105 protein-coding genes and 12 tRNA genes (1 of these 117 running past the window's edge) are annotated in these 111,443 nt (G+C 59.2%); 70 read left to right on the top strand and 47 right to left on the bottom strand.

The window, feature by feature from the left end; all coding sequences use genetic code 11:
• The first annotated feature begins 135 nt into the window (after positions 1-135).
• From I6L40_RS20380 to pspG, 4 genes are all read left to right on the top strand, one after another.
• Positions 136-864 (top strand): 1-acylglycerol-3-phosphate O-acyltransferase, encoded by a 729-nt coding sequence (locus I6L40_RS20380; protein WP_071912568.1) that lies wholly within the window; start codon positions 136-138, stop codon positions 862-864.
• A gap of 210 nt (positions 865-1,074) precedes the next feature.
• Complete coding sequence (gene pspA / locus I6L40_RS20375; protein ID WP_071912570.1) at positions 1,075-1,737, top strand: phage shock protein PspA; 663 nt, start codon at positions 1,075-1,077, stop codon at positions 1,735-1,737.
• 2 nt (positions 1,738-1,739) lie between these two features.
• Positions 1,740-1,946, top strand: coding sequence for a PspC domain-containing protein (locus I6L40_RS20370; RefSeq protein WP_033115086.1), 207 nt, complete (start codon positions 1,740-1,742; stop codon positions 1,944-1,946).
• A 45-nt stretch (positions 1,947-1,991) separates the two neighbouring features.
• The gene (gene pspG / locus I6L40_RS20365) at positions 1,992-2,210 is read left to right on the top strand and encodes an envelope stress response protein PspG (protein ID WP_071912572.1); all 219 of its coding nucleotides are present in this window, start codon (positions 1,992-1,994) and stop codon (positions 2,208-2,210) included.
• Positions 2,211-2,293: 83 nt separating this feature from the next.
• Here the strand turns inward: pspG and I6L40_RS20360 are convergent, their stop codons facing one another.
• A complete protein-coding gene (locus I6L40_RS20360) occupies positions 2,294-2,641 on the bottom strand; it encodes a GIY-YIG nuclease family protein (RefSeq protein WP_071912574.1) in 348 nt (115 codons plus the stop codon).
• Positions 2,642-2,685: 44 nt separating this feature from the next.
• Between I6L40_RS20360 and I6L40_RS20355 the strand changes: the two genes are divergently transcribed.
• A complete protein-coding gene (locus tag I6L40_RS20355; RefSeq protein WP_041209237.1) occupies positions 2,686-3,420 on the top strand; it encodes an ABC transporter substrate-binding protein in 735 nt (244 codons plus the stop codon).
• Here the strand turns inward: I6L40_RS20355 and rarD are convergent.
• Positions 3,402-4,292: an EamA family transporter RarD gene (gene rarD / locus I6L40_RS20350; protein WP_201912538.1), complete on the bottom strand. Its 891-nt coding sequence runs from the start codon at positions 4,290-4,292 to the stop codon at positions 3,402-3,404. The genes I6L40_RS20355 and rarD overlap by 19 nt on opposite strands.
• A 102-nt stretch (positions 4,293-4,394) precedes the next feature.
• On the opposite strand from rarD, the gene I6L40_RS20345 reads away from it, so the two are divergent.
• On the top strand, positions 4,395-4,982 hold the full coding sequence (locus tag I6L40_RS20345) for a uracil-DNA glycosylase family protein (protein WP_216995457.1): 588 nt from the start codon (positions 4,395-4,397) through the stop codon (positions 4,980-4,982).
• A gap of 3 nt (positions 4,983-4,985) precedes the next feature.
• On the opposite strand, the gene I6L40_RS20340 is transcribed toward I6L40_RS20345, so the two are convergent.
• On the bottom strand, positions 4,986-5,843 hold the full coding sequence (locus I6L40_RS20340; protein WP_104016616.1) for a DMT family transporter: 858 nt from the start codon (positions 5,841-5,843) through the stop codon (positions 4,986-4,988).
• Positions 5,844-5,934: 91 nt separating this feature from the next.
• On the opposite strand from I6L40_RS20340, the gene I6L40_RS20335 reads away from it, so the two are divergent.
• On the top strand, positions 5,935-6,825 hold the full coding sequence (locus I6L40_RS20335) for a LysR substrate-binding domain-containing protein (RefSeq protein WP_042032621.1): 891 nt from the start codon (positions 5,935-5,937) through the stop codon (positions 6,823-6,825).
• A 7-nt stretch (positions 6,826-6,832) separates the two neighbouring features.
• Here I6L40_RS20335 and znuB read toward each other — a convergent pair whose 3' ends face one another.
• Together znuB and znuC are read right to left on the bottom strand one after the other, a co-directional pair.
• A complete protein-coding gene (gene znuB / locus I6L40_RS20330) occupies positions 6,833-7,612 on the bottom strand; it encodes a zinc ABC transporter permease subunit ZnuB (RefSeq protein ID WP_216994778.1) in 780 nt (259 codons plus the stop codon).
• A gap of 20 nt (positions 7,613-7,632) precedes the next feature.
• A complete protein-coding gene (gene znuC / locus I6L40_RS20325) occupies positions 7,633-8,409 on the bottom strand; it encodes a zinc ABC transporter ATP-binding protein ZnuC (protein ID WP_104016617.1) in 777 nt (258 codons plus the stop codon).
• Between the two features lie 96 nt (positions 8,410-8,505).
• On the opposite strand from znuC, the gene znuA reads away from it, so the two are divergent.
• Both znuA and I6L40_RS20315 read left to right on the top strand, forming a co-directional pair.
• The gene (znuA, locus tag I6L40_RS20320; protein WP_071912586.1) at positions 8,506-9,426 is read left to right on the top strand and encodes a zinc ABC transporter substrate-binding protein ZnuA; all 921 of its coding nucleotides are present in this window, start codon (positions 8,506-8,508) and stop codon (positions 9,424-9,426) included.
• Positions 9,427-9,501: 75 nt separating this feature from the next.
• Positions 9,502-10,176, top strand: a complete 675-nt coding sequence (locus I6L40_RS20315; RefSeq protein ID WP_071912588.1) for a transglutaminase-like cysteine peptidase — start codon at positions 9,502-9,504, stop codon at positions 10,174-10,176.
• Here I6L40_RS20315 and I6L40_RS20310 read toward each other — a convergent pair.
• Positions 10,171-11,112, bottom strand: a complete 942-nt coding sequence (locus tag I6L40_RS20310) for a TAXI family TRAP transporter solute-binding subunit (protein ID WP_071912590.1) — start codon at positions 11,110-11,112, stop codon at positions 10,171-10,173. The two genes, I6L40_RS20315 and I6L40_RS20310, sit on opposite strands and share 6 nt — an antisense overlap.
• Complete coding sequence (locus tag I6L40_RS20305) at positions 11,109-12,404, bottom strand: LapD/MoxY N-terminal periplasmic domain-containing protein (protein ID WP_071912592.1); 1,296 nt, start codon at positions 12,402-12,404, stop codon at positions 11,109-11,111. Before I6L40_RS20305 ends, I6L40_RS20310 begins: the two co-directional genes overlap by 4 nt.
• A 259-nt stretch (positions 12,405-12,663) precedes the next feature.
• On the opposite strand from I6L40_RS20305, the gene mepM reads away from it, so the two are divergent.
• A complete protein-coding gene (mepM, locus tag I6L40_RS20300; protein ID WP_071912594.1) occupies positions 12,664-14,001 on the top strand; it encodes a murein DD-endopeptidase MepM in 1,338 nt (445 codons plus the stop codon).
• A gap of 70 nt (positions 14,002-14,071) precedes the next feature.
• Here mepM and I6L40_RS20295 read toward each other — a convergent pair whose 3' ends face one another.
• On the bottom strand, positions 14,072-15,016 hold the full coding sequence (locus I6L40_RS20295; RefSeq protein WP_216994777.1) for a D-2-hydroxyacid dehydrogenase: 945 nt from the start codon (positions 15,014-15,016) through the stop codon (positions 14,072-14,074).
• A 162-nt stretch (positions 15,017-15,178) separates the two neighbouring features.
• Between I6L40_RS20295 and I6L40_RS20290 the strand changes: the two genes are divergently transcribed.
• Positions 15,179-15,760 carry a YjaG family protein gene (locus tag I6L40_RS20290; RefSeq protein ID WP_071912598.1) on the top strand — a complete coding sequence of 194 codons (582 nt, stop codon included), beginning with the start codon at positions 15,179-15,181 and terminating at the stop codon, positions 15,758-15,760.
• Between the two features lie 46 nt (positions 15,761-15,806).
• Here I6L40_RS20290 and I6L40_RS20285 read toward each other — a convergent pair whose 3' ends face one another.
• A complete protein-coding gene (locus I6L40_RS20285) occupies positions 15,807-16,286 on the bottom strand; it encodes a MarR family winged helix-turn-helix transcriptional regulator (RefSeq protein ID WP_041209315.1) in 480 nt (159 codons plus the stop codon).
• Between the two features lie 158 nt (positions 16,287-16,444).
• Here I6L40_RS20285 and I6L40_RS20280 point away from each other — a divergent pair, with 158 nt between their 5' ends.
• Positions 16,445-16,972, top strand: a complete 528-nt coding sequence (locus I6L40_RS20280; RefSeq protein WP_042032612.1) for a hypothetical protein — start codon at positions 16,445-16,447, stop codon at positions 16,970-16,972.
• Positions 16,973-16,981: 9 nt separating this feature from the next.
• On the top strand, positions 16,982-18,580 hold the full coding sequence (locus tag I6L40_RS20275; protein ID WP_042032611.1) for a BCCT family transporter: 1,599 nt from the start codon (positions 16,982-16,984) through the stop codon (positions 18,578-18,580).
• 102 nt (positions 18,581-18,682) lie between these two features.
• Here I6L40_RS20275 and I6L40_RS20270 read toward each other — a convergent pair whose 3' ends face one another.
• Positions 18,683-19,921, bottom strand: a complete 1,239-nt coding sequence (locus I6L40_RS20270) for a multifunctional CCA addition/repair protein (protein ID WP_216994776.1) — start codon at positions 19,919-19,921, stop codon at positions 18,683-18,685.
• A 248-nt stretch (positions 19,922-20,169) separates the two neighbouring features.
• Between I6L40_RS20270 and mutY the strand changes: the two genes are divergently transcribed.
• From mutY to mltC, 3 genes are all read left to right on the top strand, one after another.
• Positions 20,170-21,222, top strand: a complete 1,053-nt coding sequence (mutY, locus tag I6L40_RS20265) for an A/G-specific adenine glycosylase (RefSeq protein WP_071912601.1) — start codon at positions 20,170-20,172, stop codon at positions 21,220-21,222.
• Between the two features lie 8 nt (positions 21,223-21,230).
• Positions 21,231-21,503, top strand: a complete 273-nt coding sequence (locus I6L40_RS20260) for an oxidative damage protection protein (protein ID WP_041209221.1) — start codon at positions 21,231-21,233, stop codon at positions 21,501-21,503.
• Positions 21,504-21,618: 115 nt separating this feature from the next.
• The gene (gene mltC, locus I6L40_RS20255; protein WP_071912927.1) at positions 21,619-22,722 is read left to right on the top strand and encodes a membrane-bound lytic murein transglycosylase MltC; all 1,104 of its coding nucleotides are present in this window, start codon (positions 21,619-21,621) and stop codon (positions 22,720-22,722) included.
• 87 nt (positions 22,723-22,809) lie between these two features.
• On the opposite strand, the gene I6L40_RS20250 is transcribed toward mltC, so the two are convergent.
• Positions 22,810-23,196, bottom strand: coding sequence for a YgiW/YdeI family stress tolerance OB fold protein (locus tag I6L40_RS20250; protein WP_033115065.1), 387 nt, complete (start codon positions 23,194-23,196; stop codon positions 22,810-22,812).
• Between the two features lie 337 nt (positions 23,197-23,533).
• Between I6L40_RS20250 and I6L40_RS20245 the strand changes: the two genes are divergently transcribed.
• A complete protein-coding gene (locus tag I6L40_RS20245) occupies positions 23,534-24,556 on the top strand; it encodes an SGNH/GDSL hydrolase family protein (RefSeq protein ID WP_071912603.1) in 1,023 nt (340 codons plus the stop codon).
• Between the two features lie 254 nt (positions 24,557-24,810).
• Positions 24,811-25,854 (top strand): porin OmpA, encoded by a 1,044-nt coding sequence (gene ompA, locus I6L40_RS20240; protein WP_043849686.1) that lies wholly within the window; start codon positions 24,811-24,813, stop codon positions 25,852-25,854.
• Between the two features lie 117 nt (positions 25,855-25,971).
• Here the strand turns inward: ompA and I6L40_RS20235 are convergent, their stop codons facing one another.
• Positions 25,972-26,994 (bottom strand): GGDEF domain-containing protein, encoded by a 1,023-nt coding sequence (locus tag I6L40_RS20235; protein WP_043849687.1) that lies wholly within the window; start codon positions 26,992-26,994, stop codon positions 25,972-25,974.
• Between the two features lie 134 nt (positions 26,995-27,128).
• Between I6L40_RS20235 and rnr the strand changes: the two genes are divergently transcribed.
• The 5 genes from rnr (at position 27,129) to I6L40_RS20210 (ending at position 32,650) form a co-directional block, all read left to right on the top strand.
• Positions 27,129-29,528, top strand: coding sequence for a ribonuclease R (gene rnr / locus I6L40_RS20230; RefSeq protein ID WP_041209218.1), 2,400 nt, complete (start codon positions 27,129-27,131; stop codon positions 29,526-29,528).
• The gene (gene rlmB, locus I6L40_RS20225) at positions 29,525-30,274 is read left to right on the top strand and encodes a 23S rRNA (guanosine(2251)-2'-O)-methyltransferase RlmB (protein WP_071912605.1); all 750 of its coding nucleotides are present in this window, start codon (positions 29,525-29,527) and stop codon (positions 30,272-30,274) included. Before rnr ends, rlmB begins: the two co-directional genes overlap by 4 nt.
• 2 nt (positions 30,275-30,276) lie before the next feature.
• Entirely contained in the window at positions 30,277-30,840 is a 564-nt protein-coding gene (locus tag I6L40_RS20220; RefSeq protein ID WP_216994775.1) for a Crp/Fnr family transcriptional regulator, read from the top strand.
• A 95-nt stretch (positions 30,841-30,935) separates the two neighbouring features.
• Positions 30,936-32,105 (top strand): lysozyme inhibitor LprI family protein, encoded by a 1,170-nt coding sequence (locus tag I6L40_RS20215; RefSeq protein WP_143241764.1) that lies wholly within the window; start codon positions 30,936-30,938, stop codon positions 32,103-32,105.
• 89 nt (positions 32,106-32,194) lie between these two features.
• Complete coding sequence (locus I6L40_RS20210; protein WP_071912609.1) at positions 32,195-32,650, top strand: GNAT family N-acetyltransferase; 456 nt, start codon at positions 32,195-32,197, stop codon at positions 32,648-32,650.
• Positions 32,651-32,936: 286 nt separating this feature from the next.
• Here I6L40_RS20210 and srmB read toward each other — a convergent pair whose 3' ends face one another.
• Positions 32,937-34,163: an ATP-dependent RNA helicase SrmB gene (gene srmB / locus I6L40_RS20205; RefSeq protein ID WP_071912611.1), complete on the bottom strand. Its 1,227-nt coding sequence runs from the start codon at positions 34,161-34,163 to the stop codon at positions 32,937-32,939.
• Positions 34,164-34,281: 118 nt separating this feature from the next.
• Here srmB and I6L40_RS20200 point away from each other — a divergent pair, with 118 nt between their 5' ends.
• From I6L40_RS20200 to brnQ (I6L40_RS20190), 3 genes are all read left to right on the top strand, one after another.
• Positions 34,282-34,992: a tRNA1(Val) (adenine(37)-N6)-methyltransferase gene (locus I6L40_RS20200; protein WP_071912613.1), complete on the top strand. Its 711-nt coding sequence runs from the start codon at positions 34,282-34,284 to the stop codon at positions 34,990-34,992.
• Positions 34,993-35,227: 235 nt separating this feature from the next.
• Positions 35,228-36,490: a branched-chain amino acid transport system II carrier protein gene (gene brnQ / locus I6L40_RS20195; RefSeq protein WP_242526765.1), complete on the top strand. Its 1,263-nt coding sequence runs from the start codon at positions 35,228-35,230 to the stop codon at positions 36,488-36,490.
• Positions 36,491-36,867: 377 nt separating this feature from the next.
• On the top strand, positions 36,868-38,145 hold the full coding sequence (gene brnQ / locus I6L40_RS20190) for a branched-chain amino acid transport system II carrier protein (RefSeq protein WP_254204112.1): 1,278 nt from the start codon (positions 36,868-36,870) through the stop codon (positions 38,143-38,145).
• A 78-nt stretch (positions 38,146-38,223) separates the two neighbouring features.
• Here brnQ (I6L40_RS20190) and I6L40_RS20185 read toward each other — a convergent pair whose 3' ends face one another.
• From I6L40_RS20185 to zur, 3 genes are read right to left on the bottom strand one after another with little or no spacing between them, the layout of a single operon-like run.
• A complete protein-coding gene (locus tag I6L40_RS20185; RefSeq protein WP_041209212.1) occupies positions 38,224-38,454 on the bottom strand; it encodes a hypothetical protein in 231 nt (76 codons plus the stop codon).
• Between the two features lie 5 nt (positions 38,455-38,459).
• Positions 38,460-38,921: a chemotaxis protein CheX gene (locus I6L40_RS20180; RefSeq protein ID WP_033115052.1), complete on the bottom strand. Its 462-nt coding sequence runs from the start codon at positions 38,919-38,921 to the stop codon at positions 38,460-38,462.
• Positions 38,911-39,369: a zinc uptake transcriptional repressor Zur gene (gene zur / locus I6L40_RS20175; protein ID WP_041209211.1), complete on the bottom strand. Its 459-nt coding sequence runs from the start codon at positions 39,367-39,369 to the stop codon at positions 38,911-38,913. Before zur ends, I6L40_RS20180 begins: the two co-directional genes overlap by 11 nt.
• Positions 39,370-39,506: 137 nt before the next feature.
• On the opposite strand from zur, the gene dusA reads away from it, so the two are divergent.
• Positions 39,507-40,493: a tRNA dihydrouridine(20/20a) synthase DusA gene (dusA, locus tag I6L40_RS20170; RefSeq protein WP_071912619.1), complete on the top strand. Its 987-nt coding sequence runs from the start codon at positions 39,507-39,509 to the stop codon at positions 40,491-40,493.
• Between the two features lie 63 nt (positions 40,494-40,556).
• Here dusA and I6L40_RS20165 read toward each other — a convergent pair whose 3' ends face one another.
• The 3 genes from I6L40_RS20165 to I6L40_RS20155 all read right to left on the bottom strand — a co-directional run bounded on the left by I6L40_RS20165 (position 40,557) and on the right by I6L40_RS20155 (position 44,290).
• The gene (locus tag I6L40_RS20165; RefSeq protein WP_071912621.1) at positions 40,557-42,116 is read right to left on the bottom strand and encodes a PAS domain-containing methyl-accepting chemotaxis protein; all 1,560 of its coding nucleotides are present in this window, start codon (positions 42,114-42,116) and stop codon (positions 40,557-40,559) included.
• A gap of 137 nt (positions 42,117-42,253) precedes the next feature.
• Positions 42,254-42,553, bottom strand: a complete 300-nt coding sequence (locus I6L40_RS20160; RefSeq protein ID WP_071912623.1) for a hypothetical protein — start codon at positions 42,551-42,553, stop codon at positions 42,254-42,256.
• A gap of 132 nt (positions 42,554-42,685) precedes the next feature.
• Positions 42,686-44,290 (bottom strand): ABC transporter substrate-binding protein, encoded by a 1,605-nt coding sequence (locus I6L40_RS20155; protein WP_071912625.1) that lies wholly within the window; start codon positions 44,288-44,290, stop codon positions 42,686-42,688.
• 183 nt (positions 44,291-44,473) lie between these two features.
• On the opposite strand from I6L40_RS20155, the gene I6L40_RS20150 reads away from it, so the two are divergent.
• A complete protein-coding gene (locus I6L40_RS20150; RefSeq protein WP_071912627.1) occupies positions 44,474-45,196 on the top strand; it encodes a ParB-like protein in 723 nt (240 codons plus the stop codon).
• A 61-nt stretch (positions 45,197-45,257) separates the two neighbouring features.
• On the opposite strand, the gene I6L40_RS20145 is transcribed toward I6L40_RS20150, so the two are convergent.
• Entirely contained in the window at positions 45,258-45,935 is a 678-nt protein-coding gene (locus tag I6L40_RS20145) for a CatB-related O-acetyltransferase (protein WP_071912629.1), read from the bottom strand.
• A gap of 286 nt (positions 45,936-46,221) precedes the next feature.
• Here I6L40_RS20145 and I6L40_RS20140 point away from each other — a divergent pair, with 286 nt between their 5' ends.
• Complete coding sequence (locus I6L40_RS20140; RefSeq protein WP_033115108.1) at positions 46,222-46,650, top strand: DUF2753 family protein; 429 nt, start codon at positions 46,222-46,224, stop codon at positions 46,648-46,650.
• 12 nt (positions 46,651-46,662) lie between these two features.
• Here I6L40_RS20140 and I6L40_RS20135 read toward each other — a convergent pair whose 3' ends face one another.
• The gene (locus I6L40_RS20135) at positions 46,663-47,412 is read right to left on the bottom strand and encodes an enoyl-CoA hydratase-related protein (protein ID WP_071912631.1); all 750 of its coding nucleotides are present in this window, start codon (positions 47,410-47,412) and stop codon (positions 46,663-46,665) included.
• Between the two features lie 89 nt (positions 47,413-47,501).
• Between I6L40_RS20135 and I6L40_RS20130 the strand changes: the two genes are divergently transcribed.
• The 3 genes from I6L40_RS20130 to I6L40_RS20120 all read left to right on the top strand — a co-directional run bounded on the left by I6L40_RS20130 (position 47,502) and on the right by I6L40_RS20120 (position 49,387).
• Positions 47,502-47,957 (top strand): copper chaperone PCu(A)C, encoded by a 456-nt coding sequence (locus tag I6L40_RS20130; RefSeq protein ID WP_042032588.1) that lies wholly within the window; start codon positions 47,502-47,504, stop codon positions 47,955-47,957.
• 94 nt (positions 47,958-48,051) lie between these two features.
• Positions 48,052-48,678: a TIGR04219 family outer membrane beta-barrel protein gene (locus tag I6L40_RS20125; RefSeq protein WP_071912632.1), complete on the top strand. Its 627-nt coding sequence runs from the start codon at positions 48,052-48,054 to the stop codon at positions 48,676-48,678.
• A gap of 28 nt (positions 48,679-48,706) precedes the next feature.
• The gene (locus I6L40_RS20120; protein WP_071912634.1) at positions 48,707-49,387 is read left to right on the top strand and encodes an SDR family oxidoreductase; all 681 of its coding nucleotides are present in this window, start codon (positions 48,707-48,709) and stop codon (positions 49,385-49,387) included.
• Between the two features lie 84 nt (positions 49,388-49,471).
• On the opposite strand, the gene I6L40_RS20115 is transcribed toward I6L40_RS20120, so the two are convergent.
• The 5 genes from I6L40_RS20115 to I6L40_RS20095 form a co-directional block, all read right to left on the bottom strand.
• Positions 49,472-52,528: an efflux RND transporter permease subunit gene (locus I6L40_RS20115; protein ID WP_216994773.1), complete on the bottom strand. Its 3,057-nt coding sequence runs from the start codon at positions 52,526-52,528 to the stop codon at positions 49,472-49,474.
• A 2-nt stretch (positions 52,529-52,530) separates the two neighbouring features.
• Positions 52,531-53,517, bottom strand: a complete 987-nt coding sequence (locus I6L40_RS20110) for an efflux RND transporter periplasmic adaptor subunit (protein WP_181364208.1) — start codon at positions 53,515-53,517, stop codon at positions 52,531-52,533.
• A 176-nt stretch (positions 53,518-53,693) separates the two neighbouring features.
• Entirely contained in the window at positions 53,694-54,323 is a 630-nt protein-coding gene (locus I6L40_RS20105; protein ID WP_071912639.1) for a TetR/AcrR family transcriptional regulator, read from the bottom strand.
• Between the two features lie 214 nt (positions 54,324-54,537).
• The gene (locus tag I6L40_RS20100) at positions 54,538-54,801 is read right to left on the bottom strand and encodes a hypothetical protein (RefSeq protein ID WP_050490107.1); all 264 of its coding nucleotides are present in this window, start codon (positions 54,799-54,801) and stop codon (positions 54,538-54,540) included.
• A 479-nt stretch (positions 54,802-55,280) separates the two neighbouring features.
• Positions 55,281-57,005: a proline--tRNA ligase gene (locus tag I6L40_RS20095; RefSeq protein WP_042032585.1), complete on the bottom strand. Its 1,725-nt coding sequence runs from the start codon at positions 57,003-57,005 to the stop codon at positions 55,281-55,283.
• Between the two features lie 551 nt (positions 57,006-57,556).
• Between I6L40_RS20095 and rlmD the strand changes: the two genes are divergently transcribed.
• Positions 57,557-58,909, top strand: a complete 1,353-nt coding sequence (gene rlmD / locus I6L40_RS20090; RefSeq protein ID WP_071912641.1) for a 23S rRNA (uracil(1939)-C(5))-methyltransferase RlmD — start codon at positions 57,557-57,559, stop codon at positions 58,907-58,909.
• Between the two features lie 185 nt (positions 58,910-59,094).
• Here rlmD and I6L40_RS20085 read toward each other — a convergent pair whose 3' ends face one another.
• The 3 genes from I6L40_RS20085 to I6L40_RS20075 are packed head-to-tail and all read right to left on the bottom strand — an operon-like array spanning position 59,095 to position 62,574.
• Positions 59,095-59,664 carry a membrane integrity-associated transporter subunit PqiC gene (locus I6L40_RS20085; RefSeq protein ID WP_071912643.1) on the bottom strand — a complete coding sequence of 190 codons (570 nt, stop codon included), beginning with the start codon at positions 59,662-59,664 and terminating at the stop codon, positions 59,095-59,097.
• A complete protein-coding gene (gene pqiB, locus I6L40_RS20080; protein WP_042032579.1) occupies positions 59,661-61,310 on the bottom strand; it encodes an intermembrane transport protein PqiB in 1,650 nt (549 codons plus the stop codon). The genes I6L40_RS20085 and pqiB overlap by 4 nt, the downstream gene beginning before the upstream one ends.
• The gene (locus I6L40_RS20075) at positions 61,303-62,574 is read right to left on the bottom strand and encodes a paraquat-inducible protein A (protein WP_071912645.1); all 1,272 of its coding nucleotides are present in this window, start codon (positions 62,572-62,574) and stop codon (positions 61,303-61,305) included. Before I6L40_RS20075 ends, pqiB begins: the two co-directional genes overlap by 8 nt.
• A gap of 178 nt (positions 62,575-62,752) precedes the next feature.
• Here I6L40_RS20075 and hfq point away from each other — a divergent pair, with 178 nt between their 5' ends.
• Positions 62,753-63,112 (top strand): RNA chaperone Hfq, encoded by a 360-nt coding sequence (gene hfq / locus I6L40_RS20070; RefSeq protein ID WP_216994772.1) that lies wholly within the window; start codon positions 62,753-62,755, stop codon positions 63,110-63,112.
• 132 nt (positions 63,113-63,244) lie between these two features.
• On the opposite strand, the gene I6L40_RS20065 is transcribed toward hfq, so the two are convergent.
• From I6L40_RS20065 to I6L40_RS20040, 6 genes are all read right to left on the bottom strand, one after another.
• On the bottom strand, positions 63,245-63,835 hold the full coding sequence (locus tag I6L40_RS20065; RefSeq protein WP_216994771.1) for an HAD family phosphatase: 591 nt from the start codon (positions 63,833-63,835) through the stop codon (positions 63,245-63,247).
• A 66-nt stretch (positions 63,836-63,901) separates the two neighbouring features.
• Positions 63,902-65,005 (bottom strand): EAL and HDOD domain-containing protein, encoded by a 1,104-nt coding sequence (locus tag I6L40_RS20060; RefSeq protein ID WP_216994770.1) that lies wholly within the window; start codon positions 65,003-65,005, stop codon positions 63,902-63,904.
• Positions 65,006-65,009: 4 nt separating this feature from the next.
• Positions 65,010-66,650 carry a sensor domain-containing diguanylate cyclase gene (locus tag I6L40_RS20055; RefSeq protein WP_043849712.1) on the bottom strand — a complete coding sequence of 547 codons (1,641 nt, stop codon included), beginning with the start codon at positions 66,648-66,650 and terminating at the stop codon, positions 65,010-65,012.
• A gap of 241 nt (positions 66,651-66,891) precedes the next feature.
• On the bottom strand, positions 66,892-68,925 hold the full coding sequence (locus I6L40_RS20050; protein ID WP_216994769.1) for an exoribonuclease II: 2,034 nt from the start codon (positions 68,923-68,925) through the stop codon (positions 66,892-66,894).
• Positions 68,926-69,024: 99 nt separating this feature from the next.
• Positions 69,025-69,924, bottom strand: a complete 900-nt coding sequence (locus I6L40_RS20045; protein ID WP_071912655.1) for a LysR family transcriptional regulator ArgP — start codon at positions 69,922-69,924, stop codon at positions 69,025-69,027.
• Positions 69,925-70,129: 205 nt separating this feature from the next.
• Positions 70,130-70,768, bottom strand: coding sequence for an acyl-homoserine-lactone synthase (locus tag I6L40_RS20040; protein WP_041209189.1), 639 nt, complete (start codon positions 70,766-70,768; stop codon positions 70,130-70,132).
• Positions 70,769-70,829: 61 nt separating this feature from the next.
• Between I6L40_RS20040 and I6L40_RS20035 the strand changes: the two genes are divergently transcribed.
• Positions 70,830-71,612, top strand: coding sequence for a LuxR family transcriptional regulator (locus I6L40_RS20035; protein WP_041209188.1), 783 nt, complete (start codon positions 70,830-70,832; stop codon positions 71,610-71,612).
• A gap of 218 nt (positions 71,613-71,830) precedes the next feature.
• A complete protein-coding gene (gene lysE, locus I6L40_RS20030) occupies positions 71,831-72,439 on the top strand; it encodes an L-lysine exporter (RefSeq protein ID WP_071912657.1) in 609 nt (202 codons plus the stop codon).
• A gap of 58 nt (positions 72,440-72,497) precedes the next feature.
• On the opposite strand, the gene I6L40_RS20025 is transcribed toward lysE, so the two are convergent.
• Positions 72,498-74,507 (bottom strand): methyl-accepting chemotaxis protein, encoded by a 2,010-nt coding sequence (locus tag I6L40_RS20025; RefSeq protein WP_071912658.1) that lies wholly within the window; start codon positions 74,505-74,507, stop codon positions 72,498-72,500.
• A 254-nt stretch (positions 74,508-74,761) separates the two neighbouring features.
• On the opposite strand from I6L40_RS20025, the gene ruvA reads away from it, so the two are divergent.
• The 25 genes from ruvA (at position 74,762) to I6L40_RS19900 (ending at position 87,286) form a co-directional block, all read left to right on the top strand.
• Positions 74,762-75,376, top strand: coding sequence for a Holliday junction branch migration protein RuvA (ruvA, locus tag I6L40_RS20020; protein WP_071912660.1), 615 nt, complete (start codon positions 74,762-74,764; stop codon positions 75,374-75,376).
• An 8-nt stretch (positions 75,377-75,384) separates the two neighbouring features.
• Complete coding sequence (gene ruvB / locus I6L40_RS20015; RefSeq protein ID WP_033115129.1) at positions 75,385-76,395, top strand: Holliday junction branch migration DNA helicase RuvB; 1,011 nt, start codon at positions 75,385-75,387, stop codon at positions 76,393-76,395.
• Between the two features lie 936 nt (positions 76,396-77,331).
• Entirely contained in the window at positions 77,332-78,888 is a 1,557-nt protein-coding gene (locus I6L40_RS20010; protein ID WP_041209184.1) for a cytochrome ubiquinol oxidase subunit I, read from the top strand.
• Between the two features lie 11 nt (positions 78,889-78,899).
• Positions 78,900-80,036, top strand: a complete 1,137-nt coding sequence (gene cydB / locus I6L40_RS20005; protein ID WP_041209183.1) for a cytochrome d ubiquinol oxidase subunit II — start codon at positions 78,900-78,902, stop codon at positions 80,034-80,036.
• A gap of 14 nt (positions 80,037-80,050) precedes the next feature.
• On the top strand, positions 80,051-80,167 hold the full coding sequence (cydX, locus tag I6L40_RS20000) for a cytochrome bd-I oxidase subunit CydX (protein ID WP_026456928.1): 117 nt from the start codon (positions 80,051-80,053) through the stop codon (positions 80,165-80,167).
• Positions 80,154-80,465, top strand: coding sequence for a cyd operon YbgE family protein (locus I6L40_RS19995; RefSeq protein ID WP_041209182.1), 312 nt, complete (start codon positions 80,154-80,156; stop codon positions 80,463-80,465). The genes cydX and I6L40_RS19995 overlap by 14 nt, the downstream gene beginning before the upstream one ends.
• Positions 80,466-80,570: 105 nt before the next feature.
• Positions 80,571-80,966: a tol-pal system-associated acyl-CoA thioesterase gene (gene ybgC / locus I6L40_RS19990; protein ID WP_033113515.1), complete on the top strand. Its 396-nt coding sequence runs from the start codon at positions 80,571-80,573 to the stop codon at positions 80,964-80,966.
• On the top strand, positions 80,967-81,656 hold the full coding sequence (gene tolQ / locus I6L40_RS19985) for a protein TolQ (protein WP_041209181.1): 690 nt from the start codon (positions 80,967-80,969) through the stop codon (positions 81,654-81,656).
• A complete protein-coding gene (gene tolR / locus I6L40_RS19980) occupies positions 81,656-82,102 on the top strand; it encodes a protein TolR (RefSeq protein WP_033113513.1) in 447 nt (148 codons plus the stop codon). The genes tolQ and tolR overlap by 1 nt, the downstream gene beginning before the upstream one ends.
• 5 nt (positions 82,103-82,107) lie before the next feature.
• Complete coding sequence (gene tolA / locus I6L40_RS19975; RefSeq protein WP_041209180.1) at positions 82,108-83,232, top strand: cell envelope integrity protein TolA; 1,125 nt, start codon at positions 82,108-82,110, stop codon at positions 83,230-83,232.
• Between the two features lie 3 nt (positions 83,233-83,235).
• Positions 83,236-84,561 (top strand): Tol-Pal system beta propeller repeat protein TolB, encoded by a 1,326-nt coding sequence (tolB, locus tag I6L40_RS19970; protein ID WP_041209179.1) that lies wholly within the window; start codon positions 83,236-83,238, stop codon positions 84,559-84,561.
• A 49-nt stretch (positions 84,562-84,610) separates the two neighbouring features.
• On the top strand, positions 84,611-85,135 hold the full coding sequence (pal, locus tag I6L40_RS19965) for a peptidoglycan-associated lipoprotein Pal (RefSeq protein WP_033113510.1): 525 nt from the start codon (positions 84,611-84,613) through the stop codon (positions 85,133-85,135).
• A gap of 12 nt (positions 85,136-85,147) precedes the next feature.
• Positions 85,148-85,957 (top strand): tol-pal system protein YbgF, encoded by an 810-nt coding sequence (gene ybgF, locus I6L40_RS19960; RefSeq protein ID WP_042032553.1) that lies wholly within the window; start codon positions 85,148-85,150, stop codon positions 85,955-85,957.
• Between the two features lie 174 nt (positions 85,958-86,131).
• Positions 86,132-86,207: transfer RNA gene (locus tag I6L40_RS19955), tRNA-Lys, on the top strand.
• 32 nt (positions 86,208-86,239) lie between these two features.
• A tRNA-Val gene (locus I6L40_RS19950) sits at positions 86,240-86,315 on the top strand.
• A gap of 23 nt (positions 86,316-86,338) precedes the next feature.
• Positions 86,339-86,414: transfer RNA gene (locus I6L40_RS19945), tRNA-Lys, on the top strand.
• 17 nt (positions 86,415-86,431) lie between these two features.
• Positions 86,432-86,507 (top strand) — tRNA-Val (locus tag I6L40_RS19940).
• Between the two features lie 35 nt (positions 86,508-86,542).
• Positions 86,543-86,618, top strand: a tRNA-Lys gene (locus tag I6L40_RS19935).
• Between the two features lie 17 nt (positions 86,619-86,635).
• A tRNA-Val gene (locus I6L40_RS19930) sits at positions 86,636-86,711 on the top strand.
• Positions 86,712-86,734: 23 nt separating this feature from the next.
• Positions 86,735-86,810, top strand: a tRNA-Lys gene (locus tag I6L40_RS19925).
• Between the two features lie 17 nt (positions 86,811-86,827).
• Positions 86,828-86,903, top strand: a tRNA-Val gene (locus I6L40_RS19920).
• Between the two features lie 23 nt (positions 86,904-86,926).
• Positions 86,927-87,002 (top strand) — tRNA-Lys (locus tag I6L40_RS19915).
• Positions 87,003-87,019: 17 nt separating this feature from the next.
• Positions 87,020-87,095, top strand: a tRNA-Val gene (locus I6L40_RS19910).
• A gap of 22 nt (positions 87,096-87,117) precedes the next feature.
• Positions 87,118-87,193, top strand: a tRNA-Lys gene (locus tag I6L40_RS19905).
• Between the two features lie 17 nt (positions 87,194-87,210).
• Positions 87,211-87,286, top strand: a tRNA-Val gene (locus I6L40_RS19900).
• A 302-nt stretch (positions 87,287-87,588) separates the two neighbouring features.
• Here the strand turns inward: I6L40_RS19900 and I6L40_RS19895 are convergent.
• Positions 87,589-88,902: a sodium-dependent transporter gene (locus I6L40_RS19895; protein WP_216994768.1), complete on the bottom strand. Its 1,314-nt coding sequence runs from the start codon at positions 88,900-88,902 to the stop codon at positions 87,589-87,591.
• A gap of 416 nt (positions 88,903-89,318) precedes the next feature.
• Between I6L40_RS19895 and I6L40_RS19890 the strand changes: the two genes are divergently transcribed.
• Positions 89,319-90,038: an ABC transporter substrate-binding protein gene (locus I6L40_RS19890; protein ID WP_042030777.1), complete on the top strand. Its 720-nt coding sequence runs from the start codon at positions 89,319-89,321 to the stop codon at positions 90,036-90,038.
• Between the two features lie 3 nt (positions 90,039-90,041).
• On the opposite strand, the gene I6L40_RS19885 is transcribed toward I6L40_RS19890, so the two are convergent.
• Together I6L40_RS19885 and I6L40_RS19880 are read right to left on the bottom strand one after the other, a co-directional pair.
• Positions 90,042-91,355: a sodium-dependent transporter gene (locus I6L40_RS19885; RefSeq protein ID WP_216994767.1), complete on the bottom strand. Its 1,314-nt coding sequence runs from the start codon at positions 91,353-91,355 to the stop codon at positions 90,042-90,044.
• A 211-nt stretch (positions 91,356-91,566) separates the two neighbouring features.
• Positions 91,567-92,406, bottom strand: coding sequence for an isopenicillin N synthase family oxygenase (locus I6L40_RS19880; protein ID WP_216994766.1), 840 nt, complete (start codon positions 92,404-92,406; stop codon positions 91,567-91,569).
• Between the two features lie 207 nt (positions 92,407-92,613).
• Between I6L40_RS19880 and I6L40_RS19875 the strand changes: the two genes are divergently transcribed.
• Entirely contained in the window at positions 92,614-93,177 is a 564-nt protein-coding gene (locus tag I6L40_RS19875) for a DUF2799 domain-containing protein (RefSeq protein ID WP_033113966.1), read from the top strand.
• A gap of 51 nt (positions 93,178-93,228) precedes the next feature.
• On the opposite strand, the gene I6L40_RS19870 is transcribed toward I6L40_RS19875, so the two are convergent.
• Entirely contained in the window at positions 93,229-94,047 is an 819-nt protein-coding gene (locus I6L40_RS19870; RefSeq protein WP_216994765.1) for a Cof-type HAD-IIB family hydrolase, read from the bottom strand.
• A 109-nt stretch (positions 94,048-94,156) separates the two neighbouring features.
• Positions 94,157-95,386 (bottom strand): MFS transporter, encoded by a 1,230-nt coding sequence (locus tag I6L40_RS19865; protein WP_216994764.1) that lies wholly within the window; start codon positions 95,384-95,386, stop codon positions 94,157-94,159.
• Positions 95,387-95,492: 106 nt separating this feature from the next.
• On the opposite strand from I6L40_RS19865, the gene I6L40_RS19860 reads away from it, so the two are divergent.
• Positions 95,493-96,116 (top strand): metalloregulator ArsR/SmtB family transcription factor, encoded by a 624-nt coding sequence (locus I6L40_RS19860; RefSeq protein WP_209297220.1) that lies wholly within the window; start codon positions 95,493-95,495, stop codon positions 96,114-96,116.
• 318 nt (positions 96,117-96,434) lie between these two features.
• Positions 96,435-96,911, top strand: a complete 477-nt coding sequence (locus I6L40_RS19855) for an Lrp/AsnC family transcriptional regulator (RefSeq protein ID WP_005304871.1) — start codon at positions 96,435-96,437, stop codon at positions 96,909-96,911.
• 63 nt (positions 96,912-96,974) lie between these two features.
• Here I6L40_RS19855 and I6L40_RS19850 read toward each other — a convergent pair whose 3' ends face one another.
• Positions 96,975-97,292 (bottom strand): hypothetical protein, encoded by a 318-nt coding sequence (locus I6L40_RS19850; RefSeq protein WP_041210257.1) that lies wholly within the window; start codon positions 97,290-97,292, stop codon positions 96,975-96,977.
• 305 nt (positions 97,293-97,597) lie between these two features.
• Between I6L40_RS19850 and I6L40_RS19845 the strand changes: the two genes are divergently transcribed.
• Both I6L40_RS19845 and chrA read left to right on the top strand, forming a co-directional pair.
• The gene (locus tag I6L40_RS19845; protein ID WP_216994763.1) at positions 97,598-98,053 is read left to right on the top strand and encodes an NUDIX hydrolase; all 456 of its coding nucleotides are present in this window, start codon (positions 97,598-97,600) and stop codon (positions 98,051-98,053) included.
• Positions 98,054-98,125: 72 nt separating this feature from the next.
• On the top strand, positions 98,126-99,274 hold the full coding sequence (chrA, locus tag I6L40_RS19840; RefSeq protein WP_216994762.1) for a chromate efflux transporter: 1,149 nt from the start codon (positions 98,126-98,128) through the stop codon (positions 99,272-99,274).
• 315 nt (positions 99,275-99,589) lie between these two features.
• On the opposite strand, the gene msrB is transcribed toward chrA, so the two are convergent.
• From msrB to malQ, 4 genes are all read right to left on the bottom strand, one after another.
• A complete protein-coding gene (msrB, locus tag I6L40_RS19835) occupies positions 99,590-99,976 on the bottom strand; it encodes a peptide-methionine (R)-S-oxide reductase MsrB (RefSeq protein WP_033113220.1) in 387 nt (128 codons plus the stop codon).
• Positions 99,977-100,044: 68 nt separating this feature from the next.
• Entirely contained in the window at positions 100,045-102,201 is a 2,157-nt protein-coding gene (glgX, locus tag I6L40_RS19830) for a glycogen debranching protein GlgX (protein ID WP_216994761.1), read from the bottom strand.
• A complete protein-coding gene (gene glgB / locus I6L40_RS19825; protein WP_042030422.1) occupies positions 102,201-104,378 on the bottom strand; it encodes a 1,4-alpha-glucan branching protein GlgB in 2,178 nt (725 codons plus the stop codon). The genes glgX and glgB overlap by 1 nt, the downstream gene beginning before the upstream one ends.
• Positions 104,379-104,460: 82 nt before the next feature.
• Entirely contained in the window at positions 104,461-106,650 is a 2,190-nt protein-coding gene (gene malQ, locus I6L40_RS19820) for a 4-alpha-glucanotransferase (RefSeq protein ID WP_216994760.1), read from the bottom strand.
• Positions 106,651-106,997: 347 nt separating this feature from the next.
• Here malQ and gap point away from each other — a divergent pair, with 347 nt between their 5' ends.
• Both gap and I6L40_RS19810 read left to right on the top strand, forming a co-directional pair.
• On the top strand, positions 106,998-107,993 hold the full coding sequence (gene gap / locus I6L40_RS19815; protein ID WP_033113224.1) for a type I glyceraldehyde-3-phosphate dehydrogenase: 996 nt from the start codon (positions 106,998-107,000) through the stop codon (positions 107,991-107,993).
• A gap of 85 nt (positions 107,994-108,078) precedes the next feature.
• Positions 108,079-108,945 (top strand): D-hexose-6-phosphate mutarotase, encoded by an 867-nt coding sequence (locus I6L40_RS19810; protein ID WP_216994759.1) that lies wholly within the window; start codon positions 108,079-108,081, stop codon positions 108,943-108,945.
• A 70-nt stretch (positions 108,946-109,015) separates the two neighbouring features.
• Here I6L40_RS19810 and nadA read toward each other — a convergent pair whose 3' ends face one another.
• Positions 109,016-110,089: a quinolinate synthase NadA gene (nadA, locus tag I6L40_RS19805; RefSeq protein WP_216994758.1), complete on the bottom strand. Its 1,074-nt coding sequence runs from the start codon at positions 110,087-110,089 to the stop codon at positions 109,016-109,018.
• Between the two features lie 142 nt (positions 110,090-110,231).
• On the opposite strand from nadA, the gene I6L40_RS19800 reads away from it, so the two are divergent.
• Positions 110,232-111,443, top strand: partial view of a methyl-accepting chemotaxis protein gene (locus I6L40_RS19800; protein ID WP_071912691.1) — the 5' portion only. 894 nt of this gene lie beyond the right edge of the window; 1,212 of the gene's 2,106 nt are visible here — the first part of the coding sequence; its start codon is at positions 110,232-110,234; its stop codon lies off the right edge, out of view.

The raw sequence follows: 111,443 nt of genomic DNA, 5'->3' as shown, positions 1-111,443 counted from the left end.
ATGGCGGGTGGGGCAAGTTGCCGGCCGTTTTATGAGCGCTGAGGCTGGCACCGTGTGGTCGGTTCTGTTTGGCGAACGCTTGTTCGCTAAAAGGGGGATCAGTATACTGCGCCGAGTTAAAATTCGAGGTGTTCGATGCTCAAAATTGCCCGTGTGCTGCTGCTTGGTCTGCTGCTCATCTTCTGGTTCCTGTTCGGCCTGCTGCTCTGTCTGGTTCGTCCGCGCCACCCCAACAACGTCTATGTCTTCGCCCGCATGTATCATGCGGTCTGCCCGCTGATCGGGGTCCGGGTCAAGGTGACGGTGGCCGACGAGGTGAAATCGGTCGGGCCTGCGGTCTATGTCTGCAACCACCAGAGCAACTATGACATCTTCACTGTGACCGGTGCCGTGCAGCCCGGCGTGGTTGCGGTGGGCAAGAAGAGCCTGCTGTGGCTCCCCTTCTTCGGCCTCATCTTCTGGCTCTCCGGCAACGTGTTGATCGACCGCTCCAACCGCTCTCGCGCCATTGGCACCATTGGTCAGGTGGTGGATCGCATCAAGGCGCGCGGCACCTCCATCTGGATGTTCCCGGAAGGGACCCGCTCGCAGGGGCGTGGTCTGCTGCCGTTCAAGGCGGGCGCTTTCCATACCGCCGTACAGGCTGAAGTGCCGGTTGTGCCCATCGTCTGCTCCAGTTACTTCGGCCAGATTGACCTCAACCGCTGGGATAACGGCGAGGTGCTGCTGGAGGTGATGGCCCCGGTCTGCAGCAAGGAGCACGGTGCTGCCGGCATTCGCGAGCTCTCCGAGGTGTGCCGTGCCCGGATGGAGGCAAAACTGGCCGAACTGGATGGCAAGCTGGGTCGCCATCACGCCGCCTGAACGCCATCATAAGTGCATTGAAAAGGGAGCCACGGGCTCCCTTTTTTGTTGGTAAAAATAACCACGCCATTGGTTTTTTTCACCAACAAACCGTTATTGGATTCCCTCGTTAAATTCCCATCTATCTGTAAAGAAACAATAATTTTTCTTGGCACGGCTCTTGTAATGCAATGGGAAGAGATAGCCATCCCATCCACAAGGAGCCAGACCATGAGCGTGTTCAGCCGCCTGACCGACGTAATAAATGCCAACCTGCACAGCCTGCTCGACAAGAGTGAAGAGCCCGAGAAGATGCTGCGCCTGATGATCGAGGAGATGGAGCAGGTGCAGGTCGATATGCGCACCCAGGCCGCTCGCGTCATCGCCGAGCAAAAACAGCTGGAGCGCCATCAGCAGGCGTTGCAGGTGCAGATCCAGGAGTGGTCGGCCAAGGCCGAGCTCGCCATCCAGAAGGGACGTGAGGATCTGGCCCGCGCCGCCCTAACCGAGAAGCTGGCGGAGGTCAAAAAATGTGAACAGCTGGAGCAGGACAAGGCCCGGGTCGCCGAAGTGCTGGCCCAGCTTACCGCCGACAGCGAACGGTTGGCCTCCAAGCTGACCGAGGCGCGGGAGAAGCAGAAACTGCTGACCCTGCGCGAGCAGACCGCCCATAGCCGTATTCGTGCCCGCGCTCAGGTGGACAACCAGCGTATGCATGAGCTGATGGCCCGCTTCGAAGGCTTTCAGGGGCGGGTCGATCAGCTGGAAGCCCAGCTGGAGGCGGCCACTTTGGGGCAGAATCCCTCGCTGGAGGCGCAGTTCCGCGAGCTGGAACTCAATGACGAGATAGAGCGCGAGCTGGCCCGTCTCAAGGGTCAGAAGGTGGAGGCATAACCATGACTCCCTGGCCCAAGGATCTTGTCCATCGCAAGCTGACCGGCGTCTGCGCCGGCATTGCCAAACGGCTGGGGATATCCAGAGTGACGGTGCGAGTGGTGGCCCTGCTCGCCCTGATCCTGGTGCCGCCGCTGGCTCTGGCTGCCTATCTGCTGGCGGTGCTGGTGATGCCGCCCCGTTATGAATTGAAACGCTGGCTGGATTGACCGCAAGGCAGCCCGGCGGCACAGAGTGCCTGTAAGGAGCAAGTTATGCTGGAATTTTTCATATTGCTGGGAGTGTTGCTGGTGATGGCGCTGACCGGTTTTACCCTGGTGGCGATGCTGCTGGTGAGCGGCGTGTTTGTGCTGCTGGGGGTGCTGAGCGGCATGCTTGCCCTGATCATCAAGCTGGCTCCCTGGTTGCTGCTGGTGCTGGTGGTCTGCTGGCTTATCAGCCACGGCAGCAGGCGGTCCAATACCTACCTGTAATCGCCGCAAGTCGTGTCGTTATCCCTGAACTCCCTTTTGTCGGCCACCCGTGAGGTGGCCTTTTTTATGGCCCGGCTTTGCCTTTATGGTTCTGCGTTGCCGGGAGCGAGCCAGCGCAGGCTCCACGGCAGCCAGAGATCGGGGCAGGTGATGAGCTGCTCCTTGAACGCCTTGGGCTGCTGCTTGAGGCGATATTCGAGGCGCAGGGCCGCTCCTTTGTCGCCTACCTCCTGCTGCCACACCAGGGTGAGTGGCCCCTTGCCGCGCAGGGCGCGAGAGCCTTTGCCGCTCTGGTGCTGGCGCAGGCGGCGCTCCGGCGCCGTGCTGATCCCGGTATAGAGCAGGCCGGCCGTGGTGCGCACCATATAGATTGACCAGCAGGAGGGTGGGGTGGATGGCGATGCCGGAGCCCCGGTCGGGGGTTTTCTCATTCATGTTCTCTGTGCCAAACTCAAAAGCAGCTCAAGGAGGTGCGATGAGAGTCTGGTTCTGGTTGTGGTTGCTGTTGTCGGTTCCGGCTCTGGGGGAGACGATCCGTCTCTATGATTACCACCAGCATCCCCCTTTCAATACCGGGGTGAATGCCGGCTTGAGCAGCGAGCTGGTGAAGTATCTCAATGAAAGGCTGGGAGGTGAACCCAGGATCGAGCTCTGGCTGGTCAATCGCGCCAGACTGGCGCTGGAGATGTCGGATCCTGCCTTCAACGGTCTGGTCGCCTGGGTCAACCCGGCCTGGGTCGGGGATCCCCAGCGCGAGCTATACCTCTGGACTTTCCCCATCATGCGCGACACCAACGAGCTCATCTCAAGTCGCCAGCATCCGGTTACCTATCGTGGCCCTGACTCCCTCAAGGGGATGGTATTTGGCGGTGTCGAGGGGTATCGCTATCTGGGGATCGATGATGCTGCGGCCCGGGGCGAACTGGAGCGCCACGATGCCAAGAAGGTGAAGACCAATCTCGATCTGCTGGTACGCGGCCGCATCGATGTCACCCTAGTGCCCGGTTCGGCCCTCGCATTTTTCACCCACGTCCCTGACTATGAGGGCAAGCTGTTCGTCTCGCCCTTTGCCCAGTCCAGCTATACCCGCCACATTCTGGTGCCCAAGTCCCGCCCCGAACTTCATGCCCGGCTCAACGACATTGCCGAGCAGATGGATCGGGACCCCGCCTGGCACAAGATCCTGGAGTCCTACCGCGGCGCCCCTTGAGGCTGACGCTTGAGGCGGTGCAGCGGCACCAGACTCACCAGCAAGCCCGCCCAGACGAAGGCGAAGCCGACTGTCTTGATGGGATCCGGCGTTTCACCAAACCAGTAGATGGCGAGCAGGAAGGCAAGGCTGGGCTCGATATATTGCAACAGTCCCACCGTGCTCATCCGGGTTCTTGCCACTGCATAGCAGAAGAGCCCGACCGGCAACAGGGTGGCGGGCGCACTGCCCATCAGCAGCAGCTTGTCGGCCAGATCCCCGTTCACGAATGCCCCTTCCCCGTGCCACGCCAGCGTGCCGATGATGATCAGCGCGACGGGCAGTTGCACCATGGCTTCCAGATAGAGGCTGGTGCCGGTGTCGTAGTGGATCTTCTTCTTGATAAGGCCGTAGCAGGCGAAGTTGGCCCCCATGATGAGGGAGAACCAGGGGAGCTGGCCGTAGCAGAAGAGCATGTAGGCGAGCCCAGCCAGCGCCAGGGCGACTGCCAGATGCTTTTGCGGGGTGAGCCGCTCTTTGAGGAACAGCACGGCGAATACGATATTGAACAGCGGCGTCATAAAGAAGGCGAGGCTGGTGGTCAGTACCTGCCCTGTGGTGAGGCACCAGGTGAACATGCACCAGCTGATCGACATGACCGGGCCGGCCAGCAGGATGAGGCCGAGCTGGCGCGGCTCGCTACGCAGTTGTGCCCAAGGCACCTTGTGGCCAAGCAGCAGAAACAGGCCGCCAAGCAGGACAACCGACCAGAGCACGCGATGGGAGATGAGCTCCCACATGTTGACCTCGGGCATGAACTGATAATAGAGCGGCAGCATCCCCCAGAGGATGAAGGAGAGGGTCGCCGTGCCCGTGCCTAGCCAGTTTTTCATCTCTACCTGTTTATTAAATTAAACATCTATCGGTGAATAATAAATAGAGGCCAGTCCTTTCACAAGCGAGATCTGGTGGAAAACTCTGTTACTATCGCGCTCATGAGTCGACTGGATAGCCTGTTTGAAGAGATCCGTGCCTGCCGTCTGTGCGAGGCGCATCTGCCGCTCGGGCCGCGGCCGGTAATTCGCGGTGCCGAGAGTGCCCGCCTGCTGATCATCGGTCAGGCGCCTGGCACTCGGGTGCATGCCAGCGGTATCCCGTGGGATGACCCCTCTGGCGATCGCTTGCGTCAGTGGCTCGGGGTCGATAAACCCACTTTCTACGACGAATCACGTATTGCGATTATGCCGATGGGGCTCTGTTATCCCGGCAAGGGCAAGTCGGGCGACCTGCCGCCCAGACCCGAGTGCGCGCCCACTTGGCATGATAAGGTGTTGATGCTGCTGCCCAATATCGAGTTGACCCTGCTAATCGGTCAATATGCCCAGCATCGCTATCTGGGCAAGGCGGCCAGGGGATCGCTCACCGACACGGTGCGCAGCTGGGCCGACTATGGTCCCGGCTGGTTGCCGTTGCCGCATCCCTCCCCGCGCAACACCCTCTGGCTCAAAAAGAATCCCTGGTTCGAGCAGGAGGTCATCCCTCATCTGCAGCAAAGGGTCGCCCCTCTGCTGAAACGACCCTGAGTATTAGAGCGCTGGCTCGGCCAGCGGCTTTGGCTTGCTGCGCGCCATGGCGATAAGCGGCAGGACGATGCAGATACAGCCCAGCAGCAGTGGCAGACCGGGCTGCTCGTCAAACAGCCATACCCCAATGGCAACGGCCATCAGCAGGCCGGTATATTCCGCAGAGGCGATCTTGCTCGCTTCCGCCTTGCGATAGGCCACCACGCACAATCCCGCATAGACCATGATCAGCGCCGAGGAGCCGAAGGCGGGCCACCACATCTGCCACTGCCAGTCGCCCCCTTCCCACCAGGCCAGCGCGAGAATGAAGGGCATGCTAAGCACGTTGGTGAAAAACAGGGTCTGGGCGATGGGCTGCTTGAGCGGGATGCGCTTGATCAGCAGATTGTTGAGCGCCATCGAGAGCGCTACCCCGAGCGCCGCCAGCGCGGCCCAGTTCACTTCGGTCGGGCGCAATACGATCAGCACTCCGATAAACCCGATAACCGCAGTTAGCACCTTCTGGCGCGAGATCGCCTCTCCTGCCATCCACACTGCCAGCGGCACCATCATCAGCGGTGCGGCATAGAAGAGGGCGTTGGCAGTGGCGAGCGGCAAGCGGGTGAGGGCGACCACCATCAGGCAGACACCGACCGCCCAGATATGGGCCCGCAGCAGGTGCCACTTGATGGCCACCGGCGGGTTGCGGCGCCATGACCAGAGCAGCCAGGGCATCAGCAGAAGGGCTGCAGAAACCTGGCGGAAAAAGACAAACTGGAAGATGGGCTGATCGGGCTCCAGCACCTTGACCAGCGCATCGGAAAAAACCGCCACCATATTGCCCAGCACCAGATAAAGGATGCCGATCCCCACTGCATTCATACCACCTCCCACTTCAGATGAAGGGAGGGTAGCGTGCCGGTTGATATCCAGTAAAATGATAAAAAATGACCACCCATGAGATATTTAGATAATGAAGCTTCCTCCCCTGCGTGCGGTGCAATATTTCGAGGTGGTGGCCCGGCTGCTCAGCTTCTCCCGCGCCGCCCTTGAACTGAACGTCAGCCAGAGTGCGGTCAGCCACCAGATCCGCCTGCTGGAGGATTTTCTGGGGGAGCGATTGCTGCTGCGTCAGGGGCGCCTGCTCTCGTTGACGACGCAGGGCGAGAGCTATTTCGAGGGGATTGCTGCCGGGCTCGGCCAGATTGCCCAGAGCAGCGAGCAGCTGCGCGGGGGCGGCGAGATGCGGCTGCGCCTCGCGGTCTACAGCTCGTTTGCGGTGAAGTGGTTGATCCCGCGGTTGGCCGGATTGCGCCAGCTCTATCCCGAGCTGGATTTGAGTCTGGAGATGGTGGCGGAAGATCCCGAGCTCTCCGATCGGGTGGCCGACTGTTTTATCACAGTTTCACCACACGGGCGGGGCTACTGCCACGACCTTATCTATCAGGAGCGGCTCTTTCCGGTTTGCAGCCGCCGCTTGCTGCAGCAGGTGGAGGGGGAGTGGCCAGACGCCATCTGGCAACTGCCGCTGCTCTCGGTGCAGTCCATCTACAAGGCGCGGGGGGAGGATTGGCAGCGCTGGGCCAAGGCAGGTGGCTTGGTGATCCCTGACGAGGCGCGGATGCACCACTTCAGCCATGTGTTGCTGGCGATGGAGGCTGCGGCCTGGGATCAGGGAGTGGCGTTCGTGAATGACTACATGCTGCGGCCCGATGATCCCCAGCTGGTGGCCTTGCCGGTACACCAGCTGGAGACGGGGGATGCCTTCTATTTCACCTGCAAGCGCTCACGGGCCCATGAGCCCGCCATCAACCGGTTACGCCAGTGGCTGATGATGGAGACTCGCCAGAGCATGCCTCTCTAGCGTGGTATCAAGCCTTCTTGAACTGGCTCAGCACAAACAGGCTGGTGGCACAGACCACCACCGAGGGGCCAGCCGGGGTGTCCTGATACCAGGAGAGGGTCAATCCACCCAGCACGGCGAGGCAGCCGATCAGCGCGGCAAAGCCGGCCATCTGCTCCGGCGTCTGACTGAAACGGCGGGCGGTAGCGGCGGGGATGATCAGCAGGGAGGTGATGATCAGCGCCCCGACAAACTTCATCGCTACGGCGATCACCAGCCCGATCAGCAGCATCAGCACGCAGCGCAGCACATCGACCCGGCTCCCTTCAACTCGTGCCAGCTCTTCCGAGATGGTCATGGAGAGCAGGGGATCCCAAAGTCGCCACAGGGTGAGCAGCACCAGCGCGCCACCGCCGTAGATCCAGAGCAGATCCATCGGTTGTACCGAGAGCAGGTCGCCAAACAGGTAGGCCATCAGATCCACCCGCACGTTATCCATAAAACTCAAGGTAACCAGACCGAGGGACAGGGCGCTGTGGGCCAGAATCCCGAGCAGGGTATCGGTTGCTACCTGCTGGTTGCGGCTCATGATCACCAGCAGCATCGCCATGGCAAGGCAGCAGACCACTACCGCCAGGGTGAGATCGACCTGTAGCAGGATACCCAGCGCGATGCCGAACAGGCAGGCATGGGAGAGGGTGTCGCCAAAATAGGCCATTTTGCGCCATACCACGAAGCTGCCGAGGGGGCCGGCCAGCAGGGCGATGCCGAGGCCGGCCGCGAGGGCGTATAACAGAAAGCTGTCCACTTGAATGTCCTGTTCTTGCGCTATTTGCTGTGAGCGTTGTTGCGAGAGGGCAGGCGGATGACGGGGGCCTGCGGTTCATGATGATGGTGTTCGCCGTCGCAGTGGTGATGGTGGGTATAGACCGCCAGCACCTCCTGCTCCGGTCGCCCGAACAGGCGGGCAAATTCGGGATGGCGGGCCACGCTCTCCGGCTCGCCATGACAGCAGACGTGGCGATTGAGGCAGATCACCTCGTGGGTGCTGGCCATCACCAGATGCAGGTCGTGGGAGACCATCAGCACGGCGCAATTGAATTCGGCGGCGAGCTGACCGATCAGGGCGTAGAGCTCGATCTGGCCATTGATATCTACCCCTTGTACCGGTTCATCCAGCACCAGCAATTCGGGTTTGACCAGCAGAGCGCGGGCCAGCAGTACCCGCTGCATCTCGCCACCGGAGAGCTTCTGCATCCGGTTGTCCAGTAGCCCTTCGGCACCGACTCTGGTCAGCGCCTCTTCGATGGAGATCCGCCCCTTCTTGCCCAGTTGCAGAAAGCGGCGCACGGTGAGCGGCAGGGTGGGATCCAGATATAGGCGCTGGGGTACATAGCCGACTCTCAGGTCGCGGCTGCGGATTATCTGGCCGGAATCCGGGGTGAGCAGACCCAATACCAGTTTGCTCAGGGTGCTCTTGCCCGCCCCGTTGGGGCCGACCAGGGTAGTGATTTTGCCTTTATTGAGGGTAAAGGAGACCTTGTCGAGCACTGAGCGTCCATCGAACGAAAGACAGACCTCTTTCAGCTCTACCAGTTGGGTCATGACAGCTCCGGGGTTTACAGCCAGTGAGAGTTATAATATAACAAAAAACAGAAGCTGTTATATTATCACACAATCACCCGCTGACGAGATTCACCAATGAGAATTATTGCTTTTTTCACTGCCCTGCTGGCGGTGAGTTTGCCTGTTCGTGCCGTGGAGGTACTGACCACTATCAAGCCCTTGGGCTTTATTGCCGCGGCGATCACGGAAGGTGTGAGTGAGCCGGAAGTCCTGCTGCCAACCGGCGCTTCTCCCCACGACTTCTCTCTGCGTCCCTCCGATGTACGCAAGATCGGGGAGGCGGACTTGGTGGTCTGGGTCGGCCCCGAGCTGGAGGGTTTCATGAGCAAACCTCTGGCCAATCACCCCCATGTCTTGACCCTGACCCAGGTGCCGGGCATGCCGCTGTTCAACTACGCGACCAAGGATAGCCATGATGGCCATCAGCACGATGACCATGCAGCTCATGACCACGACGATGAAGGGCATGAAGGTCATCATCATGAAGGGATCGACCCCCATATCTGGCTTGGACCGATGCAGGCCAAGGTGATCGCCGGCGCTATCGCCAGCGAGCTGGGCAAGCAGGATCCGGCCAACAAGGCGCGCTACGAGGCCAATCTGGCCGCGTTTACCGCCAAGGTCGATGCCAGAGACAAGGTGATCGCTGGGCAGATGAAAGCGGTGAACCAGAAGGGGTACTTCGTATTCCACGAAGCGTATGGCTACTGGGAGCGCCACTACGGCATGAGTTCCAAGGGCCACTTTACCGTCAGTCCGGAGCGTCGTCCGGGAGCAAAAACACTGGTCGAGATCCGTAAGGCGCTGGAGGAGAAGCAGGCAAGCTGCATCTATGCCGAGCCGCAATTCTCGCCGGCGGTGATCGAGTCGGTTGCCCGCAATACCGGCGCCAGAGTGCTGCTGCTGGATGAGGTAGGTGAGCAGGTTCCGCTCGGTCCGGAAGGTTATCCCCAGTTCATGGATCAGTTGGCCAACGCTTTTGCCCAGTGTCGTTGACACTGGGCCCGAAGAGCCTGCTCTCTGTTGTCTGGGGCTATACTGACCTCCAGCATCTGACATGGAGTGTCCGGTATGAAATGGCTGTTAATCCCCACCTGCATGCTGGCACTAGGTTGTGCCGGCGTGCAGGCTTCCCGCCTGTCGGAATATATCGCCAGCCCCGAGCTGCGGGAGAAGTTGCAGGAGGTCTACGGCGGGCGCGCAATTCAGCGCGCCGAGGCGTTTTCCCGCTTGCTGACGCCCAGAGCCGGCACCACGGATCAGCAGAAGATCGAGCTGGTAAATCACTACTTCAATAACCTGACCTACAGCGATGATCCCAGATTGTGGGGAGAAGCGGACTACTGGGCCAATCCATTGGAGTTTATCGGCGCTCGCGGTGGCGACTGCGAGGATTACAGCATCTCCAAGTACTACACCCTGATGGAGCTGGGGGTGGACGAGAAGAAGCTGCGGCTGGCTTACGTCAAGGCGGTGCGTTACAACCAGTTCCACATGGTGACGCTCTATTTCGCGACCCCCAAATCAGATCCGCTGGTGCTCGACAACATCAACAGCCGCATTCTGCCCGGAAGTCAGCGCACTGACCTTATCCCTGTCTACAGCTTCGATGCCAAGAGCATCTGGATCATGAAGTCCCGCCGTGAGGGAACGCTGGCAGGCAGTGCCGACAGGCTGGCGCAGTGGACGTCGATGAAGACCCGGTTCTCCAGCGAGCAGCTGCGCTCCCCCCGCCGCCAGCTATAGCTTCCCGGCGGCTTTCAACTCGGCAAAATAACGTGCTGCGCCCGGATGCTGCTGAATGCTCAGCACCGGGCCGGTTTTGTTGCGCGCCTGATGGAACATGTTGGCGTAGCCATAAGTCTGTTCGTTGAACTTGGTCTGCTGTGCCAGCATGGCACGAGTCAGGTTATAGACCTCTTCTTCGGGAGTGGTTGCATTGGTCACCAGAGTGGCCGCGATGGCAAAGGTGGGGGTGGCTTTCAGATTGCCCAGATAGATTCGCGCGGGCACCTGGCTGCGCTGGTAATACCTGACCCCCTTGATCAGCTGGTCACGCAGAGCGCCGTCGACCGGCAGAAATCGGATGGCACACCGCTTGGCGGTATCGAGCACAATCCGGTTGGGGTGTCCCATCACCAGTCCATAGGCATCGATCTGTTTGCTGCAGAGCGCCTCGGCTGCATTGGCCATGCTTTTCAGATCGAGATCCTGCTCCTTGGCGCCCAGCAAGTTGAAAAGAGCCAGCGCAGTCTGGCGGGTACCGGAGCCCTTCAGCCCCATATCGATGGGGGCGAGCTTGAGCTGCTCCAGCGAGGTAATGTCGCCGTCGGCCCGGATCACTATGGTAAAGGGTTCGGCGTGGGTCGCAAACAGCGCGCGCAGGCCGGTTTGTGCGGCGTTGGCAAAGGGGCCGCTACCCTGACTGGCCTGATAGAGCCAGTCAGACTGCACCATGGCGTAGCGGCTTTGACCGCTCCGCAGTCGCTGCAGGTTCTCCATCGAACCGGAAGTTGCTTGCAGCGCACAGCTGATCTGCGAGTCAGTCTTGTGTGCGAGCCGGCAGAATTCGCTGGTGACCTGATAGTAGATCCCCTGTTCACCCCCTGTTGCTATGGTGGCCGGTGCGGCCATTGCTCCGGCTTGGCCGAACAACATCAGCAAGATAGCCAGCTTTTTCATGATTGTGCCTCCCTGGCATAACCATCAATCCCCCAGGTACGCAGCTTGTCGATGTCGCTGCCACTGCCCGCCTCGGCCAACAGGGTGTAACCAGCAGCATGCATGGTTTGCGAGAGAAGATGCCAGTAGAGCGGCTCCTCGCTCAGCTGACAGCAGACAAAGACAGGATTGAGGGGATCGAGTTGATTGAAGGTCTCCGTATTGAGCGGAATAGCGCTAAACGCCAGCTCGACCCCCTGTTCCTGCAAGCGGGTCAATATCGACTCACCCTCAGCCGGGAAGGAGGTCACATCCCAGCGCCAGTCGAGTGTCTTTCCTCTTCCCCGGGTCAGCAGCGGTGCTATGGCTTGCCACTGCGGGTGGTGGAGCAGGGAGAGCGGTAGCGAGATACCTTCAACATGGTGTTGCAACCACTGTTCCAGAACCGCTTGAATGGTGGCCAGCTCGCTGTCGGCGGTGAGTGCCGGGTGTGGCAGGAAGCGCTGGTAGAGGGTTATCTCGCCCTGTGTCGAGTCGAAGGTTTGCAGGTGGCCGCCACGGGTGTCGGTTAGCCCTTGTAGGGGCTGCGCTGTGGATGGGCGCAGTTGCTTGCCCATCTGGGTGATTTTGAGGCGTTGCTGCAACAGGTCGCGCTTGCGCTCGGAGACCAGCTGGTTGATGGAGAGCGCCACCTCTTTGAGATCCAGCAGCCAGGGGGTGGGGAGGGCGCTGTTGAACTGGTGCTTGCGGACCCGGATTAGCTGCTGGTTGATCTGTTCCAGCGGCTTTAGCAGCCGTTGGCTGACCAGGGAGATCACCAAAGTAAAGACAACCAGCCCACCCAGCAGTGCAAGTCCGATACGGCTGATGGCATTCCACAGGTGCTGGTAGGCGTAGCCGCTGTGACCTTCCAGCGTCAGAGTGCCGAGCATGCGCCAGCCGTCGGTCAGTTCTTGCTCAATCTTGACCGGTGGCATGCCGATAACCGAGGGAAGCCAGCCAGGCACGTTTTGCTGGGTGGCCTGGAACACCTTCTGGAACAGCAGTTGTCCGTCCGGGTCGATCAACCTGACCGAGCTGACGAAGCCGCCATCGAACATGGCATTGACGATGGTTTCGGCCAGCACCTTGTCATCGTTGAGCAAAGTACCTTGCAGCACTAGGCCCAGAGCGGTGACGGCAGTCTCCAGATTGGCAGACATCTGGTCGATGATGGATTGGCGGACAGTGGTGATTTCCAGCACAAACAGCAGGATGGCACCGATCAGAAACAGGATGAGGATTATCCTGCTCAATAGTTTTGATAACGTCATCTCCACTCCATGGAAAAGTTATTGCAACATTTGCGGTTTTTATTCTGGCGCTATGGCGAGCCGGTTCTTAAAAATAGGAAAAAATGGTTAAAAAAGACGATCATTTCTGCCCATCTGGGCTGGTTATGCATAAAATGTGAAGTTCATGCAGATTGCGATGAACTATTTGTATCGTTTTTTGTCAAACAGACAGTTTTATGCGGATTTGGTACTACCACATCGCAACTCACACTCTTCAGATATAAAGACAGGATAGCGGATGAAACGTCTCCGTCCCTTGGTAGCACAGGCTGCCAATTGGGAACCACCGGTTCCCCGCAAACACTTTTACGCAATGGTGATGCTGACGGCGATGACCCTGTCGGCAGTGGCATTGCTGCCGGCTCCGGGTGACATTCTGGAGCGGCCCCTGCGTTTGGAGTTGCCGATTGATACCGCGGGTACGGCAACCAACGAAAACAACACCGACTTTAACGAAATCCCCGATCACGAACTGGTTGATCCCGCCACGCCGGACGATGATATTCCGGTCGATACCGCGCCGCAGTGGCAGGATTACCGGGTGCGCAATGGCGAGAATCTGACCGCCATCTTCAACAATCTGGGGCTCTCGACCACCACCCTCTACAAGGTGCTGGATGCGGACAACAAGAATTATCTGGCGCGGCTCAAACCGGGCCAGACCATCGAGCTGCTGATTGATCAGGACAACATCCTGCAACAGCTCAAGATCCGCCTGAACATCAAACAGACGCTGGTGATGGCGCGCACCGACGACACCTATACCGCCTCGATGATCAACGAGAAGGTGGACTGGCAGCCGCAGCGCTACGATGGCGTGATCAATGGCAGCTTCTATGTCAGCGCCCGTAATGCCGGTATTCCGGCCAACCATATCCAGAAGATTGCCAACCTGTTCCAGTGGCGGATGAACTTTGCTCAGGACCTGAAAAAGGGTGACAAATTCAAAGTGCTGGTACGTCAGGAGACCGTCGAGGGCAAGAGCACAGGCAACAGCCAGCTGCTGGGTGTGGAAGTGACCAGCCAGGGCAAGACGGTATCGGCCTGGCTCTCCGATGACGGCAACTATTACGACGGTCAGGGCAACAGTCTGGAGCGTGGCTTCCGTCGCTATCCGACCCACAGCCGCTACCGGATCAGCTCCAACTTCAACCCGGCGCGTAAACATCCGGTAACCGGTATGGTGCGTCCTCACGAGGGCACCGACTTTGCAGTGCCGGTTGGCACTCCGGTGCTGGCGACCGGTGACGGTGTCGTCCAGAAGGCAACCAGCCACCCGCTGGCAGGTACCTATGTCGTCATCAAGCATGGCCGTACCCTGTCGACCCGTTATCTGCACCTGAGCAAGCTGCTGGTCAAACCGGGTCAGCGGGTCAAAATGGGTGACAAGATTGGCCTCTCCGGCAACACGGGGCGCTCGACCGGTGCTCACCTCCACTACGAGCTGCGCATCAACAACCGACCGGTCAACGCCATGACTGCCAAGCTGCCGATGGCCGAACCGCTCAGCGGCAAGGAGCGTCGCCAGTTCCTGGCCAAGGTGAAAGGCTACCGCAAGGAGCTGGCCGCAGGTTGATACCTCTCCCCGCTTGAAATGAAAAGGCCCCGCCAGATTGGCGGGGCCTTTTTGCATGAGCAATCAGTGGTCAGTATCCCTTGTCGAAGTCTATTTTGCCGTCGAGGGGCTGGCCGTCGATGAAGCGGATATAGTTGCGCACGAAGATTTGGGCCACATCCTCGGGGAAGCTGTAGGCGCTGTTGTGAGGGGTAACGATGAGGTTGGGTTGCCCCCACAATGGGCTGTCGGCGGGCAGTGGCTCCTGCTCGAACACATCCAGCACCGCCATCGCCAGCTTGCCGGTGCGCAGGGCTGTCAGCAGATCGCCGGAGTGAACTGCATTGCCACGTCCCACGTTGAACAGGATGGCGCCCGGTTTGCAGAACTCGAAGCGGGCGGCATTGAAGAGGTGGCGGGTGTCGCGGGTCGCCGGCAGCACGCTGACGATGACATCGGCCTGCGCCAGGATCTTGTTGAGTGCCGGTAGCTGGTAAACCTGATCAAAGCTGGCCCGCTCCCGGCCGCTGCGGCTGATGCCAAGTACCTTCATGCCAAAGTGCTTGCCGGTCTGGGCGATATGCTGGCCAATGCTGCCGGTGCCAAGGATCAGCATGGTTTTCCCCTTGAGCCCCTGATAGGGGTGGCTCTGCCAGAGACGCTGCCTTTGTTGTTCCCGATAGAGAGGAATTTGTCGCATCAAGCTGAGCAGATGGCCAAAGACATATTCGCTCATCAGCGGGCCGAAGATGCCGCGCACGTTGGTAAGCTGGTAGTCGCGCCGGCTGTCCGGGTCGAGCAGTACGTCCACTCCGGCATAGGTAGACTGGAACCATTTGAGTTTCCCCGCCTTGGGGAGGAGCGGTTTGGCACGGGCCGGTTCTGCCATCAGAATATGGGCTTCGCCAATCAGCTTCTCGGCATCGCTCTGGTTATCGGCTCGCAGAATGCGCAGATGGTGAAGATTGGCGGTCTTGAGCAGACGTTCGTAGTGAGCATTATCCTGGCTGAGCAAAAGAAGGGTACGTTGGCTCATACTCTTGTTCCTTATCAGAATTTGCGGCGCAACAAGATGCCGCACTCGTCCCATCTTACCCGAGTTGCCAGCGCAACATAGCCGACCAGGGCGCTTTTTCGTTTTCGCCGCGCCCCTCGTGGGCTACAATCTGCCCCACATTTTGCAGAGGATCCGACTCCAGTGTTTGGTGACAAGTTTTATAAGCGACTGGCCGAGCTACAGCCTTGGCAACAGACCGTCTACACCCTGGCGCTGGCAGAGCGCATGTACCCCAACTATGCCCTGTTCAGTCAGGCCTCCGGATTTGGCAATGCAGAGGCCTTCCGGCATGCGCTGGATCAGATGTGGAACTACCTGACCGTCAAGGGTTCCCGGGTCAATCTGGGTGCCATTCTCGAAGAGTTCGAAGCCCATATTCCGGATCCCCGCAAGTTTGAATCCTACGGTGCCTATCCGGCACTGGATGCCTGCGTGGCGCTGGGCTGTGCCTACAACTCGGTGATCTGCCGTGTTGGGGAAGAGGCCAACGATGCCAGTCATGCCTCCGTCGGTACCGTTGCCGGTTTTATCGAGATGATGGAAGAGCGGGATCTGACCGAAGAGGAGCTCTACGAGCACGAATATATGGAAGCCGAGCTGGAGTTTCAGGTCGAGTTGCTCAAGCGAGTTGCCCATGAGCGCGATAGCGACCGCATTCTGGCCATCAAGGTCTTTGCCGCTCAGGATGGCGTTTCCAATATTGGTATCAGCCTGGAAGAGTAATCGCCGGTGCAAACCACTAAAAAAGCTCCCGTTTCGGGAGCTTTTTTTATGCCTGCTCGGCGGTCAGGGGGCTGACGCTCAGCACCGGGGCGGCATCTATCCCGTCGGCATTCATCATGGCGGAGATGCGCTGCAGGGAGGAGAGCAGCAGGGTCTGTTCCCAGGTTTCAAGGGATTGAAAACGCTGGATAAAGCTCTCTTGCAGTGGTGTCGGCGCCTCGGCCAGCAGGGCGCGTCCGGCATCGGTCAGGGTCGCGTGTACCTTGCGCTTGTCGGTCTCGCTGCGAACGCGCTGTACCAGCTGACGGCTCTCGAGGCGATCCATGATGGTGGTGGCAGTGGCCTGACTCATGTTGGTGTGGTCGGCCAGCTGGCGCATGGAGATCTGGCCCAGCTCATCAATCCCTTTGAGCAGCAAGAGTTGTGGCGAGGTGAGACCCGCCTCCTTGATCAAGCGCTTGGAGTGCATGTCGATGGCACGAATGATCTGGCGCAGCGCTACCAGCACTTCATCATGTTTTTCCATGGTGTCGGAGTAGGAAGTCGGGTTGAAAGGGGGAAAATTCTGCTCCCGGTAGATAAAAAGGTCAATATAGTTATTACTCAAATGGTTTATGTTCAAATTAATTTTGTGTTAGTTTAGCCCCTCTTTGCGCTGTTTAACCTGACAAGAGAGGAGTAAACATGACCAATGAACTGGATATCAAGACCCTGGCCAGCGGCCTGAAAGTCGTGCGGGTTCGCTATGAACTGCCTGATACGTCAGCCTTTGTCCGCTATCAGCCCGCCTACGATGAAGACCCGAACAACCTCAAGGTTCACCACTACGACGGCGAACTGCCGCTCTCCTGTAGCGAAACAGGTACTTTCAACCTAAAGGAGTTGGTGAACGAATTGCGCTACGCCTATGTGCTGGTGCACCTCTTTCCTGATGAAAGTGCCATGCAGTTCTATCTGACCGGCCTCGATACCGGGTTGGCCCAGCTGGAGTTCATCGGCGGCTCTTACGACTTCAACCGGCTCTGGATCACCAGCGGTATCTCCAATCTGGGCGTGCCCATGGCCATCTTCCTCGGCAAACGCCACGCCGTGAACGGTCAGCCCTCGGTCACCCTGGTGGATCACCGTGAACAAGCGGCAGGCAAGCTGGTCTATCGCGCCATCGGTGGTGCCGGTGATCACGTGGGCGAAGAGTTTTTCAACAACGACTAAGGAGGCTGGATGAGAGCAAGCAAAGGGCTATTTAAAGGCCTCAACCCCACCATGGCCATGACGGCGTTGACCGTTATCACCCTGTTTCTGCTGTTCGGGGTCTTTGTCCCCGAGACGGCCGCCAGCTGGTTTGTCGGGGCCAAGGATCAGATTATTGCCGGGTTCAAGTGGTACTACATTCTGGTGGTCGCCCTGTTCCTGTTCTTCGCCGTCTACCTGATGTTCAGCCGTTTCGGCAACATCCGGCTGGGCGACGACGACCAGGTACCGGAGTTCGGCTACTTCGCCTGGTTCTCCATGCTGTTTAGCGCGGGCATGGGGATCGGGCTGGTGTTCTGGAGCATCGCCGAGCCGATGAACCACCTGCAGGGCAACCCTTTTATTACCGAAGGGATGACCCCGGAGGCGGCCCAGATCGCCATGCGCCTCACCTTTTTCCACTGGGGCCTCCATCCATGGGCAATCTATGTGATCGTCGGCTTGTCGCTCGCCTTCTTCAGCTATCGGCGCAAGCTGCCACTGGCCATTCGTTCCGTGCTCTATCCGCTGCTCGGCGATCGCATCTACGGCTTCTGGGGCCACGCCGCTGACGTGCTGGCGGTGTTCGGCACCGTGTTCGGGGTGGCGACCTCCCTTGGCCTGGGGGTCTCCCAGATGAATACCGGCCTCAACCAGATGTTTGGCATGGAAGTATCGCAGACGAACCAACTCTGGCTTATCGGTGGTATCAGCCTGATCGCCACCCTCTCGGCGGTCTCCGGGGTCGGGCGCGGGGTGAAGATCCTCTCCGAACTCAATATCTGGTTGAGCGTGTTCGTGCTCGCGCTCTTTCTGGTGCTGGGGCCGACCACCTATATCCTCAACGCCTATGTGCAGAACATCGGCGATTACCTGCAGAACATCGTCAAACTGAGCTTCTGGACCAACACCGAAGCCAATGGCACCTCGGCCTGGCAGTCGAGCTGGACGGCGTTTTACTGGGGCTGGTGGATTGCGTGGGCGCCGTTTGTCGGCATGTTTATCGCCCGCATCTCCAAGGGGCGTACTATCCGCGAGTTCGTGCTTGGCGTGCTGCTGGTGCCTTCGCTGCTCGGCATGTTCTGGCTCACCGTTTTTGGCGGTACGGCGATGAATCTGGAGCTGTTTGGTGGCGGCGGCGTGGTCGCAGCGGTCAATCAGGATGTGACGCTGGCGCTCTACAAGACGGTCGAACTGCTGCACTGGGAGACCTTTGGCTGGATTGCCAAGGGCGTGCTGACCCTGCTTATCTGCACCTACTTCATTACCTCCAGTGACTCGGGCACGCTGGTGATTACGACCCTGCTCTCCATCGGTGATCAGGATCCTCCTGTGCCCCACCGCGCGCTCTGGGGGCTGGGCCAGGGGCTGGTCGCTGCGATTTTACTGGTCTCCGGCGGTCTTGCTGCCCTGCAGGCGGCCAGCATCATAGCCGCGCTGCCCTTCTCGGTGATCATGCTGGCCATGTGCTATTCGCTGATGCTGGGGCTCAAACAGGAGAGCCAGCGCCAGTTCGAGTATCGTCAGAACCTCAAGCGCCACGATGGCTCATCCCATATGAGCTTGCTCGAGCGCATTGGCCCGGCGTAAACCGCCAGTCTGAACTCAGCTAAATGACAAAACGGCCGTACTGGCGAGGTCTCCTGCGGGAGCCTTGTCAGTATGGCCGTCTGTTCTTGTGCGGGGGGAGGGTTACTCCTCGATAAAGGTCCACTCATCCTTGATGCGGCTGATGGCATCGGTCCGCTTTTTGGCGAGCTGCTCCTTGATCTCTTCCCCCTTGTAACCGGCCGCCACTATCTCTTTCACCGGCACTGCCTGGGCGGCAGCCAGCGCTTCGGCCACATAGTCCGGCTCGGCGTAGACCCGCTCCTCGAAACCGGTGCGGCCGTGGAAGTCGGCGCGGCAGGCATCCAGCAGCTGGGCAAAGCGCTCGGGGCGGCGCCAGGCATCTGCCTTGTCAAACACCTTGAGCAGGGTGGCGGGCTTGAGTTCAAAGGCGATGTGGATGTGGGTGTGCAGATCGCTCACCAGCAGCGCCAGATCCCGGCACTCGTTGGGTACCCGGAACCGCTCGCACAGGGCGCGAATAAGCGGCAGCCCCTTCTGGCCGTGACCATGATGGCTGGGCCAGAACTCCTTGGGGGTCACTCCCTTGCCAAGGTCGTGGCAGAGGGCAGCAAAGCGGACGGTCAATTCCGGGGAGATCCGGCACGCCTGCTCCAGCACCATCAGGGTGTGGATGCCGGTGTCGATCTCCGGGTGCCACTTGGCTGGGGCGGGGACGCCGAACAGGGCATCGATCTCGGGGAAGAGCGCCTTGAGGGCACCGCACTGGCGCAGCACCTCGAAGAAGATCTGCGGGGTAGGCCCCAGCAGCACCTTCTCCAGCTCTTTCCAGACTCGCTCCGGCGTGAGGTGGGCCAGCTCGCCAGCGGCCGTCATCTCGCTCATCAGGGCGAGGGTCTCCGGCTCGATGGTAAAGCCCTGAGCGTGGAAGCGGGCGGCGAAGCGGGCGACCCGCAGGATGCGCAAAGGGTCTTCGGCAAAGGCGGGGGAGACGTGGCGCAGCAGCCGTTTTTCCAAATCCTTGATGCCACCGTAGGGATCGTGGAGCTCTCCCTGTTCATCTTCGGCGATGGCGTTGATGGTGAGATCCCGGCGCAGCAGATCCTGCTCCAGCGTCACATCGGGGGCTGCGTGGCAGACAAAGCCGGTGTAGCCCTGACCCTGCTTGCGTTCGGTACGGGCGAGGGCATACTCCTGCTGGGTTTTGGGGTGAAGAAACACGGGAAAGTCGCGACCGACCTGGGTAAAGCCCAGCGCCAGCATCTGCTCCACGGTGGCGCCGACCACCAGATAATCCCTGTCGCCCTGCTGCAATCCCAGCAGGCGATCCCGTACTGCGCCCCCAACCAGATAAGTCTGCAAACCATCTCTCCCGTCAACAATCGTGGGGCCGAGTATATCGTCTTTGTTACTGCATTGCTGCCCGGCCGTGACCGGGAAAATGTGGGGTAATCGAGTGTGTCAGCAGGGCTTTGACTTGGACGTGACGAGGCCGTACCCTGCCGCACCAGACGGCTGGCTCTGTATTGCGCAATGGCCTTACTACCGAGCAGCCAAAATAAGCCGAAGGAACCGCAGAGTTCCCTATATATCAACGACATGAGAACAACGTGAATCAATCAACCTTCGCAAGCCGAGTTCTGGAGTGGTATGAGCTTCATGGCCGCAAGAGCCTGCCCTGGCAGCAGGAGAAGACTCCTTACCGGGTCTGGGTTTCGGAGATCATGCTGCAGCAGACCCAGGTCGCTACCGTGATCCCCTATTACCAGCGTTTTATGGCGCGTTTCCCTGATGTGGTGGCGCTGGCCGATGCCCCCGTCGACGAAGTGCTGCATCACTGGACCGGGCTTGGCTACTATGCCCGGGCCCGCAACCTGCACAAGGCGGCCCAGCAGATCCGCGATCATCACCATGGCCTCTTTCCCGAGCGCTTTGACGAGGTGATGGCGCTGCCGGGCATTGGCCGTTCTACCGCCGGGGCCGTGCTGTCGCTCTCCCTCGGTCAGCCTCACGCCATCCTTGATGGCAATGTGAAGCGGGTACTCACCCGCTGGCTGGCGCTGCCGGGCTGGCCCGGCCAGAAGCAGGTTGAGAACGAGCTGTGGGAGATCGCCATTCGGCTCACTCCCAAGCTGGGCGTGGCGCAATACAATCAGGCGATGATGGATATCGGGGCAACGATCTGCACCCGCAGCAAGCCTGCTTGCGAGCGTTGCCCGGTGCGGGCCGATTGCCAGGGGCTGTCGCAAGGCAACCCGACTGCCTACCCCAACAGCAAGCCGAAGAAGAGCATTCCGGCCCGGGATGGCATCATGCTGCTGATCCGCCATGGCGACGAACTGCTGCTGGAGAAGCGGCCTCCGCAGGGGATCTGGGGTGGGCTCTATTGCTTCCCGCAGGTCGCCTCGCTGGCGGAGGTAGAGGGTCTGCTGGCGTCCCTTGGCCTGAGTCATCACGGTTATCGGGAGCTGGCCGGTTTTCGCCATACATTCAGTCACTTCCACCTCGATATCCAGCCGCTGCTGCTCGAGATTGAGGCAGCGCCAGCGCTGCGCCTCATGGAAGCAGATAACCGACTCTGGTATAACTTACGCCATCCTGCCGAGGTGGGGCTGGCGGCCGCCACGGCCCGTCTGCTCGCCTATCCGGAGCTACAACCATAGAGGTCAACATGAGCCGTACTGTATTTTGCCAACGCCTGAAAAAAGAGGGTCCGGGCCTGGATTTTCAACTCTACCCGGGTGAACTCGGCAAGCGGATTTTTGACAACATCAGCAAGGAAGCCTGGGCCGAGTGGCAGAAGAAGCAGGTGATGCTGATCAATGAAAAAAAGCTCAATATGATGAATCTTGAGCATCGTCAGTTGCTGGAAAAAGAGATGGTCAGCTACCTGTTTGAAGCGGGTGAAGTGCAGATCGAGGGTTATACCCCTCCCAGCCAGTAAGCAATCGAGCTGTAGTACCTGCGAGCGGGGAGTGGAGCCAAAGGTGGTCAGCCTCCCCTTGTTTACTCGCGGCATATGAATGATGGGCGGCACTGCCGCCCTGTTTGAGGATCCTATGGGCCGAATTTTCTGGCTGCTGTGCACCCTGCTGTTTCTCTCTGCCTGTTCATCTTCTCCCAAGCCCAGCGGGAATGAGGATGATGATCTCGTCAACGGCAAGGACATCCGCGGCTTTGAACACATGATCAGTGCGCTCTCCCATAACGTGAACGAAATATGGGGGCGAGAGGCGCTGTTTGCGGGCAAGTATGACTACGTCAAATACACGGATCAGTACAAGAGCCGTGCCCACATCGATTTCTCCAGCGGCCATATCATGGTCGAGACGGTATCTGGCATAGATCCCCGCGCTCACCTGCGTCGTGCCATTGTCGAGACCCTGCTGACACCAGACGATCCGGCCGAAGTGGATCTTTACTCCGACCGGGAGATCATGCCCGGCGGCGAGCCTTTCCTCTATGGCCAGGTGGTGGACAATCAGCGTCAGCCCATTCGGGCATCCTGGCGTGCCGAACGTTACGCCGACTACCTGCTCAACACGGCGATGAAGAAGCGCACCCTTGGTATTCGCACCATCTTCTTCGTCGATATCCCCATGGTGGCCAACCACGAAGACAGACGGGGTTACAAGTACGCCAGCCTGATCCGTGAAGCCTCCCGCAAATACGGGGTCTCTGAAAGCCTGATCTATGCGGTGATCAAGACCGAGAGCAGCTTCAACCCCTATGCGGTGAGCCATGCCAACGCTTATGGCCTGATGCAGGTCATTCCGGCGACGGCTGGGCGTGACGTCTATGTGCGGGTCAAGGGCAAGAGCGGTCAACCGACCCGGGAAGACCTGTTCAATCCGGCCTACAACATCGATGTCGGGACTGCCTATCTGCATCTGCTGCAGACCGTCTATCTGTCGGATATTCAGGATCCCCAATCCCGTCGCTATGCGGTGATCTCCGCCTATAACGGTGGGGCTGGCGGGGTGCTCAACACCTTCTCAAGCGATCGCAAGGCGGCTCCCAGCATGATCAACCAGCTCTCACCCGAGGCGGTTTACCAGGTGCTGACCGAGCAGCATCCCAAGGCGGAGGCGCGTCGCTACCTCTACAAGGTCAATCAGGCCGAGAAGGGGTTCAAGCGAACATTTGCCAGCCGTTCCGGTTAACGGGTCGCAGCGGCAGAACGGAAAATGAAAAAGGGCGCTTTCAACAGCGCCCTTTTTTACGTCTGGTCAGTCAGGGATCATTCCGCCTTACTTGGCGATGAAGCCGCCTTTAGCCTTGGGCGCCGCGCCCACTTTCTCCAGACTTTCCACATCAAGCTCGGTCTTGTTCCAGCTGTGGTCCACCTCGCCACGGATGCGGATCAGGTCGTCCGGCCCTACCTCTGTGCCACGCCATACCTTCTCGTCTACCTCGACCTCTACTTCGCCGCTCTCGTCGCGGAACAGGTAGTTTTCACCGCCGAGGTGCTTGACCAGTTTCCCTTCCAGGGTGGCCCAGCTGTCATCGGCCAGATCCTTGAGTTGCGCCACGGAGACCTTGTTCTGCTCCATCGGGCCCGTGTAGGCCGCCATGGCGAAAGAGGATACGGACATCAGGGTCAACATTCCGATAATGGCTGCGCTTGCTTTGTTCATTTCATGCTCCTGTCGTTGGGATGGGGGCATTGTGCGGAGGGGGGCGTGAAACAAGCGTGAAAGCATCCGTTTTATTTGCGATAAGGGGATAGAGCACAAAAAGTACGCGCTTTTTTCGGCTGTGGCAGCAGCCGAAATGGGTTGAAAATGGAATAAGAGATCGCCTGTTTTGTGAGCGCAATCGATTCTATTGTGCGAAAGAGTAGGTGAAGGTTTAGCCAGCTCGTTAATCTGTCGTCTTGATCAGGCGTCAGTGGAGATCTGCTTCTTCCCAAAGAGATCTCCGTTCGAGGAAAGCGAGCAAGGGTAACCCTTGCCGAACAATGAGAATAACAATATGAAAAAGTGGCTTGTTTGTTTATTGGGGTTGATGGCATTGACCGTTCAGGCGGTCGAGCGTCCTGCCTTTTCCCGTATCGTGATGTTTGGCGATAGCCTCTCCGATACCGGAAAAATGTACCAGAAGATGAAAGGGTATCTCCCCTCCAGTCCTCCCTATTTCAAGGGGCGTTTCAGTAATGGGCCAGTCTGGCTGGAATTGTTGCAACAAGAGCATTTCCCGGGGCTTAAGCTGGCCAACGAGGCTGAAGGCGGTGCCACTGCGGTGGCCTATAACCACCTCGGCCCCCTGAATGGCTGGCTTGGCTTCTGGTCCTGGGATCCCAAGTATCAGGTGATCAATAACCTGGAGTACGAGATCAAACAGTTCCTGAAAAAAGACAAGTTCCGCCCCGATGATCTGGTGGTGATTTGGGTGGGAGCCAACGATTATCTGGCCTATGGCTGGAACAAGGAGAAGGATGCAGATCGGGTGGTAGCCACCATTCAGGCGGCAGCGAATAATCTGGTTTTAAATGGCGCCAAGCAGATACTTCTGTTCAACATTCCTGATCTGGGGCAGACCCCGTCGGCTCACAGCATGAAGGTGGTCGACAAGGTGCGCCATGTAGCCAAATACCATAACCAGCGTTTGCAGGCGCTCACCAACGAGCTTGCCCCTCTTGGCATCGTGAAGCTGTTCGAAGTCGACAAGCAGTTTGACGAGATGGTGCGCGACCCGCAGCAGTTTGGGCTCAGTGATATCGAACATGCCTGCTACGGCGGTGGCTATGTCTGGAAGCCCTTTGCCAAGATGCCAAAAGCGGCGGCGCTGACGCTGCCGGAGCAGCTTGCCATTGCGAGCAACCCGATCCTGGCGCAGGCTGTGGTCAGCCCCGAGTTGATGCGGGCGGCCATGACAGCCAATTGCGAGGGCAACATGTTCTGGGATCAGGTGCACCCGACTCGTACCGTGCATAAAGTTCTGGGTCAGCGTGTGGCCGATTTTATCGAGAAGAACTACGAGTTCATCCGTCAGTAACAACCCTTCCGGGCCGGCGACAGGCTGGCCCGTTTCCCCGCAGAATGATGCATTCATCCCTTTCTTGGTTAAATAACAGACATTTGTTGCTGTTTTTGTGGTGTCATTGAGTTAAAGTGTTATTTGTTAATTGATATCAGGTACTTGAAAATAGGCTAACGTTGATATGCTGCGATCGTGTTTGTGCGGTTGCGCCTATAAGACGAGGTGATATCAATCAACCTCCTCCTACATAAAGTTGCAGAGGCTAAGACATGAAAAAATCATTGATTACCTTACTGGTTACCGGTTTGCTCGCTGCCAACGCACAGGCGGCCGGTCAGGACAATACCTGGTATGGCGGTGCCAAACTGGGCTGGTCCAACTTCTATGGCATTGATGAAAGCAACGCTTTTACTCTTGGCAATGAGACCAATGATTCCCTGGGGGCCGGTGTGTTTGGCGGCTATCAGGTTAACAAGAATCTGGGTGTTGAGCTGGGTTACGACTATCTGGGCAAGTACAAGTTTGATGCCGTAGAGAAATCAACCGGCACTGCATTTAACGACTCCGTGAAGGCACAACTGGCGCAACTGACCCTGAAGTTGGGCTTCCCGGTGACCGAGAGCCTGGACCTCTACGGTCGTGTAGGTGGTGGCTATGGCTGGGCTGACAACAGTGGTGAGGGAAGCGACAGCCGCTTTGTTGTCGTAGGTGCGCTGGGTGCTGAATATGCCTTCAATCGCGACTGGGCTGCTCGCCTCGAGTATCAATACTCCACTCCGTATGGCAGCCGTGACGACACCGGCCTGCGTATGGACAACGGCCTGCTCTCGCTGGGCGCTGTCTATCGCTTCGGTCAGGTTGCTCCTGTGGTTGCCGCACCGGCTCCTGCGCCGGCACCCGCTCCCGAGCCTGTTATTGTCGAGAAGCAGTTCACCCTGAGCTCCGACGTGCTGTTTGACTTCAACAAGGCAACGCTGAAGCCGAAAGCCAGCGAGGCTCTGGACAACCTCTACAGCCAGATTGAGTCTGCGCGTCCGAAGGATGGCGTCGCCACCGTGATCGGTTACACCGACCGCATTGGCTCTGACTCCTACAACCAGAAGCTCTCCGAGCAGCGTGCCCAGACCGTTGCCAACTATCTGGTTGGTAAAGGGATCCCGGCCAGCAAGGTCAATGTGGAAGGGCGTGGCAAGGCTTCCCCGGTTACCGGCGACAGCTGCGTCAGCAAGTCCAAGCGCGAGCTGATCGTCTGCCTGGCTCCGGATCGCCGTGTCGAAGTGAAAGTGGAAGGGGTCACAGAGGCCCAGCAGTAATCATCTGACTGGTGCCGTCATGGTTCCACCCCGGCGGCATTGGTAAGAGATGAAGAAAAGCCAGTCAGTGATCTGACTGGCTTTTCTATTGGGGACGATCCGGCAATTTGACGGCTCTCAGGAGGGGAGTGGCATGACCCGGTTACGGCCAAGCTCTTTGGCCTTGTAGAGCAGCTTGTCGGTTCGTTCGACCAGACAGTCGGCACTCTCCTGACCGTTGAACTCGCCCACGCCGAACGAGGCGGTGATGTGATCGATGCGTCGGCCCGATTTGCGATCCAGAATCGACATCCGCTCGATGGCGCGGCGCATGCTCTCTGCCATCTGCCTGGTCAGTGCCAGATTGCGATGGGGCACCAGCATGGCGAACTCTTCGCCCCCCAGCCGATAGGCGGTCACTCCCTCCTTGCAGGCATCGCGCAGCCGTTTGCTGAAAGCGCGCAGCACCTGATCGCCAAGCAGGTGACCATATTCGTCGTTGAAGTTCTTGAAGCGGTCGATGTCGGCAAGGATCAGCGAGAAGGGCTGCTGGCTGCGGATCAGGCTATCCAGTTCAAGGTCAAAGGCGCGCCGGTTGAGCAGGCTGGTGAGGGCATCCTCGTTGGCCAGTTTGCGGGTCTCGTTGAGCGCCGCCCGCAGCTCCTTGATCTCTTTTTCGGCATTGCTGAGCTGGTTGCGAAAGTGCATGGTGGACATGCGTACATCCCGCGATTCGCGCACCAAATCCCGCAGGATCCCCATGGTGTCTTCCAGACTGAAGCCTTCGTCGTCTATACGGCTCAGCTTGTCGAAGCTCTTGTCGAGCATCTCCTGAAACATGCCGGTATCCGAGATGGCGTCCTGCATGGAGTGGCCCAGCTCGTTGGCCATGGCGGCGAGGTTGAGCTTCATCGCCTCCATTTGCTTCTCGTCCTGAGCCGCCAGATATTGGTGGTAGAGGCGCTCGCAGGTGGTAAGAGAGCAGGTGCCCTGTAGCTTGACCGCCTGATCGATCGCCTGATTGAGCTCGGGCATGCTGGCCGCAACGTAGTTGTACCAGAGGTGATAGTTATCCGGCGTCGTGGGGATCTGGTACTTGATCATCAGGGGGACTGCCTGCTTGAGATAGGCGGCAGATTGGGCAAATGTGTCCTTACTCATGAGTTCTGTGTCTCATCATGCCAGCGAACTGAAGATAGTATGACAGAGAGATTGGCCAAAAGGCAGCCGATGGATGCCATTCGCCCCCCCCTCCGATATAATGGCACCGTTACCACCTACCCTAAGGCCTGCTTATGTCTCAAAAAGATCCTTTCCTCGAACGCGAGGCCGAAAAATACGAGAATCCCATCGCCAGTCGCGAGATGATCCTCGACCTCATCAAGGGCCACGAAAAACCCATGTCACGGGAAGAGCTGGCCAAGGTTCTCAAGCTGACCGATGAAGAGCCACTGGAAGCCCTGCGTCGCCGTCTGCGTGCCATGGAGCGCGATGGACAGCTGGTCTTCACGCGCAACCAGTGTTATGCCCTGCCGGATCGCCTGAATCTGGTGAAAGGCTACGTACTCGGCCACAAGGATGGCTTCGGTTTCCTGCGTCCCGAGGGTGGTGGCCCGGATCTGTTCCTCAACAACCGCGAAATGCAGCGTCTGATGCACGGCGACTATGCGCTGGTGCAGCCGACTGAAATCGACCGCAAGGGGCGCCAGGAGGCGCGTCTGGTGCGTCTGCTCAAATCCCGCGAAGCGGATATCGTCGGCCGTTACTTCGTCGAAAACGGCGTTGGTTTCGTGGTGCCTGATGACAGCCGCATCGGTCAGGACATCATCATCCCGGAAGGGGAGAATAAAGGGGCTCGCCAGAGCCAGGTCGTGGTCGTGCGCATCAACCAGCGCGCCACTGCCCGCTTCAACGCGGTCGGTACCGTGCTGGAGGTGCTGGGTGAAAACATGGCGCCCGGCATGGAGATCGAAATCGCCCTGCGTACCCACGGCATTCCGCACACCTGGCCGGAAGAGGTGACCAAAGAGGTTGCCGGTCTCGGCGAGCAGGTGCCGGAGAAGGCCAAAGAGGGCCGTATCGACCTGCGTGCCCTGCCGCTGGTCACCATCGACGGGGAAGATGCCCGCGACTTCGATGACGCCGTCTTCTGTGAAGCCAAACGCGGTGGCGGCTGGCGCCTGTGGGTTGCCATTGCCGACGTATCCGCCTATGTGAAGCCGGGCACAGCCCTCGACACCGAAGCCTATCAGCGCGGCAACTCGGTCTACTTCCCCGAGTTCGTGGTGCCCATGCTGCCGGAGGTGCTCTCCAACGGTCTCTGTTCCCTGAACCCGCAGGTTGACCGCCTCTGTATGGTGTGCGAGATGACCATCTCCGCCTCTGGCCGCATGTCCGGCTACAAGTTCTACGAAGCGGTGATGAACTCCCACGCTCGTCTCACCTACACCAAGGTGGCGGCGATCCTCGACGGGGATCCCAAGCTGCGTCAGCAGTATGACCCGCTGGTGGGCCATATCGAGGAGCTCAACAACCTCTACAAGGCGCTCAAACAGGCTCGTCATCAGCGCGGCGCGGTGGAGTTCGAGAGCGAGGAGACCCGCTTCATCTTCAATGCCCAGCGCAAGATCGACCGCATCGTGCCGCTGGTGCGCAACGACGCCCACAAGATCATCGAAGAGTGCATGATCCAGGCGAACGTGGCTGCCGCCCGCTACATCGAGAAGAACGAAGCTGCCGCCCTGTTCCGGGTGCACGACCGTCCGGGTGAAGAGCGTCTGACCGGTTTCCGTGACTTCCTGGCCGAACTGGGTCTGGAGCTCAAGGGCGGTCTTGAGCCCGAGCCGAAGGATTTCGCCGAGCTGGCTGCCAAGTTTGAAGGGCGGCCCGATGCGGAGCTGCTCTCCACCATGCTGCTGCGCTCCATGCGTCAGGCCATCTATCAGGCCGACAACATCGGTCACTTCGGTCTGGCTCTGAAGTCCTATGCCCACTTCACCTCGCCGATCCGTCGTTACCCCGACCTCATCCTGCACCGCGCGATCAAGTATCAGACCGCCAAGGAGCAGCAGGCCAACCTGCGCCACAAGTGGACCCCGAGCGGTGGTTACCACTACCAGCTGGAAGAAGTGGACCCGATGGGCGAGCACTGCTCCATGACCGAGCGTCGTGCCGACGATGCCACTCGCGATGTGGCCGACTGGCTCAAGTGCGAGTACATGCTGGATCACGTGGGTGACGAGTTTGACGGCGTCATCGCCAGCGTCACCGGCTTTGGCTTCTTCGTGCGTCTGGCCGAGATCCACATCGACGGTCTGGTGCACGTCAGCACCCTCACCAACGACTACTACCAGTTCGACCCGCTGCATCAGCAGCTGATCGGCGAGAACTTCCGCCGCCGCTACCGTCTGGGCGACAAGGTGCGGGTCAAGGTGATGGGCGTCAATCTGGACGATCGCAAGATCGACTTCGTGATGGTGGAAGAGCCCCTCAAGATCACCGGCAAGAACGCCAAGCAGGCTGTTCGCAAGATGGCCGAGATCAAGAAGGAGAAGGCCAAGAGCGCCGAGCGCCACGAAAAGCGCAAAGAGAAAGATGGCAAGGAGAGCGGCAAACCCGCCAAGGGTGGCCGTGCCAAACCCAGCAACAGACGACCGGGCAAAAAAGCTCGCGATAAGGCCAAGAGCACTAAATGAGTACTGAACTGATCTACGGCATTCACGCTGTATCCGCGCTGCTGGAGCGCACTCCCGAGCGCTTCATCGAAGTGTGGGCCCTCAAGGGGCGGGATGACGACCGGCTGCAACCCCTGCTGGCCGAGCTGGAATCCCTCGGCTTGCGCGTGCAGAGTGTGAACCGCAAGACCCTTGATGACAAAGCGGAAGGCAACAATCACCAGGGTATCATGGCCCGGGTGAAAGAGGCGCCGAAGCTGGCCGAGCACGATCTGGCCAGCCTGCTGGACGAGTTGGCGGCACAACAGAGCCAGCCCTTCCTGCTGGTGCTGGATGGCGTGACCGATCCGCACAATCTCGGCGCCTGCCTGCGCAGCGCCGATGCTGCCGGGGCTCATGCTGTCATCGTGCCGCGGGACAAGGCCACCGGCCTGACCCCAATCGTGCGCAAGGTTGCCTGTGGCGCCGCCGAAGTGGTGCCGCTCATTCAGGTCACCAACCTGGCCCGCACCCTGCGCGAATTGCAGGAGCGCGGCGTCTGGATCGTCGGCACCGCTGGCGAGGCCGACCACGACCTCTATCAGGCCAAACTGACCGGCCCGATGGCGTTGGTGATGGGCGCCGAAGGCAAGGGCATGCGTCGCCTGACCCGCGAGCACTGCGACGAGCTGGTGAGCATCCCGATGGCGGGGGCGGTATCCAGCCTCAACGTCTCGGTGGCAGCCGGCGTCTGCCTGTTTGAAGCCGTGCGTCAGCGCCGCGGTTAATCATGCTGACTGACAGACCCCCCTTCGATTGGGCGCAGGTCGCAGATAAAGAGGAGGCCGCGCGCCTCCTCTCTTTTGCCCGCCCGCTGGCCCTCAGCCCGAAAAGCTGCCTCTGGCATGCTGGCGACAGCCCGGATCTGCTGGTCAGGGTGGAGCAGGGGCTGCTGCGGGCCAAGCTGGTGCTGGAGGATGGCCGCGAGTACATCAAGGAGTTCTACTGGGAGGGGGACGAGTTTCTCGACTTTCACCACCTGCTCAGTGGCGAGCCTGCCCGCTACAGCGTGGAGGCGCTGGAGCCCTGCCGTCTGCAGCTGTTCACTCTGGCCGACTTGCGTCAGCTGCCCGGCTGGCCGCGCTGGTACCAGCACCTGCTGGAGGTGCAGCTGCGCATCAAGGAGGAGAAGGAGCAGTTGCTGCTGACCGGCAGCCCGCAGGCGCGCTATCAGCACTTTCTCGACAGCTTTCCCGCGCTCGATGCCAGAGTGCCCGACCACCAGATCGCCGCCTATCTCGGTATCACTCCCATCAGTCTTAGTCGCATTCGCAAAAGGTTGCGTTTCGTTTAATAAAGGCTGAGGTTCATAGTCTTACGTTAGTGTTGTTCTCATTTGAGTTCAAAATTGCCATGTGTAGTATTTTCAACAGAATGCGGAATTTACCCATGAGATGGTCATTAACTGTGGGTCAGTTAGTTTTAATGCTTTTTGGCACTGTTTCGGCGGCTTACTCTGCTTCATTTGACTGCTCAGTTGCTGGCACAGTAATAGAGCGAGAAATTTGTCATAACCAGGGACTTGGTGTTCTGGATGAACAACTTGCTGAATCATATCGGGATCTGCTCAAAAGAGCTCCGTTAGCTAAACGGAGTGTGCTGCGCACTGAACAGCGACAGTGGTTGAAACAGCGTAATAGCTGTAGTGAACAGTCATCAGTGCTGGTGCATTGTCTGAAAAATAGTATGACTGAACGGCTCAAAGCGCTTGATGAGCGTCTGTCACTTCAAGAGCAAGAGTTTGCCAAGGTTGTGAGTTCAATTCCTGGCAACCCTGCTGTCGCCGCGACCAAATTAAAGGACTACAGCACAGCAGAAGCATCAGCTTGGTTGGTCTATCTCAATCAGTTTGAGCCAACTAGCAAGGTGAGTGATGAACTGGCTCAAGCCCGCTATGAACAAGCGTTGGCTAATTTCAGCGACAAATCTGTCGCTCTTATGGCATCAGACAATGGTTACGATGCGGCTGCCACAAAGGCTAAGGCTGCGCTCATTCTGCTACGTTTAGCCCTCGAAGATGCCTCCAGAAATGAATCACAGATGCACTGTTTTATTTTTAAGCGGGTCGGTTGGCCTGCGTATGAGGCATTTGGCGGGTTCTGGGGTTCCAGTCGTGACAGTCAAGTGCCCTATTGCACAGTGCCGAAGAATTTGTTCAATCAACCCGCATGGAAACGGCTGTGGCAGACACTGGAGGTCCAGATGGGGCGAGTGTCCCCGAATTTTGGCACGATCGTGCATGGATACTATGCCAGTTGGACGATCAATGAGTTGCACGTCAATATTGCTCCGCAGGATTTTATGGCAATAGATCAGAAGTTCATGTCAACCCAACCAGTCGAGCCGCGCCTCAGCAACTGGGATGAGAAATCTTGGCCGGCCATAGAACGTGACGCTGTGATTAAGGCTCTTCCTACTGTTCGCCAGATCACCAAGATGTGGTTGCAGGATGAGAAGGGAATGCAGGCATCGGCTGCCACAATTGCTGCGAACAATATTGTTGCAATTTGGATGAACCAGAGACTTGATCTCATCGAAGAGTTTTCTGGGGCTGAATAACTCGTTACAGGCACTGAACTTAACAAAGGTTAATGCAGGGCGCTGGCGCCACGATTATGCTGGCAGGCCGAACTGATAAGGAGTTGCCGATGAACTGGATCCTGAAACCCTGGTCTGAACTGACCACTGACGAGTTGTATGAGTTGCTGGCGCTGCGGGCCGAGGTGTTCGTGGTGGAGCAGACCTGTCCCTTTCAGGATCTGGACGGGCTCGATCGCCGCGAGGGTGTCTGGCACCTGCTCGGCTATCAGGGCGAGCTGCTGGCCGCCTATGCGCGGATCATGGCGCCCGGCATCGGCGACGAGCGCGGCGCCGCCATCGGTCGGGTGGTGACCTCACCCAGGGCGCGTGGCGGTGGTCTCGGTCACCAGCTGATCGGCGAGGCGGTCAAGGCGTGCGAGGCGCGCTGGCCGACTCACAGCATCTGGCTGGGGGCGCAGGCCCATCTGCAGGGCTTCTATGGCCAGCACGGTTTTGTGGCCGAGGGGGAGGGATATGTCGAGGACGATATCCCCCATATCGGCATGCGCAAGACGGTAGCCTGACAGACTGGCAGCATTCAGAGGTGATTCGTTACCCAGATCGGGCGATGGCCTGGCAGGGCGTCTGACGGGCAAATTGATGCCCTGATGATCGGATGAGGTTCACTATAAGTTTTGGTTAGGTCATTTCCCTAAAACCCATAAATTAAATTTATAGTGAGCCGTTCTGGCTGCAAATAGCCCTGCTACGGCTGTGGCGAGCCCTAAGTAACACGGCTCCGATTGGCCAGATGTACAGAATGCAGAAGGGCCATCCCGCGGGATGGCCCTTCTCTTTATCGCCAGGCGATCACTTCTTCTTTTTCTTCTTGGCCGCTTTCTTCTTGCCATCGACCGGCTTTTTCTTCTTCACCGGTACCCGCGCCTCTTTATGTTTGGGGCGCAGCTCGTCGATCACCCGGCGCTTGAGGCGCTCTTCGGTGTAGCGCTCGATCTTGGCGACCATCGCCATGTCGTGGGCTTCCACCAGGCTGATGGCACAGCCGCGGTTGCCGGCGCGGCCGGTACGGCCGATCCGGTGGACGTAGACATCGGCGCCGTAGGGCATGTCGTAGTTGATGACATGGCTGACGTTCGGCAGGTCGATGCCGCGGGCAGCGACGTCGGTGGCGATCAGGAAGGGCACTTCACCTTCGTGGAACTTGCGGATCGACTCGATACGCTTGCTCTGCTCCATCTCGCCGCGGATCCAGGCGCAGGAGATGCCTGCCGCCTGCAGCTGGCCGGAGAGCTCCGCCAGACGCTCGCGGGTCTTGACGAAGATGATCGCCTTCTGGGTTTCCGGGTTTTTCAGAATGTGGGTCAGCAGCGCCAGCTTGTGGGCGGCGTCATCGGCCAGATGGATCCACTGGGTGATGGGACGACGCTCGCTGCGCGGCGGCTCGGCGTGCAGCTCCACCGGATCTTTGAGGATTTCGCTGGCGAACTTCTCAAGGCCAGCCCCTTCCAGGGTGGCGGAGAAGAGCATGGTGTGCTTGCGGTAGCGCGCCTCAGCCACGATGCGGTTCACATCCTTGATGAAGCCCATGTCCAGCATGCGATCCGCTTCGTCCAGCACCAGCACCTCGATGTCGTGGCTCTCGAACTCCTCTTTCTCGATGTACTCGAGCAGACGGCCCGGGGTGGCGACCACGATGTCGGTGGTTTTGGTCAGGGCAGGCAGCTGCTCTTCATGGCTGACGCCGCCGATGATGGTCTCGATGCTGAGGTTGGTGTGGGCCGCCAGCGCCTTGGCGTGGGCAGTCACCTGCAGCGCCAGTTCGCGGGTCGGGGTCAGGATCAGCATGCGGCAGGGGCCCGGCTTGCGACGCGGGAAGTCCAGCAGGTGCTGAAGCGCCGGCAGCAGGAAAGAGGCGGTCTTGCCGGTACCGGTCGGAGCGGATGCCAGAATATCGCGGCCGTCCAGGGCTGGCTCCAGTACCATCTGCTGGATGGTAGTGGGGCGGGTGAATCCCATCTCGGCCAAAGCCCGGTTGAGGGCAGGGTGCAGGTCGAAATCATCAAAGGACTGGCTCATGGCAATACTCGGTCATTAAGGAAACGGCAGATTATAGGCGATTATCTCGTCGGCTCCTATGGCGAGTGTGGCTTAGTCGCTATAATCGCCAACCATTTTTTCAGATGACGGGGGCCAGATGGGACGTAGTCGCGGTTTTACCTTCAAACAGTTCCATATCAATCACGATCGCTGCGCCATGAAGGTGGGCACCGACGGCATCCTGCTCGGTGCCTGGGCCCCGGTCGAACAGGCGCGCCGGGTGCTCGATATCGGCTCCGGTAGCGGCCTCATCGCCCTGATGCTGGCCCAGCGCAGCAGATCTGACTGCCAGATCGACGGGGTGGAGCTGGATAGTGATGCAGTGATCCAGGCCAGAGAGAACGTCGCCGCCTCCCCCTGGGCCGATCGCGTGGCCATCATCGAAAGCGCGGTGCAGGGGTATCAGGCCGCCCCTTACGATCTGATTGTCTCCAATCCCCCTTACTTCGTGGCAGGCCAGTCATTTAGCGACCCGGCGCGGGCGATGGCCCGCCATACCGGCGCCCTCGACAGCCATGCCCTGCTGGCTGCCTGCGACCGACTGCTGGCCCCGAATGGCGAAGTGGCACTGGTGCTGCCGACGGCCATGGCTGATGAAATTTTATGCATCTCGGCGGATTATGATCTGCATGGCATTTGTTATACAGCTGTTATCACCAGAGAGGGTAAAGAGGCAAATCGTGTTTTATTGCGACTTGGCAGAGGATTAAACAGGTGTGAAAGGGGGGATATTGTGATCCATTCTGCTGATGGAGCCTATTCCGACAGATATATCCAACTGACCAGCCCCTTCTATTTGAAGATGTAAATTTCGTCTTGAACTATTTTTTCATGCCATTATGCTGGTTCCAGATCGAGCACCCGCTCCAGACCAGCCAAAACCACTGGTCGCGATGAAAAATCAAGCGGGGCTCTTTTTTTTACCCATATGAACAAACTGGTCAATGACCGATAAAAACTATAACAAGCAATAATTTACAAGACAGACGAGGTTGAACTTGAAGAAATCACTCACGTTGTCCGACGTACTCGGATTGGGGTTCATGACCTTCGCCTTCTACCTGGGCGCCGGTAACATCATCTTCCCGCCGCTCGCTGGTTACATGGCTGGCGAACACCTCTCTCTGGCGATGCTGGGTTTTCTGGTTACCGCTGTGGGCCTGCCGCTCATCACCATCATTGCCGTCGCCAAGGCCGGTAACGGCTGGGCCGGCATGACCAAGTTGCTGCCTGCGGGCGTGGCCACAGCGCTGGCGGTTGCCATCTATATCATCATCGGCCCGGCCTTTGCGGCTCCCCGTACCGGTCTGGTGGCCTACGAGATGGGCCTCAAGCCTTTTATCGGTGATATGGGTCAGGCGGGTTTGGCTGCCTACACAGTGCTCTTCTTCGGGGTGGCCGTGCTGGTCTCCATGAACCAGGGCAAGCTGATGGATGCCATCGGCAAATACCTGACGCCGGTACTGATGTTGCTGCTGCTGACCCTCGCGATCGGCGTATTCGTGGCGCCGCAGGGCACCATGCCTGAATCTGCCGGTGACTATCAGAACAGCCCGTTTGTGAAAGGGATCCTGGAAGGCTACAACACCATGGATACCCTGGCTTCCCTGATGTTCGGTGCCCTGATCGTCGACCTGCTGCGCCAGAAAGGGATCCATGACTACCAGAGCCAGTTCAAGTATCTGGCCATTGCCGGCCTGATCTCGGCCATTGGTCTCTCCGTGGTCTACATCTCGCTGTTCGAGCTGGGCAACACTGCCGCAGGCGTAGCGACCGATGTCAGCAATGGTGGCGCCATCGTCAACGCCTATGTGCTGAGCCTGTTTGGTCAGCCGGGTCAGTTCATTCTGGCAGCCATCATTACTCTGGCTTGCTTCACCACCGCTGTGGGTCTGATCTCCGCCTGCTCCGACTTCTTCCACAATCTGACCGGCATGGCTTACAAAAAGCTGGTCGTGCTGCTGGGCGTTATCTGCGCCGTGGTGGCCAACGTGGGTCTGAGCCAGCTCATCAGCCTCTCCATTCCGGTGCTGGTTGCCATCTACCCTGTTGCCGTGGCGCTGGTGCTGGTCACCTTCCTGAAGGGTTACTTCGGTCGCCCGCGTCTGGTGTTCCGCGCCGTGCTGGTGGTGGCCTTCCTGTTCGGCTGCCTGGATGGTCTGGGTGCTGCCGGCATGAAGATGGATGCGTTTGCCTTCCTGCCGCTGTTTGACAAGGGCCTTGCCTGGTTGATGCCGACCCTGCTGGCTTGCGTGGTAGGGATGGTGGTTCGCCCGGCCGAGAAGCTGGCCGCCGAAGCTGCCTGATAGCTTCCCTCTCTGACAAAAGAGCCTGCCTTGTGCAGGCTCTTTTGTTTGTTGATTCCTGCACTGCTGCCGGATGCTTGCCAGCTTCCTTTCTCTCTCCCGCGCTTCACCTCCTGCCCCACCGTGGTCATTCAGCGATTAATTCTGGCCAAGCAAATTGTTTCAAGATATTAATGTGTGATTGAGATCAAATATCTCTTCTTTATGCTCAGGATGGCGCTCCTCATCCGATTGTCGGGGAGAGCGGGAAGCGAGCATATGGTTGTCAGGTTATCTGCCAGGCAGTGGGTGTAATCAACAAGAACAAGCTGATAAGGCAGATGAGGTTGGGTTTGACGAAATCATTGAAGTTGTCCGACGTATTCGGATTGGGGTTTATGACGTTCGCCTTCTATCTGGGGGCAGGCAATATCATTTTTCCGCCGCTGGCCGGCTTTATGGCCGGTGAGCATCTGGTCGCCGCCATGTGCGGTTTTCTGCTGACGGCGGTGGGGCTGCCGCTGATCACCCTGATTGCGGTGGCCAAGGGTAGCTCCGGACGTGGTGCCGGCGGCTGGACCGAGCTGACCCGCTATCTGCCGGCAGGCGTTGCCACTGCGCTGGCTATCGCCATCTACATCATCATGGGGCCTGCGTTCGCCATTCCCCGCACCGGTCTGGTCGCCTACGAGATGGGGCTCAAGCCGTGGCTCGGCGATGCCGGCCATGGGGGGCTGCTGCTCTATACCCTGAGCTTCTTTGCGCTGGTGATCCTGGTGGCGCTCGATCGCGGCAAGCTGCTCGATGCGGTCGGCAAGTACCTGACGCCGGCCCTGATGGTGATGCTGCTCATTCTGGCGGTCGGGGTCTTTGTGGCGCCGCAGGGCACCATGCCCGATGCCAGCGGTGAGTACATAGACGCAGCCCTGACCAAGGGGATGCTGGAGGGGTACAACACCATGGATACCCTGGCCTCCCTGATGTTCGGTGCCCTGATCATCGGCTTGCTGCGCCAGAAGGGGATTGAGGATTATCGCAGCCAGTTCAAATATCTGACCATCGCGGGGTTGATCTCGGCGGTCGGGTTGTCGGCGGTGTATGTCTCGCTCTTTCATCTGGGCAACAGCGCTGAAGGGGTGGCGAGCGATATCAGCAATGGCGGCACCATTGTCAATGCCTATGTGCTGAGCCTGTTTGGTCAGCCGGGTCAGTTCATTCTGGCGGCGATTATCACGTTGGCCTGCTTTACCAGCGCGGTCGGCCTGCTCTGTGCCGGTGCCGACTACTTCCATGGTCTGACCGGCTGGGCCTATCGTAGCTGGGTCATGCTGCTGGGGGCGCTCTGTGCGCTGGTGGCCAATGTGGGGTTGAGCGAGCTGATCGGCCTCTCCATCCCGGTGCTGGTGGCCATCTATCCGGTCGCCATCGCGCTGGTGCTGGTCACCTTCCTCAAGGGCTATTTTGGTCGCCCCCGTCTGGCGTTCCGCTGCGTGCTGGCGGTGGCCTTCCTGTTTGGCTGTCTCGATGGGCTGGGAGCTGCCGGCATGAAGATGGATGGGTTTGCCTTCCTGCCGCTGTTTGATAAGGGGCTCGCCTGGCTGATGCCAACCCTGCTGGCTTGTGTGCTTGGCATGCTGGTGCGGCCGGTCGGCGATCTGGCTGCCGAGGCAGCGTAAGCAGGTGATTTACCTGTTCGCATAACAAAAGAGGCCAGCTGATGCTGGCCTCTTTGTATTGGTCTTCGAGCTGACGAACTAGATGCGCGGGCCTTCCGGCTTGGGTTTGCCATCCAGACCATACCAGTGGGTCTGAACGCGCCCGGCATGCCATTCGAAGGTGCCCCACGGCGCTTTGGCTTGCCAGCGGGGGAAGTTGATGACTACCCGATTGTCTTCGTATTTGTAGAGGGAGGTGCTGATCTGGATATCAGAGAGGATCAGCAGCAACGCCCAGCAGATAAAGAACCATTTCAAGGCAGTCCACATCGTGACTACTCGAAGCAGATTTCGATGGTGGCACGACCAAAATCAGATTCGAAAGGCATCATGATCTTGGTGCCATCGGCGCGGTGAGTGATGGTGTGGTTAGGGCCGGAGACGATAACCGGAGTGGCCATGTCAAACTCGTAGCCCTTCTCGCCCAGCATCCGCTTGGCACCACCGGTCACCATGTTGGTGATTTCACCGACCATGTCGGTCACCTCTTCATTGATGGTGGCAGGAGCTTCCCCCAGCATGCGGCGCATGATCTCCAGCGCCAGCCCTTTTTCAAAGCTGATGGAGAGGGAGCCACGGGTCTGCGGGCCAACCATACCGATCAGGCCGGAGACATCGCCACGAGCCAGCTCGTCCATCTTGCGTTTTGGTTTGCCCGGTTTGAGTTCCAGTTGTGCCATGGTAGAGAGCACATTGAGCAGAGAGAGCAGGAACGGATTTACAAAATCAGCCTTCATGATGACTTCCTACAGTGGGCGTACAGCGAGCACATTGGCCATGTGCCTCTATCGTCTTATTGGTAATAGTAAAACCATGCAGATGGGCCTGCTCGGAAAACGCGCTATCGATCGCCGTGTCGTGCAGCTCGACCACCTCGCCGCAGTCATCGCAGATGAGCAGCTGCATCGGGTGAGCGTGATCGAAGTGGCAGCAGAAGATAAATGCGTTCAGCGATTCCACCTTGTGGGCAAAGCCCTGTTCGAGCAGAAAATCGAGTGCCCGGTATACGGTTGGCGGTTTGGCGTTGGCTTCCGTTTGCTGCAGTTGAGCCAACAAATCATAGGCGCTGATGGCATTGCCATGTGCCGCCAGCAGGCGAAATACCTGACGTCGGGTCGGGGTGAAGCGGATCCCTCGCTGTACACAGAGTCGCTCGGCTCGTTGTAAAAGTTGGTCTTGATTCATGATCGCGCAATTGCCCTTTCTATTAGCTGGATACTATCACAGGGCCTCGCATGGCGCGGCGACAAAATTCATTTTCTGGGGCTGCTTCACGTTGTGATAAAATCCGCCCCTTTCTTTAGCCAACCCGGATGATTTTTATGCAGGCGCAGCGTTTTTCCATCGCCCCCATGCTGGACTGGACCGATCGGCATTGCCGTTATTTTCATCGACTGATGAGCCGCCAGACCTTGCTCTATACCGAAATGGTGACCACTGGCGCCATCATCCACGGCAAGGGTGATTATCTGGGTTACAGCGAGCAGGAGCACCCCATCTCCCTGCAGCTGGGTGGCAGCAATCCGGCCGACCTGGCGCGCTGTGCCAAGCTGGCTGAGGAGCGTGGCTATGACGAGGTGAACATCAATGTCGGCTGCCCCTCCGATCGGGTGCAGAATGGCCGCTTTGGTGCCTGCCTGATGGGTGAACCGGCGCTGGTGGCTGATTGCGTCAAGGCGATGCGCGATGTGGTCGATATTCCGGTGACGGTGAAGACCCGTATCGGCATCGACGATCAGGACTCCTACGAATTTCTGCAAGCCTTTATCGAACAGGTGCGCGATGCCGGTTGCGACACCTTCATCGTCCATGCCCGCAAGGCCTGGCTGAGCGGCTTGAGCCCCAAGGAGAACCGCGAGATCCCGCCGCTCGATTACCCTCGGGTCTATCGGGTCAAGCAGGATTACCCGGATCTCACCATCGCCCTCAACGGCGGTGTCACCTCCATGGAGCAGACCCTTGAGCACCTGCAACACGTGGACGGCGTCATGATGGGGCGCGAAGCCTATCAGAACCCCTACATTCTGGCGCAGGTAGACAACCTGGTGTTCGGCCAGAATAACGCCGTGCCGAGCCGCCATGAAGTGGTACGGATGATGCTGCCCTATATCGAGCAGGAGCTGGCCAAGGGCAACTACCTCTCCCACATGACCCGCCATATGTTGGGGTTGTTCCAGAATATGCAGGGGGCGCGCGCCTGGCGTCGTCACCTGAGCGAAAACGCCTGCAAGCCGGGGGCTGATATTCAGGTGGTGCTAGATGCCATGGCGAAGGTGCCGGAGTTTGCTGCCAGCGAGCAGGACGAATAACTCTCCTGTCAGGCAAAGCGAAAAAAGCGCGTCTTGTGACGCGCTTTTTTGATCGCTGTCGCTTCAATATCTGAACTGGTTGATCAGCCGCGAGAGATCCTGCAGCCGTTCTACCAGCAGGGTGATGCCATCGAGCGCCTGCCTGCTGTTGTCGGCGGTGTGGCTGGCCAGCTGGTGGATCTGGTGCACCCCTTCATCGAGCGTTGCTGTCACATCGGCTTGCTGACTTACCGACTGGGCGATCTCGTCGCTGGTGCGGGTCACCTGTCCCAGCATCCGGTTGATCTGGGTGAGCACGTCGGCGGTGGTGCCGGCATGCTGCTGGCAGCGCTCCGAGGTTTGCGCTCCTTGCGTCATCCCGTCTGACAACTGACGGGTGGTCTGTTGCAGCGCCTGGATCATTCCGTGGATCTCGCTGGTTGAGGCACGGGTCTTCTGGGCCAGCGCCCGCACTTCATCCGCAACTACCGCAAACCCGCGGCCCTGTTCGCCCGCCCGGGCTGCCTCGATGGCTGCATTGAGGGCGAGCAGGTTGGTCTGGTCGGCGATTTGGCTGATCACCTCCAGAATGCCGCTGATCTTCTGGCTGTCGCTGGTGAGCTGGGCCAGCACCGCGTGGTTGGCATCGAGCTCATGATGGAGTTGGTTGACGGCGGAGCGGGTGGTCGCCAGCGCTTGCAGCCCTTCGGCGGAGACCTGCTGTACCTCGGTGACCAGATTGCTCGCCTCATGGGCACTGTGGGCCACATCACGAATGGAGTGGCTCAGCTCGGTGATGGCGGTGGCCAGCTGCTCGCTGCGGGCACGCTGTTGCTGCAGGTGAGTATCGATGGTCTGGATATTGCCCCTGTCATCTTCGGCAGCTTGCAGGATCTGCTGGTTGGTGTCGGCGCTGCGCCCGACTACGGCCTTGAGCTCTGCCTGCTTCATCCGCAGCGCCAGTTCGACGGCAGCCAGGGTATCGCGCCGCCGGGTATAGAGCACCTGACAGAGGCGGGTTCCCTTGTCTTGATCGGCAAGGGTGAGCAGATGCGTCAGCCGCTGTTGCAAGCGCCAACCGTGGATTGCTTGTGTCAGTAGCAGCAGGGCAGTGGGCAGCAGCCAGAGCAGGTTGTCGGTAGTAAACGCAATAAGGGTGGTGAGGAATGCAGAAACGGAGAGCCAAAGGGTCAGCTGGCCCGGTTCAATATGAAACCGGCTCAGCCAGGGAAGCGCCTTGCCGCTGCGCAGCAGGCCATAGAGCTGCTCGGCCCAGGCCACATCGCTGGCGGCGGGTTTGGTGCGTACCGACTGGTACTCGACGATCTCCTTCTGGGCATTGAGGATCGGGGTGACGTAAGCGTTTACCCAATAGAACTGACCGCTTTTGGCGCGGTTCTTGACCAGCCCCATCCAGCTTTTGCCCTGTCGCAGCCGCTGCCACATGTCGGCGAAAGCCGCCTTGGGCATGTCGGGGTGACGTACAAGATTGTGGGGCACCCCTTCCATCTCGGCAGCACCATACCCAGCCACATCACAGAAGTGCTGGTTGGCATAGGTGATATGGCTGGCGGGATCCGTGGTCGAGATGAGTGCAATGTTGTCGGGGAAGTGTATCTCCCCCTCCTGATGGAGTTTGGTCATGTGTCGTCCCTGAAAAAGCCAACTAACTGATAAATATGTTTTTTATTATTGTTTTCAGCTAGTCATTCTAAGGCGCTTCAGGGAGCCGAACTTGGCTTGGGTCAATTAATCAACACTATGAATTGATGAAGTGAGGGTCAGCTGGCTGGAGCAAAATCGTGAATTTCACCACTCCTCGGGGTGAGGCGAGGATCGCCGTCGTTATAGCTGCTCACTAGCTGCATGGTCTGGCAGAAACTGCCTGCTTTGTCGTACTCCTGCCGGGCAAGGTCGATAGCCCGCTCGGCCCGTCGCCGCGCCATCTTGTCCGCCTTGCGATCGCTGAACTGCTGTTGCTGATGCAGCATCCAGTCGACAAAGGCTTGCTGGCAGTGAGATTCACTCTCGGCCAGGGCTGGCAGTGTCCAGAGCAGGGAGAGCAGTAACAGGTAACGCATGATAAATGGCGATCGACAACGACTGATGGAATCGGAAAGCGGGCATTCTATGCGGCGATATCGGGTGTGAACAGTATCAATAAGAGGGCCGCCCGCAGGCGGCCCTCTTGTGCTTCAGCGCTCTATATCAGCTCAGTGTTTGACGATATAGAGCTGGCGGCTGTAGGCCACATCTTCCGGGTTGTTGATGGGGTAGCCCTTGAGCCAGGGCTTGATGAGCCGGGCATTGGTGTACTGATAGATGGGGGCGATGGGCGCCTGCTGTTCGAGGATGCTCTCCGCCTGATCGAACAGCCGGCTGCGGGCGCCGCTGTCACGGGTTTGCGCCGCCTTGTCCAGCAACTGGTCATAGCTTGCATCGGCAAAGCCGGTCATGTTGCCGCTGTGGTGAGAGCCCCACAGACCGAGGAAGGCTGAGGGGTCGTTGTAGTCGGCCACCCAGGAGGAGCGGATCACCTCGAACTGGCCGCTCTGGCGGCTGTCGAGATAGGTTTTCCACTCCTGATTGGTCAGCTCTACCTGAGCGCCCAGCTTCTGCTTCCACATGTTGGCGATGGCGAGCGCCAGCTTCTTGTGTACTTCGGCGGTGTTGTAGAGCAGCGAGAGCTTGAGCGGTTTGTCCGGGCCGTAGCCAGCCTCCTTGAGCAGCGCCTGTGCCTTGCTGTCCAGCTCCTGCTGGCTGCTGCTCGAGAGCAGGTTGGCCTTGGGCTCGAAGCTGGCGGTGACATCCGGGGTGAAGTGGTAGGCCGGTTTCTCGCCGGTGCCGAGCACCTTGTCGGCAATCAGGGCGCGATCGATGGTGTAGGAGAGCGCTTTGCGCACCCGCACGTCGTTCAACGGCGGCTGACGGGTATTGAAGGCATAGTAGTAGGTACCAAGCTGCATGGGGGTGTAGACCTCACCCGGGATCTCTTTCATCAGCTTGTCGTACTGCTCTTTGGGGAAGGATTCGGTGATCTGCAGATCCCCCGCCAGATAGCGGTTGGTGGCGGTGGTCTCCTGATTGATCGGCATGAAGATGACCTTGGTCAGCACAGTGTGGGCCTTGTCCCAGTAGTGGGGATTGGGCACCAGCTCCAGCTTCTCGTTGACCACCCGACTGCTCAGCACGAAGGCGCCGTTGCCGACCAGCTTGCCGGGCTGGGTCCACTTGTTGCCAAACTTCTCGATGCTGGCCTGATGCAGTGGCGACAGGCTGGGGTGGGTGAGCAGGCTCAGGAAATAGGGAACTGGTTGGGAGAGGTTGATCTGCAGGGTGTGGTCATCGATCGCCTTGACACCCAGCTCGCTGGCAGGCAATTTGCCAGCCATGATCTCGTCCACCTTGTCGAAGCGGGCAAGTTGGGCAAACCAGGCGAAAGTGGCCGCCTCTTTCGGGTCGACCAGCTTGCGCCAGCTATAGACGAAGTCGCCAGCCTTGACCGGATCGCCGTTGGACCAGCGGGCATCCGGGCGCAGGTGGAAGGTGAAAAACTGGTTGTCCTTGTTCTCCCAGCGCAAGGCAACGGCGGGGACGGGTTTGCCATCCGGCCCCTGGGTCAGCAGCCCCTCGAACAGATCCCGCAGCACCTGCAATTCGGGCAAGCCGACCAGCTTGAGCGGACTGAGACTGGCAGGTTCATCTTTCAGGTGGCGAACCACCACCTGTGTGGCGGCCAGTTCGGTTCCGGCGGGAATATCGGCAGCCTGGACTGCGGCACAGCCCAAGAGGGCCAGCAAGGGGCTCCATCCTTTCATGGGTCGGATCCTTCAAATTGTGTGAAGCGGGGAGAAAACTCGGCGAGAAAATGTCGCCGACAGACGGGAAATCATGATATCCCGTTTACTGGTCTGACCGCCAGCATTCGGCTCTCATCTGTCGCCGGGGCGGCGCCGCGTTGTCGCGTGTCCGGGATTGAATGTGACTAGGAGTAGCAAACGATGAAAGCATGGTTATTGCCGGGCTGTTTCCTGATGGTCGGGGCGCTCAGCCAGAGTGCCTGGGCGTTGACTCCGTGCCAGAGCGACACGGCGGTGGGCAGCTGGTGCGAGGCGGGGATCGAGACCCTGCACCCGACCCAGGGCGGGGTGGGGCAGCTGCAGGTGGATGAAACCCAGGCGACGCTGGCGGACATGAATCCGAAGCAGCTCGACAAGCTGATGAAAAAGAAAGAGATCCCTGTGGTGATTGCACCGGATGGCGGCTATTGGCTGGTGGACCGACACCACCTGACCAAGGCGCTCTGGCAGCAAGGGGTCAAGCAGGTGCGGGTCAAGGTGATCGGTCGCTTGCAGGATAAAGACAACTTCTGGAGCCAGATGCAGAACAACCACTGGGCCTGGCTCAAGGATGAGAAGGGGTTACCCCTCACGCCGGAGCAGCTGCCGACCAGCATCGACAAGCTGCCCGACTACCCCTATCGCACTCTGGCGGGGTTGCTGCAGGATGCGGGTTACTTCAGCAAGCAGGATCAGGTCTACTTTGTCGAGTTCGCCTGGGCCAGCTGGCTCGGCAAGCAGATGCAGTGGATGCCGATAGACAGCGCCAATCTGGCGGCCCGGCTGCAGCAGGCCAAACGGCTCGCCTGTGGTAGCGATGCCAAAGATCTGCCCGGTTATCCCGGCCGGCAGTGCAGCCTCAACCAGTCGAAAACGGCGAGCTGATAGCCAGACAACGAGAGAGGGCGACCCGTGGGTCGCCCTCTTTGTTATGCCTGTCTGCGCGTTATGGTGTCGCATCTGGCGCAGAAGCTTGGCTCTGCCAAGTGGCAGCCGCCTGTTCCAGTAGCGCCACCTCGCCCTGCTGGATCAGTGGCAACAGGGCATTGACCTGTTCGTTCGGCCAATCCCACCAGGCGAGGGCCTGCAGCCGGGCTATCTCGCTCTCGGTGAAGCGCATCCGCACTATGGCCGCTGGCGTACCGGCCACCATGGCGTAGGGCGGCACATCTTTGGTGACCAGCGCCCGGGCGGCGATGATGGCGCCATCGCCGATGGTGACGCCGGGCATGATCATCGCCTCCATGCCGATCCAGACATCGTTGCCGATGCGGGTATCGCCAGCAGGGCGGTAACTGCGCTTGAGCGCCTCCAGATCAGCAAACGGATAGGTGCTGATGAAGGCGGTATTGTGGGTGTGGTTGCCGCCCATGATGATCTTCACCCCGGCGGCGATCTGCACGTAGTCACCGATATGGAGCTGGTCGATATGCCAGAGCGGCTCCCAGCCGGTATCGGGATGGCGGCTGAAGCTGTCGCCATAGAGGTAACGCACCACCTCCTGTTCGAAGGGGCCATCCCAGGCGCCCGAGTAGTAGCTGTGTTGCCCCTTGAGGCGGATGTTGGGGTTGCTGACCGTCAGATGCAGATATTCGACCTGTGACCAGTGCTGGCAGGTTTTCATCCTGGTACTCCTTTGCTGAATGGATTTGATTGGTTGTGCTTGATGGAGCGCAGCTAATAGATCCAGACCAGCATGCGGGGCACGCAGAGCAGGGAGCAGCCCAGCATTTGGGGCAGACGGGGTCGCATTCGGGGTAAGCCCTGATATGGGAAATCGGCGCGATCATAAGGGTAATGATGGCGATTTGCCAACCTGCAGCGGAGATCCTGCACTAACCATCAGGTTGATATTTATTCTCAATTAGCCATCATTAACCTCCCGGTTGAGCAGGTGGGGAGAGAACGAAATGACACCAGAGAGTTGGCAGCGTTACATGCTGGAGGCGGAGCGGTCGTGGCAGTCCGGTTCGCTGGGGGCCGCCGTCTGCTTCTATCAGCAGGCGCTGGGGGATGTCTACGAGATGAGCGAGGTTGAGCTTGCCGAGCTGGCCAGCATGCGGGTCGCTACCTGCCACCGGCTGGCCGATTTCTGGCGGGCGATGGATGAGCCCGCCTACGAGTTGCGTTATCTCAAGCTTGCCTCCGAGCTGGTGACGGCGCTGGTACCGCAGTGCCCCAACCGGGAGTGCGAGGCGCTGATCAGCGAGCTGGGCTGCTGCCGCGGCGCCCTGCTCGCCTTCTTGAAGCGCCACCCCAACCCCGAAATAGCCAAACTGATCCAGTTGCAGGACAAGGTACAGGGCTGTGAACTGATCGGCCGTTTTCGTCTCAACTGACAGGCGTCGATCTCAGCTGCGGCGTTTGAGCTTTTGAGCGATGCGCTGCTGCGCCTCTTCCCCTTGCAGCGCCTGGGCGAAGGCGCGTGCCTCCAGATCGATGACGAAGTGGACCGCCTGTTTGAGCTCCTGTTTCATAAGCGCTTTGCTCTTTTGCACCGCCCTGGGCGCCTTGGTTGCCAGCTTGAGCCCCTGCTCGCGGGCAAAGGGGAGCAGGGCATCGGCAGCCACCACCTTGTTGGCGAGCCCGAGCCGCAGTGCCTCGTTGGCATCGATCGCCTCGGCCAGCAGCAACAGCTCCGCTGCCTTGAAGTGACCCACCATGCGCGGCAGCAGCAGGCTGGAGGCGAACTCCGGCACCAGCCCCAGCTCGACGAAGGGGAGTTGCAGGCGGGCGTTATCCGCCAGATAGACCAGATCGCAGTGGAGCAGGATGGTGGTGCCGATCCCCACCGCCGGGCCGCCGACCGCCGCAATCACCGGCTTGGGAAAGTCAGCCAGGGTGTGGAGGAACTGCAGGATGGGGTCATCGGGTTCCAGCGAGCTCTTGCCGACGAAATCGGCCAGATCATTGCCCGCGGTAAAGCAGTCGCTCTGACCCTGCAGCAGCAGGGCGTGTACCTCCTCATCGTTTGCCGCCTGTTGCAGGGCGCTCACCAACTGCTGATAGAGGGCGGTATTGAGGGCATTGCGCTTGTCGGGGCGGTTGAGCGTCAGGGTGAGCAAGCCATCCTGCTGCTCGGCGACGAGAATGGGGGCCATGTCTAAATCCTTGTTATTGAAGGGTGCACAAAGGTTACTGCCGGAGTAACCTTGGAGCCGTTTAACAACATCATAAAAGGATTTCAACCATGTTTAAACGTGCGTTTTATTCTCTGCTGGTGCTCGGCATGACGGCTCCCGCGCTGGCCAAGGTGGATGCGGTTGACGGCTATGTGCGTTTGCTGCCGCCGGGCTCTCCCAACACCGCCGCCTTCATGGTGCTCAAGAACGATGCCGACAAGCCGGTCAAGCTGGTGGCGGCAGCCTCTCCTGCGGCGGGTCGCGCCGAGCTGCATACCCACCTGCACGAGAATGGCGTGATGAAGATGCGTCAGGTCGAGAGCATCGAGATCCCGGCCAAGGGCGAAGTGGCGCTCAAGCCCGGCAGCTTCCACATCATGCTGTTCGAGATTGGTGCGCTCTCCGAAAAAACGCCGATGCCGCTCACCCTGACCATGGATGATGGCGAGAAGCTGGAGCTCTCCCTGCCGGTCAAACCGATCGAGCCGATGGCGGGGATGAACATGAAGCATATGAAACACTGACATTTGTCGTCGCTTGTTCAGATTTGAGACTGGGTATTTTGGCTGCACCGGGTAAAATAGCGCTCTTTCCATGTATGCAAGAGGAAGTGAAGTGATGAAAAAGACGCTGATTGCCGGTGTTCTGTTTGCCCTGTGCAGCCAGGGTGCCATGGCCGCCAATGACTGGCGTTTCGCCGCCGGTGCCGACGTATGGAACGCCCAGGGCAGTGGTCAGGTTTATGGTGCCAGCACCAACTATGACGATCACTACAACTGGAACGGCTACCTGCAGCTGGAACACGGCATCATTTTCCTGCCGAACGCCAAGTTTGAGATCTCCGACTTCAGCACCTCCGGCGGCACCTTCAAGAACGAGCTGACTGCCTACGATCTGAACCTCTACTACCGTCTGTTCAACAACGATCTGTTCAAGATCGATCTGGGTCTGACCGGTCGTTACTACGATGGCGAGCTGACCTCCTACGGTCGCAAGGGCTACGACAAGGACACCGTGATGGCCTACGCCGGTAGCGAACTCTACATCCCGAACACAGGTTTCGCCTTCTTCGGTGATCTGCGTACTCACGACGTGGACAACTATGACTACCGTCTGGGCGCTTCCTACAAGTTCTCCAACATGCCGGTCAAGCTGCGTGCCGGCTGGCGTGAAGCCAATGTGGACTTCGACAACGTCGACCAGCGTATCGACGGCTGGTTCATGGGTGGCGAATTCACCTTCTAATCTGAGCCTCTGACGACAAGGAGAAGTAATGGGCTACATCATAGTGACGGGGGCCGGTTCCGGTCTGGGCCGCGCCTTGACCGCAGGGCTGGTTGAGCGGGGCCATCGGGTTGCCATGATGGGGCGCCGTTACGAGAAGCTGCAGGAGCAGGAGGATCTGCTCGGTCAGGCGGTGATCGGCATTGCCGCCGATCTGGCGCACCACGAAGAGGTGGAGATGGCGTTTGCCGCCGCCGTCGAGTGGGGCGGCCTGCCCGAGATGGTGATCCACTGCGCCGGGGTTGGCGAGTTCGGCCCGGTCGGTATCTACACCGCCGAGCAGATCCGCAGCGTGGTGGAGAGCAATCTTATCTCCACCATACTGGTGGCCCAGCAGACGGTGCGCCTCATCGGCGAGAAAGGCGGGGTGCTGGCCAACGTGCTCTCCTCTGCCGCTCAGGTGGGCAAGGCCAACGAGAGCCTCTACTGCGCCTCCAAATGGGGGATGCGCGGCTTTCTAGAGTCGTTGCGCGCCGAGCTGAAAGGCTCGCCGCTGCGACTGGTTAACCTCTACCCGAGCGGGATCCGCAGCGCCTTCTGGGATAACTCGGATCACGTCGACCCGACCCGTTTCATGACCCCGGAAGATGCCGCCGCCTACATGCTCGATGCGCTGGCGGCGCGCAGCAGCTGCCACGTGACCGATCTCTTTATCGGTCGCAACGAGTAGCTCTTTCTCTTGCCGCGCAGGCTCAGGTTAAAGAAAGAGGGAGGCGTGATGCCTCCCTTGTTTTTTAGCTGATAGCAAAATCGATCATTGGCGCCCCCCTGCTTGGCCGCTTCTGCTGGCCAGTTTCCCTTTCAGCCAGCTCTCCAGGTCGGCCACATAGCTGTAGACAACCGGCACCATCAGCAGGCTCATGGCGGTGGCTGACAGTAACCCCCCTATTACGGCAATGGCCATCGGTTGGCGGAAGCTGGCATCCGCGCCAAAGCCCAGCGCAAGTGGCAGCAAACCCGCCGTCATGGCGACCGATGTCATGGTGATCGGCTGTGCCCGTTTATGACAGGCATCGAGCAGGGCATCGCGCAGGCTCATCCCCTGCTGTCTGGCTACGATGGCAAAATCCACTACCAGTATCGAGTTCTTGGTGACGATCCCCATCAGCATGACCAGCCCGATGAGCGATGGCAGATTCAATTCGCCGTGGGTCAGCAGCAAGGCGGCAAAGGCACCTCCCGCAGCCATCGGGACGGCAGAGAGGATGGTCAGAGGCTGGAACCAATCCTTGAACAGCAGCACCAGTACCCCGTAAACGCAAAGCACACCCGCAATCATGGCACCGCTCATACCGGCAAACAGCTCGGCCTGGGTCTCTGCATCGCCAGATTCCAGCAGCCGTACCTGTTCCGGGCGATCCTGCAGAGCAGGCAGCGCTTTAGCCGCTTTCAGGGCATTACCCAAGGCATAACCACCCAGGTCTGCCGTCAGCGTGACCTGACGTTCGCGATCAAATCTGTCTATTTGTGATGGGCCGCTCTCCAGCCCAATTGCGGCTACGTTGCCAAGAGGAACCAGTCCGGTGCGACCCGGCACGCGCAGCGCCGCGATAGCCTCAAGGTTCTGGCGCATCTCCCCGCGCAACAGCACCCTGATATCCAGTTGTCGCTGTTCCAGATTCAGTTTGGAGAGCGAGGACTCGCGATCTCCTGCCAGCGCGACCCGCAAGGTGTCGCCAATGGCCTGGGTTGTCACGCCGCTCTCGGCGGCCTGATCGGCATCGGGTCGGATGACTACATCTTGCCGCTCCAGACTGGCTGTCGAGGTCACGTTGTGGAGAAATGGCAAGCCACGTAGCTGTTGTTCCAGCTGTTTGGCGCTATTCATCAGCGCGTGTGTATCTGAGCTGGAGAGCACCAGCTCGAGTTTTTCACCCGAGCCACCGCTGCTAAATGAGAAGCGGGCACCGGGAACATCAGCCAACCGCTGCCGCATGGCCAGCTCGATCTCCCTCTGTTTCGGACGTTCCCCACGCTCGGCAAGCACGACGACCAGGCTGGCAAAGCGTACTTCACCGGGATCATTGGCCGAGGCATTGCCGGCATAGGCGAACATGGACTTCACGCCTTCAGTGCCAATCAGCGCATTTCTGGCCTCCTCGGCCATCTCCATGGTTTGATTGATGCTGGCTCCCGGAGGCAGCTCAATGCTGATGGTGGTGCTACCCCGATCAGCCGGTGGAATAAAGCCGGTAGGCAGCAGCGGCAACAGGGCGGCGGAGAGTACAAACAGACCGACCCCGATGAGCAAGGTCTTCAGACGATGATCGAGGCACCAGCGAGCCAGTCGCAGATAGAGCTGCATGGTGGGGCCATCGTGCTCTTGCTGGTGCAGACCGGGTTTGATCAGCCAGACCGCCATCATGGGGGTGATGATGCGGGCGACCATGAAAGAGAGACCGACGGCAATCACTATGGTCCAGCCAAATTGCTTGAATACCAGCCCGGGGACACCACTCATCATGGCGGTGGGCAGGAATACCACGATCAGCGTGGTGGTGGTCGCCGCTACTGCCAGCGCAATCTCGTTGACCGCGTCTTCAGTGGCTTCCCGGGCACTTTTTCCCTTGTTCATATGGCGGGCGATGTTCTCGACCTCAACGATGGCATCATCGACCAGGATCCCGACGACGACCGCCAGCGCCAGCAACGTAATGGTGTTGAGCGTATAGCCTGCCCAGTGCATATAGGCGAAGGCCGGTATGATGGAGAGAGGGAGTGCAACCGCCCCGATCAGGGTGGCTCGCCAGTCGCGCAGGAACAGCCAGATTACCAGCACGGAGATAATGGCGCCCTCATAGAGCATGTGCATCGAACCTTCGTACTGCTCCTCGGTATGCTCGACCGTGCTGTTGACCCGTAGCAACTTGATATCGGGATTTTTGTGCTGGATCTCCTTCAGCGCTTGCTCTACCCCTGCGGCAATGCGCACCTCGTCAAACCCCTTGGTGCGCCAGAGTTGAAATCCCACCGCAGGTTTGCCATCCAGCATGGCCGACTGGGTTCTGTCGGCAGTTGTATCCTGGACGGTCGCGATCTCGTCCAGACGGATTTTGCGTCCATCACTCAGCACCACCGGCAGGGCGCGCAGCTGGTCGGCTTGCTGTACCGTCGCCAGGGTTCGCACACTCTGCTCAGCCCCACCCATCTGACCCCGTCCGCCGGATGACTCCTGCTGGACACTGCGTAGCGCGCGCGATACATCAGCCGCAGTGGCCCCCAGCCCGGAGAGACGAATGGGATCGACTTCGATGCGCACTTCCCGGCGCACGCCACCGATCCGGGTGAAATCTGTGATGCCGGGAACGGCTTGCACTGCTTTGGCCAGTTCGTTGTCAACCAGCCACGACAGGGCCTCTTCGCTCATCTTGTCGCTGGCAATGGCATAGGTGAGCATGGCGCCGCCTGGCCCCGCGATCACCTTGCTGACGATAGGCTCCTGCAGGTCATCGGGCAGATCGTTGCGGATCCGATCCACCGCATCCTTGGTGTCGGACAAGGCTTCATTCAGATTGCGCTCCAGATCAAAGGTCACCGTGATGGTGACCACTCCATCGTTAATTTTGGTGGTCATGTGGCGCAGACCACGTACGGTCGCCAGCGAATCTTCCACCTTTTTGGCGACATCGGTTTCCAGCTGGGAGGGGCTGGCGCCCGGCTGACGGAGTTCCAGTTTGACGGTCGGTAAATCGAGATCCGGCAAATCATGGATCCCCAGCTTCTGGAAGCCGGCCACGCCGGCCAGGGTCAGCATGATAAACAGCAGAATGGAGGGAATGGGGTTGCGGATCGACCAGGTTGCCAGATTCATGGTTACTCCTTGCCTTTGGCGGTCATGACGCGAATGGCTTCACCATTGTTGAGGAACCCGGCCCCCTTGAGGGCAATCAGGTCGTTTTCCCGGATGCCCCGGGTGATTTCGACGGCATTGTCGCGGCGCAGGCCCACGGTGACCTCCTGCATATAGGCCTTGCCATCGTCGATGCGGAAAACGACGCTGCGGCCATCCCGGATCAGCAGCGCCTGTGCCGGGATGGTCAGTGCCTGCCGTTTCTCGACTTCAATTTGGCCACCGATATACATGGCCGACTTGGCACCGCTGCCCGGCAGGATATCGACATAGGCAGTACCCATCCGGCTGTTGTTGTCGAGTGCGCCAGCCAGCTGCCTGACCTGCCCTTCCGTTCTGGCACCGGATGGCAGGAGCAAGGAGACATGCTGGCCCGGCTTGACTTGCTCCATCTTGGCGGCGGTCAGTTCGGCGCGCCACTCAAGGCGATTTTGCCGTATGAGCCGAAACAGTTCGGTGCCTGTGGCTGGTACCTGCCCCAACGTGGCATTGCGAGCAGTAATAAGACCATCATCCGGCGCAATGATGCGGGTATCGTCCAGACGCACCTGCTGACTGGTCAGTGATGCCTTGGCAGATAGCTCCTGCGCCTGAGCCAGCTTGAGCTCGGTTTCCACTTTGAGCAGATCCTGATCGCTGACACTCTTTGCCTGATAGAGCCTGCGCATGCGCTGGGCATTGGCCAGGTTTTGCTGCAGGCTCGCCTCGGCCTTGATGAGCTCGGCTTGGGCTCGCTGCACATCTGCTCTGGCGATCCTGTCATCCAGCCGAGCCAGCATGGTGCCTCGAGTGACCAGATCACCGACAGCGGCGTTGATCTCCACCACCGCCATGTTGCCGCTATTGGCACTGACGATGGCCTCCTGCCAGGGGGTAACAACGCCCATTGCCGGAATGATGTCAGGCCAGAGCTGCCGCAGTGGTGTCACCGTCGTGATTGCCGTCGCCATTTTGTTTTCTGCGGCATCACTTATTAATGGGGTCAGACATAGTTGAGCGATGATTAGCATGAACAAAGGATGTCGCATAATTTGGAGGCTCCACGCAGTGGCCAATATGGCAATCATGTTATGCTACTATGATTACCAGTCATATTATTTGGTGATGGATTAAATAAATAATAAATTTAGCTGGTCGCTGGTGAAGCTGATTCAGGATGGGTAATTCCGGCAAGGAATATTGAAAATACCCCCGGAGCCTGCTTCTGGAGTTGTTCCATATCCTCGGCAATGACGGCCTGCATAATCAAACCTTGCAGCATACCGATGAATAATGTCGCCGCAGCATCCATATCCAGAGTTGATGGAAATTCATGGTTTGCAATTCCTTGCTGCATTAATTTAATCAACATCGCCCGATAACGTAATAACAATGTCTTGGCAATCGCTCTGGTTGGCGAGGCTCGGCTCTTTTGCAGCTCGCCAAACATCATTCTCGGAATACCGGGGTGATGAGCTGCAAATTCAGCGTGCGTCATAAACATGGCTTCCAGTGCAGCCGGTGCCGACTCGATACCCTCTATGGCCCGTTCGAGACGGGAGAGCAGGGTGTTGGCGATCCACTCCATCACCGTCTGGAAGATGGCATCCTTGGTGGGAAAATGTTTGAACAGGGCCCCCTGGGTGAGCCCCATGTGCTGCGCAATGATGGTGGTGGTGAGCTCCCCGGGGTGATGCTTGGCCAGCAGTGTGATGACCGTCTGGATCGTGGCGGCTTGCCGCTCTTCGCTCGGTAAATGCTTGGGATGACGCGCCATCTGGTCTGGTCTCGAAGTAAAGTAAGTCGCCTATTACTTAGCATCAATCTCTGTACGTTTTTTGTCAAGCAAGCCACATCGACAAAAACATAACCACAGGAAAGAGAAGGTTTTTTATATACAGCATCGTTTCTCCATCCTGGCCATGATGAGCTTTGCCAGCGGTTGAGCGGACTGGACTATCGTCACCAGGTTTCACGGGTGATGGGGTAGATCAAGAGATGATGGAGATGAACTCCTTGATGTCTTCGCTGTGCAGAGTTAACGACCAGAGGGCACGATGCTGGTCTGAGCTGAGGCCATCGGTATATATAATTGTGCTGTCTTGAATATGAATATGGTTACGGTGTGCTTCCATTTGCAGTCCCGTCGTTGGAAACCAGATATGTATAATTCCCGATGTAATAAAGGTAAATTGAGCAAAAAGTTCATTTTCGCCGACCAGTCTGAAGGTTCTCTCAATCACTTTGACTTGCATATATCCTCCCGGTTAAAAAACGCAATTGATATTTGCGTCAAGAGATAGTCCTGAAATTAACGGGAGACAATAGAATGTGGTGCTGATTGTGAGAGCGCTCACGGGTGGTGAAAAAGTAATTGCTGGGGCTCACTTGGGGGTTTTATGGCAATTAAAGGCGTGCTAGGCAGATATTTCTGTTAAATATCGGCTATATATCGCCGCAAGACTGGATTGTCCCACAGTTTATTTACGCAGAGCCATATTGAGCACATGGTGGGGAATTTCCGGTATTTCCCGTCAGATCACCCCAACATAGCGACACCTCCTTACCAGAGCGGGTGGCGCGGTTTGGCGGTCAGGAGTCAGGAGACAGTGCAGGAGGATACCCGACATCCTGATGTAACAGGGCCATCCGTCAGAGCGAGCAATAAAAAATGCCAGTCAGTATTGGCTGACTGGCACCATTTTGAGTGCGTTCGTTAACGCGGCAGTGGGGCTTAACGGCCCAGCTTGGCCTTGATCATGGCGACGATGTCGCTGATGGCCACTTCCTGCTTCTCGCCGGTGCGGCGGCACTTGTACTCCACCACGCCGTTATCCATGCCGCGCTCGCCGATGACGATGCCGTGCGGCACGCCCAGCAGCTCCATGTCGGCGAACATTACGCCCGGGCGCTCTTTACGGTCGTCGAACAGCACATCGACACCGGCCGCTTTCAGCTCGGCGTAGAACTGCTCGGCCAGCTCGGCAACACGCACGGACTTGTGCATGTTCATCGGCACGATGGCCACTTCGAACGGGGCGATGGCGTCCGGCCAGATGATGCCGTACTGGTCGTTGTTCTGCTCGATGGCGGCAGCCACCAGACGGGAAACCCCGATACCGTAGCAACCCATCTCCATGGTGACGGACTTGCCGCCTTCATTCAGCACGCTTGCCTTCATCGCTTCGGAGTACTTGGTACCCAGCTGGAAGATGTGGCCCACTTCGATACCGCGCTTGAGCAGCAGCTTGCCCTGGCCGCACGGGCTCGGGTCGCCTTCTACTACGTTGCGCAGGTCGGCAACTTCGTAAGCGGTGATATCGCGATCCCAGTTGGCACCGGTCAGGTGGAAACCGGTCTCGTTGGCGCCGCAGACGAAGTCCGCCAGATGGGCGGCGCTGCGATCGACGATGATGCGACCGGCAAAGCCGACCGGGCCGATGGAGCCTGCGTCGCAACCGGCGGCCGCTTTGATCTGCTCGTCGTTGGCGAAGGTCAGCGGGTTGGCCACGCCAGAAAGCTTCTCGGCCTTGATTTCGTTCAGCTCGTGGTCGCCACGCAGTACCAGCGCGATGACGGCCTGCTTGCCAGCTTCATCCTCTTCGCCCAGCACCAGCAGGGTCTTGGCGATGGCGGTCGGCGCCACGTTCAGGAAGGCAGCTACTTCGTCGATGGTGTGGACGTTCGGGGTGGCAACCTTGGTCAGGGCAGCAGTGGCGGCAGCGCGCTCGCCAGCCGGCGCCAGCGCTTCGGCCATCTCGATGTTGGCTGCGTAATCTGATGTATCGGAGAAGGCGATCAAGTCTTCACCGCTCTCGGCCAGCACCTGGAATTCGTGGGAACCGGTACCACCGATGGAGCCGGTATCGGCCTGCACCGGACGGAAGTTCAGACCCATGCGGGTGAACGCCTTGCAGTAGGCGGCGTGCATCTTCTCGTAGGTATCGACCAGAGACTCTTTGTCGATGTGGAAGGAGTAGGCATCCTTCATCAGGAATTCGCGGCCGCGCATCACGCCGAAACGGGGGCGCACTTCGTCGCGGAATTTGGTCTGGATCTGGTAGAGGTTGAGCGGCAGCTGCTTGTAGCTGTTCACTTCGTAACGCACCAGCGCAGTGATCACCTCTTCGTGGGTCGGGCCCAGCACGAAGGGACGGTTGTGACGGTCGGTCAGGCGGCACAGCTCGGGACCGTAGTCATCCCAGCGGCCGGACTCCTGCCACAGCTCGGCGGGCTGCACCACCGGCATGGAGACTTCGATGGCACCAGCATTGTTCATCTCTTCGCGAACAATGTTCTCGATTTTCTTCAGTACCCGCAGACCGGTTGGCAACCAGGCATACATGCCGGAGGCCAGTTTACGGATCATCCCGGCGCGCAGCATCAGCTGGTGGCTGACAACTTCAGCGTCGGAGGGGGTTTCCTTGAGAGTGGAAAGCAGATATTGGCTGGTACGCATCGCGGTAGACCTTAGCTAGAACGGGCGCGGGGCCCAGGATAATTTCAAGGGCGGAATTTTAACAGGCTGGGCGTTGCGGCCCAAGGGCTAAATTTGCCGCAGCCGCGAAAGGGCGGCGCGGGCTGGTCATCTTGTCCGGATCGGAGGGGATGCCCGGCTGGCCATCACCGGCTTGCCGGAGGCGCATGTGGCTGCAATTGGCTTGGCATAAGTAAAAGTTTGGCCATTTTGGCAAAACCCATAAATTTGATTTATACCGCGTGGTTTGTCCCTGTAACGGGCCGTAGGTTGCCAGTGAGGGCTCGCTAGGGGGATTGGCCGATCCTGACGGGAGCTACCTTGCCGCAACCAGCGGTGAACGGGGGTTGGCGGGGCCTTGTCCACGGGCCATTGGGCCGGGCTGCAAAAGCGGGGCGGGTAGTACCACAACCATTGGGCTTTTAATGCCTGCAATTTGGCCGGATCTCCGCTAAACTCTGCCACCTTTTCGTGACGGGTCGGCCAAACCGGCCCCGTCGCCCCCTCTTTTATTTGTACTTTTGGAGCCGCTCATGCCGCTAGTGGGACATCAACACCAGATCGAGATCCTGGAACTGACCGACAAAGGAGATGGCAAAGGACGCCTGTTCGACCGCCCCCTGTTTGTCGAAGGTCTGCTGCCGGGTGAGCAGGCGTTGGTCGAACTGACCGAGGTGAAGCCCAACTACCTGCACGGCAAGGTCGCCGAGCTGCTCCAGCCCTCCGCCGACCGGGTAGCCGACTTCTGCCCCAACACCGAGTGCGGTGGCTGTCAGGTGCGCCCGCTGGCCTATCCGGCCCAGCTCAAGCTCAAGCAGAGTCTGGTGCAGAGCGCCCTGGAGCAGGTCGGGCTGGGTGAGGCCGTGGTCAATCCCATCCTCGGCATGGAGACCCCGTTCGCCTATCGCAACAAGGCGCAGTACGCGGTGCGCGGCTGTGACGCCGGTGCCGAGATCGGTTTTTATCGCAAGCACTCCCACGACCTCATCACCGCCGATGACTGTGCGGTGCAGGACTCGCTGCATGTGGAGCTGAACGCCCGGGTACGCAACTGGATGCGCGCGCACGACATCGCGGCCTATGACGAAGTGAACCACACCGGCTGTGTGCGCAACCTGATGACCCGTAAGGGCTTCAAGAGTGGCGAGCTGATGGTGGTGCTGGTGACCCTGAGCGAGGAGCTGCCGTTTGAAGCCGAGCTGCTGGCGGCGCTGCAGGATCTGCCGATCACTACCCTGGTGCAGAACATCAACGAAGCGCGCACCAACCGCATTCTGGGCGACAACAACCGGGTGCTGCTGGGCAGCGGGGTGATCCGCGACAAGATCCACGAACTCGAATTCGAGATCTCGCCGCTCTCCTTCTTCCAGAACAATCCGAGCCAGACCGACGTGCTCTACTCCAAGGCACTGGAGTATTGCGAACTGACCGGCAACGAGACGGTGTTCGACATCTATTGCGGTATCGGCACCATCTCCCTGTTCCTGGCCGGCAAGGCCGCCAAGGTAGTGGGGATCGAGTCGGTCGAGAGCGCCATCAGCGATGCCCGTCGCAATGCGGCCCTCAACGGCATCGAGCAGACCGAGTTCCACGTCGGCAAGGCGGAGCAGCTGATGCCTGCCCTGCACGCCGAAGGGGTGAGCGCCGACGTGGTGGTGATGGATCCGCCGCGCAAGGGCTGTGACAAGGCCGTACTGCAGACGCTGGTGGCCATGGCGCCGCGCCGTCTGGTCTATGTCTCCTGCAACCCGCAGACCCTGGCCCGCGATCTCGCCTGGCTGGTCAAGCAGGGCTTCGTGCTGGATGAGGTACAGCCGGTCGATATGTTCCCGCACTCCATGCACGTCGAAGCTGTCGCCCGCCTGAGCCTGCCAGCGAAAGCGTGATAGGACATTGGCGCGGAGCGATTGACATGTTCCTCCTCCACGCCATGCACGTCGAAGCTGTCGCTCGCCTGAGCCTGCCCGCCAAGGCATAAGTCGCCTCTGATCTTGCGCTTATAAAAAACGACGCCAAGTGGCGTCGTTTTTTTCTATCTGATGCTCGCACTGATGCTCGCAGCTTGCGGTGTTCAGCCCTGCTTGCGTACCTCGTCGGCAATCTGGTCGAGCAGCTGTTGCCAGCCCAGACCCAGCTCGCTCACCAGCGCGTTGTAGCCATCGGCCGGCAGCACCCGCACCTGATTGAAGGGGGCTTCGCGCAGTACCGAGCCATCTTCCGCCAACAGGCGCCAGCGTCCGCTCAGCACGGCGCGGCCATCGTGACGACCCTGGAAGCGCTCGACCAGTATGGTCAGCACCGGGCCCTTGCGGCCGCCATCCTGACGGACGACCCAGCCCGGCAGGCGGGTGGAGAGGCCGTTGAGGGTGAGCTGGTTGAGCTGATCGTCGAGCGAACCGGCCCAGCGGTGGTACTCGGCGAAGTGGAGCTCCTGCCCCTCCAGCTGATAGACCAGACTGATCCGGTCGAGTTGACCCGCCAGCGCGATGGGGCGCAGCACCAGCTGGTGCTGCGGGGTAACCGGCGCCGCCGCCGGTTGCTGGCTGTCGGCGGCGAGGGAGTAGTAGTGCAGCGCTGGCTGGGTGCCGCTGCACCCGGCCAGCAGGCCGGTCAGCGCCAGCGTCAGGATGAACTTTTTCATGGTGTGCCTCGCTTGGGTTCAGGGTCCCGGGGACGGACGCGATCGAAGATCAGCGAACTCGGCTGCTCGTTGAGAGAGTGCACCAGCGGCTGCAGCTCGCGCATCAGCTGGTTGAGGGTCTGCACCGACTGACGCAGATCCTGATTGGTTTGCGACTGGGCATCATAGGCCTGCAGGGTCTCCTGCAACTGCTTGAGGCTCTCGTTGAGCGACGCCGGCAGCTGCTGGGTGGAGTCCTTGGCGGTGAGTTTGTCCAGATTGGCGCTGACCGCACTGATGTTCTTCAGGGTGCCATCCAGCGTCGAGAGCGAGCTGTTGACCTTGGTCAGGGTGGTGGCCATATCCATGTCGACAAACTTGTCGAGGATGAGGTTCACCTTGCGCTCGATCTGATCCAGCCCACCCTGCACGGTCGGGAAGACCTGATAGCCGGCCAGCTTGACCTGATCAAAGCGGGGAGCCGTGGGGTAGAAGTTGAGATCGATGATCTTGCCGCCGGTCAGCAGGCTCGAGGTCTTGAGGCTGGCACGCAACCCCTCCTTGAACTGCTTGCTGAACAGGGCGCGCCACTGATCTTTTTCCGCCTTGGCATAACGGTGGGAGAGACGCTGCACCTCGATGCGGGCCAGTACCGGGATCTGGCGGTTCTGGAAGATGCGAACCCCCTTCTCCTCGATCATGTAGGGCGCCGAGATGACGGTACCGACCCGGATGCCGCGATACTGCACCGCCGCGCCCGGATGGAGGCCCGCCACGTTGTCGTCGAACAGGAAGACGTAGTCGATGAACTGATCCAGACTACCGGCCAGCACGCTTGCCTCATCCTGGAACAGGGTGAATTCGTCGTGCTGCTTGACCGGATCACCCGGTGACCAGCCGGCAGGCAGGCCCATGGTGATGCCGCCGTCGATCAGGCTCTCCAGCGAATCCATCTTCACCTTCATCCCTTCGCTGCTCATGGAGACCTCGAAGCCCGGGGTCAGCCAGAAGCGGGAGTTGCTGCTCACCAGAATGTCGTAGGGAGCGTTGATGAAGATCTGATACTGCATCTCCCGCTTCTCGGGCAGGAACTTCGCCTCTTCCACCTGACCTATGGTGAAGCCCTGGTAGTTGATGGGCGAGCCCTCGCCAAGCGCCTTGGCTTCGCGGCTGGAGAGGGAGAGGCGCAGTCCCTTGGCATTGATGGAGGAGAGCGGCGGCTTGTCGAGCATGGCGTACTCGTCGCGTGCCTTCCCTTTCTTGCCGGGGGAGAGCTCGATATAGGCGCCGGAGAGCAGGGTGCTGAGACCCGATACCCCTTCGCGACCGACCCTGGGTTTGACCACCCAGAACTTGCTGTCGCCGCGCAGCATGCTGGCGGCGTCGTTGGTCAGGCGCCCCTTGAGCACGGCGTGGCTGTAGTCATCGCTCAGCTGGACGGCATCGATGCGGCCGACGGTGACCTCGCGTGAGCGGATCTCCGTCTTGCCTGCCACTATGCCTTCGGCGGTGGCGACTGTCAGGGTGAAGCTCGGCCCTTGGGAGTACCAGTGCTGAAACAGCATCCAGAGACCGATGAACAGTGCCAGCAGAGGCACCATCCAGATTGCGGCGGCGGAGCTCAGAAAGTCAGAGCCCGGTTTCCACCTTGTTTTACGCTCACTCACGTTCGCGTTCTCCTTGTTGTAAATCCCAGATCAGGCGCGAGTCGAAGCTCATGGCGGCGACCATGGTGATCAGCACCACGCCTGCAAATGCGACGGCCGCAGGGCCGGGGTAGATGGTCATCAGGTTGTCGAGCCGGATCAGGCCCGCCAGAATGGCCACCACGAAGACGTCGATCATCGACCAGCGTCCGACAAATTCGGTCATCCGATAGAGCTTGAGCTTGCCGAGCGGCGACTCGGCATGACCGCTCTGCACCATGTAGCAGAGCCAGAACAGCGCCAGGATCTTCACCAGCGGCACGACCACGCTGGCAAAGAAGATGACGGCGGCGATGGGGTAGGAGCCCATCGCCCAGAGCAGCACCACGCCACCGAGGATGGTGGAGGGGCTGTCATCGCCGAGAAAGACGGTGTCCATAATCGGGTAGACGTTGGCCGGGATGTAGAGAATGGCCGAGGTGATGAGCAGGGCCCAGGTGCGGTTCAGGCCGCCCGGTTTGCGGGCATGCAGCTTGCCGCCGCAGCGCTGGCAGCTGTGGCTGCCCGCCTCGCTCAGGGCGCCGCAGATATGGCAGCCCACCAGACCTGATACCATGGCGCCCGCTTCGGGGTCGAGCTCACGCTGCTCGGTCGGGCCGAACAGCCGTTGCCAGAGCCACATCCGATCCAGCGACGAGATGGTCTTGATGAGCAGGATGGTGTAACCGACGAAGGCCCAGAACGAGAGGCCCATCTGGATGTCGGCCATCCCCATCAGCTTGACCAGCGAGATGAGCACTCCCACCAGAAAGACATCCACCATCAGCCAGGGCTTGATACGGCAGAGCAGGCGGCCGAGAGAGCGCAGGGCGTGGCTGTGCAGGTCTTTGTCGAGGCGCCACAGTACCAGCATGATGGAGCCGATATAGACCAGCGGCAGACCGATCAGGGTGATGCTGAGCACGGCGCTGAGAAACAGATACCCTTCGTCCACCAGAGTCGAGATGCACTGGAGAAAGGTCATCTCCTGCCCGATCCCCTTGGCCGAGAAGGACATGAAGGTAAAGGAGTTGGAGAGCACGAACATGATGAGCGCCGCAAACCCGTAGGAGATGGGACGCAGCTCCTGCTGTGGCAGATGCTGGCTCAGGGTGTGACCGCAACGGGGGCAGTGGCTGGCTTCGCCCACCGCCAGCGGTGTGGCCGGGATCAGCAGGTCACACTCTTCGCAGGCGGTGTCGTCATGAACGTAGGTGGTATGGTGTTGGTGTGAAACCGGATGCAAGATAAAACCCCAGATTAGGCTCGCGAGAGAACCAGAGGGGCGATTATCGCAGTTGTACCGGTCAGCGACCAGTCCTGCTGCGGTGCGATTTGCGGGGCGGTGTGTGAGAATGACTTTGACAAGCCAGTGGCCATTTAGCACAATCAAACGCCACTTTTTTTCCGCGGGACAATAATTTATGACAACTGAATCCCCAAGCTACTCCACGATTGAGCAAGCCTTCTCCCTCGGGAGCGGGCAAGATTCTGCCCTCAACTGGTTGCGCAAAAACCGCAGTCAGGTCGCCATTTTCCTGGTGAGCGGCATCAAGCTGGAGGGCACCATCAGCGGGTTTGACCAGTACAGCGTGCTGCTGACCGATGCACATGGCAACCAGCAGCTGGTCTACAAGGCCAAGATCTCCACCATCGCCATGCACACCGGCCGTCCGCAGGTGAACATCCAGCGTGCTCGCAAGCCGCGTGTCTCCATGGCGCCGCGTCCCCACGGTGCGCCGGGTCGCTATGACGACAATCAGGGCGGCGGCAACAACGAGTAATCGTACGTCACTGCCTGTCCGTTGACCGCCTGCTGCGTCAACGGCTGACGGGAGTTCCGCTCATTCTCCATCCTGTCCCGTATGAGCGCGGACTCCCGTTATCGCCCTGTCAGGGCGATAACGTTCACCTCATCAGAAGTCGATCCCTACCGGTTTACCCTCTTTGACCATGCAGGTCTGCATCCCGGCAGCCTCGCCCGCCTGTACGCCGATCCCGGTATCTTCAAACACCAGACAGCCTGACGGTGCGACCCCCAGCTTGCTGGCGACCAGCAGGAAGGTGTCCGGATTGGGCTTGTGCAGCTCCACGTCGTCGGCCGTCACCACCACCTGAAAGTAGCGATCCAGCCCGGTATTGCGCAGCACCGCTTCGGCATTGACCCGGGGTGAGCCGGTGCCAATCCCCATCGGGATGGTGCCGTGATAGCGATCGAGCAGTGTCTGCATGGCCGGAAACACCGTCGCCTTGTGCAGATTGGCCACATAGTGGGCCGTCTTGCAGCGGGTCACCTCGAGCGGATCGAGGGGGAGCTGCTGCTCTTCGGCGACCAGCAGCGCGATCTTGCGGCTCGGCATGCCACCCAGTTCATAGAACCAGTCGGCATCGAAGCGAAAGCCAAACTCGCGGGCGGTGTGCTCCCAGGCTGCGAGGTGCAGCGGCATGGAGTCGACCAAAGTGCCATCAAGGTCAAAGACCAGGCCTTGGAATCCGGAAAGGGTCATGGTGCGGGGTCTGTCTCTGAAAAAAGGGAGCCCATTCTAGCCAGTGGCTCCCCGGCTCGCCATCACCTAGCTGGTGAGAAACGCTTGCCCCCACATTTGCGCCTGAAAATAGATAGGAGTGAGCCTGGCCGGATCGAGCTGGTAGTGCGGGGCCAGCTGTGCCAGCAGGGCCCAGTTGCCCTGCTCGTAGGTGTTGACCAGCTGGAACAGGTGAAACAGCGGCCCCTCGCGCAGCTCGATGGCCCGTTTGACGTTAGTTGGCAGGTGGAGCTTCATCTCCTCCGAGAGCAGGGAGGCATCCTGCACCAGCCCGACCAGAAAGGCCCAGCTGGCGTCGGCTTTACCGAGTGCCGTGAGGGCGATGAGCTCGCAGAAGCGGCCGCGAGCGATGGCCATCCGGGTACAGGCTTCGGGCATATGCTGGCTGGCCCGGGCCAGCCCGTTGATCAGCACGAATTTGCGGATCTCCTGCTCTCCCAGATAGGAGAGGGCGCGTGGCACCGAGGTGATGGGGGTGGCGTGATCGAAACCGGGGGCGTTGACATAGGTGAGCAGCAGGCCCGGTAGCCAGGCATCCTGCTCCAGCAGGCGGGCGACCTGGGCAAACGAGAACTCTTCGTGGCAGATGAGCTGGAGGATCTGCTGCACCAGCGCCATGTCAGGCTGCTGGGCGCGCTGGTTGACCAGCTCGGGACGGGCGAGAAAGCCGCCGGCGAAGAAGTCGACCCCCGCCTCCCGCAAGGGGAGAAAGTCCTCCCACGCCTCGACGTTGAGCGCCATCCGCTTGTGATCGGTGGGCTGGCAGATCCCCTCTTCCCCCGTCCAGAACACCAGCAGGCGGCTGGCGCCCAGCCAGCGGGCATCGCGATGGGCGCCATGGACGGCGAGTCTGCGTCGGCTGTCGCGCCACTGCTCCAGCACCGGAAAGGAGGTGGGTAGCCGTTCGCTGGATGCCTCGACCAGCGGGATGGTCTCCTGAGCAAACAACAGGGGGCGTTGCTCATCGAGCTGTTCGTGGCTGAACGGAACCAGATATTGCCGCCCCTGCGCCAGCAGGTGGCTATGTTGGGCCAGTGCGGGCCATTCGGCCGGTGAGCTGAGCTGATAGTCGATGCCGTAGGCCACCAGAGCCAGGCGACGGTTGAAGATGGGATAGCGACGCAACAGCATGGGATCACCGATAAGCCAGTGTGCGGGCCCTCCCTTCTGATTTGGCGTGGTAGAGCGCCTGGTCGGCCTGTTCAGTCAGGCTCTGCCATGCCTCGTCCTGGGAGGGGACCAGATAGCTAAAGCCTATGCTAACCGTAATGAAATCAGCAACTCGGGATGCTGGATGTGGCAGGTGCAGGCGGGCGAGTCCCTCATGGATCCGCTCCGCCAGCTGCTCCGCTTCACCGGGTTGCGGCGCGCAGAGCAGGATGACGAACTCCTCCCCGCCATAGCGAGCCACCAGATTGGTGCGGCGGCGCTCCGCTTCCTGCAGCACCCGCGCCACCTGCTGGAGGCACTCATCCCCCTTGGCGTGGCCAAAGTGATCGTTGTAACCCTTGAATTCGTCCACATCGATCATCAGTACGGCCAGCAGGCTCTGGGTGCGTCTTGCCCACTCCCACTCCCGTTGCATGGTGATATCCCACTGGCGCCGGTTGGCGATGCCGGTGAGGGGATCTTCCAGCGACAGCAGGGAAAGGCGCCGGTTGGCCTCCTCCAGCGCACGGTTGGTCTCGGCCAGTTGCATGGTGCGCTCGGCAACCCGCTCCTCCAGCTCGCGATTGAGCCGCTCCAGCTGCTCCTGGGTGCGCTGGCGGATCAGCAGTTGTGACAGGATGGCGGCGTACTGTTTGAAGATCTCGCTCTGATAGGCTTTGAGCGGGCGGTGCCACAGCAGGTTGTCGGCGGCAATCCAGCCGATGGGGATGGCGCCATCCCAGAGCGATACCATGGCGTTCCAGCCCTGTCCCACCTGCTGTTTCTCGTAGTAGAGAGGGGTATCTTCGAGCACCAGCACGTAATCCTTGCGCTTGAGCGCCTCCTGCACCGTGGGGTGATCCGGGATGGGGCTGACAAAATCGTGTTCGTCTACCAGCTCTCCCTCTTCACTGGTGCCCCAGGTGCCGCGCATGGTCTTGCCGTCGGGCTCGATGAGAAAGATGGCGACCCGGTCAAATTGCAGCTCCTTGCGTGCCAGCAGCACGGCATCACGCAGTAACTGGTTCTCGCTGCGGCTGCGGGAGAGGGTGACGCTGACCATGTGCAACGCCTGCAGCATGGTGAGGAAGGAGCCCTGCAGCGCCTGACTCTGCACCAGATCGGTCTGGGTATGCAGCCGCTGGTCCCGCTCCTGATCAACCTGATCTGCGAGCAGATGGTTGCTCAGTTCGGCGGTCAGGTAGTGGATCAGCAGCTGGATCCCCTGACGCTGATGGCGGGAGAGGCGATCGATCCGGCGGTGGGTTTCGAGGTAGATGACCCCTTCCAGCTTCAAGTGACGTTTGAGGGGGAAGCAGGCGCGCAGGCGGGGAGGTTGGGGCTCCGATTCATCCCGCTCGTCCGGAGGCTGGTGGACCGGCTCGATCATCAGCTGGCCCTGATGAATCGCCTTGTCGATCAAGGTGTGGGGCAGGGGCAACGCATCCAGATGGGCGAGATCGAGCGTGGTCAGCCCCTGCTCCAGCTGGAAGCGATAGAGTTTCGGCTCGGGGGATTTCAGCCAGAGATAGAGGTAGTCGGCATCTGTCTTGTCACGAATGGTAGCGAGGCTGACTTCGCATAATTGGGCAAAGTTGGTGAAGTGTTCCGGATCCCATTCCTGCATGCCAATATCCCTTTGGGTCTAACCCAGCGAGTATATATAGAGTCTGTTTAATTTATTGATTGAAATGTCAAAATGGAGATCCAGAGCTCAGATTTTGGCTCCTTTTATGGTGCGTGATGACGGGCTTTGCGTGGGGTGATTAACTGTTACGGGTAACAGCAATCAGTGGCAGGTTGGCAGGGAGATTTGAAGGGTTATGAAAAGAAGAGCCCGCACAGTGGCGGGCTCTGGAGAGGGGGATTTATTCCGCCTTGCTGGCTTCATCGACCGGTGCCGCAGCGTTATCCGCACCGCTCTCCGCGACCGGCGCTTCCGGTGCCGGACCGGGTACCAGATCTACAGCCGGTTTGGCGATGAGAGAGCGGGTCTCTTCCACCGCTTCGGTCAGCTTCACCTCGATGATCTGGCCGAGCTCGTAGACCACCTCGGTCTTGTCCAGATAGACGTGGCCGTTGTCCCAGTTGCACTCCAGTCGATCCTTGTTATCGAGGATGTGACGGGCAGGCATGAACACCACGGCGCCGTTCTCCTGCAGACGCAGCTTGAGACCGGCACGCATCACGTCGATGATCTCGGCGTTGAACACTTTGTCGGTGCCAGCATCGGCCTTGAGGTAGCGAACATAGAGCCAGTCGCCGATGTCACGCTCCACCATGCGGTGCAGACGGCGGCAGGCGGTCAGATGCTCGGTGAGCTCGGTGCTCGGGCGCTCGCCCGGGGTCTTGCCGGCGATAACGGCTTTAAGCAGACGATGGTTGACCATATCGCCGTACTTGCGAATAGGTGACGTCCAGGTGGCGTAGGCATCCAGACCCAGGCCGTAGTGGGCGCCCGGCTCGGAGGACATCAGCGCATAGCTCTGGAAACGGCGGATCTTGCCATCCAGCCAGCGGGTGTCGAGGTTGTCGATCCAGCGGCGCAGGGCACAGAAGCCGGAGAGGCTGGCGATCTCGTCGCGCTCGAACGGGGCTTCGGCACTCTTCAGCAGGTCGATGGCGCCGTCGAGGGACTCTTCGTCAAAGCCGGTGTGAACGTTGAAGATGCCGTAACCGACGCTCTTGCCCAGCACGCGACCGGCGCAGATGTTGGCGGCGATCATCGACTCTTCCACCATGCGGTTGGCGATGCGGCGTGGCTCGACGTGGATAGCCAGCACTTCGCCATTTTCGCCCAGCTCGAAGTCGTAGTCGGGTCTGTCCGGGAACACCAGCGCATGTTCGGTGCGCCACTTGATGCGCGCTTCGGTCATCGCCTTCATCAGCGGCAGCTGGGCCAGCACACCGGCGTCGATGGCCAGCTCTTTGCCATGCTCAGCCCAGTCGGAGACGTCGTCATAGTTGAGACGGGCGTGGGAGCAGATGCGGGCGGCGAAGAACTCGGTCTCCTCCAGTAGCAGACCATCTTCGGCGATGAGCAGACGGGCGCACAGGGTGTTGCGCTCCTCGCCCTCCTTCAGGGAGCAGAGCTCGTCCGAGAGGGTACGCGGAATCATGGGTACGTTGCGGCCCGGCATGTAGACGGTGAAGGCGCGCTGGGCGGCTTCCTTGTCCAGCTCGCTCCCTTCGGCCACATAGGCGGTCGGGTCGGCGATGGCGACCAGCAGCTCCCAGCCGTTATCCAGCTTGGTGATGGCCAGCGCATCGTCCATGTCCTTGGTCTTGGCACCGTCGATGGTGAAGAAAGGCACCTTGGTCAGGTCACGACGGGGCAGCTCCTCCTCTTCGATCACCTTCCACTCCGGCAGATCAGCCGGTTCGACCTGGGCCAGGTTGTGGCGCGCCAGCACCACCCACCAGGGCACGTTGTGATCTTCCTGAGCGGCAATCTTCTGGATGATCTCGGCAGAGAAGTTGCCGTCGACCAGCGCATGGCGTTTGAGGGTGGCGACTACCCAGTCCCCTTCCTTGAACTCTTTCTCATCCAGACCCTTCTTGACGCGGGCCTTGATGGCATCCTTGATCAGCGGGTGGTCGGCGACCACGTTGAGGCGGTCGCGGAACATCTTGACCCGGGCCACGAAGCGGGTGACGGACTGCTCCAGCAGGGCATCCGGCTCGGCCACTTCCTTCTCTTTTTCGGTACGGATCAGGGCGCTCACCCGGTCACCGTGCATCACCTTCTTCATGTAGGGAGGCGGCACGAAATAGCTGGTCTTCTCATCGACCTCCAGAAAGCCGAAGCCCCGATCGGAGGCGCGGATAACACCCTCTTTCTTGGGGATGTTTTCGCGGATTTGTTGCTTGAGCTGGGCCAGCAGCGGATTGTCTTGGAACATAAGTGAGGAACCTGAAGTGAAAACCTGGGTGGAGACCTGATGAAGGATCGCCCAGCACTATACGTTTTTAGCCCTGCAAAGCCAAGGTGAATGGCCTGCTCAGCGTGGTTTCAACTGCGATCTGGCATGGTCGATGAGACGTTGGGAGAGCTGCTTGTGAACCCCTTTTTCCAGTACCCAGCGGTGCCAGTAGAGGCGTTCCGTCAGGACGTGGTCGGGACTGAGGTTGAGCAGTGACCCGCCTGCGAGCTGGCCTCTTATCTGCAATTCGGGGATGAGACAATAGGCCAGGCCCTGTTCTGCCATGGCGACAAAGGCCTCGGACGAGTGAACCGTGTGACAGGGATAACCGCCGGGCTCCAGCCCGAAGTGTTGCGCCATGAAGCTGACATGCATGTCGTCGCGTTGATCGAAGGCCACTGCCGGAGCCTTGGCCAGCGCCTCCCGGGTCAGACCGTGGGGAAAGTGGCGCGCCACGAACGCGGGGCTGGCGGTAAGCTGATAGTTCATTTCGCCCAGCTCATCGACGCAGCAACCAGCCAGTGGCTGGGGGCTCAGGCTGACGGCGCCGAAGGCTTGGCCCTCGCGAACCTTGTCGAGGGTGCGGCTCTCGTCATCCACCAACAGATTGAGTTCGATGGGATGCTGCTCCAGCAAGGGGGCGATAGCGGGCAGAAACCAGGTGGCCAGGCTATCGGCATTGACGGCGATGCTGATACGGATAGGAGCTTTTGGCGTGGCGGGGGCCAGTTCGCCCGCCAGCTCAAGTTCGAGCTGGTGCACCTGACGATAGTGAGCCAGCAGCTTTTCCCCCAGCGGGGTTGCCTGCAACGGCTGATTGCGAATGATCAGCGGTTCGGCAAATTGCTGCTCCAGCTGCTTGATGCGTTGAGAGATAGCCGATTGGGTGATGTGCAGCGACCTGGCTGCCCGCTCGAAATTCTGCTCCTGCAACACGGCATCCAGTGCCCGCAGCAGTTTGTAATCCAGCTCTTTCATCCCTCATCCTCCCCTCGGCGCAGAGCCCAACTCTACGTGACTGCGCCGGGGACAACAACGGCGAGAGATGGCGCCATTCTGGCGGTGCTGTGATATCTGACAGTGGTAGAGGAGCCTTTTGGGGCAGATACTGGGCTCGTCGCGCTGGCAGCCCGGCGCGGAGTCATGGCGAGCCATTTGTCCCGGGGCGGGCTCCCGGGATTTTTTATGCTTGAGGGGTCAGTTCAGGCTGCTGATAGTGGCTGCTTTGATAGTTACCCTTGAGTGGCTGTGATACTGCCCTGGCGAAACGTTCATCGAGATGAAAGCGAATGCCAACCCCGCGAACTGCGCCCAGATCTACCGCCTGACGGTGACCAAGGCGTTCGATTGGAAGGCCAAGGCGTCGGAAAATGCGCTCTACCGGCAGGCTGACCACTGCGACCAGCTCGCGGATCCCGTGAGCGATTGCGAAAGCGTAGACTTCGCGAAAGATAACGCAGGTCAGTTCGTTGACTCCGCTTCCCATGCTGGGGGCACGGCTTGCATCTATGGCCAAACGGGTTAGCTCCCAGACATCGGAACTGCGTGGCGCGTTTTCGCCAGCCAGTGCCGTCGGGAATATCGTTGGTAGCATGTAGGCTTCGGCACAGTTGAGCATGCGGATACAGCCGCAAACACCTTCGCTATCTTCGATCAGCACCCAGTGCGTATCTGGTGAATCGAAGCTGTCACGCTCCAGTCCACGACGCGATTCGACATCCCACCCGAGGCGTTCTGAAAAGACGCTGTTGCGAAAGCGATAGAGTTCGTTCTCCACCTCGTTTCGTGGGTGTTCTCTCATTTTTCCAGTGAAAACAAACATTATGAACTCTCCATTACTCTATTCAGCGTTATAATCGGGGCCTGGTCAGGGGGACTACCACATGAAACGCGACCAACTGCTTGAATACCTCGAACACTTCACATCGGCCACAGATGGCAACCGCTTGGCTGAGCTGATCGGGCGCTTCACTATTGAAATGGGTTATGACTACTATCGTTTTGCCTTGATCATTCCCATGTCGATGCAAAGACCGAAGGTTGTGCTGTTTAATCAGTGCCCTGACTCCTGGGTGCAGGCCTATACCGAAAACAACATGCTGGCATGCGACCCCGTGATTCAGTTGGCGCGCAAACAGACATTACCCATCTACTGGAATCGCCTTGATGAACGAGCCCGCTTTTTACAAGAGGGGAGTATGGATGTGATGGGCATGGCTGCCGAATTCGGGCTGCGCAATGGCCTCTCTTTCCCTCTTCATGGCGCTGCTGGCGAAAACGGCATTCTCTCTTTCATCACTTCCGAGCGAGCATCAAGTGACTTGCTGCTGGAGTCCTCACCAGTTCTCTCCTGGATGTCCAATTACATCTTTGAAGCGGCTATACGGGTAGTGCGTTACAACATGGTGGAAACTTCGTACCCGGAGACTTTGACTGAACGCGAGACCGAGTGTCTTTTCTGGGCCAGTGAAGGGAAAACCTCGAGTGAAATTGCCTGCATTCTCGGCATTACCGAGCGCACGGTGAATTACCATCTCAATCAGGTCACCCGCAAAACAGGATCCATGAACCGCTATCAAGCGATTGCAAAAGGCGTCAGCAGCGGGATTCTGTTGCCCAACCTGGAACAGGTGGTCGTGACAAACTTTCCACTCGCACTGCAGTAAAACCCTACGACCTTGGTGGTAGCGATGGATTCTCCTGCTGCAATTGGAGGGTCACAATTGTCAGATCCTGTAATTGACAAGATGACTTGGTAAGAGCGTGGGTATTCGAGATTAAGAAATCATTAGGAAAATGAATCAATCAGTAAATCCATGAATTTCTCTGGATAGAAGCTCATCGCTATAGTGCCGTTTATTCCCAATTTCAGACGGTGCTTTTCATGTTCGCTACGACTCTGCAAGGCTTTACCCTTGGCCTTGCCATGATCATTCCCATCGGTGCCCAGAACGCCTTTGTGCTTAGCCGCGGCATTCATCGCAATCACCATCTGCTGACCGCAACGCTTTGCAGCTTCTGCGATCTCATCCTGATCGGGATCGGCGTATTTGGTGGTGCTACTGTCCTATCTGCAAGCCCCATTGGGATGGCGCTGCTGACCTGGGGCGGCGTGCTGTTTCTCTCCTGGTTCGGCGTGCGATCCCTGCGCAGTGCCTGGCGTGGTTCTCAGGTCGGGCTTGCCGACTCGCCCCAGCAAATGGGGGCCAAAAGCGTGCTGGCGATGACGCTGGGCGTCACCCTGCTCAATCCCCATGTCTATCTCGATACCCTGATGTTGCTCGGCTCCGTAGGCAGTCAGGTGGCAGACTCCTTGCGCCCGGCATTTGCCGCAGGTGCCATGCTGGCCTCGCTGGTATGGTTTTACTCACTGGCGCTGGGGGCTGCAGCTTTGGCCCCTTGGCTGGCAAAGGGGAGGGTGCAGCAGGGGATCGATCTGCTGGTCGGCATCATCATGCTGATCCTGGCGCTGCAACTGGCCAGAGGGAGTTAATTCATCCAGATAAAAAGATGCCACTCGCAGGGAGTGGCATCTTGGTTGTTCAGGGGGATCAGACCCGGAACTGCGAAAGCAGCCGCTGTTGCAGCAGGCTGGCCTGATGCAGTGACGAGGCGAGTTGCAGACACTCCTGCGCCTCCTGTTCACCGGTTTTGGCCTGCAGGCTGATGCCCGAGACTTTGTCGGAGGAGTGGCTGAGGGTGTGTGACAGCTGTCCGGTGGCAACGGCCACCTGTTGCACCATGTCGGCCAGCTGATCGATGGCACCCTGTACCTTGAACAGGATCTGCTTGGTGTTCTCGGAGTCTTGCATACCTGCTTCCACCGTCTTGAGATTGCGCTGCATCATCAGGTAGGCGGTCTCGGTTTGCTGCTGGATGCTACTAATCACCTGGCTAATCTCGGCGCTGGAGGCCGCTGTGCGGTTGGCCAAGGTGCGCACCTCGTCAGCCACAACCGCAAAGCCCCGCCCCATTTCCCCTGCTCGGGCCGCCTCAATCGCGGCATTGAGTGCCAGCAGATTGGTTTGCTCCGAGATACCGCTGATGGTGGAGATGATTTGGCCGATCTGCCCCGCCTGCTCCTTGAGGGAATTGATCGCGATGGCGCACTCGCTCACCTCCTGTACCACCCGCTGCATGCCCGCGCTGGCAGAGGCGACATACTGGCTGCTCTCGGTGGTCAGCTGGCGTACTTCATTGGCATTTTGGGCGGCCATGCTGCAGTTGTCCGAGATTCCGGTGGCAACCTGTACCATCTCTTCACTGTCATGATGCAGAGCCAGCGCGTGTTCTGCTGTCTGGCGGCTGCTCTGGCTGATGGCCTCCACCCGATTGACCGAGGTATGGACATGCTCGCTGATGTGCTGGTTGTTGTGCATCGTCGAGCTGATCATCTTCTGCAGCTTCTCGATAAAGCGATCCACGCTATTGGCGAGCGACCCGATCTCATCATCCCGCTTCAGGTTGATGCGCACGTTGAGATCGCCATCGCCTGCGGCTATATCCTCCATGCGTTTATTCACCTGTAGCAGCGGGGTGACCAGTTTGCGGGTCAGCCAGAAGCCACACAGGGTGACGATGACGAGGCTGAACACAAGGCCAGCCAGTATCAGGCTGTTGGTCTGGCCGATGATGCCATTGAGCTGGATAATCTGATCTTCCACGGTGGCATCGCCTTTTGCCTCGACATCGACCAGTTGCTGCGCTAGTCGATCTGCGCTTTGCTCATAGGTCGCCTGTTGTGTCTGATAACTGGCGAGGGCCGCTAGCCAGCTGCCCAGCAACTGTTTGTGGCGGGCCTGCAGCTCGCGGTATTGGCTCGACAGTGTATGGTCGCCGAATTCTCCGCTGCCCTGTGCATCGAACATTCCAGTGGCCAGCATCCGGCTGGCGGCACTCTCATAAAATGTGATTGCCTCTTCCAGCTCCTTTTTGATGGCATCCGAGATTCCGAGTCTACGCATCTTTTCCATGGCGTAGAGTTGGCGCAAGAAGCCGATATTGGCCTCCATACCGCCATCGGCAGCCTCCCATCGTGTTTCCAGACCGCCATTCCAGCTAATGGGTTGGTCAGGCGATTGCGTCAGGCCTTCCACGGCCTCATCACCGATGACCTCCATCTGTTCCGAGAGGCGAGCCAGTCGATCGGCATTATCGCGCAAGGATTGATCCACATCGGTATAGCTGCGATAGAGCGTCAGCAAGGCATCTTGCTGCTGTCGATAGTCCTGCTGCTGCTGCTCCATGATCTTGACTGCGGAAGGGTCGATGAGTTGCCCGTTGGCCACCCGCGTCAGTGCATCATCGGTTGCAGCCTTGGCTGAATTCAGTTTGCCATTATCGAGCGGGATCCCGTTGAGCATCTTCTGTATTTGCAGTTGCTGGTGGCCCAGTTCGATGGAGCCTTCCATGGCGCCATCTGCAGTTTGCCAGGCTGCCCCCAATACATAGGAGAGCAGATTGGCCAGTCGCTGGCTGCCGTACCAGCCGACGATCCCCATGCCCAGCGTGCAGCCAAGCAATATGGTGAGGCCCAGATTTGAGGTCGTAACAATCTTCATGTGATGGCCTTCCTTGGTGTGTTGCACTATCAGGTGCCGAATAAGTCTAATCAGACAACGCCATGTTTGCCAAAGATGCGGAGTCGGCTACCGGTTATCCCGTGCCTGAAAAAGCACAGGATCAAGCATGGTGGATCTTGCATAAAATGCTTCTCCGATGAGCGGCCACCGATAGGGCAATGCTGGATACTTATCCAGTTATTCTTTATGCTATGAGCCAATTTGCGAATTGCTGTACTGGTGAGGAGAGAGCCGTGATTGGTCGCTTGAGAGGCATTGTCATTGAGAAGCAGCCCCCCGAGGTTTTGCTGGAAGTGGGTGGCGTTGGCTACGAGGTGCAGATGCCAATGAGCTGTTTCTATGATTTGCCGGAAATCGGCAAGGAGGCGACCATCCACACCCATTTTGTGGTGCGTGAGGATGCCCAGCTGCTCTATGGTTTCAACCACAAGCAGGAGCGGGCCCTGTTTCGCGAGCTGATCAAGACCAACGGGGTCGGCCCCAAGCTGGCGCTGGCGATTCTCTCCGGTATGACGGCCAGTCAGTTTGTCATCTGTGTCGAGCGTGAAGAGATAAGCTCATTGGTCAAGCTGCCAGGGGTAGGCAAGAAGACGGCCGAACGGCTGGTGGTGGAGATGAAGGATCGCCTCAAGGGGTGGGTCAGCCATGATCTCTTCTCCCCAGCAGCGGTCACCTTGCCATCTCGCGAGCCGGAACTGCGAGCACCGGATGCTGCGGAAGAGGCGGCCAGCGCCCTGGTGGCGCTCGGTTACAAGCCGCAACAAGCGAGCCAGATCGTCAGCAAGGTCGCCAAAGATGGCATGTCGGTGGAAGATATCATCCGCGAATCCCTGCGTAGTCTGGTGTGAGGTAGCAGATGATTGAAGCTGATCGTCTCATTTCGTCCAGTGCCGCCCGCGAGGACGACATTATCGACCGTGCCATCCGCCCCAAAAAACTGGCGGACTATACCGGTCAGGATGCTGTTTGCGAGCAGATGGAGATCTTTATCGAGGCGGCGCGGCAGCGGGGGGAGGCTCTCGATCACCTGCTGATCTTCGGCCCGCCGGGTCTGGGCAAGACCACCCTCGCCAACATCGTTGCCAACGAGATGGGGGTCAACATCAAGACTACCTCTGGCCCCGTATTGGAGAAAGCGGGTGATCTGGCTGCATTGCTCACCAACCTCGAACCACACGATGTGCTCTTTATCGACGAGATCCACCGCCTCAGCCCGGTGGTGGAAGAGGTGCTCTATCCGGCGATGGAGGATTACCAGCTCGATATCATGATCGGGGAGGGGCCGGCGGCCCGCTCCATCAAGCTCGATCTGCCCCCATTTACCCTGATCGGTGCTACCACCCGGGCCGGCTCTCTTACCAGCCCGCTGAGGGATCGCTTCGGCATTGTTCAGCGTCTCGAGTTCTACAACGTCAAGGATCTCACCGATATCGTCTCCCGCAGTGCTCGCTGTCTGGGGTTAGATATGACAGAAGATGGTGCCATTGAGGTCGCTCGTCGCTCTCGCGGCACGCCGCGGATTGCTAACCGCTTGTTAAGACGGGTGCGCGACTTTGCCCAGGTCAAATCCGATGGCCGAATCGATGGCCCCATCGCAGCTCGGGCGATGGACATGTTGGACGTCGATAACGAGGGGTTTGATTTTATGGACCGCAAGTTATTGTTGGCTGTCATAGACAAGTTTATGGGGGGCCCGGTGGGTCTCGATAACCTGGCGGCGGCAATCGGTGAAGAGAAAGATACGATTGAGGATGTACTGGAGCCCTATCTGATCCAGCAGGGCTATCTGCAACGTACCCCAAGAGGGCGGATAGCGACTACGCGGGCATATGCTCATTTCGGCCTTCAGCGGCCTGATGAGAAGTAAGAAAACAGCTGTTTGAGTAAAAAACCGCCACCTGAGGCGGTTTTTTGTTATGCGGGCCAAAAAAAGCCCACGGCGGATGCGGTGGGCAAAGACAATTCAGGATGGATGTTCACAGACAGTGAGTGCGTCTGGACACAGACCGGAAAATAAACAGGTGAGCCGTCGCGAGCTCTCAGAGTCGGTTCAGTTGATAGAGCTGAACAAAGGAAAGCTTGTAGTAACGGATGGTTTTAGCAACAAACTTTTTCATCTTCGATTCCAATAGACAGGTTCAAATTGATGGTCGAATACGTACCGTGAACCCGGATTAACCGGCCTGTATCCAAGGGGATGCCCTCACTGCGAGGCGCATTGTAGGAGTTCGAATCGGCGTGGGCAAACAAGAAAAATTGCACCGTTCAGATTAGTTTATCTAATTTATTTCTCGATTGGTTTGGCTCGCATGAGTATGCATTTTTAGCAGTATTAAATTGCGTTTTTCAGAGCAGGAGTCAGTTGCGAATAACATAAGAAAAAGAAGCTTGGCTCCATTTTTCAAATTAAATGAAGGCATTGTTGGTTAAATAATTAAATTGATTTAAATCAATAAATTACTGTTTTTGTTATTCTGTGATCTGACTCATGTCATCAGACGTTAAATAGTTTAAAAATGCCTTTTGCGGTCATCTTTTGCGGGTGCTTTTACATTGATTTCAATCAAATAAAGGTGATATAAAACCACAGTCATCATGGGCGAGAATAAATTCCAGCTGGTTGTTTTATAAATGTTAAACATTAGCTTTCTTTGTTCTCAGTTATTGCCTTGTTGTTAATGCTGGTTGTTAGTAATGGGGTTTTGTTGTGAGTGCTCATGGCGGGACCCATTTGATGGCCATCAACGGAAGCTTTGTGCTTAAAACTTAAAATAGCCGTGCCAATAATCGGTGAGGAAACATCATGATTGCTGAGCATGTGGTCGACCTATCGCGGTTCCAGTTCGCTGCGACGGCCCTTTATCACTTCTTGTTTGTCCCCCTGACGCTGGGAATGACCTTCATTCTCGCGATCATGGAATCTGTCTATGTTATGACCAACAACCCCATCTACAAGGACATGACCAAGTTCTGGGGTAAGTTGTTCGCCATTAACTTCGCCCTCGGGGTAACGACCGGTTTGACCATGGAGTTCCAGTTCGGAACCAACTGGGCTTACTACTCCCACTATGTTGGCGATATCTTCGGTGCCCCGCTGGCTATCGAAGGTCTGATGGCTTTCTTCCTTGAATCTACTTTCGTCGGCATGTTCTTCTTCGGTTGGGATCGCCTGAGCAAGCATCAACACCTGGTTGCGACCTGGTTGATGGCGCTGGGTACCAACCTCTCTGCCCTCTGGATCCTGGTTGCCAACGGCTGGATGCAGAACCCGGTCGGTGCCGAGTTCAACTTCGAATCTATGCGGATGGAGATGGTGAGCTTCGCAGACCTGGTGTTCAACCCGGTTGCTCAGGTCAAGTTCGTCCACACCGTGGCTGCTGGCTATACCTGTGGCGCCATGTTCGTTCTGGGCATCTCCTCCTACTACCTGCTGAAGAATCGTGATGTGGCCTTTGCCCGTCGCTCTTTCGCCATCGCGGCCGCTTTCGGTATGGCTTCCATCCTCTCCGTACTGGTGCTGGGTGACGAGTCCGGTTACGAGACCGGTGAAGTGCAGAAGGTGAAACTGGCTGCCATCGAAGCCGAGTGGGAAACTGAGCCTGCTCCGGCTGCCTTTACCCTGTTCGGTATTCCGAATCAGGAAGAGATGCGCACCGACTACGCCATCAAGATCCCCTATGCCATGGGCATCATCGCGACTCGTTCCCTTGATACTCAGGTCACCGGTCTCAAGGATCTGAAGAGCGAGCACGAACTGCGCGTGCGTAACGGTATGACCGCTTACGATCTGTTGACCAAGCTGCAGTCTGGTGACAAGTCTGACGAAACCCGCGCTCGCTTCGATGAAGTGAAGCAGGATCTGGGTTACGGTCTGCTGCTCAAGCGCTACACCAGCAATGTGACCGACGCTACCGACGAGCAGATCAAGGCCGCCGTGGATGACTCCATCCCGCAGGTACTGCCGCTGTTCTTCGCTTTCCGCATCATGGTTGCCGTCGGCATGCTGATGCTGGTGCTGATCGGTATGGCCTTCTATGACAGTGCCCGTCACCAGATCGGCCAGCGCAAGTGGCTGCTCAAGGGTCTGCTGTGGGGTATTCCGCTGCCGTGGATCGCTATCGAAGCTGGCTGGTTCGTTGCCGAATATGGTCGTCAGCCCTGGACCATTGCCGAAGTGCTGCCGACCTCTGTCTCCGCTTCCAATGTGCCTGCCGCTGAAATCTGGTTCTCTCTGATCGGTATCTGCCTGTTCTACACAGTGCTGCTGGTGATCGAGATGTACCTGATGTTCAAGTTTGCCCGCCTCGGCCCAAGCAGCCTGAAGACCGGCAAGTATCACTTTGAACAGCTCAAGGCATAAGGAGAGTGGCCATGTTTGATTACGAAACTCTGCGTGTCATCTGGTGGGTACTGGTCGGCGTGCTGCTGATTGGCTTCGCCATCACTGACGGCTTCGACATGGGGGTGGGCGCACTGCTCCCCTTCGTCGGCAAGAAAGATATCGAGCGTCGCGTCATGATCAACTCCATCGCCCCCCACTGGGACGGCAACCAGGTGTGGCTGATCACTGCGGGTGGCGCTCTGTTCGCTGCCTGGCCGCTGGTTTACGCAACTGCGTTCTCCGGCTTCTATGTGGCGATGATCCTGACCCTGATGGCGCTCTTCTTCCGTCCGGTCGGTTTTGACTACCGTTCCAAGCTGGAGAGCCCGAGATGGCGCAACAACTGGGACTGGTGCCTGTTCATCGGTGGTGCGGTTCCGCCCATCGTGTTCGGCGTCGCGTTCGGTAACCTGCTGCAGGGCGTGCCGTTCGAATTCAACCAGTTCCTGATGTCCACCTATCACGGCAACTTCTTCGGCCTGCTCAACCCGTTCGGCCTGCTGGCCGGTATCGTCAGCCTCAGCATGTTCCTGGCTCAGGGCGCGACCTGGCTGATGATGAAGACCGAAGGCGAAGTGCTGGCTCGCTCCCGTACCGCCGCCATCGGCAGCTCGCTGCTGCTGCTGGTATTGTTCGCGGTGGCTGGCTGGTGGGTTAGCGGCATGGAAGGCTATGTCATCGTCAAGGCTGCGGCCAACGATGCGGTCTCCAACCCGCTGGGCAAGGAAGTTGTGCTGCAGGCTGGCGCCTGGATGAACAACTACAGCCTCTACCCGTGGATGATTGCCGCGCCGGTTCTGGGTCTCTCCATGAGCCTGCTGACTGCGCTGTTCGCCATGCTGAACAAAGGTTGGGTGGCGTTCACTACCTCCTCCCTGGCGATGGCGGGCGTGATCCTGACTGCCGGTTTCTCCATGTTCCCGTTCGTGATGCCCTCAAGCCTTGAGCCGTCACAGAGCCTGACCATGTGGGATACCACTGCCTCTTTCAACACCCTGCAGGTGATGACAGTGGCCGCAGCTATCTTCGTACCGATTGTGCTGGGTTACACCATCTGGACCTACATCAAGATGTTTGGCCGGGTGACCAACAAGCACATCGAAGATAACCAACATTCGGCCTACTAAGAGGAGCCCTGATAATGTGGTATTTCACCTGGATCCTGGGTCTGCTGCTGGCCTGTGCATTTGGCATCATTAATGCGCTGTGGTTGGAACATACCGAGAACATGGATCGTCAGATCGATGAGGATAAGTGATCGACTGGCCAGGCTGGCTGCTCCACTGGAGCGCCAGCCATGGCAAGGGTTGATGTTGCTCGCGGCGGCCTTGTTGGCCGTCGCTATTTTGCAGGCCCCCAATCTGATAGCAGCCAACACCAGCAGCCACGGCCACTGGTTGTCGTTCTGGCTGATGTGGGCGGTCTGCTGCGGCATCCTGAACGGACTCGGCTTTCATCTGAAAAGCGTGTTCGGGCGGATCCTGTTCAACCCCTGGCTCGCCTGGCCCAGTTTGTTGTATGGCCTTTGGCTGACACATTCATATTTCCTCTCATAAAAAACAGGGGGAGGCAGGATTTCCCTGCTTCCCCCTGCTTCTTTCCTATTCAGCCCTGCGCTATGATAGCCCCCCATCTGACTGTCGAATGGATCACAGATTGTTATGGGGGAAGTCCATGAGTTTCCGGTGCGTGTCTATTACGAGGACACCGACGCCGGGGGCATCGTCTACAACGCCAATTATCTCAAGTTTATGGAACGTGCTCGCACCGAGTTCCTTCGTGCCAAAGGGGTCGAACAGGACGTCTTGTTGCAGGAGGGATATGCCTTCGTCGTGAGTCGAACAGAGATCGATTTCCGCTCGGCGGCCCGTTTTAATGAACTTTTGAATGTGTTAACGCAAGTGACTGAAGTGAAACGCGCATCCATGCGTTTTTCACAGCAGATCCTGGCGGCTGATGGGCGACTGGTCACTCAGGCCATGGTACAGATAGCCTGTGTCAGTCATCCGCAAATGAAACCTGTTGCAATACCTGTAAATGTGAAGGGAGTGCTGTAAGTGCACGCTGAAATTTCGTTTATTGGCCTGTTTTGGCAAGCCAGCCTGTTGGTAAAACTGGTCATGATGACCCTGATGAGCATGTCGATTGTCTCCTGGGCGCTGATTATCCAGCGCTCCAAGGCGATCAAGGCTGCCAATATCGCATCTGAGCAGTTTGAAGATCGCTTCTGGTCAGGGGTTGATCTCAATCGCCTCTATCAGGAGTCCTCTTCCCGCCGCGATGACATCGAAGGCATGGAAGATATCTTCTACTCCGGTTTCAAGGAGTATGCCCGCTTGCTGAAGGCCGGCGCCCGCGGTCAGGATGCGGTGATGGACGGTACCTACCGTGCCATGCGCGTCTCCCTCTCCCGTGCGGTGGACGATCTCGAATCCAACCTGCCCATCCTGGCGACCATCGGCTCCATCAGTCCCTATATCGGTCTGTTCGGTACCGTATGGGGGATCATGAACGCCTTTATCGCCCTGGGTCAGGTACAGCAGGCGACCCTGCAGATGGTAGCCCCCGGTATCGCGGAAGCGCTGATCGCTACCGCCATGGGTCTGTTTGCCGCCATCCCGGCTGTTATCTTCTACAACCGCTTCTCCAACAAGGTGGAAAAGCTGGAGAACGCCTACGCCAACTTCATGGACGAGTTCACCACCATTCTGAACCGTCAAATTGCACAGCAGCAGGGTGATCAGTAATGCAAACCTATCAGCGGATCCGGCGCAAGAAGGTGGCCGAGATCAACGTGGTTCCCTATATCGACGTCATGCTGGTGCTGCTTATCATCTTTATGGCGGTAACGCCGGTGATCACCCAGGGGGTCAAGGTTGACCTGCCGCAGGCGGAATCCGAGCAGTTGCCGGAAGATGCCAAGCCGCCCTTCATCGTCAGCGTCAACACCGATGGTGAGTATGTCATCAAGGCTGGCGAAGCCGAGGATGAGCCGGTACCAAGCGGCACGCCCGAAGCGATGCAGCAGTACATCACCGAGAAAGCCATGGGCTATCTGGCTATCAACCAGAATGCTCCCGTGGTGGTGGCCGGTGACAAGTCGGTGCGCTACGAAGAGGTGATCCTGTTGATGGTGGCCCTCAAGAAAGCCGGTGTTCCTCAGGTTGGCCTGATGACTGATCCGGTGAATTGACGGAGATGGATGTGAAGCGTGGTATTTCCGGTTATCTCATCGCATCGTTTCTGCTGCACCTGATCATCGGCATCATCCTGTTTGTCGGTCTCGACTTCAGCAAGCCGAAGCGGCCCGAGTCGCAGGGGCAGATCGTCAATGCGGTGATGCTGGATAGCGAATTCCTGGCCCAGCAGGCGCAGCAGATCCAGCAGCAAAAGGCTCAGCCCAAGGCTGCACAGCAACAGCAGAAGAAAAAGGAAGAGGCGGAAGAGGCCAAGCGCGAGCTGGCCGAGCAGCAGGAGCGCCTGCGTATTGCCGAGACCAAGCGCAAGCAGGCCGAAGAGGCGACCCGCAAGGCAGAAGCCGAAAAGCAGAAGAAAGAGGCTGAGCAGAAGCAGGCGGAAGAGAAGGCCCAGAAAGCCGAGGAAGCCCGCAAGCTGGAAGAGCAAAAAGCCAAGAAGGCAGAAGCCGAGAAGAAAGCGGCGGAAGATGCCAAGGCGCTCGCGCTGAAGAAAAAGAAAGAGCTCGAGAAAAAACAGGCGGAAGAGAAAGCCAAGGCCGAAGAGGCCAAGGCCAAGAAAGCGGAAGCCGAGAAGAAGGCCAAAGCCGAAGCTGAGAAAAAAGCCAAGGCAGAAGCCGAGAAGAAAGCCAAAGCCGAGGCCGAGAAGAAGGCCAAGGAAGAGGCTGATAAAAAGGCAAAAGCTGACGCAGAGAAAAAAGCCAAAGCCGAAGCCGAGAAGAAGGCCAAGGCGGATGCCGAGCGCAAGCGCAAGGCAGAAGAGGCCAAGCTGCAGAAAGAGATGGAAGCCATGATGGAGCAGCAGATGGCGGCTGAAGCCAATGCGCGCAGTCAGGCTGCATCGGCGGCAGCCAAGGGTGAAGTCGACAAATATGCGGCACTCATCAAGGCCACTGTTGAGCGTTATATGATTTTGGATCCCACCATGCGGGGCAAAACATGTACTATCGGCGTACGTCTTGCGAGCAGTGGCTTTGTCATTTCGGTGGATAACGGCCAGGGTGACCCGGCGGTATGTCGTTCCGGTAAAGCGGCCGTATTGAAGGCCAACCAGTTGCCGGTGCCGAAGGATCCTGCGGCATTCGAGATGTTGAAGGAATTTAACCTCAAATTGGAACCGAGTATTTAAGCCATGATCAGAAAAGTGTTTTTTGCTTTGGTTGGTTGTTTGCTGCTGGGCCAGAGTGCCCATGCGGCTCTGGATATCGTCATCACTGGCGGTATTGACAGCGCCCGTCCCGTCGCCGTTGCCCCCTTCAAGTGGGAAGGCAACGGCCAGCTGCCGCAGGATATCGCGGAAGTGGTCTCCAACGACCTGATGCGCAGCGGCAAGTTCAAGCCGCTGGCGCGCAGCCAGATGCCGCAGACCCCGAGCAGCAGCAGCGAAATCAACTTCGCACCCTGGGCTGCCCAAGGGGTTGAGGCTGTGGTGGTAGGCTCCATCGCCGCCGTGGGTGATGGTACCTACAAGATCAACTTCGAGCTGGTCGATGTGCTCAAGGGCCAGTTGGCCAAGGCGCAGGGTGGCGAGAGCAATGGTTATATCCTGGATAGCCGTATGGCGACCATCCCGGGTGCCCAGATGCGTCAGTTCGCCCACCGCATCTCCGACATCGTCTATGAGCGTCTGACTGGCGAGCGTGGCGCCTTCCTGACTCGTCTGGCTTACGTTTCCGTACAGCAGGGGACCCAGTTCCCGTATCAGCTGCGGATCTCCGACTACGACGGTTACAACGAGAAGACCCTGCTGCGCTCCCGCGAGCCGCTGATGTCCCCGGCCTGGTCGCCGGATGGCAGCAAGCTGGCCTACGTGAGCTTCGAGAACCAAAAATCCGAGATTTACGTGCAGGATATCTACACCCAGCAGCGCAGCCTGATCACCAGCTTCCGCGGTATCAACGGTGCGCCGGAGTGGTCTCCGGATGGTCGTCGTCTGGCTATCGTTCTCTCCAAGGACGGGTCACCAAACCTCTATGTTGTTGATGTCGCTAGCAAGCAGCTGACCAGGGTCACCACCAGCCGGGTGATCGACACCGAACCCTCCTGGATGCCGGACGGGCAAAATTTGCTGTTCACCTCTGAACGTGGTGGCAAACCCCAGATTTATAGCGTAAATTTGGCGACTGGCATGACTCGCCGGATGACCTGGGAAGGTGAATCCAACCAGGGCGCATCCATCACACCTGATGGCAAGATCATGGTGATGGTGACCCGGGTTCAAGGGCAATATCGTATTGCCCGTCAGGATATGGACACCAATGCCCAGTTGGTCCTGACTCAGAGTGCACTGGACGAGTCCCCAAGTGTGGCTCCCAATGGCAGCATGATCATTTATGCCACCATCTATCAGGGTCGTAAGAGTCTTGCGTTGGTGTCGACTGATGGTCGCTTCAAGGCTGTGCTTCCGACCAGTAGCGGTGAAATTCGTGCACCAGCTTGGTCGCCCTTCTTGAATTGATAAAAATCCAATTGTTTTTTGTTTTGTTATAAAGGTTTAAGGAAATAGCATGCAACTCAATAAACTGCTCAAGGGTTTGGCCATCGCACTGCCACTGTTCACCCTGGCTGCTTGTAGCTCCTCTTCTGATTCAGGCTCTGCTGGTGCCGAATCAGGTATGACCGACGGCATGGGCGGTGTACAAACCGGTGGCGCCAACGGCATGTTGTCCCCGGAAGAGCAGATGCGTCAGAAGTTCGAAGCGCTGCAGCGCGACAACGTCATCTACTTCCCGTTTGACGGCTACGAAATCCAGGGTCAGTACGCTGATCTGCTGGATGCCCATGCCAGCTACCTGCGCGAGCGTCCGAGCGTGAAAGTACTGATCGAAGGCCACGCCGATGAGCGCGGTACTCCGGAGTACAACATCGCTCTGGGTGAGCGTCGTGCCAAGGCTGTTGCCAAGTATCTGCAAACCCTGGGTGTGCAGGCCGAGCAGCTCTCCATCGTCAGCTATGGCGAAGAGAAGCCGCTGGATCTGTCCCACACCGAGGAAGCCTTTGCCAAAAACCGCCGTGCGGTTCTGGTTTACTAAGGTTCTATACGGATGAATTTTGTGTATAAGCAAGCGGCCATTTCGATGGCCGTTTTATTTGCAGTCTCTGCCCATGCCGCGGCTCCGGTCAGCGATTTGGGGGGGGATTCCGGCGGCGTTGTCCTGAGTGGCAATAACGGCGCCATCGTGCCCACCGGTAGCCTCGAAGATCGGGTTGCCCTGCTGGAGCGCACCCTGAACGCCCGTCTGCGACTGCAAGCCGACTTGCAGCAGCAGGTCGACTCCCTGCAAGGGGAGGTCTCCGAGCTGCGTGGTCAACTGGAGCAGCAGACCTACCAGATGGAGCAGTCGCAAGAGCGTCAGCGTCAGCTCTACCAGGAGCTGGACAAGGTGAGCAGCCAGCAGCAGGCCGCAGCTCCGGCCGCCGCCGCACCAGCTGCCGCCACCGCCGCCAATCCGGCCCCGGCCGTCAACTACTCGACCAATCAGGACGAGAATCAGGCCTACGACGCTGCCGTGAACATGGTGCTCAAAGAGAAGAACTACGACAAAGCCATTCCGGCTTTCCAGGGCTTCATCAAGCAGTACCCCAGTTCAAGCTATGTCCCCAATGCACACTACTGGCTGGGCCAGCTGCTGTTCAACAAGGGTGACCGAGCCGGTGCTGCCGCCCAGTTCTCTACCGTCGCCAACAAGTACAGCAAGTCGCCCAAGCGCGCCGATGCCCTGCTGAAGCTGGGGATGCTGTCACAGCTGGATGGCAAGAAGGCCGAGGCGAAAGCCTTCTACGAGCAGGTGATCAAGGGTTACCCCAACACCTCTCCGGCACAGCTGGCGAAGCAGAGCCTGAGCAAGCTGTAACATTGCCGTATGTCACTGTTTTCGTAACGGTACTGTAAAAACAGCCTGCATTTGTACGCACAGTGAGCAAACGGATTTAAATTACGAATTTTCTGTTGCACCGGAAATTTAAATCCGTAATATAGGCCGCCGTCAGAGCCGAAGCAGTAATGCAGTCGGTACTGGTCGTGGTGAGGGTCGTTAGCTCAGTCGGTAGAGCAGTTGACTTTTAATCAATTGGTCGCTGGTTCGAATCCAGCACGACCCACCACTTGTCTCCACCAAGTGGAGACAGAATTCCCAGGTCGTTTAGCTCAGCTGGGAGAGCACCTCCCTTACAAGGAGGGGGTCACTGGTTCGATCCCAGTAACGACCACCAGTTTGTAAAAAAATGATTTAGATGGGTCGTTAGCTCAGTCGGTAGAGCAGTTGACTTTTAATCAATTGGTCGCTGGTTCGAATCCAGCACGACCCACCATCATTTCAGAATTCCCAGGTCGTTTAGCTCAGCTGGGAGAGCACCTCCCTTACAAGGAGGGGGTCACTGGTTCGATCCCAGTAACGACCACCATATTTGTAGTAAAAAGTTTAAAAAATGATTTAGATGGGTCGTTAGCTCAGTTGGTAGAGCAGTTGACTTTTAATCAATTGGTCGCTGGTTCGAATCCAGCACGACCCACCATCATTTCAGAATTCCCAGGTCGTTTAGCTCAGCTGGGAGAGCACCTCCCTTACAAGGAGGGGGTCACTGGTTCGATCCCAGTAACGACCACCAGTTTGTAAAAAAATGATTTAGATGGGTCGTTAGCTCAGTCGGTAGAGCAGTTGACTTTTAATCAATTGGTCGCTGGTTCGAATCCAGCACGACCCACCATCATTTCAGAATTCCCAGGTCGTTTAGCTCAGCTGGGAGAGCACCTCCCTTACAAGGAGGGGGTCACTGGTTCGATCCCAGTAACGACCACCAGTTTGTAAAAAAATGATTTAGATGGGTCGTTAGCTCAGTCGGTAGAGCAGTTGACTTTTAATCAATTGGTCGCTGGTTCGAATCCAGCACGACCCACCATCATTTCAGAATTCCCAGGTCGTTTAGCTCAGCTGGGAGAGCACCTCCCTTACAAGGAGGGGGTCACTGGTTCGATCCCAGTAACGACCACCAGTTTGTAAAAAATGATTTAGATGGGTCGTTAGCTCAGTCGGTAGAGCAGTTGACTTTTAATCAATTGGTCGCTGGTTCGAATCCAGCACGACCCACCATCATTTCAAGAATCCCAGGTCGTTTAGCTCAGCTGGGAGAGCACCTCCCTTACAAGGAGGGGGTCACTGGTTCGATCCCAGTAACGACCACCATATTCGCAAGCGAGGCTGAGATATCAGCTGCGGTTGCAGAGAAAGTCCCCACTCAGATGGGGATTTTTTTTGCCTGAAATTCAGTGATCAGCATTTTCTATTGCTCGATCTCTTAACCTGTCCCTCTGCTCCCGTCTGCTCCCGTTTGCTCCCGTCTGCTCCCGTCTTATCCAGCGCCCTTTCCATTCCCGCTCTTGGTCTGTTGATGCCTGCTCATCTTATTGCTGCTCCTTGACTGTCGCTTCTGGCGAGCGGCAAGAAAAAGGGCAGGCCAGAGCCTGCCCTCATCGCGATGAGCGACGTTACATGATCCCGCGGATCAGGATCCCGCTGATCAGCAGCGGTGCCACCACGCGCCAGCACCAGAGCAGCGCAAGGCGCAAGGAGGGTGACAGGCTTGCAGGCAGAATGGCATCACCCAGTCGCCAGCCCAGCAGCAGGGTCAGTACCAGACCAAACAGCGGCATCATCAGGTTAGAGGTGAGGTAGTCGAGCAGCTCGAAGATGGTCTTGCCAAACAGGGTCAGATCGTTCCAAGGGCCGAATGACAGGCTGACCGGAATGCCGGAGGCCATGATGAGCAGGGTCAATACCCGGCAGGCGCCACGGCGTGACCAGCCCCACTCCTCGGTGGTGAAGCGCACCAGATGCTCCAGCATGGAGATGGAGGAGGAGAGAGCGGCGACCAGCAGCAGCAGGAAGAAGATGACGCCTAACCCCTGACCGAACGGCAGATGGCTGAAGACGGCGGGCATGGTCATAAAGGTGAGCCCGGGCCCGGCAGTCGGGTCGATGCCGGTGGAGGCCAGCGCCGGGAAGATCATCAGCCCAGCCAGTACCGAGATCAGGCTGGCCAGGGTAACGACCCAGACGCCGGAGCGCACCACACCGTCGCTAGTGGGCAGGTAGGCGCCATAGGTGGTGTGTACCCCGAGCCCGATGGAGAGGGAGAAGAAGGCCAGTCCCAGCGCATCCAGCACGCTCTGGCCGGTCAGCATGGAGAAGTCCGGCAGCAGCAGCTGGCGCACACCCGCCATGGAGCCCGGCATGGAGAGGCCAACCCCCACCAGCAGCAACATCATGATGAACAGCGCCGGCATCATCCAGCGCAGCGCCCGCTCCACCCCTTTCTGAATGCCGCCCTGCACGAACCACCAGGTCAGGCCTGCGAAGATCAGATGGGTCAGCACCGGCCACCAGGGGTTGCTGACATAGCCGTTGAACAGGGCGGTGAGGGCGCTTCCCTCGCTCAGGTTGAGCTTGCCAGCCACCGCGAGCGTGGCGTAACCCACGGTCCAGCCGCCCACCACGCTATAGAAGCTGTAGATAAAGAAGCCGCAGGCGATCCCCATATACCCCATCCAGCGCCAGTTCGGCCCCACCAGCTTGCGGAAGGCGCCGAGCACCCCGCGCTGGCTATGGCTGCCGAGCAGGGTCTCGCCGACCTGTACCGCTACCCCCAGGGTGAAGCTGAACAGCAGAAACACCAGCAGGAAGGCGCCGCCGCCATTGGTGGCGGTCACATAGGGAAACTTCCAGATGGCACCAAGGCCAATCGCTGTGCCTGCTGCGGCCAACACATGACCAAGACGGGAAGACCACTGAACCTGGCTCATACAACCTCCGGGTAACACGACATCGAAGCAATACTCCTCTGTAGCAATAAACGACAGACAGCAAAAAGGCCGCCCGAGGCGACCTTTGCAATGAACATTCAGAAAACTGTGCGTGCAGGGTCACCTCTCTTGCGAGATAAAAAATCGACCAAACAGCACGAGGATGGCAGACATGGGTGACAGCCTGAATTGTGAATGAAGGCACAGCCTAAACCATGGAAAGAAAAATTGACACATAAAATAAAATTTTTTTGATAGCGATGGGCTGCATTCATGGTTCACCGCAGAGGCGGGGCTGGCGTGCCCTATCTTTTATCCCCTTTCACCCGTTACTGGGCGATAATCCAGCTAGCTTCTTGTGGAACTTGCGGTCATCAGCTGACTTTGCAGGTGCCAAACATGAGACAGGATGTCGTATGAGATGGATGGTTTTGCCCTGGCTGTTGTTGAGTCTGAGCTTGTCGGCCCAGCCGGGATTAACGCTGCTAAGTCATGATCTGCCCCCCTTTACCGAGTCCCGCGACGGCAAGCTCGACGGTCTGGCCATTCGGCTGGTGCAGCAGGTGCAGCATGAGCTGGGTAGTGATTATCCCGTCCGGCTCTATCCGCTCAAGCGCGCGCTGGCGTTGACTCAGGTCGAGCCGGGTTACGCGCTCTTTGTGGTGCAGCGGATCCCGGAGCGGGAGGCGCTGTTCAAATGGGTGGGCCCGCTTTTTATCAACCGGGTCTTTATCTATCAGGCGCCGGGCAGTGCCCGGCCACTGACCGAACTGGCCCAGCTGCGTCAACTGCCGAGAGTCGGGGTGGTGCTTGGCAATGCGGATGATGTGCGGCTGACCCACGAGGGCTACACCAATCTGGTGCGCTACAAAACGGTGACAGAGGCCATCGAGCGGCTGATGCTGGGCAAGATAGATGCCTTGCCGATGGCGGAGAGAGTCATGGATGCCACCCTCGACAAGATGGGGCTATCCCGTCACAGCGTGGCCAGCAGTGGCGTGCTGCTCCATGAGGCTGGCCTCTACATCGCCTTCTCCAGAGCCACTGACGATGGTGAGATAGTCCGTTGGCAACGAGCCCTGGACAAGGTGAGAGCCATAGATGGGCGGGCCGGTGAGCCCACCCATCATCATTGATCCTCAGATAAGACCGCGAACCAGGATCCCGCCGATCAGCAGCGGAGCAATCCAGCGCCAGCAGTTCATCAGCATGTGATGCCAGTGGGCAGAGAGCCCTTGCGGCAGCGCCTTACGCCCCAGTTTCCAGCCCAGCAGCAGCGTCAGCATCAGGCCGAACAGCGGCATCATCAGGTTGGAGGTGATGAAGTCGAGCAGCTCGAAGATGGTTTTGCCAAATAGGGTGACGTGTTGCAGCGGGCCAAACGACAGGCTGACCGGAATGCCGCACACCATGACGAACAGGGTGATGGCGCTGCAGGCGGTGCGACGCGACCAGCCCCAGGTTTCGCACAGGAAGCACTGCAGGTGCTCCAGCAGCGAAATGGCGGAGGAGAGCGCGGCAAAGACCAGCAGGGAGAAGAAGATCACCGCCAGACCCTGACCGAAGGGCAACAGCTGGAATACCGCCGGCATGGTCATGAAGGTGAGGCCCGGGCCCGCAGCAGGGTCGATACCGGTTGATGCCAGCACCGGGAAGATCATCAAGCCCGCCAGTACCGCCACCATGCTGGCCAGCAGCACCACCCAGAGGCTGGAGCGACCAACCCCTTCACTGGAGGGCAGGTAGGCGCCGTAGGTGGTATGAATACCCAGACCGATGGAGAGGGAGAAGAAGGCCAGCCCCATGGCGTCGAGCACGCCGGACATCCCCAGCTTGCTGAAATCGGGCATCAGGAAGTGGCGAACCCCCGCCATGGCGTTGGGCAGGGTGAGGCCAAAGGCGACCAGCATCAGGATCATCACGAACAGGGCCGGCATCATCCAGCGCAGGGTGCGTTCCACCCCTTTCTGGATCCCGCCCTGCACCACCATCCAGGTCAGTGCGGCAAACAACAGATGAGTGAGAATGGGCCAGACATCGCCGCTGACATAGTCATTGAAGCGGGCGGTGAGGGCCGCCGCATCCCCATGATTGAGCTGGCCGGCAGCGGCCATGCCGGTATAACCCAGGGTCCAGCCGCCCACCACGCTGTAGAAGCAGAAGATCAGCAGGGTGCTCAGCACCCCCATCACACCGACCCAGCTCCAGCGCTTGCCGAGCAGCTCGCCAAACGCACCCGCAACGCCGCGACGACTCATGCTGCCAAGCAGGGTCTCGCCCATCAGTACCGCAACCCCCAGGGTGAAGCTGAACAGCAGAAAGACCAGCAAAAAGGCACCACCGCCGTTGACGGCAGTGACGTAGGGAAACTTCCAGATTGCGCCGATACCGACGGCGGAGCCGGCGGCAGCGAGAATATAGCCGAGGCGGGAGGACCATTGGGACTGCATCATTTGAACTCCAATCGAGGGCCCATGGCTGGGCCAGAATGGCGCTCATATTACGGAAAGGGGTCCGCAATCACTACGCAGCTTGTCAGCCTTAAATACGATTTGTTGGCACGATTGCCTAATAAAATTCGCTTATTTGCGCGATTGTGCCAACAAATAAAAACCGGAGCATTTTTGCTCCGGTTTTGGATTGATGCCAGACTGGCAGGGCAGGTCAGATGACGCCCAGCTCGCGCAGCCGCTCCATCAGGTAGCTGTGGGCGGTATGACGCTCGGAGAGCACCACCTCGGGCCGCGGATGGAGGAACAGCGGCAGGGAGATGCGTGACTTGCTGGCGCTGCCGCCGGTCGGGTTGATGACGCGGTGGGTGGTGGAGGGGTAGTAGCCGCGGGAGGCCTCCTGCAGCATGTCGCCGATATTGATGATGAGGGTGCCAAAGTCGCACGGCACATCCATCCACTCGCCGTCGGAACCCTTCACCTGCAGACCGGGCTCGTTGGCGGCGGGGAGAATGGTGAGCAGGTTGATATCCTCGTGGGCGGCGGCGCGGATGGCACCCGGCTCCTCGGTGCCGTTGAACGGCGGATAGTGCAGCACCCGCAGCAGGGTCTTCTGGCTATCGTCGATCATCGAGGAGAGGGAGCAGCTGTAGTTGGCGGCGATATCGGCCGGGGTATGCTGCTCGACCCAGCCCAGCAGCTCGGCGGCCAGACCGTTGGCCAGACGATAGTACTCCATCGCCTGCTCTTTCAGATCTTCCGGCATCTGGCCCCAGGGGTAGATGTGGAAGTACTCCTTGATGTCTTTCTGGCTATGGCCCTTGGCCACCTCGGAGACCGATGGCGGGAAGTAGCCATCCTGGGTTTCGCGGTTGAACAGAAAATCCTGTTTCTGCTCGCTCATGAAGAAGCGATACCAGTTGTCGTAAATGGATTGCACCAGCTCTTTCGGGATGGGGTGGTTGGTCAACACACCAAAGCCGGTGGTACGCAGGGATTCGGTGAAGCGTTGGGCCGCATCGGGTGAGCGGTAATCGACGGTCAGGACTTTCATTGTTTTTGTTGCGCGCCAGTTAAAAGATGGCGCAGTTTACCCTGCAAGCCGTAACAAGGAAAGCAACGCAGCCTCCAGCGGCCGCCCCGTGCCTGATAGTGATAAAAACATCAGATAAAAGAGGCGGATAGTGGCGAGAGTGGCTCCCTTGTCCTGCCTGCCCATCCTCACTAGAATGCCAGCCACTGTCTTTTCCGGAGTTTGTCCATGTCCTCGAAGATCCTGTTGCTCACCCTGCCACTGCTGCTGGCCGGATGCAGCTCCCTGTCGGAAGATGAGTGCCGCACCATGAGCTGGTACAACCTTGGCTATCAGGATGGCGAGCAGGGCAAGACCCGCAATCAGGCGCGGGACTACGTCTCCACCTGCGGCGAGTATGGCCTCAAGGTGGACGAGGCGGAGTGGAAACGGGGTTACGACAAGGGGCTGGAGCTCTACTGCATCCCCGAGCTGGCCTACAGCAAGGGCAAGGAGGGGCAGGAGTATCGCGGTGTCTGTCCCAATGACGCCAGCTTCCTCAAGCAGTACCAGCGCGGCTATGAAGAGTACAAGCTGGCGACCCGGCTGCGGGAGATCAGCGACGAGTTGGAGCGCACCGAGCGGGATATCGACGATCTCGAGCGCAGCATCCGCAACGAGACCAACAGCGAGCAGCGCGACTACTACCGCGCCAAGCGCAATCGCGCCATTCGCCACTATGAATCCCTGCGCCGCGAATATGACCGGCTACGCTATCCGGATCGGGTGATCCAGTTCTCCTTCGGCAACTAAGCCATCTCTTGTGGCCAGCCATTGCGGCTGGCCATCTTGCATCCTGTCCGCTCAGGGCAGAACCCAGCGCTGCAGCGCCAGCGCAATGCCATCCTCGTTGTGATCGGCGGTGACCTGATCGGCATGGTGCTGGATCTGCGGCGCCGCATTGCCCATCGCCACCGCCAGCCCCACCTGCTCGAACATGCTGATGTCGTTGTTGTTGTCACCAAACGCCACCACCTGCTCCATCGCAATGCCCTCGCTGGCGGCCCACTGGGCCAGCCGGTTGCCCTTGCTGCAGCCGGGCTGCACCAGCTCCACCGCGTAGGGGGCAGCCCAGTCGCGGGTGAAGGGGATGAGGTCGCGCTCTTCGTCCATAAAGCGGTGCAGGCGCGCCGGATCCTGATTGAACAGCTCCAGCTTCCAGACCGGGTTGTCGAGCCAGCCTGCCAGCTCCTCGACCGGATGGATGGCGATCTTCAGGTGGTCCGGCTGATTGGCCGACCAGTGGCGGATGCGGGTGACATGCTCCTCGCAGCCGATGTAGCCGATCCCCTCGCTCAGGTGGAACAGGGCGCCCATCTGCTGCGCCTCGACTTGTGCCAGCAGGGCGTTGAGCGGCGCGCTTGCCAGCGGATCGCCGGCCAGAATGCGATCTGTCGTCGGGTCGTAGAGGCAGGCGCCGTTGCTGCAGATGATGGGGGTATCGAGCGCCAGCTCGTGGTGAAAGGGGCGCGCCGTCATGAAGTGGCGCCCGGTGACCAGCAGCACCTTGATACCGTGGGCGCGCGCCTGCGCCAGTGCCGCCCGGGTGGCCGACGAGATCCTGTGATCCCGGGTCAGCAGGGTGCCATCCATATCGAGGGCGATGGCCTTGTACTCACTCATAACACCTCCAGCATCGAACAAACCAGCAAGAGCCTTACCGTCCCAGACCCGGCGCCCCGATGCAAGTTTTGCCGCATGACGGAGCGCCGAACTGTGATCTTTTGCCGGCTCAGGCGCAACTGGCCAACTGCTGGCGGCGGTCGGCACGCTGGCGCAGCAGATAGAAACCGGCGGCGCTGGCAAGGGCGCAGAGGGTGGCGAGGTAGAAGGGCCACTCGCTCCCTGCCAGCAGTACCAGACTGCCCAGCACGACCGCCAGGATCTCGCTGCCCACCGCGAGGGCGCGGTAGAGCCCCATCGCCTGTCCCTGCTGCTCGGCATGGCTGCGGTTGGAGACCGCCACCGAGGTGGCCAGCTCCCCCAGACTCATGCCGATGCCGGCCGGAATGAAGGTGAGCGCCAGTCCCCACCAGTGGCTCGGCAGGATAAAGAGCAACATGCCGCTCGCCATCACCAGATGGCCGACGATGCCGAGAGTGCTGCCGCGCCAGTGGCGGGCAATCCGTGAGCCGAGCCAGGAGCCTGCCATCATCGGCAGGCTCACCAGCACCGCCGCCTGCGCCAGCTGGGCCGGATCCCAGGCCAGCCGCTCCACCAGCCAGATATTGAAGTAGGTGAAGTAGAGCTGCACCGCGCCATAGCTGACCAGAGTGAGGGTGAAGTAGGGGAGCAGGGCCGGTTGCAGCAACAGCTGGCGGCTGGAGAGGGTCGGTGCCTGCCGGGCGGCTGCCACCGGCGGGCGATGGGGCACCAGCCAGAGCACCAGCAGCAGGTTGAGCAGGGTCATCGCGACGGCCAGCCAGGCCGCCAGACTGTAATCCCCCGAGATCACCGCGGCGTAGCCCCCGATCACCGGCCCCACCACCCAGCCCAGATTCATGCCGATATTGATCCAGGCGAAGCTGCGCGCCTTGTGCTCCTTGCCGGCGAGATCCGCCGCCATCGCCTGCACGATGGCGATGTTGCCGTTGCACAGCCCCTCCACCACCCGGCTGAGCAGCAGCAGGGGGAGGGATCGCCAGGCGATGCCGAGCGCCATCAGGGCATAGCCGGTCAGCACGCCAGCCAGCGAGAGCAGCAGCAGTGGCTTGCGGCCGTAGCGGTCGGAGAGCCGCCCGAGCCAGGGGCTGCCCACCAGCTGGAACAGGGGATAGAGCCCCATGATGACCCCCAGCCACACCTTGCGGCTCCAGTCGGAGGCTTCCGGCGTCAGCATCCCCTGCGCCGGATCCAGCAGCAAGGGGGCCAATACCGGGGAGGGGAGGCTGAAGCCGGCGACCGCCAGCGTGACCGTCATCACCAGCACCCAGAGGGGGTTTTTGTGCCGTTGTTTCGCCATGTTGCATCCATTAAGTAAAGTAATTGGTTTATTTATGCTGGGTGATAATCGGTATTAAGTAAAGTGAATTGTTGATTTAATAAAGGGGGCTCCCCATAATGGAGTCATGAACGCAAGCACCGACAAGATCCTGTTTCTGCTCAAGAGCCATGGCCCGCAGAGCGCCGCCGCGCTGGGGGAGCAGTTGCAGATGACCTCCATGGGCGCCCGCCAGCACCTGCTCGCACTGGAGCAGGAGGGGTGGGTCACATTCAGCGACGAGGCGCGCGGACGCGGTCGTCCCGTGCGGCTGTGGCAGCTGACCGAGCAGGCCTGGCAGCGCTTCCCCGATACCCATAGCGACCTGACCGTGCAGCTGATCGACAACGTGCGCGAGCTGTTTGGCGAGGAGGGGATGGAGCGGCTGATCCTGCAGCGGGAGCAGCAGATGCTGGCGCGCTATCAGCAGACCCTGGGCAGCAAGGGGTTGTCCGGTCGGCTGGAGGCGCTCAGGGAGCTGCGCAGCCGCGAAGGCTATATGGCGGAGATCCGCCGTGAGGAGGATGGCAGCTGGCTGCTGTGGGAGAGTCACTGCCCCATCTGTGCGGCGGCGCGCAGCTGCCGTGGTTTTTGTCGCAGCGAGCTGGCGCTGTTTCGCCAGCTGCTGGCACCGGCGACGGTGGAGCGTGAGCAGTATCTGCTGGATGGCGCGCACCGCTGCCTCTATCGCATCACGCCGACCGCGCTCTGATAGCGCCGTTGGCAACCCTCCAAAAACAACAAAGCAGGCGCCGGGATGCCTGCTTTGTTGCCTTCGGGGGAGTGGATGCTCTCGTTCCAGCCCGTCGTTGCCCGATAAGGTGAGACGGCTGATGGGGCTCTTGACCCGGTAAGGTCCTTCGCCACAGAGACCCGGTCAGGTATCTGTCTTGCCACCGGAAGATGTAACCATAGTATCCCTCCCGTGCCAGTGAGTGGTTGCAAAGTAGCCACTTATTTCGGTTGTTTTTGCAATAGTTCACCCTTAACCTAGGAAAAGTGGATTAGTCATTGCAACGAGGAAGGGGTAATGCTGAAACTGGATCGCATAGACAGACACATTCTGGAACTGATGCAGGAGAATGGCCGCATCAGCAATCTCGAACTGGCCGAGCTGGTGGGGCTCTCGCCGTCACCCTGCTCCCGTCGGGTCAAGGCGCTGGAGGATGCCGGTCTCATCGACACCCACGTCACCCTGCTCAATGCCCGCCAGCTTGGTCTCACCCTCACCGCCTACATTCATATCTCCATGGACCGCCACACGCCGGAACGGTTCGAAAACTTCGACCGTGCCATCAGCGAGCTGCCCGAAGTGCTCGAGTGTGACCTCATCACCGGCAACGATGCCGACTACCAGCTCAAGGTAGTGGTGCGCGACATGGAGCACTACCAGCACTTCCTGCTGGACAAGCTGACCCATATTCCGGGGGTGACCGGGGTGCGCTCCAGCTTCGTGCTGCGCCGCATCAAGCACAAGACGGCGCTGCCGCTCAACCACCTCGGCTAACGGCGGGGCGACCAAAAGCAAAAGAGGAGGCCAATGCCTCCTCTTTGTTTAACCGGTTACCGGTCAGACGGCCACTTCGCGGACCTGCTCCACCTGCAGCAGCCAGCCGCTCTGATCCTGTTGCGGCGCCCCGCTCACCCGCAGCCGTTCCCCTGCGGGCACCCAGGCCCCGTCGGGCAGGGAGACCTGCAGACTCTCGCTACCGTTGTCGAACAGCCAGCGATTTTCACCAAGCGATTCAATCAGATAACCTTCCATCTCCACTCTGGATCCGGTTTGCCAGGATGGCGCAACGGAATCACGGCTCTCGATGAAATCCCCCTGAACACCAAAACTGGCTAGCCCCCACAGAATGGAGAGCCCGACCAATGATGACTCCATCTTGTCTCTCCTCTTTTGGAACTGTGGGGCCAGTATGGGAAGAGAAAACTGAGCGCTCTATGAACAAAACCGCAAAGTGGAACCGGGATCGCTAAAAAATCGATATCCGGTACCACTTTCGTCATTTTATGGCGCAGAGATCACACTCTCTGGCGGCTTGCTCCGTAGTGGCGGTCGTTACTGGCGTATCTCTCTGCGGGCCGTTTTTGCGGTTGATGGCGTGCAGCGCCTCCGGCAGGCTTGTCCTGCCCGTTTATCCGGCCTAAGGTAGGCCGTTTTCATTGCGCCATCGAGGAGGCTTGCTCATGTCCACCCCCTATCCCCGCGTCGGTGTCGGCGTCATCCTGACCAACCGCGACGGTCTGGTGCTGCTTGGCAAGCGCAAGGGGAGCCACGCCCCCTACTGGTCCATCCCGGGCGGTCATCTCGAGCTGGGGGAGAGCTTCGAATCGGCGGCGATCCGCGAGGTGGCCGAAGAGACCGGGCTGGCGATCAGCGCGCCCGAGGTGGTGGCGGTGACCAACAATCTGGAGACCTGGCGCGAGAGCGGCCTGCACTATATCTCGGTCACCCTGTACGCCCGGGCCGAGGGCGAGCCGCAACTGCTGGAGCCGGAGAAGTGCGAGGGGTGGATCTGGTGTGATCCGCGCGCGCTGCCCGAACCCCACTTCGATGCCAGTCGCCAGTCGATCGCCTGCTGGCTGGCGGGGCGCTGCTATCTGCCGGGTGATGTGGCCATGGTGTCGGCCGGATCAGCCTGATTGTCATAAAAAGATCATCGCGCTGTCATATTATCTCCTCTCCATCGGCGTGAAAGGGACGGGAGCAGCAGCGTGGGGGAGGTCTTTTGGCGGTTTTTGTGGCTGGGATGCGTCAGTTTTGGCGGCCCGGCCGCCCATATCGGGTATTTCCAGCGCACCTTTGTCCAGCGCCTGGGCTGGCTGGAGCAGGGCGAATTTGCCCGCCTGCTGGCGCTCTGCCAGCTGCTGCCGGGGCCAGCTTCCAGCCAGCTGGGCTTTGCCATCGGCCGCCATCGTGCCGGCCTTGGCGGGGCGCTGGCCGCCTTTGTCGGTTTCACCCTTCCCTCTTTTATCCTGCTGCTGGCGGCTGCCCTCGGGGTGGCGCTGGTGGGCAGCAACCTCTGGCTGGCGAGCGCCCTGCACGGCCTCAAGCTGCTGGCGCTGATCGTGGTGGCCGATGCCGTGCTCGCCATGAGTCGCCAGTTCTGCAGCAACCGCTTGGCTCAGGGGATCATGGTGGCGACCGCCGCCGCGCTCTGGTGGCAACCCGGTTTGCTGACCCAGCTGGGGATGCTGGCGCTCGCCGCGCTGCTCTCGGCCCGCTTCCAGCGCGGGGAGGGGAGGCAAGGGGCAGCCGAGCCACGAGCTGCCACCACCAGTCAGCCAAACTGGCTGCTTCTGCTGCTCTTTGTCGCCCTCTTTTTTGGCCTGCCGCTGCTCGGTGGCCCCCTTGGTCAGCTGGTGGCCGACTTCTATCGGGCGGGCGCGCTGGTGTTTGGTGGTGGCCACGTGGTGCTGCCGCTGCTGGCCGAGAGCGTGGGCCACACCCTCAGCGAACAGCAGTTCCTGACCGGTTACAGTCTGGCCCAGCTGGTGCCGGGCCCCATGTTTACCCTTGCCACCTACCTTGGCACCCAGCTGTTGCCCGGGACGCCGCTGCTCGGGGCCTTGTCGGCGACGCTGGCGCTCTTTGCGCCCGGCTTCCTGCTGCTCTGGGCGGTGGGGCCTTGCTGGCAGCAGTGGCTGGCAAGGCCTCGTCTGGCGGGGGCCGTCGCTGGCATCAATGCGGGCGTGGTGGGGCTTTTGCTGGCCGCGCTCTACCAGCCGGTGTGGCAGAGCGCCGTGCTGGCGCCCACCGATCTGGCGCTGGCCGTTATCGGCTTTTATCTGCTGCGGGTGGTGAAGCTGCCGGTGCCGGCCATCGCAGGGTTGCTGGTGCTGGCGGCTCTGTTGCAGGTGTGACGGGGGTTTTCCCTGCTGTGTTTTCAGGGGATGCCGCTTGGCGTTTTGCTGTTAATCGCCCATAGCGGATCGGGCACTGGCCTGTGGCGGCGGCCAACATGCCGCGAAAGGCGAGAGAAGCTATGAGTGGCTTGGTATAAGTAAAAGTTTGGCCATTCCACCAAAACTCATAAATCAAATTTATAGTGTCGGCTTGGCGGTGCGGCAGGCTCCGGGGCGGTGATCGCCGCTTACAGAGGGCCCCCTCCGATCCTGTCAGGCAGATAAAAAACGGCGCCTCCGTGATGGAGGCGCCGTTTCTGTAGCTGGTCGGGCTCAGGCGTCCGGCTCGAAGTCGAGGCTCAGGCTGTTGACGCAGTAGCGCTGGCCGGTATCGGTCGGCCCGTCGGGGAAGACGTGACCGAGGTGGGAGCCGCACTGGCTGCAGGTGATCTCCACCCGCTTCATGCCGTGGCTGTTGTCCTCGGTGTAGGTCACGGTTCCCTCGATGGCACGGTCGAACGAGGGCCAGCCGCAGCCGGAGTCAAACTTCGCATCTGAGTGGAACAGTACGCTCTTGCAGCAGACGCAGAGGTAGTCGCCACTCTTGCGATTGTGGAGCAGGGCGCCGCTGTAGGGGCGCTCGGTGCCCTTCTCCCAGCAGACATGAAACTGCTCGGCGCTCAGCTTGCTGCGCCACTGTTCCGGGTTGTTACTGCTCATACCGACTCCTTGCCATCAATAACGGAGCCCAGCATAGCGGCTCCGTAAAGCTGACTCCAGCATGCCTGTTATGGTTTGCCCGGATCTGTGATCGGGGTTTCAGCCATATCCGCACTGGATGCCGGCAGCAGTGCCTGTTCCGGCGGCTGGGCATCCTCAGCCGTGCAGGCCAGTGCCACCCGCTCCAGCAGTTTGAGAGAGTGGGCGCGGCCGACCGCCACCTGCCGCTTGATATCGTCGGGCAGGAACGGCAGCCCGTCGTTGGTGGCGGTGTCGATGGTCTGGATCCACTCCAGCCCTTCCCCCGGCGGTGGCAGGCGGAACTGGATATCGTAGTCGCTGGCGTTGAACAGCACGTACCAGCGCTCGCCGACGCAGTTGATCATGCCGATATCCATGGCAAACGCCTGCCCCATGGGGGCGTGCCAATCCTGATCGGTGAGCTGGTGGCCATCCGGGTGATACCAGTTGACCTGATGGCAGCTGGTGGCGGTGCCGTGCCAGCTGTCATCGCTCAGTTGCAGGTTGGAGAAAACGGTGGACTCCGCCCGCAGCGCCATCATCTGCTGGGTGAAGGCGAACAGCCGCTCATCCTCCGGTCGCCACTGCCAGTTGACCCAGCTGATCTGGTTGTCCTGACAGTAGGCGTTGTTGTTGCCAAGCTGGCTGCGCCCCATCTCGTCGCCGGCGAGGAAGTGCGGGGTGCCCTGGGAGAGCAGCAGGGTGGCGATCAGATTGCGCTTCTGCTGCTGGCGCAGGTTGTTGATGCGCGGATCCAGGGTCGGCCCCTCGACGCCGTGATTACTGGAGAGGTTGTTGCCGTGGCCGTCGCGGTTATCCTCGCCGTTGGCCTGATTGTGGCGCTGGTTGTAGGAGACCAGATCCTCCAGGGTGAAGCCGTCGTGATAGCAGAGGTAGTTGACGCTGGTGTGAGGCGAGCGCCAGTTCTTCGGGAAGAGGTCCCGCGAGCCGACCAGCCGGGTGGCAAAGTCGCCCATCTTGCCCGCATCGCCGCGCCAGAAGGAGCGCACCGTGTCACGGTAGCGGTCGTTGATCTCCAGCCACTGGCTCGGGAACTGGCCGAGGCGATAACCGAAGGGGCCGATATCCCAGGGTTCGGCGATGAGTTTGACCTGTGACAGCACGGGGTCGGCCATCACCGCCTTGAAGAAGGCGCCCATGGGGTCGAACTCGCCCGCTTCCCGCGCCAGCGTCACCGCCAGATCGAAGCGGAAGCCATCCACCTGCATCTCGGTCACCCAGTAGCGCAGGGCATCGAGCACCAGTCGCAGGGTGTTGGGGTGATCCAGATTGACGCTGTTGCCACAGCCGGTGACGTTGGCGTGGCGGGTGTAATCGGGGCCGTGGGAGCCCGCCTCGAAGGCGTAGTAACCGGCGTTGTCAAAGCCCTTGAAGGAGAGCATGGGGCCGTCGAAGCCCGACTCGGCGGTGTGGTTGTAGACCACATCCAGAATCACCTCGAGCCCGGCCCGGTGCAGTTCGCGCACCATGGTCTTGAACTCGGTCACGGCATCGTCTTGTCTGGTGCCGTAACGGGGCTCGGGGGCGAAGAAAGCGATGGGGTTGTAGCCCCAGTAGTTGGTGAGTCCCAGCTCTTCCAGCCGGGGCTCCGACATGAAGGCGGCCACCGGCATCAGCTGTAGCGAGGTGATGCCGAGGGACTTCATGTGTTCGATCATCAGCGGGTGGCTGATGCCAAGATAGGTGCCCTGCAGCTCCTTGGGGATCCCCGGGTGCTGGCGGGTAAAGCCCTTGACGTGGGCCTCGTAGAGAATGGTGCGCGAGTGGCAGATGGCCGGTTTGCTCACCCCCTGCCAGTCGAAGGCGTCATCCACCACCAGCGACTTGGCGATCATGGCGGCGCTGTCGCCCTGATAGAGGGCGTTGTCCCAGTAGGTGGGGCGGCTCACCGCCTGGGCATAAGGGTCGATCAGCAGCTTTTGCGGGTCGAACAGCATCCCCTCCTGGGGGATGCCATAGACCCGGTAGCCGTAGCGCTGACCTGCTTGTACGCCGCTTAAATAGCCAAAGCGATACTGGCCGCGGCGGCCGGGCAGCTCGAGGCGCGCCAGCTCCTGCTCCTGTTCGTCGAACAGACAGAGTTCCACCTTGTCCGACTGGGGAGCCCAGACGCAGAAGTTGCAACCGTTCTCGTCAAGACGGGCCCCCAGCGGGTAGCCCGACCCTTTTTCCATTACCAGCATCAGGACTCCTGTTTGATGAACAAGGTCGCCAGTGGCGGCAGATCCAGCACTATGCTGTGTGCCATCCCCTGCCAGGGGGTCGGCTCGGCCGCAAAGACCAGACCCACATCATAGTTGCTGCCCCAGTAATACTCGCTGTCGGTATTGAGCACCACCCGATAGTGGCCCGCCGCCGGTACGCCAATCCGGTATTCGATGCGCGGCACCGGCGTGAAGTTGCACGCCACCATGATGGCCTGTTTGCCCTCTTTGTCGGCCCGCAGCCAGGCAAAGATGCTGTTGTCGGCATCGTTGTGATCTAGCCAGCGGAAGCCGTTCTGCTCATAGTCCGCCTGATACAAGGCAGGCTCATGACGGTAGAGGTGGTTGAGATCGTGGATCAACCGCTGCTGGCCGCCGTGCTTGGGATATTGCAGCAGGTGCCAGGGCAGCTGGGCATCGTGGTTCCACTCGTTGCTCTGGGCGATTTCGGTGCCCATGAAGTTGAGCTTTTTGCCCGGGTGGCCGTACATAAAGCCCATGTAGGCGCGCAGGTTGGCGGCCTGCTGCCACTCGTCGCCCGGCATCTTGTAGAGCATGGAGTGCTTGCCGTGTACCACCTCGTCGTGAGAGAGCGACAGGATGAAGTTCTCGTCATAGTGGTAAACCATGGAGAAGGTCATGTCGTTGTGGTGATAGCGACGGTGGATCGGCTCTTTCTGCATGTAGGTGAGGGTGTCGTGCATCCAGCCCATATTCCACTTGAAGCCAAAGCCCAGGCCGCCGAGGAAGGTGGGACGGGAGACCCCGGCAAAGGCGGTGGACTCCTCGGCGATGGTCATGGCGTGGGGGTACTTGCGATAGACCTCCTCGTTGGTCCACTTGAGCAGGCTGATAGCCTCGTAGTTGTGGTTGCCGCCATCGACGTTCGGTACCCACTCGCCGGCGTTGCGCGAGTAATCCAGATAGAGCATGGAGGCGACTGCATCGACCCGCAGACCGTCGATATGGAACTTGTCGAGCCAGAACAGGGCGCTCGCCACCAGGAACTGGCGCACGGTATTGCGGCCGAAGTCGTAGATGTAGGAGTTCCAGTCCGGGTGCCAGCCACGGCGTGGATCCTCGTACTCGTAGAGCGGGGTGCCGTCGAAGCGGGCCAGGCCGTGGGCATCGGACGGGAAGTGGGCAGGCACCCAGTCCAGAATGATGCCGATCCCGGCCTGGTGGCACTGATCGACGAAGTATTTGAAATCATCAGCGGTGCCGTAGCGGCTGGTGGGGGAGAACATACCCACCGGCTGGTAGCCCCAGGATCCGCTGAAGGGGTGTTCGGAGACCGGCAGCAGCTCGATGTGGGTGTACTCCATCTCCTTGATGTAGGCGACCAGCTCGACCGCCAGTTCGCGCCAGCTCAGGCTGTCGCCATTGGGGTGACGCTTCCAGGAGCCGACGTGCAGCTCATAGATGGAGAGCGGCTGCTCGCGCTTGTCGTTGAGCTGGCTCTCGCGCCAGGCGGCATCCTGCCACTGGTACTGGTCGTGGTCATAGACCACGGAGGCGAAGGAGGGGTACTGCTCGCAGTAGAAGCCGACCGGGTCGCTCTTGTGCGGCAGCCGGTTGCCCATGGGATCCTTGAGCTCGAATTTGTAGCGATCCCCGGCCTTGATGCCCGGCACGAACAGCACCCAGTGACCGCACTGGCTGCGCTCCATCGGGTGGCGACGGCCATCCCAGAAGTTGAAATCGCCGATCAGGCTCACCGAGGTGGCGCTCGGTGCATAGACCGCAAAACGAACCCCTTCCACCTGCTGACCGAGATGCTCCACGGTGCGCAGCTGGGCGCCAAGGGTGTGGTAGAGGTTTTCCGGCTGGGCGGTCAGTTCGGCCAGGCCTGCCCAGGCGGCATCCTGAAACTGGTAGGGATCGATGACTTCGGCAGTCGCTTCTGCGTAACTGACGAGCAACTGGTAGGGGAAGGCGTTCTTGCGGCGGGTGAAAACAGTTTCAAAAAGACCCGATTCATCGGTGGGCGCCAGGGTGGCAACAACTTTGCCCGACTTGAGATCCTTGACGCGAACTTCAACGGCATCAGGCAACCAGGCAGTCAGTTTGAGGCCGGGCCCATCCGGATTGGCCTGCAGGCCTAAGTGTGAGAAGGGATCGGAACAGCGGGCAGCAACCAAACGTTCAACGAGCATCGAGATTTCCTTTCATGACAGAGCGTCCGCTCCGGCCTGAGCCGGAGCGGATTTAGGTGAGTCGGCTGTAGCGGACAACCGCTCAACGACTGGCCTCATCACGGGCGCGGCTCATCTTGCCGGCCAGTGCCTTGAGTGCCTCATTGGCAAAAATATCTTCCAGGTCGGCGGAGAGCTTGCGGCGCCAGTTGGGGTATTCGTAACTGGTGCCCGGTACGTTGACCGGCTTGTCCATCTCCAGCCAGTCTTCCAGCTGGGTACTGAACAGGGCGCAGCTACCACGGGACATGTGGATCTGCAGACCGTGGTTGAGTTCGGTATTCATACCGACCCAGTTCACGTCATGGCTGATGCTCTCGGGGATAACACCGTGGCCATGCAGGCTGTCGAGGATCCGCTGTTTGGCCTGGTGGCGATCAGCATACAGACTCTTCAGCACATCTTCATCTGGATACAAACCCAGTTGACGACCCAGCGCCAGATCATCGCAGTGCCAGAAGCCCTTGAGGGTTGGCATGTCGTGAGTGGTCAGGGCAGACATCGCCTGCTCGGCATAGTGAGCCGGGGAGATGAAGCCGCCATCGGCCTTGGAGCGCTCGAAGAAGAACACCTTGTAGGAGTGAACGCCGTTTTCCTTCAGGGTCACGTCGATCCCCTCCGGCACGGTACCCAGATCTTCGCCGATCAGCAGGCACTGGTTACGGTGGGATTCGAGGGCCAGGATGCCCAGCAGATCGTTGACCGGATAGTAGATGTAGGCGCCCTTGGCGGCAGACTCTCCGGGCGGTACCCACCACAGGCGCAGCAGCGCCATCACGTGGTCGATACGCAGTGCGCCGCAGGAGCGCATGTTGGCACGGAACAAGTCCACCATCGGCTGGTAGGCCGCTTCGAACAGCTTGTTCGGGTTCATCGGGGGCAGGCCCCAGTTCTGACCGAGCGGGCCGAGGATATCGGGCGGCGCACCGACCGAGGCTTTCGGGCAGTAGAGATCCTGGTTGGCCCAGATCTCGGTGGAGCCTTCGGAGACGCCCACCGCCAGATCGCGGTAGATCCCCATCACCATGCCGGCAGCCTTGGCGCGGGCATCGGCTTGCGCCAGCTGCTCGTCGGCCAGGAATTGCAGGTAGAGGTAGAAGTTCACATCCTGCTGGTGTTCGGCCATCCACTTGGCAACGGCGGGATTATGGTAGTCGCGGAACTGCTCCGGCCATACCGGCCAGCCCCAGGCATTCTCGCCCTTGCCATAGAAATAGGCTTGCAGGGCATCGAAAGCAGCCTGCTGTTGCAGGCTGTCGCCACCGGCGGCGACGAAGGCATCGAAGGCGGCCTGACGCTCGGCGCTCAGGGTGGCGTCGTCGAACACTTGACGCAGCATGCCAATCTTGGTTTCGATGACGCCGGTGTAATCGACGTTCTCTTTGGCGCGCAGATCGGCCAGATGCTGCTGGAAGGCGGGACTCGCCACGTCAGCTTTCAGGCGCGCATTGCTCTGGAATTCGGGCACCGCTTCCACATTGATGTAGGCCACGTTGAGCCAGCGACGGGAAGAGGGGCTGTAGGGACTGGCGCTCTCCGGGTTGGCCGGATAGAGGGCGTGGATGGGGTTGAGGCCGACGAAGTGGGCACCCCAGTCGGCCGCTTTCTCGACCAGCTGGCCGAGATCGCTGAAATCGCCGATACCCCAGTTGTGGCGGCTGCGCAGGCAGTAGAGCTGCACGCTCGGGCCCCACACCTTGCGACCATTGGCGATAGGCGCCTGCTTGTAGCACGCCTTGGGTGCAACGATGAGGCGCATGGTGGCCAGCGGCTCGTCGTTGCCATCTTCCAGCAACACCAGCTCGTGATAACCCAGTTCAGGGGCCATCTCCAGTGTCACGCGGTAGGCCTGGCACTCCATCTCTTCAAATTCGGCCACACCGACCAGCTCGCCCTCGATGGGGGTGAACTGGCCGGAGAGCTCGCCGCCCTGCTCCAGCTTGAGCTGCCAGGTGAGGGCGTCATTGACGAATTCGATGGGGAGGCGGACTTCGAGCGTGACGGCGTCACCGGTGCGAACCACCATGACGGGATCCAGCGCCCGCAGCCAGTGCTGGCGATGTTCCTCTTCCAGCTGCTGCATCAGGGCTGCTTCGTCATCGACGCGATAGCCCATGGCGCCCAGCATGGCAGCCTTGCTCTCTTCGGATACCTGAGCCGGCTGGCCCCAGGCATCGACATACTCGCTGGCAATGCCTTTTGCGGCAGCCAGCTGTTCAATCAGGGTGGTCATAGTTTGAGAATTCCCGCTGTGGATTCTATCTATACTATTTTGTTTGATTTTTATGGGGTGGTACTTGAACAGTGGCTCTATGGGCCATGCTAAACCGCGCACATTTTTACATATCCATCATCACGGTTGTGTGACGTGGCAGGCACTATTGTCGATCTCCGGGCGATGCAACAACTGACCTCTTTTTCGACAAAACGTGGTAATCAGTTACATAAACAGAAAATAAATTTCACAGTTTTTCATGATATAGCGCAATTTCAGACAGAATGTTGGTTGACTCACCAGAGAGTTCTAGTAAATTTACAAGCGGAATTTTCTTTGACTACTGAACAGTTAGGTAACTAAATATGACTATCAAAGTAGGTATTAACGGTTTTGGCCGTATCGGTCGTTTCGTATTCCGTCTGGCTTGCGAGCGTTCTGACATCGAAGTTGTTGGTATCAACGACCTGATCGATGTTGACTACATGGCTTACATGCTGAAGTACGACTCTACCCACGGTCGTTTCAAGGGTACCGTTGAAGTTAAAGACGGCAACCTGGTTGTAAACGGCAAAACCGTACGTGTTACCGCTGAGCGTGACCCGGCCAACCTGCGTTGGAACGAAATCGGTGTTGACGTTGTTGCCGAAGCTACCGGTCTGTTCCTGACCGACGAGACTGCTCGCAAGCACATCGCTGCCGGTGCCAAGAAAGTTGTTCTGACTGGCCCGTCCAAAGACGCGACCCCGATGTTCGTAATGGGCGTTAACCACGCTACCTATGCTGGCCAGGACATCGTTTCCAACGCTTCCTGCACCACCAACTGCCTGGCTCCGATCGCTAAAGTACTGAACGACACCTTCGGTATCGAATCCGGTCTGATGACCACCGTTCACGCTACCACTGCTACCCAGAAGACCGTTGATGGTCCGTCTGCCAAAGACTGGCGCGGTGGCCGCGGCGCGGCTCAGAACATCATCCCGTCCTCTACCGGTGCTGCCAAGGCTGTTGGCGTAGTTATCCCGGAACTGAAAGGCCTGCTGACCGGTATGGCTTTCCGTGTTCCGACTCCGGACGTGTCTGTTGTTGACCTGACCGTTAACCTGAAGAAAGCTGCCACCTACGCAGAAATCTGCGAAGCGATGAAAGCTGCTTCCGAAGGCTCCATGAAGGGCGTTCTGGGCTACACCGAAGACGAAGTTGTATCTACCGACTTCCTGGGTGAGCGTCAGACCTCCGTATTCGACGCCAAAGCTGGTATCCAGCTGACTGACAAGTTCGTTAAAGTTGTATCCTGGTACGACAACGAAATGGGCTACTCCAGCAAAGTTCTGGACCTGATCGCTCACATCACCAAGTAATTTGGGATGCGCAATCGCGTAGCTTGAAAAAGGCGGCCATGGGCCGCCTTTTTGTTTTCCGGTTTCCCTGATGACAGGAGTCCTCATGCAATCCATTCGTCCCCTGACAGCCAGCTGCCAGCTCGCCAACAATGCAGCCGGCCTGCCCGTTCTCACCGTCAACAACGACTATGCCAAGGCCGAGATCAGCCTGTTCGGTGGCCATGTGCTCACCTATCAGCGCCATGGCGAGCCAGCCTCCATCTGGTTGAGCGACAAGGCGGTGCTGGATGGCAGCAAGCCGATCCGTGGCGGTATTCCGCTTTGCTGGCCCTGGTTTGGCCCGGCGCCGGCCCGTGTCGGTAGCGGCAAACCCTCCCACGGTTTTGCCCGCACCACCCTCTGGATGCTGGACGGGGTCTCCGACCATGCCGACGGCACGCTCGTCCATCTCTCTCTGCGCGACAGCGATGCCACCCGAGCCCTGTGGGATCACGCCTTCGAGCTGGAGCTGGATGTGCTGGTCGGCAAGGAGCTCTCGCTGGTGCTGACCACTCGCAATACCGGTAGCCAGCCACTGGTCTATAGCGGGGCGCTACACACCTATTTGCAGATCAGCGCACCGGAGGCGGTGAGCGTCACCGGCCTTGGCGAGCTTTATGCCGACAAGCTGACCGGTCTGAATGGCCAGCAGCGGGGGGCGTTGACCCTGAACGGGCCGCTGGATCGGGTCTACTGGCAGCCTGAGGCGCTGGTACGCGTACAGGATGGCGATCGCGAGATCCGGGTGGTAAGTGGCAACCATGACAGCACAGTGGTCTGGACCCCCTGGCTGGAAGGGGCTACCGCCATGGCTGACATGAGCGATGATGGCTATCGCACCATGCTCTGTGTCGAAGCCGCCATTGCCGGCGACGCGGGGGTGACCGTCGCGCCGGATGAAGAGCACAGCTTCTCTACCGTGATCATCTGAGCAGGATGAGGTTCAGCTAAATAAAGAGGGCTCCCGCGGGAGCCCTCTTTGCATCTCGTTATTCCGGCAATCAGGCGTTGCCCTGGGTTTTCAATTTGAGTTCGGCGGCGAAATTGAGCATGCGGTCGAGCGGGATGAGGGCCTTAACCCGCAGCGCTTCATCGACATGGATCTCGTGGCGCTCGGCACCATCGGTGAGCGCTTCCTTGATCGCCACCAGACCGTTCATTGCCATCCAGGGGCAGTGGGCACAACTGCGGCAGGTGGCACCATCGCCACCGGTCGGGGCTTCCACCATCTTTTTCTCCGGACAGGCTTGCTGCATCTTGTAGAAGATGCCCCGGTCGGTCGCCACGATCAGCTTCTGCTGGGGCAGCTCTTTGGCTGCCTTGATCAGTTGGCTGGTGGAGCCGACCGCATCGGCCAGCTCGATCACCGAAGCGGGGGATTCCGGGTGCACCAGCACGGCAGCGTCCGGATTCTGCTCTTTCAGCTCGCGCAGGGCACGGGCCTTGAACTCGTCGTGGACGATGCAGTGGCCCTGCCAGCGCAGCATCTGGGCGCCGGTTTTCTTCTCGATATAGGCACCCAGATGGCGATCCGGGCCCCAGATGATCTTGTGACCCAGACTGTCGAGGTGTTCGACGATCTCGAGCGCGATGCTGGAGGTAACGACCCAGTCAGCCCGCGCTTTGACCGCAGCCGAGGTATTGGCGTAGACCACCACGGTATGATCCGGGTTGGCATCGCAAAACGCGGAGAATTGCTCGATGGGGCAGCCCAGATCAAGCGAGCATTCGGCCTCCAGCGTCGGCATCAGTACCCGCTTGTGGGGGCTCAGGATCTTGGAGGTTTCGCCCATAAAGCGCACCCCGGCGACGATCAGGGTCTGCGCCTCGTGATCGCGGCCAAAACGGGCCATCTCCAGCGAGTCACCAACAAAACCGCCAGTGGCTTCGGCCAGCGCCTGGATCTCGGGATCCGTGTAGTAGTGGGCTACCAGCACCGCCTTGCGCTCCTTGAGCAGTGCCTTGATCTCTGTCGTCAGGGCGGCTCTCAGCTCGGCACTCAGGGGCTGCGGTTTGGCCGGAAAGGGGTAGTCCATTTCGACTACCGGTGGGATACTGCTCAGTGCATTGCTCATTTGCGACTGTTCCATCAACGCTCGGGAAGGCAAAAATTATAACCAGAAGCCGGCTGCAAACCCATCAACAAATCGGGTGAGTGGCAAGTAGGGGAATATACTCAACTTATTCGTTGTTACTCTTGCCATAAGGAGTTGCCGCATGAAGCAACGTTCACTCAAGTTCAAGCTCTTGTGTCTGACCATGGGGCTCTTTCTCCTCACCGGTCTGGCCATGACCTTGCTGCAATCGGCCTCTTTCAGTTCTCTTCGTACCATGGTGATGACCCAGACCAGCGATGCGCTGGAGCAGGAGGTCTCCCACAGCCTGCAATATCAGGCTGAGCGCTATGCCATCCAGATATCCTCTCTGATGCAGAACTCCTACCAGATCCCCCTGACGGTCACTGCCCAGATTGAAGCGGCCATGGCCAAACCGGAACAGCGCTTGTCACGGCCACAGGTGGAGTCGCTGCTTGGCAGCAGCTTGCAGCAGGCGAGCGGGATCAGCTCCATCTATGCCCAATTTGAGCCGAACGGTTACGATGGCGAGGACGCCAACTGGGTGGCCGGAGCCAGCCACTCGGTGGCGGGCAAGGGGAGCCTGGAGGTTTATTTCACCAAGGGTCAGGGGGGCGCCGTTACCCAGCAGCCGATCGATGCGGCTGCCAGCGAGGCAAAGTTCGATACATCCCTCAACGAATTTGGCATCCGCAATAGCGAGTGGTATCTCTGTGGCCGCGATACCCGCCAACCCTGCCTGATGGAGCCCTACCTCTACGAGATAAGCCCGGGCAACAAGATGCTGATGACCAGTCTGACCGTGCCCGTTCTTCACGACGGCAAATTTGTCGGTCTGACCGGGGTCGACATGAACCTGCCCATCTTCCAGCAACTGGCCGAAACGCTGGGCAAGAGCCTTTATGACAACAAGGCGGATGTCACCATCGTCAGCAAGATGGGGTTGATTGTGGGCAGCAACCGCTACGCCAACAAGCTGGGTCGTCCGCTCAAGGAGGTGGGCCTAGCCCTGCCGACTGGCCAGCCGGTCAGCAGTGACAGTGACTTTATCCTCGAGCAGCCGATCCGGGTTGATGTCGCCAATGCCCAGTGGTGGCTGATGATCAAGGTGCCCAAGGCGCTGGCGCTGAGCAAGGCGCGCAGCATCAGCAGCGATCTGGGCGCCCTGCTGCAGGGTGCCCAGCAGCAGCAGGTGATGGCCATGGGAGTCATCACGCTGCTGGTGCTTGGCCTGCTGATCTGGTTTATCCAGACCATTACTGCGCCGCTGGCTCTGATCAGCCGTCATGTTTCTCACCTCTCCAGCAACGAGGGGGACCTGACCCAGAAGATAGAGATTGATACTCACGCAGAA

This window comes from Aeromonas sp. FDAARGOS 1410, assembly GCF_019048745.1.
GTDB classification, from domain to species: domain Bacteria; phylum Pseudomonadota; class Gammaproteobacteria; order Enterobacterales; family Aeromonadaceae; genus Aeromonas; species Aeromonas jandaei.
The sequence above is the reverse complement of the archived record's forward strand: the minus strand, read 5'-3'. Positions and strand labels throughout refer to the sequence as shown.

Coding starts and splice junctions, on each gene's coding strand:
- I6L40_RS20380 (WP_071912568.1), top strand. CDS start 136: ATGCTCAAAATTGCCCGTGTGCTGCTGCTTGGTCTGCTGCTCATCTTC.
- pspA (WP_071912570.1), top strand. CDS start 1,075: ATGAGCGTGTTCAGCCGCCTGACCGACGTAATAAATGCCAACCTGCAC.
- I6L40_RS20370 (WP_033115086.1), top strand. CDS start 1,740: ATGACTCCCTGGCCCAAGGATCTTGTCCATCGCAAGCTGACCGGCGTC.
- pspG (WP_071912572.1), top strand. CDS start 1,992: ATGCTGGAATTTTTCATATTGCTGGGAGTGTTGCTGGTGATGGCGCTG.
- I6L40_RS20360 (WP_071912574.1), bottom strand. CDS start 2,641: ATGAGAAAACCCCCGACCGGGGCTCCGGCATCGCCATCCACCCCACCC.
- I6L40_RS20355 (WP_041209237.1), top strand. CDS start 2,686: ATGAGAGTCTGGTTCTGGTTGTGGTTGCTGTTGTCGGTTCCGGCTCTG.
- rarD (WP_201912538.1), bottom strand. CDS start 4,292: ATGAAAAACTGGCTAGGCACGGGCACGGCGACCCTCTCCTTCATCCTC.
- I6L40_RS20345 (WP_216995457.1), top strand. CDS start 4,395: ATGAGTCGACTGGATAGCCTGTTTGAAGAGATCCGTGCCTGCCGTCTG.
- I6L40_RS20340 (WP_104016616.1), bottom strand. CDS start 5,843: ATGAATGCAGTGGGGATCGGCATCCTTTATCTGGTGCTGGGCAATATG.
- I6L40_RS20335 (WP_042032621.1), top strand. CDS start 5,935: ATGAAGCTTCCTCCCCTGCGTGCGGTGCAATATTTCGAGGTGGTGGCC.
- znuC (WP_104016617.1), bottom strand. CDS start 8,409: ATGACCCAACTGGTAGAGCTGAAAGAGGTCTGTCTTTCGTTCGATGGA.
- znuA (WP_071912586.1), top strand. CDS start 8,506: ATGAGAATTATTGCTTTTTTCACTGCCCTGCTGGCGGTGAGTTTGCCT.
- I6L40_RS20315 (WP_071912588.1), top strand. CDS start 9,502: ATGAAATGGCTGTTAATCCCCACCTGCATGCTGGCACTAGGTTGTGCC.
- I6L40_RS20310 (WP_071912590.1), bottom strand. CDS start 11,112: ATGAAAAAGCTGGCTATCTTGCTGATGTTGTTCGGCCAAGCCGGAGCA.
- I6L40_RS20305 (WP_071912592.1), bottom strand. CDS start 12,404: ATGACGTTATCAAAACTATTGAGCAGGATAATCCTCATCCTGTTTCTG.
- mepM (WP_071912594.1), top strand. CDS start 12,664: ATGAAACGTCTCCGTCCCTTGGTAGCACAGGCTGCCAATTGGGAACCA.
- I6L40_RS20295 (WP_216994777.1), bottom strand. CDS start 15,016: ATGAGCCAACGTACCCTTCTTTTGCTCAGCCAGGATAATGCTCACTAC.
- I6L40_RS20285 (WP_041209315.1), bottom strand. CDS start 16,286: ATGGAAAAACATGATGAAGTGCTGGTAGCGCTGCGCCAGATCATTCGT.
- I6L40_RS20280 (WP_042032612.1), top strand. CDS start 16,445: ATGACCAATGAACTGGATATCAAGACCCTGGCCAGCGGCCTGAAAGTC.
- I6L40_RS20275 (WP_042032611.1), top strand. CDS start 16,982: ATGAGAGCAAGCAAAGGGCTATTTAAAGGCCTCAACCCCACCATGGCC.
- I6L40_RS20260 (WP_041209221.1), top strand. CDS start 21,231: ATGAGCCGTACTGTATTTTGCCAACGCCTGAAAAAAGAGGGTCCGGGC.
- mltC (WP_071912927.1), top strand. CDS start 21,619: ATGGGCCGAATTTTCTGGCTGCTGTGCACCCTGCTGTTTCTCTCTGCC.
- I6L40_RS20250 (WP_033115065.1), bottom strand. CDS start 23,196: ATGAACAAAGCAAGCGCAGCCATTATCGGAATGTTGACCCTGATGTCC.
- I6L40_RS20245 (WP_071912603.1), top strand. CDS start 23,534: ATGAAAAAGTGGCTTGTTTGTTTATTGGGGTTGATGGCATTGACCGTT.
- ompA (WP_043849686.1), top strand. CDS start 24,811: ATGAAAAAATCATTGATTACCTTACTGGTTACCGGTTTGCTCGCTGCC.
- I6L40_RS20235 (WP_043849687.1), bottom strand. CDS start 26,994: ATGAGTAAGGACACATTTGCCCAATCTGCCGCCTATCTCAAGCAGGCA.
- rnr (WP_041209218.1), top strand. CDS start 27,129: ATGTCTCAAAAAGATCCTTTCCTCGAACGCGAGGCCGAAAAATACGAG.
- rlmB (WP_071912605.1), top strand. CDS start 29,525: ATGAGTACTGAACTGATCTACGGCATTCACGCTGTATCCGCGCTGCTG.
- I6L40_RS20220 (WP_216994775.1), top strand. CDS start 30,277: ATGCTGACTGACAGACCCCCCTTCGATTGGGCGCAGGTCGCAGATAAA.
- I6L40_RS20215 (WP_143241764.1), top strand. CDS start 30,936: ATGAGATGGTCATTAACTGTGGGTCAGTTAGTTTTAATGCTTTTTGGC.
- I6L40_RS20210 (WP_071912609.1), top strand. CDS start 32,195: ATGAACTGGATCCTGAAACCCTGGTCTGAACTGACCACTGACGAGTTG.
- srmB (WP_071912611.1), bottom strand. CDS start 34,163: ATGAGCCAGTCCTTTGATGATTTCGACCTGCACCCTGCCCTCAACCGG.
- I6L40_RS20200 (WP_071912613.1), top strand. CDS start 34,282: ATGGGACGTAGTCGCGGTTTTACCTTCAAACAGTTCCATATCAATCAC.
- brnQ (WP_242526765.1), top strand. CDS start 35,228: ATGACCTTCGCCTTCTACCTGGGCGCCGGTAACATCATCTTCCCGCCG.
- brnQ (WP_254204112.1), top strand. CDS start 36,868: ATGACGTTCGCCTTCTATCTGGGGGCAGGCAATATCATTTTTCCGCCG.
- I6L40_RS20185 (WP_041209212.1), bottom strand. CDS start 38,454: ATGTGGACTGCCTTGAAATGGTTCTTTATCTGCTGGGCGTTGCTGCTG.
- I6L40_RS20180 (WP_033115052.1), bottom strand. CDS start 38,921: ATGAAGGCTGATTTTGTAAATCCGTTCCTGCTCTCTCTGCTCAATGTG.
- zur (WP_041209211.1), bottom strand. CDS start 39,369: ATGAATCAAGACCAACTTTTACAACGAGCCGAGCGACTCTGTGTACAG.
- dusA (WP_071912619.1), top strand. CDS start 39,507: ATGCAGGCGCAGCGTTTTTCCATCGCCCCCATGCTGGACTGGACCGAT.
- I6L40_RS20165 (WP_071912621.1), bottom strand. CDS start 42,116: ATGACCAAACTCCATCAGGAGGGGGAGATACACTTCCCCGACAACATT.
- I6L40_RS20160 (WP_071912623.1), bottom strand. CDS start 42,553: ATGCGTTACCTGTTACTGCTCTCCCTGCTCTGGACACTGCCAGCCCTG.
- I6L40_RS20155 (WP_071912625.1), bottom strand. CDS start 44,290: ATGAAAGGATGGAGCCCCTTGCTGGCCCTCTTGGGCTGTGCCGCAGTC.
- I6L40_RS20150 (WP_071912627.1), top strand. CDS start 44,474: ATGAAAGCATGGTTATTGCCGGGCTGTTTCCTGATGGTCGGGGCGCTC.
- I6L40_RS20145 (WP_071912629.1), bottom strand. CDS start 45,935: ATGAAAACCTGCCAGCACTGGTCACAGGTCGAATATCTGCATCTGACG.
- I6L40_RS20140 (WP_033115108.1), top strand. CDS start 46,222: ATGACACCAGAGAGTTGGCAGCGTTACATGCTGGAGGCGGAGCGGTCG.
- I6L40_RS20135 (WP_071912631.1), bottom strand. CDS start 47,412: ATGGCCCCCATTCTCGTCGCCGAGCAGCAGGATGGCTTGCTCACCCTG.
- I6L40_RS20130 (WP_042032588.1), top strand. CDS start 47,502: ATGTTTAAACGTGCGTTTTATTCTCTGCTGGTGCTCGGCATGACGGCT.
- I6L40_RS20125 (WP_071912632.1), top strand. CDS start 48,052: ATGAAAAAGACGCTGATTGCCGGTGTTCTGTTTGCCCTGTGCAGCCAG.
- I6L40_RS20120 (WP_071912634.1), top strand. CDS start 48,707: ATGGGCTACATCATAGTGACGGGGGCCGGTTCCGGTCTGGGCCGCGCC.
- I6L40_RS20115 (WP_216994773.1), bottom strand. CDS start 52,528: ATGAATCTGGCAACCTGGTCGATCCGCAACCCCATTCCCTCCATTCTG.
- I6L40_RS20110 (WP_181364208.1), bottom strand. CDS start 53,517: ATGGCGACGGCAATCACGACGGTGACACCACTGCGGCAGCTCTGGCCT.
- I6L40_RS20105 (WP_071912639.1), bottom strand. CDS start 54,323: ATGGCGCGTCATCCCAAGCATTTACCGAGCGAAGAGCGGCAAGCCGCC.
- I6L40_RS20100 (WP_050490107.1), bottom strand. CDS start 54,801: ATGCAAGTCAAAGTGATTGAGAGAACCTTCAGACTGGTCGGCGAAAAT.
- I6L40_RS20095 (WP_042032585.1), bottom strand. CDS start 57,005: ATGCGTACCAGCCAATATCTGCTTTCCACTCTCAAGGAAACCCCCTCC.
- rlmD (WP_071912641.1), top strand. CDS start 57,557: ATGCCGCTAGTGGGACATCAACACCAGATCGAGATCCTGGAACTGACC.
- I6L40_RS20085 (WP_071912643.1), bottom strand. CDS start 59,664: ATGAAAAAGTTCATCCTGACGCTGGCGCTGACCGGCCTGCTGGCCGGG.
- hfq (WP_216994772.1), top strand. CDS start 62,753: ATGACAACTGAATCCCCAAGCTACTCCACGATTGAGCAAGCCTTCTCC.
- I6L40_RS20065 (WP_216994771.1), bottom strand. CDS start 63,835: ATGACCCTTTCCGGATTCCAAGGCCTGGTCTTTGACCTTGATGGCACT.
- I6L40_RS20060 (WP_216994770.1), bottom strand. CDS start 65,005: ATGCTGTTGCGTCGCTATCCCATCTTCAACCGTCGCCTGGCTCTGGTG.
- I6L40_RS20055 (WP_043849712.1), bottom strand. CDS start 66,650: ATGCAGGAATGGGATCCGGAACACTTCACCAACTTTGCCCAATTATGC.
- I6L40_RS20050 (WP_216994769.1), bottom strand. CDS start 68,925: ATGTTCCAAGACAATCCGCTGCTGGCCCAGCTCAAGCAACAAATCCGC.
- I6L40_RS20045 (WP_071912655.1), bottom strand. CDS start 69,924: ATGAAAGAGCTGGATTACAAACTGCTGCGGGCACTGGATGCCGTGTTG.
- I6L40_RS20040 (WP_041209189.1), bottom strand. CDS start 70,768: ATGTTTGTTTTCACTGGAAAAATGAGAGAACACCCACGAAACGAGGTG.
- I6L40_RS20035 (WP_041209188.1), top strand. CDS start 70,830: ATGAAACGCGACCAACTGCTTGAATACCTCGAACACTTCACATCGGCC.
- lysE (WP_071912657.1), top strand. CDS start 71,831: ATGTTCGCTACGACTCTGCAAGGCTTTACCCTTGGCCTTGCCATGATC.
- I6L40_RS20025 (WP_071912658.1), bottom strand. CDS start 74,507: ATGAAGATTGTTACGACCTCAAATCTGGGCCTCACCATATTGCTTGGC.
- ruvB (WP_033115129.1), top strand. CDS start 75,385: ATGATTGAAGCTGATCGTCTCATTTCGTCCAGTGCCGCCCGCGAGGAC.
- I6L40_RS20010 (WP_041209184.1), top strand. CDS start 77,332: ATGATTGCTGAGCATGTGGTCGACCTATCGCGGTTCCAGTTCGCTGCG.
- cydB (WP_041209183.1), top strand. CDS start 78,900: ATGTTTGATTACGAAACTCTGCGTGTCATCTGGTGGGTACTGGTCGGC.
- cydX (WP_026456928.1), top strand. CDS start 80,051: ATGTGGTATTTCACCTGGATCCTGGGTCTGCTGCTGGCCTGTGCATTT.
- I6L40_RS19995 (WP_041209182.1), top strand. CDS start 80,154: ATGAGGATAAGTGATCGACTGGCCAGGCTGGCTGCTCCACTGGAGCGC.
- ybgC (WP_033113515.1), top strand. CDS start 80,571: ATGGGGGAAGTCCATGAGTTTCCGGTGCGTGTCTATTACGAGGACACC.
- tolR (WP_033113513.1), top strand. CDS start 81,656: ATGCAAACCTATCAGCGGATCCGGCGCAAGAAGGTGGCCGAGATCAAC.
- tolA (WP_041209180.1), top strand. CDS start 82,108: ATGGATGTGAAGCGTGGTATTTCCGGTTATCTCATCGCATCGTTTCTG.
- tolB (WP_041209179.1), top strand. CDS start 83,236: ATGATCAGAAAAGTGTTTTTTGCTTTGGTTGGTTGTTTGCTGCTGGGC.
- pal (WP_033113510.1), top strand. CDS start 84,611: ATGCAACTCAATAAACTGCTCAAGGGTTTGGCCATCGCACTGCCACTG.
- ybgF (WP_042032553.1), top strand. CDS start 85,148: ATGAATTTTGTGTATAAGCAAGCGGCCATTTCGATGGCCGTTTTATTT.
- I6L40_RS19895 (WP_216994768.1), bottom strand. CDS start 88,902: ATGAGCCAGGTTCAGTGGTCTTCCCGTCTTGGTCATGTGTTGGCCGCA.
- I6L40_RS19890 (WP_042030777.1), top strand. CDS start 89,319: ATGAGATGGATGGTTTTGCCCTGGCTGTTGTTGAGTCTGAGCTTGTCG.
- I6L40_RS19885 (WP_216994767.1), bottom strand. CDS start 91,355: ATGATGCAGTCCCAATGGTCCTCCCGCCTCGGCTATATTCTCGCTGCC.
- I6L40_RS19880 (WP_216994766.1), bottom strand. CDS start 92,406: ATGAAAGTCCTGACCGTCGATTACCGCTCACCCGATGCGGCCCAACGC.
- I6L40_RS19875 (WP_033113966.1), top strand. CDS start 92,614: ATGTCCTCGAAGATCCTGTTGCTCACCCTGCCACTGCTGCTGGCCGGA.
- I6L40_RS19870 (WP_216994765.1), bottom strand. CDS start 94,047: ATGAGTGAGTACAAGGCCATCGCCCTCGATATGGATGGCACCCTGCTG.
- I6L40_RS19865 (WP_216994764.1), bottom strand. CDS start 95,386: ATGGCGAAACAACGGCACAAAAACCCCCTCTGGGTGCTGGTGATGACG.
- I6L40_RS19860 (WP_209297220.1), top strand. CDS start 95,493: ATGAACGCAAGCACCGACAAGATCCTGTTTCTGCTCAAGAGCCATGGC.
- I6L40_RS19855 (WP_005304871.1), top strand. CDS start 96,435: ATGCTGAAACTGGATCGCATAGACAGACACATTCTGGAACTGATGCAG.
- I6L40_RS19850 (WP_041210257.1), bottom strand. CDS start 97,292: ATGGAGTCATCATTGGTCGGGCTCTCCATTCTGTGGGGGCTAGCCAGT.
- I6L40_RS19845 (WP_216994763.1), top strand. CDS start 97,598: ATGTCCACCCCCTATCCCCGCGTCGGTGTCGGCGTCATCCTGACCAAC.
- msrB (WP_033113220.1), bottom strand. CDS start 99,976: ATGAGCAGTAACAACCCGGAACAGTGGCGCAGCAAGCTGAGCGCCGAG.
- glgX (WP_216994761.1), bottom strand. CDS start 102,201: ATGCTGGTAATGGAAAAAGGGTCGGGCTACCCGCTGGGGGCCCGTCTT.
- glgB (WP_042030422.1), bottom strand. CDS start 104,378: ATGCTCGTTGAACGTTTGGTTGCTGCCCGCTGTTCCGATCCCTTCTCA.
- malQ (WP_216994760.1), bottom strand. CDS start 106,650: ATGACCACCCTGATTGAACAGCTGGCTGCCGCAAAAGGCATTGCCAGC.
- gap (WP_033113224.1), top strand. CDS start 106,998: ATGACTATCAAAGTAGGTATTAACGGTTTTGGCCGTATCGGTCGTTTC.
- I6L40_RS19810 (WP_216994759.1), top strand. CDS start 108,079: ATGCAATCCATTCGTCCCCTGACAGCCAGCTGCCAGCTCGCCAACAAT.
- nadA (WP_216994758.1), bottom strand. CDS start 110,089: ATGAGCAATGCACTGAGCAGTATCCCACCGGTAGTCGAAATGGACTAC.